The following is a 115,343-nucleotide window of genomic DNA, read 5'->3' as shown; positions in this document are numbered from 1 at the left end:
TGCTGGCCCATCCAGGCGTAGGCCAGGCAGCCGTCCTGCTGCGCGAAACCGTTGCCGGGCCGCAACTGATCGGTTACTACACCGCCGAAGCGGGGCAGAACGTCGAGGCCGAGCGGATCAAGTCGGCACTGGCCCTGGAACTGCCGGATTACATGGTCCCGGCGCAGCTGGTGCGCCTCGACAGCATGCCCCTGAGCCCGAGCGGCAAGCTGGATCGTCGCGCCTTGCCCGAGCCGCAATGGCAGACCCGCGAGCACGTCGAGCCGCAGACGGATCTGCAAAAACAGATCGCCGCTGTCTGGCGACAGGTGCTGGGCGTGCCGCGTGTCGGCCTGCGCGATGATTTCTTCGAACTGGGCGGGCATTCGTTGCTGGCCACGCAAATCATTTCCCGCGTGCGTCAGGCGTGCGACATCGACCTGCCGTTACGGACGCTGTTCGAAGCCAGCGAACTGGGCGCGTTTGCCGAACAGGTTGAGGCCATTCAGCAGTCCGGCGCACGCAGCAGCCTGCAACCGATTGCCCGTGTCGACCGCAGCCAGCCGGTACCGTTGTCCTACTCCCAGCAGCGCATGTGGTTCCTCTGGCAGATGGAACCGGACAGCCCGGCCTACAACGTCGGCGGCATGGCGCGCCTGAAAGGCGTGCTGAACATCGAGTGTTTCGAGGCAGCGCTGCAAGCTTTGATCCTGCGCCACGAAACCCTGCGCACCACGTTCCCGAGCGTCAACGGCGTAGCGTGCCAGCAGGTCAGCGAGCAGTCCGGCCTGCGCGTGCAGTGGCAGGATTATTCTGCGTTGCCCGCCGAGGCTCGTCAGCAAAGCATTCAGGCACTGGCCGACAGCGAGGCGCACCAGCCCTTCGATCTGGAAACCGGACCGTTGCTGCGCGCGTGTCTGGTCAGGTCAAGCGACCTTGAGCATTACTTTGTCCTGACCCTGCACCACATCGTCACCGAAGGCTGGGCGATGGACATTTTCGCCCGCGAACTGGGGCAGCTTTACGAAGCCTTCCTCGAAGGACGACCATCGCCGCTGGAACCGCTGGCGGTGCACTATCTGGATTACAGCGTCTGGCAGCGGCAGTGGATGGAAGCCGGCGAACGCCAGCGCCAGCTCGATTACTGGACCGCGCAATTGGGCAGCGAGCATCCATTGCTGGAGCTGCCTGCGGACCGGCCGCGGCCGCCGGTGCAAAGCCATCAGGGCGAACTGTATCGCTTTGACCTGAACGCCGACCTGGCCGTGAAAGTTCGTGCATTCAATGCGCGCAACGGCCTGACCCTGTTCATGACCATGACCGCCACCCTGGCGGTATTGCTCTACCGCTACAGCGGCCAGAACGACTTGCGCATCGGCGCGCCGGTGGCCAACCGCATTCGTCCGGAAAGCGAAGGGCTGATCGGCGCGTTCCTCAATACCCAGGTGTTGCGCGTGCAGCTTGACGGGCAGATGAGCGTCGCCCAGCTGTTCGAACAGGTTCGCCACACGGTGATCGAAGGCCAGTCGCATCAGGACCTGCCGTTCGATCATCTGGTCGAAGCCCTGCAACCGCCACGCAGCGCAGCCTACAACCCGCTGTTTCAGGTGATGTGCAACGTGCAGCGCTGGGAATTCCAGCAAAGTCGCGAGCTGGCGGGCATGACCGTCGAGTACCTGGTCAACGATGCGCGAGCCACCAAGTTCGACCTCAATCTGGAAGTCACCGAACTGGACCACCGTCTAGGTTGCTGCCTGACCTACAGCACCGATCTGTTCGACGAACCGCGCATCGCGCAGATGGCCGAACACTGGCTGAACCTGTTGCAGGCGCTGCTCGCTGATCCACAACAGCGTTTGAGTGAATTGCCGCTGCTGCAGGACACAGAGCGTCAGCAACTGCTCGACAGCCTCGGTGTCGAAGCGGGTGAACAACGGCTCGACCAATGCATTCACAGCCTGTTTGCCGAACAGGCACAACGGCGTGCAGACGCGCCGGCGCTGACGTTCGCCGGGCAAACCCTCTGCTACGCCGAGCTCGACGCCAAGGCCAACCAACTGGCCTGGATGCTTCGCGAACGCGGCGTCGGCCCGCAGGTTCGCGTTGGTCTGGCGCTGCCGCGTTCGCTGGACATGGTCGTCGGCCTGCTGGCGATCCTCAAGGCCGGTGGTGCCTACGTGCCGCTTGACCCGGAATACCCGCTGGAACGCCTGCACTACATGATCGAAGACAGCGGCGTCGGGCTGCTGCTGAGCGATCGTGCCCTGTTTACCGCGTTGGGCGAGTTGCCTGCCGGTGTTGCCCGCTGGTGCCTGGAAGACGATCAGCCGCTGCTGGAGTCTTTTTCGTCCGATGAACTGCCGTTTATCAGCCTGCCGCAGCATCAGGCGTACCTGATTTACACCTCCGGTTCGACCGGTAAACCCAAGGGCGTGGTGGTGTCCCATGGTGAAATTGCCATGCATTGCCAGGCAGTAATCCGACGCTTCGACATGCGCCCTGACGACTGTGAGCTGCATTTCTACTCGATCAATTTCGATGCCGCTACCGAGCGTCTGCTGGTGCCCTTGCTCAGCGGTGCGCGTGTGGTGCTGCGTGCTCAGGGGCAGTGGGACGCCGAAGAAATCTGCACGCTGATTCGTCAGCAGCAGGTCAATATTCTCGGCTTCACGCCCAGTTACGGCAGCCAGTTGGCGCAGTGGCTGGCGACCCAGGGCCAGACCCTGCCGGTGCGCATGTGCATCACCGGCGGCGAAGCGCTGACCGGCGAACACCTGCAACGCATCCGTGCGGTGTTCCAGCCCGAGCTGTTATTCAATGCCTACGGCCCGACCGAAACCGTGGTCATGCCGCTGGCCAGCCTGGCCCCGCAGCAACTGGAGGACGGTGAAGCCAGCGTGCCGATCGGGCGCGTGGTCGGTGCACGGGTGGCGTACATTCTCGACTCCGATCTGGCCCTGGTGCCCCAAGGCGCGAGCGGCGAGCTGTACATCGGCGGAGCGGGCCTGGCGCAGGGCTATCACCAGCGCCCCGGCATGACTGCCGAACGCTTCGTGGCCGATCCATTCGCCAGCAACGGCGGGCGTCTGTACCGTACCGGCGATCTGGTGCGCCAGCGCGCCGACGGTTTGGTGGAATACCTGGGGCGTATCGACCATCAGGTGAAGATTCGCGGCTTCCGCATCGAACTGGGGGAGATCGAGACCCGTCTGCTGGAGCACGCAGCAATCCGCGAAGCCATCGTGCTGGCGCTGGACACGCCGTCAGGCAAGCAACTGGCAGGCTATCTGGTCAGCGATGTGGCCGGGGAGGGCGACGAGCAGCAGGCGCAATTGCGTGAATCGCTCAAGTCGCACCTCAAGACGCAACTGCCGGACTACATGGTGCCGACCCACCTGATTCTGCTCGACAGCATGCCACTGACCGCCAACGGCAAACTCGACCGCCGTGCCTTGCCTGCACCAGACCCGGAGCTCAATCGTCAACACTACGTAGCGCCCGCCAGTGAGCTGGAGCAACAGTTGGCGGCAATCTGGTGTGCGGTGCTGAACGTGGAAAAAGTCGGCCTCAACGATAACTTCTTCGAGCTGGGCGGCGACTCGATCCTGTCGATTCAGGTGGTCAGCCGGGCGCGTCAACTGGGTATTCATTTCAGCCCGCGTGATTTGTTCCAGCACCAGACCGTGCAGACCCTGGCCGCCGTGGCGACCACTCGCGAGCTGATTCAGGCCGAGCAGGGCCAGCTTGACGGTGCTTGCGGCCTGACGCCGATTCAACACTGGTTCTTCGACACGCCGATCCCCGAGCGTCAGCACTGGAATCAGTCGGTGCTGCTGGAGCCGCTCAGCGCGCTGGACCCGAACGTCCTTGAGCAGTCGTTGCGTGCGCTACTCGAACAACACGATGCCCTGCGCCTGAGTTTCACCGAGCATGAGGGCACGTGGCAGGCAGAACACCGCGCAGTGTCCGCCGACACCACCCTGTTGATTCAGGCGCAGGTCAGCGACATGGCCGAATGCGCAGCCTTGTACGCTGACACCCAGCGCAGTCTCGACCTGCAAGACGGTCCGCTGCTGCGCGCCTTGCTGGTCGACGGTCCGCAGGGCCAGCAACGGTTGCTGATGGTCATTCATCACCTGGTGGTCGATGGCGTGTCATGGCGCGTGCTGCTCGACGATCTGCAAAACGCCTATCGTCAACTGCGCGACGCGGCGCCGGTGCGCTTTGCGGCGAAGACCAGCGCCTTCCGCGACTGGGCCGCACGCTTGCAGGCTTATGCGGGCAACGAGTCGTTACGTGAAGAACTGCACCTGTGGCAGCGCCAGCTGGGCGGTCCTGCGACGAGTCTGCCGTGCCATAACCCGCAGGGCGGTCGGCAGAATCGTCATGCGCAGACGGTCAGCGTGCGCCTGGATGCCGAACGTACCCGGCAACTGCTGCAACAGGCGCCGAGTGCCTACCGAACCCAGGTCAACGACCTGCTGCTGACCGCGCTGGCACAGGTGGTCTGCCGCTGGAGCGGGCAGCCGTCGACCCTGATCCAGCTTGAAGGTCACGGCCGTGAAAACCTGTTCGATGACATCGACCTGACCCGAACGGTGGGCTGGTTCACCAGCGCCTATCCGCTGCGCCTGACGCCCGCGCCGGCTGTCGACGCGGCACCGGGCGATTCGATCAAGGCGGTCAAGGAGCAACTGCGCCAGGTGCCGCACAAGGGGCTGGGCTATGGCGTGCTGCGCTACCTGGCCGACAGTGCCAGCAAGGCTGCCATGCAGGCATTGCCGGTGGCGCCGATCACCTTCAACTACCTCGGCCAGTTCGATCAGAGCTTCGCTGACGACGCGCTGTTCCGTCCGCTGCAAGAGTCGCCAGGCGCGGCCCACGATCCACAGGCGCCGCTGCCCAACGAACTGAGCATCGACAGTCAGGTGTACGGGGGTGAACTGCTGCTGCGCTGGACCTTCAGCGCCGAGCGCTATGAACCCGCTGCCATCGAAGCGCTGGCGCAAGATTACCTCAAGCAGTTGCAGGCGCTGATCGCCCATTGCCTGGCCGATGGCAGCGGCGGCCTGACGCCGTCGGACTTCCCGCTGGCTGCTCTGGATCAGGCGCAACTGGACGCGCTGCCGGTTCCGCCAAGCCACATCGAAGACGTCTACCCACTGACCCCGATGCAAGAGGGCATGCTGCTGCACACTTTGCTGGAGCCGGGAACCGGACTGTATTACATGCAGGACCGCTACCGCATCGACAGCGCCCTGGACCCGCAGCGTTTCGCCCAGGCCTGGCAAGCGGTCATCGCCCGTCACGAAGCGTTGCGTGCCTCGTTCTGCTGGAACATCGGCGAAACCATGCTGCAGGTCATTCACAAGCCGGGCAGCACGCCAATTGATTACCTGGACTGGCGTGAGGTGCCGGCGGAGCAGCAGGAGCCGCGCTTGCAGGTTCTGCTCAAGTCCGAGCGCGAGGCCGGTTTCGAACTGCTCGATCAACCGCCGTTCCACCTGCGTCTGATCCGCGTCGACGAGGCGCGCTACTGGTTCATGATGAGCAACCACCACATCCTGATCGATGCCTGGTGCCGCTCGCTGCTGATGAACGACTTCTTCGACATCTACACCGCGCTGGGCGAAGGCTGCGATGCGCAACTGGCCCCCGCACCGCGCTATCGCGACTACATCGGCTGGCTGCAACGCCGAGGCCTGACGCAGGCGCGTGACTGGTGGCGAGACAACCTGCGCGGCTTCGAGCGGCCCACGTCGATCCCCAGCGACCGGCCGTTCCTGCGTGAACATGCCGGCGACAGCGGTGGCATGGTGGTGGGCGACTGCTACACCCGTCTCGATGAACGCGACGGTGCGCAACTGCGCGAACTGGCGCAGCAGCATCAACTGACCGTCAATACCTTCGCCCAGGCGGCCTGGGCGCTGACCCTGCGGCGCATGAGCGGTGATCGCGACGTGGTGTTCGGCGTGACTGTGGCCGGGCGGCCGGTGGAACTGCCGCAGATGCAGCGCACGGTCGGGCTGTTCATCAACACCATCGCCTTGCGTGTCGGCATGCCGGCTGACGATCAACGTTGCAGCGTTCGCCAGTGGCTCAGCCAGTTGCTGGACAGCAACATGCAACTGCGCGAGTACGAGTACTTGCCGCTGGTGACCATTCAGGAAAACAGCGAGCTGCCCAAGGGCCAGCCGCTGTTCGACAGCCTGTTCGTGTTCGAGAACGCGCCGGTCGAGGTCTCGGTGCTGGACCGTGCGCAAAGCCTGAATGCCACCTCGGATTCCGGTCGCACCCATACCAACTACCCGCTGACCGCAGTCTGCTATCCGGGCGATGACCTGGGCCTGCACCTGTCCTACGACCAGCGCTATTTCGACGAATCCACCGTGCAGAGCATGCTCAGTGAGTTCAAGCGCCTGCTGCTGGCGCTGGTCGAAGGCTTTCATGGCGACATGGCCGAATTGGCGCTGGTCAGTGAGCAGGAGCGCGCTTTCCTGATCGACGGCTGCAATCAGAGCGACCATGCTTACCCGCTGGATAAAAGCTATGTCGAACTGTTCGAAGCGCAGGTCGCGGCGCATCCGGAGCGCATTGCGGTCAGTTGCCTGGAACGCCAGCTCAGCTATGCCGCGCTGAATATCGCCAGCAACCGTCTGGGCCATGCCTTGATCGGGGCCGGTGTCGGTTTCGATCAGCCGGTTGCCGTGCTCGCCGAGCGTGGCCTTGAACTGCTGGGCATGATCATCGGTAGCTTCAAGGCCGGTGCCGGTTACCTGCCGCTGGACCCGACGCTGCCGAACGCCCGGCTGAGCGGCATCATCGACCAGAGCGCCACGCCGCTGCTGGTGTGCAGTGCTGAGTGCCTGGAACAGGGCAGGGCGTTACTTGATGCGCTGCCTGAGTCGAGCCGACCGCAGTTGCGGGTCTGGGAAAACGTGCAGCAGAGCGATTCCGCGCAGCACAACCCTGGTCGCTACAGCGCGCCGGACAACCTCGCTTATGTGATCTTCACCTCAGGCTCCACCGGGCTGCCAAAGGGTGTGATGGTCGAGCAGCGCGGCATGCTCAATAACCAGTTGAGCAAGGTGCCTTACCTGAGCCTGAGCGACCGCGATGTGATCGCCCAGACCGCCTCGCAGAGTTTCGACATTTCGGTCTGGCAGTTCCTCGCCGCGCCGCTGTTTGGCGCTCGGGTGGACATCGTGCCGAACGACATCGCCCGCGACCCGCAGGCCCTTTTGGCGCATGTTCAGGCGCAGCGCATCAGCGTGCTGGAAAGCGTGCCGTCGCTGATCACCGGCCTGCTCGCCGAACCGCAGGCAGCGCTCGACAGCCTGCGCTGGATGCTGCCGACCGGTGAAGCCATGCCGCCGGAACTGGCCAGCCAGTGGCTGCAACGTTACCCGCAGATCGGCCTGGTGAATGCCTATGGTCCGGCCGAGTGTTCCGACGATGTGGCGTTCTTCCGGGTCGATGTGCAGTCCACTCGCAGCGCTTATCTGCCGATCGGTTCGCCGACCGACAACAATCGTCTGTACCTGCTCGACGATGCGCTGGACCTCGTGCCGCTGGGTGCCGTCGGTGAGCTGTGCGTAGCCGGGGCCGGTGTCGGTCGCGGCTATGTCGCTGATCCGCTGCGCACCGTGCCGGTGTTCGTGCCGCATCCGTTCGGTGCGCCGGGCGAACGTCTGTACCGCACCGGTGACCTGGCGCGGCGGCGCAAGGACGGCGTGCTGGAGTACGTCGGTCGGGTCGATCATCAGGTGAAGATTCGTGGCTATCGCATCGAGCTGGGTGAAATCGAAACCCGTCTGCTGGAGCATCCGGCCATCCGTGAGTCAGTGGTGCTGGACGTCGACGGCCCATTGGGCAAGGTGCTGGCGGCCTATCTGGTGCCGCGTTCCGCGACGCAGGATCACGAGGCTCTGCGTGACGAGGTGAAAAGCCACCTCAAGTCCGGCCTGCCGGACTACATGGTGCCGACGCATCTGGTGTTGCTGGAGGCCATGCCGCTGACCCCGAACGGCAAGCTGGACCGCAAGGCCCTGCCGGCGCCCGACGTCAGCCTGGCGCAGCAGGACTATCTGGCGCCACAGACCGAAATGGAGCAGCAGCTGGCGACGATCTGGGCCGATGTGCTCAAGGTCGAGCGCGTGGGCATTACCGACAACTTCTTCGAGCTGGGCGGGCACTCGCTGCTCGCGACCCAGGTGGTGACCCGTGCGCAGAAGCGCTTGCAGCGTAACGTGCCGTTGCGGGCAATGTTCGAGTTCAACACCGTTCAGGCGTTGGCGCAGCACCTGGAAAGCCTTGGCGGAGCACAGGTCGACGAGCAGAAATTCGACCGTCTGGCGGACTTGATGGCGGAACTGGAAGGGCTCTGATCAGCCTCTCGTCGGGGCGCCGGGGCTGCGGATAAAAAACTCGTTGGCAGGTGTAAATCCGCAGCCCGCTGGCGCGTTTTCAAAGCAACGAACACATACCTGAAGCGGCATGCGCCAACGCCCATGCTTCAGGTCATTCAAGCAGCGTATTGAGGGTTGCACAGATGTCAGTCGCTACCAGGTTTATCGATGATCAGCCGACTCAGGTTGCCCCGGCTGCGGCTGAGACGCTCTACCAGTTCGACGAATCGCCACTGCTGGCCCGACAGAGTCGCCAGGAGTCCAATGCTCGCAGCTACCCGCGGCGCATACCGCTGGCGCTCAAACGCGCCAAGGGTATTCACATCGAGGACGTCGAAGGGCGACGCTTCATCGATTGCCTGGCAGGCGCGGGCACCCTGGCGCTCGGGCATAACCATCCAGTGATTATCGAAGCGATCCAGCAGGTGATCGCCGACGAGTTGCCGCTGCACACCCTGGACCTCACCACGCCGGTCAAAGATCAGTTCGTTCAGGACCTGTTCGGCCTGCTGCCCCCAGCGCTGGCCGATGACGCGAAGATTCAGTTCTGCGGCCCGACCGGGACCGATGCGGTGGAAGCCGCGTTGAAGCTGGTGCGTACCGCTACCGGACGCAGCACGGTGTTGTCATTTCAGGGCGGTTATCACGGTATGAGCCAGGGCGCATTGAGCCTGATGGGCAGCCTGGGGCCTAAAAAGCCGCTGGGTGCGCTGCTCGGCACAGGCGTGCAGTTTCTGCCTTACCCCTACGATTACCGCTGCCCGTTCGGGCTTGGCGGCGAACCGGGCGTGCGCGCCAACCTGCACTATCTGGAAAACCTGCTCAACGATCCGGAAGCCGGCGTGCAATTGCCCGCAGCGGTCATCCTTGAAGTGGTGCAGGGCGAGGGCGGAGTCATCCCTGCTGATCTGGACTGGCTGCGCGGCGTGCGAAGCATCACCGAAAAGGCCGGCGTGGCGCTGATCGTCGATGAAATCCAGAGCGGTTTCGCCCGCACCGGCAAAATGTTTGCCTTCGAGCACGCCGGGATCATCCCGGACGTGGTGGTCATGTCCAAAGCCATCGGCGGCAGTCTGCCACTGGCGGTGGTGGTCTATCGTTCATGGCTGGATACCTGGCTGCCAGGCGCTCACGCCGGGACTTTTCGCGGCAATCAGATGGCCATGGCTACCGGTTCTGCCGTCATGCGCTATCTTCAGGAGCACTCCATTTGCGAACATGCGATAGCCATGGGTGCGCGTCTGTCCGGGCATCTGCGTGCCTTGCAGCGTGACTTCCCGCAACTGGGCGATATTCGCGGGCGCGGCCTGATGCTCGGTGTCGAGCTGGTCGACCCATCCGGTGCGCGTGATGCACAGGGTCATCCGCCGCTATTTGCGCGTCTGGCCCCACTGATCCAGCGTGAATGCCTCAAGCGCGGGCTGATTCTGGAACTGGGCGGTCGACATGCCAGCGTGGTACGTTTTCTGCCACCGCTGATCATCACCGCCGAGCAGATCGACGAAGTGGCAGAGATCTTCGGCCGTGCGCTGAACGCCGCTGTCGCCCAGGTTTAATTTTTCGACGTAGTGATACGTTCAATCCCTATAGCTGCCATGAATTGGCACGGCAGCCCTGAACACACATGGAGAGCAGCAATGACTTCAGTATTCGATCGGGAAGACATCGTCTTTCAAGTTGTAGTCAACCACGAAGAACAGTATTCCATCTGGCCCGACTACAAGGCGATCCCCAACGGCTGGCGCACCGTGGGCAAAAGCGGCTTCAAGAAAGAATGCCTGGCCTACATCGAAGAAGTCTGGACCGACATGCGCCCCCTGAGCCTGCGCCAGAAAATGGAAGCGCAGACGGTCTGATTGACGGTCTGGACGGATACTTCGATTATCGTGCGACGCAGAGCGTCGAGACCTGCATTCCCACGCTGGAGCGTGCGGAACGATAATCTCAACTATCGTGCTGAAGCTCTGCGTCGGTCTGCGCGGACAACTCATTATCGTGCGACGCTCCGCGTCGTCATGCCGTTCTGGACGCTCCGCGTCCTCTTGCGACGCAGAGCGTCGTGAACTGCATTCCCACGCTGGAGCGTGCGGAACGATAGTCTCAACTCCGTGCTGAAGCACTGCGTCGGTCTGCGCGGACAACTCATTATCGTGCGACGCTCTGCGTCGCATGCCTTTCCGGACGCTCCGCGTCCTCTTGCGACGCAGAGCGTCGAGAACTGCATTCCCACGCTGGAGCGTGCGGAACGATAATCTCAACTATCGTGCTGAAGCACTGCGTCGGTCTGCGCGGACAACTCATTATCGTGCGACGCAGAGCGTCGAGACCTGCATTCCCACGCTGGAGCGTGCCGAACGATAGTCTCAACTCCGTGCTGAAGCTCTGCGTCGGTCTGCGCGGACAACTCATTATCGTGCGACGCTCCGCGTCGCATGCCTTTCCGGACGCTCCGCGTCCTCTCTACGACGTAAAGCGTCGCGACCTGCATTCCCACGCTGGAGCGTGCCGAACGATAATCTCACTCCTTACCAGCCAGCACCCCGATAATCCCCTGAATATCCCCCTGCAATTCCGCCAGCGGGTCAGCGCCATCGATCCCCAGCACTAATAGCTTGCTGCCGGCTGCCTCGATGGCCACCTTGACCGGCTCGGGCGGCTGACGATGATCAAGCACCAGCGCCACATCGTTGTCTTTCAGTGTTGCGCTCAATTTGCTCAAGGCTTCCGGCGTCCATTGCTCGTCCGTCAGTGCCTGAGTGTCGATCAGCTCCAGATTCAGCCCGCTGATCAAATAGCTGAAGCGATCCGACAGGCTCACCACACTCAAATTATCGGCACCGGCCAGCGCTGCCTCGCTGCTGGCGCTGAGCTTGAGTAGCTGCTGCTTGAACGCCGCCAGGTTGGCCTCGATTTGCGGTTTGGCGGCCGGAGCCAGACGCACCAGATCCGCTGCCAGCACATCGGCCATACGCCCCATGTTATTGCTCGCCAGCCACGGCTGACTGTTCAATCCGTCAGTGCCCTGACCCGGCTGTACGGCGATGCCCGGCAAACTGCCGTCCACCGGCCGTGCAGCGTCGATCTCGACGATACGAATATTGCTGCGCCGTGCATTGGGGTAAAGCGGGTCATCGGCCCAGATCGAGCGCAAGCCGATCACCGCGTCGGCGTTGTTCGCCAGCCCGCGCAAGGCATCGGCACCACGCCCGGTGAAATACGCCGTCTGACGCGAGCCCGGCAGGTTGGCCGCGGCAGCCCGCTCCAGCACCACACCGCTGTCCTTGAGCAGTATCTCGCCCAGGCCATAGGTAATCGGCAGGCTGGCCAGCACCCTCACCGGTTGCGAACTGTCGGTTTTGCTGTCAGCCGCCTGCAGGCTGTTGCTGAACAGGCCGCTCATGATCAGCGCGAGGGTCAAGGTACGTAACGTAGGCATTTATCCAATATTCCCTTTCAGGCTCGGCAGCGTGCCGCGAGCGATGGCGGCGAGCGCAAAAGCCATGCCCGCCACCAGAATGATTGCCGCGCCGGACGGCACAGGCAGGTCGAAGACGATGGGCAGCAGGATGCCGCACAGGGTGCTGAGCGTCGCAATGGCCACTGAAATCCAGAAAAAGCCCTTGAGCGACTGGCTCAACAGGCGTGCGGCCGCCGCCGGAATCACCAGCAGCGCACCGACCAGGATTGCGCCGATGACTTTCACCGCCGCGACCGTGATCAGCGTCACCAGAATCACGAACAGGTAATCCAGCGTCTTCACCGCCACGCCGCGCACCGCAGCCAGTTGCGGGTTGAAGCTGGCCAGCATGATGCGGTTGTACAGCGGCAGGCTCAGGCCCATGACCAGCGAACCGACGATCAGCAGCACCAGCAGGTCGTTGCCGTTGACGGTCAGCACCGAGCCGAACAGCACATTTTCCAGAATGTGCACGTTGATCTTGCCGGCCAGCACGAGCAACAGGCTAGCGCCCAGTGCCAGGGAGACCGACAGGAACACGCCGATCAACGTGTCCGGCGCCAGCCCGGTGCGGTTGCGCAGGTAATTGAGGACGATGCCGAACAGCAGGCAATAGCCGAACAGCGCGCCATAGGGGCCGGTGTAGGGTTCGCCGAGCAGAATGCCGATCGCCACCCCGGTCAGTGCCGCATGGCCCACGGCTTCGGAGAAAAACGCGAAGCGCTTGACCACCACCAGTGTTCCCAGCCCGCCCAGCACCGGGCCGATCAACAGCCCGGCGAGCAGGGCGTTGACCACGAAACCGTAGGCCAGCGCCTCGGGCAAGTAACCGGAAGAGGCGAGGCCCTGAATGAACAGGCGAAAGGTTTCGTAATCCATTACGCGATCCTCCCGGCGCTGCTATCCGTCGTGCGCGGGTGCGCGGAAAACAGGGTCAGCAGCCGCTCCGGGGTCAGCGCAGTGGCGGCCGGTTCATCGAACAGGATGCGTCGGTTGAGCCCTGTTACCTGATCGGCCAGACGCCTGACGGCATCCAGGTCATGCTCGATCCACAGGACCGTGACCCCGCTTCGGCGCCAGTCGCCCAACAACCGCTCGAACACCTGAATACCCGCTTCATCCAGCGCCGACATCGGCTCATCCAGCACCAGCAATTGCGGCGCAGGAATCAGCCCCTGCGCCAGCAGCACGCGCTGCCGCTCGCCACCGGACAGCGCGCCCATGCGCCGTTTGCGCTTGTCCTGCATCCCGACCCGTTCCAGCGCCTCGCCAATCGCTGCCGCGTAGTGCTTCGACAAGCCCAAAAACGCCGGGCGTCGCTGACACATCGCAGCCATGAAATCGTCGACGGTCATCGGCAGGCCACGGTCGAACTCCAGCGCCTGCGGTACATAGCCGATAAGTCCTGGAGCTGCAGGCCACAGCAGGCTCAATTGGCCCTGATGCGGTGTCTGCCCGAGCAGGGTCTTGATCAGCGAGCTTTTGCCACCGCCGTTCGGGCCGACCAGTGCGTGTACGCTGCCGGCGCGCACATTGAAGTGAACCTGATCGAGAATCGTGGTGCGCCCGAGGGTCAGGCTGACCTGATTGAATTCGATGCCCGGCCCCTGGCTGACGATATCGAGTTGCTGTGCAGCCGTCATGCGCCCGACTCCTGAATGGCGCGTACCACCGTATCCAGGTTGCCGGCCATCTCCTTTTCGTATTTGTCAGCGGTGTATTCGCCATAGGAGATATGCGACAGAGGGTACAGTTTGACCCCGGATTCACGCTGAATGGTCTCGACGTAGGTGGACGGGAAATCCATCTCCGAGAAGATCACCTTCACGTCCAGCTCACGCAGTTGGTCGATGGTTTTTTTCAACTGGCTCGGGCTCGGCTCGATGCCATGCGCCGGTTCAACCACGGCGGTGACTTCCAGGCCGAATTCGCGCAGCAGGTAGTCGTAGGCGGCATGCACCGTGGCCACGCGCAGGTCGGCATTGGGTGCCTTGGTCAGTTTGGCGAGCGCGTCGGCGCGCATCTGGCGCAGGCGCTTGCCGTAGGCGCGGGCGTTGGCGGTGTAGGTTTTGGCATTGTCCGGGTCCAGCTTGCCCAGCTCGCGGGCGATATTGTTGACCTGCGCAATGGACGCACTGATCGACAGGAATGTGTGCGGGTTGACCACTTTGCCAGCACCTCGCGCCGCCACCCCGGTGGCCGCCAGCAACGGCACATCGGCATTGGCCTCGATGGTCTTGATGTTCGGCGTTTCACTGGCGGCGATCATGCGGTCGGCAAAGTCGTCGTGACCGACACCGTTGAGCACGATCACGTCCAGCGAACCGATGCGCTTGATGTCCTCGGCGCGCGGCTCATAGGCATGCGGGTTGAAGCCCGCCGGGATCAGCGGCACGACGTCGGCCTTGTCGCCGACAATATTGCTCACGTAGCTGTAGTAAGGGTGCAGGGTAATGCCGATACGCAGGCGTTTGGCCGGTTCGGCGGCGAAGCTGGACGGCGCCAGCAGGGCGACCATCAGCCCCGTCAGCAGGCCGCGCAGCAAGGGACGGCGTTTGAATGAAATAGGCATGGGCAAGCGGTCTTCTTTCAAAGGAATGCGGAGTTTCAGTGCGGGTGCTGACGGGTCACGCCAGCATCGAATTGCGCGACGACCTGTTTCCAGCCTGAATCGATCAAGGCCTGGTCACTGAGGTCGCTGACCGTCGCCAGCGAGGCGTTGCGGTTGATCCAGATGTCTGGCTGCTCGCCGGAATCGACACGCATCAGAAACGAACCGGCCACGCTCGGAGTCCGGCTCAGTCCCAGGTAGGACTGCTCGATCATCTGCCAGGCATGGTCGCCACGGCTCACCGAACTGGCATCCCTGGCGAACGGCGCAAAGCCTTCATCGCCCAGTTGCTCTGGGGTGATCGGTGTCTGCTGCTCGCTGGCCAGCAGGCGGATTTCGTCGAGGGTCACGCGCAGGTCGGCGTAAATGCCTTGTTCCGCAGCGCTCAAATCGCGTCGTGCGTCCAGTTGGTGGTTGGCGATGCTGTGCGTTTCCTGAGTATCACGGTGCAGGCTGATCACGCCGGCAGCGCTGCCGAGGATCAGCAGGCACAGCAGCAGGACGTACAGGGTTTCATGCCCGGCGCCTGCCGGACGGACGATGTGTCGGGTTGGTGTGCTCATGGCGCCTGGATGTCCGCCTGATCGATTTCCACCACATGACCGGGACCTGCGTCGAACAGCACGTAGAACTCGGAGGCGGGGCGTTTGAAGGTTACCGTCGAGTCTTCGCCGAGCTTGCCTGGCACCAGGATGGTTTCGTCGTAGCCGATCACGTCCAGGGTCACACCCGGCGCACCACTGCCGTCGGAAAAACCGCCGGTGCAGCGGATCTGCTCGGTGTCGATCTGTTTGCATTCGCACATCGGGTTATGCGCCAGGGCGTTGCCGCTCAGGCCAAGCAGGCACAGGGCACTGGCCGTCAGCCAGCGCACGGAAGGGCGGGCACTCATGGTTGGGCTCCTTGTTTTTTAAGCCACGCCACGGTGCTGGGCGAAGCCTGTTGCAGGGGGATGGAAGTCTGATGCACGGCGCCGTCCCAGCCTTCCATGGTGATCCACAGCTCGGCGTCGGGATCGGTGTTTTGCGCGATCTGCATGAAGGCGCTCATGCGGTAGCCGCCACCGAAGAAAATCACCCCGGCGGTGCGCAGGCTGCGTGGTTTGCCGATGCGCAGATAAGTGGCCTTGACCCGGTCGATGCAGGCGTTGCACAGCGCCGCGTTGAAACTTTTCATGTAGCCCGATGGACCGGAAAGGCGCGGCGCTTCGTTGCGGTCCTCTGCCAGACGCAGGCTCCACGGGCCGACCTGAATCTCGCCGACCTCGCGCTGGCCAAGGCCCTGATCGCCACGATCCAGTGAAACATCGGAGAAGTACTTGGGCATGAAACCGAGCGGTATCAGCACCAGCAGCACGTTGATGTGGAAACGCCATTTGTGCCAGAAACGACTCATTGACGATGCAGGTTGTGCGACAGCGGCGGCCTTGCTCACAGGCTGTTCTCCGGGGTGCGGGCCGTCAGCGGCGAGGTGTTTATCTCCGGGGTGTATGCGGCAGGCTTGGCTCTGGCTTCACGCTTGAGGGCATTGATCGTTGCTATCGCGGTGCGCTTGCTCCAGATCAACAGGCCGCTGAGCACCATCATGCTCAGCAGCAGACCGAAAAACGCCCAGATCAGCTTGATCCAGATGCCGCCGAAATCGCCGGTGTGCAGGGGGCGCATGGACTCGGTGACGAACTCCAGCTTGTTGCGGTCCGACAGCAGGTGCGAGGCGGCAATCTCGCCGCTGTACGGGTTGATTTCGGCGGTCTGGAACATCAATGGATACCAGCTGCGTCCACCCACCTGCATGTTGCTGTAGGCATTGAACGGCGGTGTGATGAAGCTGGCTTCCAGGCCCGGAATCCGCTCCCTGGCGATTTCCACGGCGCGCTCCAGGCTGATGGTCGGCGCAGGACTACCATCGGCAGTCAGTGGCACGGCGCTGTGCGGGATGATCGACGCGACCTGGGATTTGCTGGAAATACTGATCTGGTTGTCGCCCAGAATCGCCTGGATCAGAAACCACGTGCCGGTAATGGAAATTACCGCAATGAACCAGATCGACCAGACGCCGCTGAGGCGATGCAGGTCGCCCCAGAAAATCCGCGGGCCCTGGCTGAAACGCACGGGCTTGAAAAAGCCGCGCCAGAATTTCTTGTAGACCACCAGCCCGGTCACCAGTGACGCCAGCAACGGCAGGCCGAGAATCGACACCAGGTACCAGCCCCACGAATAACCGTTTGTAAACGGCACCAGCCACCAGCCGTGCAGCGCGCGGGTGAAGCGGCGGAAGTCGAACGATGGGGTAATACCCTGAATCACTCCGGTGTAAGGGTTGACGTAAGCCGGCACCGAACGCCCGTCGGGGTAGGTGATGAACACGCTCAAGGCGAAGTACTCGCCGTCCGGCTGCATGATGGTGCCGACGATCAGGTCCGGCTCGTTGCGTTCGATGGTTGCGCGAATCTGTTCGAAGTTCAGGCGCTGGGCGTCGTCGGAAGGGCGGTTGTCACGCATCTCCGGGTTGGCCAGCCACATGATTTCCTTGCTGACCACGGCCAGCGTGCCGGTCACACAAACGATCAGCACGAAGAACCAGATCGGCAGGGCCAGCCAGCTGTGGACGAGAAACCAGATTTTTGAACGGGACTTCTTCGACATGGATAAACAATCTCGATTCACGATGTGGAGCGGCCGCAGGGCGGTGCCCTCTGTCTGTACGCGCGGGCGTAAAAAGCCTCGCATTAAGTTAAAGACGAATGAGAACTGAATTCCTATAGGAAATTTTTGCGTTTAAATGCAAAAAATTGTTTCAGCGCCGCGGTACACCTCCGCATGCCGCATGCCGCATGAATAGGGCGGTACGGCTAATTTTTCAGCAGCGCAGTACGTTCAATCTGGACATTGGTGTTGCGCCAGGCCGCAGGGGCTCGGGCGCTTTTGCCATCAAGGGAGAGACATCATGAGTCATGCGTTGAGTTTGGATATCCGGCCGTTGCTGGCAGGGGCGGGCATCTTGCCGATGCTGGTGCAGGCACCCGAGCCCGGTCTGGACTTGATGGAAGCGCTGGGCGAACTCAAGCCGTTGGTCGCCGAACATCTGTACAGCGCCGGCGGGATTCTGTTTCGCGGCTTCGAGGTGGGCGGTGCGGAAGCGTTTCGCGAGTTCGCCGCCGGTTTCGGCGATCCGCTGCTCAACTACGAGTTCGGCTCTACGCCGCGCAGCAATGTCACCAAAGGCGTGTACACCTCAACCGAGTACCCGGCGCACCAGAGCATCCCTCTGCACAACGAGCAGGCCTACACGCTGGAATGGCCGATGAAGATCTGGTTCTACAGCATGATTGCGGCGCAGACAGGGGGTGAAACACCGATCGCCGACAGCCGCGAAATCTACCGACGCATTCCGGCGCGCATTCGCGAGCGCTTTGTCGAAAAGAAACTGATGTACGTGCGTAACTACGGCAACGGGCTCGATGTGGAATGGAGTCAGGTGTTCAATACCGACGATGAGTCCGTGGTCGAAGCTTACTGCCGGGCGCACAACATCGAGTGCGAATGGAAAGACGACGGCGAACTGCGCACCCGGCAGATTTGTCAGGCGGTATCACGCCACCCGGTGACCCACGACACCGTGTGGTTCAACCAGGCGCACCTGTTCCACATCTCCAACCTGCAACCGGAAGTGCGCGAAACCCTGCTCGACGTGGTGGACGAAGAAGACCTGCCGCGCAACGTCTACTACGGCGACGGCTCGCCCCTCGAAGAAACCCTGCTGGACGAAATCCGCGACGTACTCGACGAATGCACCGTCAGCTTCCCATGGCTGGAAAACGACGTCCTGATGCTCGACAACATGCTCACCGCCCACTCCCGCGCACCCTTCACCGGCAAACGCAAAGTGGTGGTCGCCATGGCGCAGGGGCATTCGGATAAGTAAACGCCGTCAGATCATCGTGCTGACGGAGCGTAGGCACGATAGTTACGTTTGAGCGAGTGGAACGATAAGTGTCCAGCTATTGATTATCGTGCCTGCGCTCCGCGTAGGCATGCAGTTCTGGACGCTCTGCGTCCTCTCTTGAGTGCGCGGTGCAATGCAGAGCCTCACCCCCGAGAAACCTTTCTAAATATTTCCTCGCCAATTCGTTCTTGTTGATACGACCCCGCCCGACGGTCAGCCCCACTCAGCAAGGATCGACCCATGAACCCCGAACACGCCCAGAAACTCGCTCGCCGTTTTGTCGAGTTACCCCTTGAAAAACGCCGCCTGTTCCTCGACGGCATGCGCAAGGAGGACATGGATTTCTCGCTGTTCCCGATCCCTTCCTGTGCCGGGCTGGCCGAGCGTGAGGGTCTGTCCTATGCCCAGCAACGCATGTGGTTTCTCTGGCAACTGGACCCGCACAGCGCGGCCTACAACCTGCCGATGTCGGTGTGCCTGAACGGTCCGCTGGAGCTGCCTTTGCTGGAGCGGGCCTTCAGTGCGCTGGTCGAACGACATGAAAGCCTGCGCACCACCTTCGGCCAGGAGGGCGACCGGGCGTTTCAGCGTGTCGCGCCGCCAGCGCCAGTGAGCATCCGCCTGACCGACCTGAGCGCCTTGCCGTCCGAACAGCGCTGGGCCAGTGCGCGTCAGGCCATGGCCGAACAGGCTGCGCAAACCTTCGATCTGCAGCGCGGGCCGCTGTTCACCGTGCAGGTGCTGCGTCTTGCCGAACAGGAGCACCTGCTGCTGCTCAACCTGCACCACATGATCACCGATGGCTGGTCGATGAACGTGCTGATCGACGAATGGCTGCGCGGCTACGACGCGCTGCTGGCCGGTAAACCGCTGCCTTTTCAACCGCTGCTTGTGCAGTACCGCGATTACGCGGTCTGGCAACGCAGCTGGCTGGAAGCCGGTGAGCAGGCGCGTCAGCTGGACTACTGGCGCAGCCACCTGGGCGAAGAGCATCCGCTGCTGGAGCTGCCCACCGACCGTCCGTATCCGGCCTTGCCCAGTCACGACGGCGCTCGCCTGGAGCAGGCACTGGAGCCCGAGCTGCTGCGCCACCTGAAAAGCCTCGCGCAACGCCAGGGCGTCACCCTGTTCGTGGTGCTGCTGGCGACCTTCAAAAGCCTGCTGCATCGCTACAGCGGGCAGACCGACATTCGTGTTGGCGGCCTGATTGCCAACCGCACCCGTAGCGAAACCGAAGGGCTGATCGGCTGCTTCATCAATACTCAAGTATTGCGCAGTGAAGTGACGGCGCAGACCCGCTTCGTCGATCTGTTGAATATCGTCCGCGACGCCTCGACCGGTGCCCAGGCGCATCAGGAGTTGCCATTCGACGCCATCATCGACGCCCTGCAGCCGGAGCGCAGTCAGAGCCATAACCCTTTATTTCAGGTGATGTTCAATCACCAGCCGGTGGTTGCCGACCTGCTCGACAAACAGTTGAGCGGCGGCCTGCGCGTGGCCAATCTGCCCGCCGAACAACAGGCACTGGCGCAGCGCTCGCACGCTGCCGCCAGCGACCTGATGCTGGCCACCAGCGGTGAAGGCGAACAACTGCATGCCGCCTTCACCTACGCGACCGACATTTTTGACGAGTCGACCATCGCTCGCCTGGCCGGGCACTGGCGCAACCTGTTGGCCTCTGTCTGTGCCGACCCGCTGCAGACCATCGCCGAGCTGTCGATGCTCTCGGCCGACGAGCGCACGCAACTGCTGGATGTCGACAGCGCCACCAAAGCTGACACCACAACCCCCGCGCATCGCCAGTTCGAAGCACAAGTGCAGCGCACGCCGCAGGCCCCGGCGTTGATCCTTGCCAGCGAAGGTCAGTCTCCAGGCCTGAGCTACACCGAACTGAACCAGCGCAGTAACCGTCTGGCCTGGCAGCTGCGCGAGCTGGGTGTCGGCGCGGACGTGCTGGTCGGCGTGGCGCTGGGTCGTTCGCTGGACATGCCCGTGGCGCTGCTCGCCGTGCTCAAGGCTGGCGGTGCCTATGTGCCGCTGGACCTGAACGCGCCGCGCGAACGCTTGCGTCATGTGTTGGAGGACAGTGGCGTGAAACTGCTGCTGACCCATAGCGATCAACTGACCGGGCTGCCCGAACTGGCTGACATTCAATGCCTGTGCATCGATCGGATGAACAGCGAAACCGCCAGCGTGCACAACCTCGACGGCCCGATCGATCCGGCAAGTCTGGCCTACGTGATTTACACCTCAGGGTCGACCGGGCAGCCCAAAGGCGTGGCGATCAGTCATGCGGCGCTGGCCGAGTTCGTCGCCCTGGGGGCGAACTACAGTGACCTGCGCGAAGGCGACCGGGTCCTGCAGTTCGCCACCCACAGCTTCGATGGCTTCGTCGAGCAGTTCTACCCACCGTTGTGTCGCGGCGCGGCCGTCGTGCTGCGTGACGAGCGCCTGTGGGACAGCGCCACCTTCCATCAGGCCATCGTCGAGCACGGCGTGACCCTCGCCGACTTGCCCGCGGCCTATTGGCTGACGCTGGTTCAGGACTTCGCCGCCAGCCCGCCCGCGCATTACGGCGCGCTACGGCAGGTGCATGTCGGCGGCGAAGCCATGGCCGTCGAGGGGCTGCGCCTGTGGCACAAGTCCGGGCTGGGGCATGTACGCCTGCTCAATACCTATGGCCCGACCGAAGCCACCGTGGTGTCGAGCATCCATGATTGCAGCACGCTGACCCCGCAGCAGGTGTCCTGGCGCGGCGTGCCGATTGGCCAGGCGCTGGCAGGACGACGCCTGTACGTTCTCGACGATCAAATGAACCTGCTGCCGCAAGGTGCGGTGGGCGAGCTGTACATCGGCGGTCCTGGTCTGGCGCGGGGTTATCACGCCCAGCCCGGCCTGAGCGCCGAACGTTTTGTCACCGATCCGTTTGTCAGTGGTGAGCGCCTGTACCGTACCGGCGACCGCGCCCGACTGCGTGCCGATGGCGCTGTCGAGTACATCGGCCGGGTCGATCATCAAGTGAAGATTCGCGGTTTCCGTATCGAGCTGGGTGAGGTCGAATCGCGCCTGCAGCAATGCACGGGCGTGCGCGAGGCCGTGGTGCTGGCCGTCGAACTGGCGGGCAGCACGCAGTTGGTCGCCTACGCGGTGCCGGACGTTGCCGCGTCTACAGAGGCCGAACAGTTGGCCCTGCGCCAAAGCATCCGCAGCCAGTTGCAAGCCTTCCTGCCGGATTACATGGTGCCGGCGCACATGCTGTTGTTGCCCGAGCTGCCCCTGACGCCCAGCGGCAAGCTGGACCGCAAGGCATTGCCTGCCCCCGACGCAAGCCAGTTGCAGGCGCGTTATCGGGCGCCGCACAGCGAGGTGGAAATCTGCTTGGCGGCCATCTGGGCGGACGTTCTGCATGCGCCCCAGGTGGGCCTCGACGATCACTTTTTCGAACTGGGCGGGCATTCGCTGCTCGCCGCGCAAGTCATCGCCCGGATCAAGACGCAACTGGGCATCAGCCTGCCGCTGCGCACTCTGTTTGAAAAACCGCTGCTCAGTGAGCTCGCCGTCGAAGTGGCAGCGCTGACCGACAACAGCACGGACAACGACTGGAGCGACATGGACCAGTTCATGGATTCACTGGAGGAATTCGGCGCATGACCGGGACCACTGCTGCACGCATCGCGAAACGTTTTGTCGGCCTGTCGCTGGAGCAACGCCAACAGTTCCTCGCCCGGTTGCGCCAGGAAGGCAAGGATTTCAGCCTGTTGCCGGTGCCGGTCAGTCGGCATGATGTCAGCGCTATTCCGCTGTCCTTCGCTCAGCAGCGCCTGCTGTTCCTCTGGCAGCTCGATCCGTCGAGCGACGCGTACAAGATGACCACCGGCCTGCGTCTGCGCGGCACGTTGAACGAGTCGGCGTTGCGCCGCGCGTTCGATCATCTGATCGAACGCCACGAGGTGCTGCGCACGGTATTTCACACTGATGGCGATCAGGCACAGCAACTGCTGCTGCACGACCAGACAGTCGCATTGGAAAGCATTGATTTGGCCGGTCTGGCCGATGTCGAACTGCGCGATGCCGAGCTGGCGCTGCAAGTGGCCACAGTCACGGGCCAAGCGTTTGATCTGCGCACGGGGCCGCTGCTGCGCGCGCACCTGTTTCGCCTCGCGGACGACGAGCATGTGCTGATCGTCAGCATGCACCACATCGTCTCCGACGGCTGGTCGATGGATGTGATGATTCAGGAGTTCGTGCACTGCTATCAGGCGTACTGCGAGGGCCGCGAACCCGCGCTGCCGGAACTACCGCTGCAATACGCCGACTATGCGATCTGGCAGCGCAGCTGGCTGGAGGCGGGCGAGGGCGCACGCCAGTTGGACTACTGGCGTCACCAGTTGGGTGACGAGCAACCGTTGCTGGACGCCGCACCGGATTTCCCGCGTCCGGCCACGCAGAGCTATCAGGGCGAGCACCTGCGTTTCGATTTCGGTGTAGACCTGTCGCGGCGGCTCAACGCCTTTGCGCGCACGCAGGGCATGACCCTGTTCATGCTGGTGCTGGCCGGCTTTTCGCTGTTTCTGTCGCGCAAGGCCGGGCAGCGTGATATCCGCATCGGCGTGCCGAATGCCAACCGCGGTCGCGCTGAAACCGAAGGCTTGATCGGTTTCTTCATTAATACTCAGGTTTTGCGCTGCCAGGTGGATGAGCGCCTGAGCTACCTTGACCTGCTGGCGCAGATTCGCGACACCTCGTTCGGTGCGCAGGCGCATCAGGACGTGCCCTTCGAGCAACTGGTCGATCAACTGGCACCCGAGCGCAGCCTGGGCCACAACCCGCTCTTCCAAGCCAAGTTCAACCAGAACGTGGTCCTCAAGCAGAAAACCGCGCTCAGGCTGGCCGGGCTGGAGGTCAGCGAATATGCCTTCGACAAACAGGGCGCGCATTTCGACCTGGCGCTGGACATCACGGATGATGGCACACTGATCCACGGCGACATGGCCTACGCCAGCGACCTGTATCGACGCTCGACCGTTGAAGGCTTCATTCCTGAACTGCTCACGCTGTTCGAAACCCTGCTCGACACGCCGCAGGCACCGCTGTTCAGCCTGGGGGCACTCGCAGTCGAGCCGAGGCGCGACGCTCGCGAACCCGCGCCGCACATGCTGCAATTGTGGGACCAGCAGGTCGAACGGCGACCTAATGCCCAGGCAGCCCGCTGCCTGGAGCGTACGTTGACCACGCTGCAACTGGAGCAGGCCGCCAATCAGTTGGCCCATCACCTGATCCGCATGGGCATCAGCGAGGGCCAGCCGGTCGCAGTATTGATGGAGCGTTCGCTGGACTGGCTGACCGCCGTGCTGGCAATTTTCAAGGCCGGCGGCGTGTACATGCCGCTGGACGTCAAAGCCCCCGATGCGCGACTGCAACAGATGCTGGTCAATGCGCAGGCCAGGGTGTTGCTGTGTGCCGAGGGTGATGTGCGGCACACGTCGCTGGGTGTTGCCGGTTGTCAGGGCCTGACCTGGACGCCTTCGCTGTGGCAGGACCTGCCTGTCAGCCGCCCTGACACCCGGCCTTCAGCCGATTCGGCGGCCTACGTGATTCATACCTCCGGCTCGACCGGCCAGGCAAAAGGTGTGCTGGTCAGCCAGAGCGCGCTGGCCAGTTACCTGCGTGGCCTGCTGGAACAGCTGCAACTGGCACCCGAGGCGAGCATGGCGCTGGTCTCGACCATCGCCGCCGACCTCGGCCATAGCGTGCTGTTCGGCGCGCTGTGTTCGGGACGCACGCTGCACGTGCTGACCGAGGCGCTGGGTTTCGACCCGGATGCCTTTGCGGCCTACGTGGCCGAGCATCAGGTGGGCGTGCTGAAAATCGTCCCCGGTCATCTGGCCGCGCTGTTGCAGGCCGGTCAGCCAGCCGATGTACTGCCGCAGCATGCACTGATTGTCGGCGGCGAAGCCTGCTCGCCAGCGCTGATCGAGCAGGTGCGTCAGCTCAAGCCGGGTTGCCGGGTGATCAACCACTACGGGCCGAGCGAAACCACTGTTGGTGTGCTGACTTATGAGGTGCTGATGTCGCCCTGTGGGAGCGAAGCGTCGCCCGGCTCGCTCCCAAAGGATGTGTATCTCCTACAGGATGTATGTGTATCCACTGGGGTGAACTCTGGCGACCCTCTGCGCAGCGTGCCAGTCGGCACATCGTTGCCGGGGGCCAGCGCCTACGTGCTGGACGACGTGCTGAACCCTGTGGGTACTCAGGTCGCCGGTGAGCTGTACATCGGCGGCGACAGCGTGGCGCTGGGCTATATCGGCCAGCCTGCGCTGACCGCCGAGCGCTTCGTGCCGGACCCGTTCGCGCAGGACGGCACGCGCGTCTACCGCAGCGGCGACCGCATGCGCCGCAATCATCAGGGCCTGCTGGAATTCATCGGCCGGGCCGACGATCAGGTCAAAGTGCGCGGCTATCGTGTCGAGCCGGCAGAGGTCGCGCGGGTGTTGCTGGGCCTGGCTTCGGTGGCGCAGGTCAGCGTACTGGCGTTGCCCGTCGATGACGATCAGACCCGCCTGCAACTGGTGGCCTATTGCGTGGCGGCAGGCGGGGCGAATCTGAATGTCGACAGCCTGCGCGAGCAACTGGCTGCGCGCTTGCCGGACTACATGGTGCCCACGCAGATCATGCTGCTGGACAGTCTGCCGCTGACCGCCAACGGCAAGCTCGACAAGCGCGCCTTGCCCAGACCCGGCGTGGTCAAACAGCGTTACACCGCGCCGGTCGGCGAGATCGAGGAAAAGCTCGCTGCCGTGTGGGCGGATGTCCTCAAGCTGGAGCAAGTGGGCAGCACTGACAACTTCTTCGAACTGGGCGGCGATTCGATTCTCAGCCTGCAGATCATCGCCCGCGCCAAGCGCCAGGGCATCAAGCTCAGCCCCAAGCAATTGTTCGAAAAACAGACCATCGGCCAACTGGCCTCAGTGGCGAAACTGATTCAAAAAAAGCCCGCCGCCGTGGCAGAGCAGATCAGCGGTTCGCTGCCGTTGCTGCCGATCCAGGCGCGATTTTTCGAACTGGACATCCCCGAGCGTCAGCACTGGAATCAGGCGTTGATACTCAAGCCGTTGCAAACGCTGGAGGCTGCTCATCTTCAGTCTGCATTGACTGCGCTGATCGAGCAGCACGACGCACTGCGTCTGGGTTTCACCCAGCAGGACGGCCAATGGCAGGCCACCTTCGGCGCGCCGAATACTCGCGAGCTGCTCTGGACCCATGAGCTGGACAGCATCGAGCGCTTGCCTGAGCTGGCCGATGAGGCGCAACGCAGCCTGGACCTGAAAAACGGACCGCTATTGCGTGCCGTGCTGATCCACCTGCCGCAAGGCGAACAGCGCCTGCTGCTGGTGATTCATCATCTGCTGGTGGACGGCGTGTCATGGCGGGTGTTGCTGGAAGACCTGCAACAGGCGTATCTCGCCCTGGCGCAAGGCCAGCCAGTATTACTCGCGGCAAAAACCACGTCGCTTCAGCGCTGGGCCGAGCAATTGCAACAGTATGCGGCCGGCCAGAAGCTGAAGGCCGAGCGTGATTACTGGCTGCAGGCCTTGCAGGGCGAAGACCAGCCGCTGCCTCGCGACAAGCCCGAAGGCACGATGCGCAATCGCGATGCGGCCCATGCATCTTCCTGGCTGAGCAGGGACCTGACCCACAAGCTGCTGAAAGTCGCGCCCGCCGCGTACCGCACGCAAGTCAACGACCTGCTGCTGACGGCGCTGGCTCAGGTCCTTTGCGAATGGAGCCAGCAGCCCTCGGTGCTGATCCAGCTGGAAGGGCATGGCCGCGAAGACCTGTTCGACGACACTGATCTGAGCCGCACCGTCGGCTGGTTCAGCAGCCTGTTTCCGGTGCGCCTCACGCCGCAGATCGCGCCGGGGGCAAGCCTGTGTGGCATCAAGGAGCAATTGCGTGCGGTGCCGGACAAGGGCATTGGTTACGGTGTGTTGCGCTATATGGGCGAGGGGCCTTTCGCGCAGCAATTGGCTGCCTTGCCGCAGGCGCGGGTCACGTTCAATTACCTGGGCCAGTTCGACGGCAGCTTCAACGAACACCAAGGCGCGCTGTTTGTACCGAGTGCCGACAGTTCAGGTACTGCGCTGTGCGAGGACGGGCCGCTGGGCAACTGGCTGAGCCTCAACGGCCAGGTGTTCGACGGCCAGTTGCAACTGGACTGGAGCTTCAGCCGCGAGGTGTATCACGCCTCGACCATCGACACCCTGGCGCGTCGCTACGAGCAGGCGCTGACCACCCTGATCGAACATTGCACGGCGGGGCATCAAGGCGTTACGCCGTCGGACTTCCCGCTGGCGCGCCTCACCCAGGCGCAGCTTGACGGTCTGCCGATTGCGGCGGGCCAGATCGAGGATATCTATCCGCTGTCACCGATGCAGCAGGGCATGCTGTTTCACTCGTTATTCGATGAACGCGCGGGCAACTACATCAACCAGTTGCGGGTGAACATTCGCGGTCTGGATTTGCCGCGTTTCCGCAACGCCTGGCAGGCCGCGGTGGACCATCACGACGTGCTGCGCAGCTGTTTTGTCAGTCAGCGCGAGCAGTCGCTGCAAGTGGTGCAGCGTCAGGTCGAGGTGCCCTTTGTCGAGCTGGATGCGCGTGGTCAGCCAGAAAACTGGCTCGACGACTGGGCGCAGGCCGACCGTCAGCAAGGCTTCGATCTGGCGCAAGGGCCATTGTTGCGCCTGGCCGTGTTGCGTATCGCCGACGACGCGTGGCATTTGGTTTACACCAGCCACCACATCCTTATGGATGGCTGGAGCAGCTCGCGCCTGCTCGGTGAAGTGCTGCAACGCTACAGCGGGCAGATGCCAGCGAAACAGGCAGGCCGCTATCGTGATTACATTCAGTGGCTGCAACATCAGGATGCCGCGCTCAGCGAGCGTTTCTGGACTGCGGAGCTGGCGGAACTGGACGAGCCGACCCGTTTGCTGCAAGCGTTCAAGTCTTCGGCCGAGGGGCAGGGCTACGGCGACTACATCCAGCTGATCGACAGCGACGGCACCCGACGTTTGAGCGAGTTTGCCCGCGAGCAGCGCGTCACCCTCAATACGCTGCTGCAATCGGCCTGGCTGTTGCTGCTGCAACGCTATACCGGCCAGTCCAGCGTGACCTTTGGCGCGACCGTGGCCGGGCGTCCGGCCGAGTTGCCGGGTGTCGAAGAACAGCTGGGGCTGTTCATCAATACCCTGCCGGTCATCGCCAGCCCGCGTGCCGAGCAGACGGTGGCTGACTGGGTGCAGCAGGTGCAGGCGAAAAACCTTGCTCTGCGCGAGCATGAGCACACGCCGCTGTATGACATCCAGCGCTGGGCGCGCAACAGTGGCGAGGCGTTGTTTGACACCATTCTGGTGTTCGAAAACTACCCGGTGTCCGAAGCCCTGCAGCGCGCGCCGGACGGTCTGGTCTTCAGCGACCTGCGCAATCAGGAGCAGGCGCATTACCCGCTGACCCTGGTGGTCGAGGCCAATGAGGTGCTGTCGGTACGTTTCAGTTACGACCGCCAGCACTTCAGCGCCGAAGGCATTCTGCAACTGGCGGCACATTTCGATCATCTGCTGCAGAGCCTCTGCGCATCGGCAACCACGCCACTCGGCGAACTGGCATTGCCGACGGCCTGGACACAAAGCGTGCAGCGCTACCCGAGCGAGCACTGCGCGCATCAACGCATCGAGGCCCAGGCCGAGCGTAACCCGCAGGCTATCGCTCTGAGCTTTGGTGCCGAGCAACTGAGCTATCAACAGCTCAACCGCCGCGCCAACCAGCTCGCCCATAAACTGCGCGAACAGGGCGTTGGCCCGGACATGCGCGTCGGGCTGGCCGCCGAGCGCGGTCTGGAGATGATTGTCGGCCTGCTGGCCATCCTCAAGGCCGGTGGCGCTTACGTGCCGCTCGACCCGGATTATCCGCAGGATCGCCTGAGCTTTCTGATGCACGACAGTGGTATCGAACTGTTGCTGACCCAAGCGCCGCTGCTTGGCAAACTGCCGATCCCCGAACAGGTGCAGACGCTCGATCTGGCTGACGAACTGGACGGTTACAGCACCGAAAACCCGCTCAATCAGACCGCGCCGGCCAACCTGGCCTACGTGATCTACACCTCGGGTTCGACCGGTAAACCGAAAGGCACCTTGCTCGCCCATCACAACCTGATGCGCCTGTTCGCCGCGACGGATGACTGGTTCACATTCAGCGAAAAGGATGTGTGGACGCTGTTCCATTCCTTCGCCTTCGACTTTTCGGTGTGGGAGATTTTTGGCGCGCTGCTGCATGGCGGCCGACTGGTGATCGTGCCCCGCGAAGTGACCCGCTCGCCGGAAGAATTCCATGCGCTGCTGATCGAACAACAGGTCACGGTGCTCAACCAGACGCCGTCGGCGTTCAAGCAACTGATGCGCGTGGCCTGTGATTCATCGCTACCGCTGTCGTTGCAGAAAATCATCTTCGGCGGCGAGGCGCTGGACGTCGCCAGCCTGAAGCCGTGGTTCGAGCGCTTTGGCGATCAGACGCCGCAACTGATCAATATGTACGGCATCACCGAAACCACGGTGCACGTGAGCTATCGACCGATCACGCTGGCCGACACGCAGAACCCTATCAGCCCGATTGGCGAGGCGATTCCGGACCTGTCTTGGTACGTGCTGGATGCTGATTTCAATCCGGTCGCCCAGGGCTGCAGCGGCGAGTTGCACATCGGCCATGCCGGTCTGGCGCGGGGCTATCACAATCGTGCGGCGCTGACCGCCGAACGCTTCGTGCCGGACCCGTTCTCCAACGACGGTGGCCGCCTTTATCGCACCGGCGACCTGGCGCGTTATCGGGCTGGTGGGATGATCGACTACGCCGGGCGCATCGACCATCAAGTGAAAATTCGCGGCTTCCGCATCGAACTGGGGGAAATCGAAGCGCGGCTGCAAGCGCACCCGGCGGTGCGCGAAGTGAGCGTGCTGGCGCTGGACGGGCAGTTGGCGGCGTACTTGGTGCCCTCTGAGCCTGATCAGGATCAGCAGAGCCTTCGTGAAACGCTGAAAAGCGAACTTAAGGCACACTTGCCGGACTACATGGTGCCCACCCATTTCATCGTCCTCGACAACATGCCGCTGACTGCCAACGGCAAGCTGGATCGCAAGGCGCTGCCTGCGCCGGATTCCAGTCAGTTGCAGGCCACCTACAGCGCTCCGCAAGGCGAGCTGGAGCAGCAACTGGCGGCGATCTGGGCCGATGTGTTGAAGGTCGAGCGGGTCGGGCGCAGCGACAACTTTTTCGAGCTCGGCGGCCATTCGCTGCTGGCGGTGCAGATGCTCGTGCGGGTGCGCGAACAGTTGCAGCACGAGGTCAGCCTCAAGGATGTCTTCGAGCAACCGCTGCTGGCGGACTTCTGCGCCACGCTGCAGGAAAAAAATGGCGAAAGTGACCACGCGCAGGACGAATTGACTAAATCACTGGAGGCACTCAAACGTTTATCAGCGGAGGAAATTGATAATTTGATTGCTTAGCAGGAGAGACCCCAGTGCAACAGTTGCTTGACTCCGTTAAATCGCTGTCCGCCCGTGAACGCAAGGCGCTGGCGGTGCTGCTCAAGCGTCAAGGGGTGAATCTCTACGGGGTCACGCCGATTGCCGTGAGGGAGACGCAGGCACCGTCCGCGCTCTCCTACGCGCAGCAGCGGCAATGGATCATCTGGCAACTGGAGCCGCACAGCGCGGCCTACAACATTCCGCTGGCGCTGCGCCTGCACGGTGCGCTGAATGTCGAGGCATTGCGACGCAGCGTGGAGCAACTGATCGAACGCCACGAAACCCTGCGCACGACCTTCGAACAGCAGGGCGATGAAGCGCTGCAGGTGGTGCATCCGGCGTCGCCGTTTGCGCTCGGTGTCGAGCAACTGGCGGCTGGCGAGTCTGTTGAAACCTGGGTGGATCGGCACGTGCAGCAGCCTTTCGATCTGCAGCAAGGACCACTGCTGCGGGTCAACGTGCTCAAGCTGAGCGGGCAGGAGCATGTACTGGTGTTGACCCAGCACCACATCGTCTCCGATGGCTGGTCGATGCCGATCATGGTCGAGGAGTTGATGCAGTTCTATCAGGCCGCCAGCCTCGGTCGCGAGATCACACTGGCGCCGCTGCCGATCCAGTACGCCGACTACGCCCTCTGGCAGCGCAACTGGCTGGAGATGGGTGAACAGGAACGCCAACTGGCGTACTGGAAGCAGCAACTGGGCGAGCAACAGCCGATTCTGGAATTGCCCACTGATCGGCCGCGTCCTGCGCTGCGCAGTTACGAAGGTGCGCGGCTTAACGTCGAGCTGGACGCCGCACTGCTCGACGGCCTCAAGGTGCTGGCGCGTCAACAGGGCATCACGCTGTTCATGCTGTTGCTGGCCTCGTTGCAGACCCTGCTGCATCGCTACAGCGGTCAGGCCGATGTGCGCGTCGGCGTGCCGGTCGCCAACCGTACCCGCAGCGAAACCCAGGGGCTGATCGGCTTCTTCGTCAACACCCAGGTGCTCAAGGCCGGGTTCACCACGCAGACCACCGTGGCCGAGCTGTTGCAGCAGGTCAAACACACCGCCGTGCAGGCGCAGGCCCATCAGGACCTGCCGTTCGAACAACTGGTCGAAGCCTTGCAGCCGCAGCGCGACCTGAGCCGCAGCCCGCTGTTTCAGGTGGCCTACAACCACCAGAGCGAAGGCCACAACCAGAGCCGTGAGCTGGCAGGGCTGCGTCTGGAATATCAGGTGTCCGACAAGCACACCGCGCAGTTCGACTTGACCCTCGACACCTGCGAACGCCCGGACGGCCTGACAGCCGCACTGACCTACGCCACCGACCTGTTCGACACATCGACCATCGAGCGCATGGCCGGGCACTGGAGCAACCTGCTCAACGGCATGTGCCGCGACGTCAACCAACGCATTGCCGACCTGCCACTGTTGAGCGTCGATGAGCGGCAAGACACCCTGCGCGACTGGAACCGCGATCTTGCGGTTTACCCCAGCGCTTATTGTGCCCATCAACGTATCGAAACCCAGACCGAGCGCACGCCGCTGGCCATCGCTCTGAGCTTTGGTGTCGAGCAACTGAGCTATCAACAGCTCAACCGCCGCGCCAATCAGCTTGCCCATAAACTGCGCGAACAGGGGATTGGCCCGGATGTGCGCGTCGGGCTGGCTGCCGAGCGCGGTCTGGAGATGATTGTCGGCCTGCTGGCCATCCTCAAGGCCGGTGGTGCTTACATGCCGCTGGACCCGGATTACCCGCAGGATCGCCTGAGCTTTCTGATGCACGACAGCGGTATCCAGCTGTTGTTGACTCAGGCGCATTTGCTGGGTCAGTTGCCGATTCCTGCACACGTTCAAACTCTGGATCTGGCTGATGCGCTGAACGACTACAGCACCGATAACCCGATCAACCAGACCGCGCCGGACAACCTGGCCTACGTGATCTACACCTCGGGCTCGACCGGTAAGCCAAAAGGCACCTTACTCGCCCATCACAACCTGATGCGCCTGTTTGCCGCGACGGATGACTGGTTCCATTTCAACGAGCAAGACGTGTGGACGCTGTTCCATTCCTTCGCGTTCGACTTCTCGGTGTGGGAAATTTTCGGCGCGCTGCTGCATGGTGGCCGACTGGTGATCGTGCCCCGCGAAGTGACCCGTTCGCCGGAAGATTTCCATGCGCTGCTGATCGAACAACAGGTCACCGTGCTCAACCAGACGCCGTCGGCGTTCAAGCAACTGATGCGCGTGGCCTGTGATTCATCGTTACCGCTATCGCTGCAGACAGTCATCTTCGGCGGCGAAGCACTGGACGTCGCCAGCCTGAAGCCCTGGTTCGAGCGCTTTGGCGATCAGACGCCGCAACTGATCAACATGTACGGCATCACTGAAACCACCGTGCACGTGAGCTATCGACCGATCACGCTGGCCGACACGCAGAACCCGGCCAGCCCGATTGGCGAGGCGATTCCGGACCTGTCGTGGTACGTGCTGGACGCCGATTTCAACCCGGTTGCCCAGGGTTGCAGCGGCGAGCTGCACATCGGCCATGCCGGTCTGGCGCGGGGTTATCACAACCGTGCGGCGCTGACTGCCGAACGCTTCGTGCCGGACCCGTTTTCCAGCGAGGGTGGCCGCCTGTACCGCACCGGCGACCTGGCGCGTTATCGCGCTGCCGGAATCATCGAATACGTCGGGCGTATCGACCACCAAGTGAAAATTCGCGGCTTCCGTATTGAACTGGGGGAAATCGAAGCGCGTCTGCAAGCGCACCCGGCCGTACGCGAAGTGAGCGTGCTGGCGCTGGACGGGCAATTGGCGGCGTATCTGGTGCCGACTCAGTCCGATCAGGACCAGCCAACCCTGCGTGAAATGCTTAAAAACGAACTCAGGGCGCACCTGCCGGATTACATGGTGCCCACCCATTTCATCGTCCTCGACAGCATGCCGCTGACTGCCAACGGCAAGCTGGACCGCAAGGCGCTGCCTGCGCCGGACGCCAGTCAGTTACAGGCCACCTACAGCGCCCCGCAAGGCGAGCTGGAGCAGCAACTGGCCGCGATCTGGGCCGATGTGTTGAAACTCGAGCGGGTCGGGCGCAGCGACAACTTTTTCGAGCAGGGCGGGCATTCGCTGCTGGCCACTCAGGTGATTTCGCGCATTCGTCAGCAGCTGGATGTCGAGCTGTCGTTACGCGACCTGTTCGAAGCGCGTGATCTGGCGGCCTTCGCGCTGGCAGCGGGCGCAGGGCAGGGCAACGGTGCGCCGCGCTTCATCAAGGCCGACCGCACGCAGCCGCTGGGGCTTTCCTATGCGCAACAGCGGCAGTGGTTCCTCTGGCAGCTTGACCCGGAGAACACGGCGTACGTTATTCCCGCAGCCCTGCACCTGCGCGGTTCGCTGGACATCGCGGCACTGGAGCACAGTTTCAGCGCGCTGATCGCACGTCATGAAACCCTGCGCACGACCTTCCGCCAGCAGGGCGAGCATGCCGTACAGGTCATTCATGCGCCACGCGCCTTGACCCTGTCGGTCGAGTCGCTGCCCAGCGGCCAGAGCCTTGAAGCTTGCGTGCAGCAGGAAATGCAGCGCCCGTTCGATCTGGAGCAGGGGCCGCTGTTGCGGGTCCGTTTGCTGAACCTGAACACCGACGAGCATGTGCTGATTCTGACCCAGCATCACATCGTCTCCGATGGCTGGTCGATGCCGATCATGGTCGATGAACTGGTGCGCCTTTACGAGGGCTACAGTCAGGGCCGTGAGGTGAGCTTGACCGCGCTGGACCTGCAATACGCCGACTACGCACTGTGGCAGCGGACCTGGATGGAGGCTGGCGAACAGGCCCGGCAGCTGGATTACTGGAAGCAGCAATTGGGCGATCAACAGCCGACTCTGGAGCTGCCCGCCGATTACCCGCGGCCCGTGGTGCAAAGCCATGCCGGTGCGCGGCTGGCAGTCGAGCTTGAGCCTGCGCTGATTGATGGCTTGAAGCAGGTCGCGCGGCAACAGGGCGTGACCCTGTTCATGCTGTTGCTGGCGTCATTCCAGAGCCTGCTGCACCGTCACAGCGGTCAGTCGGACATTCGTGTCGGCGTGCCGATTGCCAACCGCAACCGCGCTGAAACCGAAGGCCTGATCGGCTTCTTCGTCAACACGCAGGTACTGCGCGCCGAGTTTGACGTGCACACGACGTTCAACGAGTTGCTGCAGCAGGTCAAACACACCGCCCTGCAAGCTCAGGCGCATCAGGAGCTGCCCTTCGAGCAACTGGTCGAAGCCCTGCAGCCCCAACGCAGCCTCAGCCACAGCCCGCTGTTTCAGGTGATGTTCAATCACCAGAGCCAGGCCAGCGCCGACGTCCGCGCGTTGCCCGGTCTGCAGGTCGAAGCGTTACTGCCGGACAGTTACCCGGCGCAGTTCGACCTGACCCTGAACACTGCTGAACATGACGGTGGCCTGAGCGCTGGCCTGACCTACGCGACCGCGTTGTTTGACCCGCGCACTATCGAGCGCATGGCCGGGCACTGGCTGGCCTTGTTGCAGGCCATCTGCGCCAATGCCGCGCAGCGGATCGCCGAAGTGCCGATGCTCGACAGGGCTGAACGGCAGCAGATTCTCCACGGCTGGAACACCACAGCCGCAGACTTCCCCAGCGAGGACTGCCTGCACAGCCTGATCGAAGCTCAGGTGCGCGCCACGCCGGAGGCTCCGGCACTGATCTTCGCGGCCGAGCAGATGAGCTACGCGCAACTCAACGCCCGCGCCAATCAGCTTGCGCATCGCCTACGTGAGTCGGGCGTCGGCCCGGACGTGCTGGTGGGGATCTGCGTCGAGCGCAGCCTGCAACTGGTGATCGGCCTGCTGGCGATCATCAAGGCCGGTGGCGCATACGTGCCGCTGGACCCGGATTACCCCGAGGACCGTCTGGCCTACATGATGCAGGACAGCGGGATTGGCTTGCTGTTGACCCAGGCTTCGTTGCAGGAACGCCTACCAGTTCCTGCGCAGGTACACAGTCTGTGTCTGGATCAGGACGGCGACTGGCTGGAGGGTTACAGCACCGCCAACCCGGTCAACCTCAGCCATCCATTGAATCTGGCTTACGTGATTTACACCTCGGGTTCGACCGGCAAACCCAAGGGCGCGGGCAATAGCCATCGTGCGCTGGTCAACCGTCTGCACTGGATGCAGAAGGCTTACGCGCTGGATGGCAGCGACACGGTTCTGCAGAAGACGCCGTTCAGTTTCGATGTGTCGGTCTGGGAATTCTTCTGGCCGCTGATGACCGGCGCACGCCTGGCCATGGCGCTGCCGGGCGATCACCGCGACCCCGAGCGGCTGGTGCAGACCATCCGCGAGCATCAGATAACGACGCTGCACTTCGTGCCGTCGATGCTGCAGGCGTTCCTGACCCATCCTCAGGTGGAAAGCTGCAACACGCTGCGCCGAGTGGTGTGCAGCGGCGAAGCACTGCCTGCCGAGCTGGCCGCTCAGGTGCTCAAGCGGCTGCCGCAGGCCGGTTTGTACAACCTGTACGGGCCGACCGAAGCGGCCATCGACGTGACCCATTGGACGTGCACCACCGACGACGTGCTCAGCGTGCCGATCGGCCGGCCGATCGATAACCTGAAAACCCACATTCTCGACGACGGCCTGCTGCCTGCCGCACAGGGCGTGGCGGCGGAGTTGTACCTGGGTGGCGTCGGTCTGGCACGCGGTTATCACAACCGTGCCGCACTGACGGCTGAGCGCTTCGTGCCGGATCCGTTCGACGAGCAGGGCGGCGGCAGGCTGTACCGCACCGGCGATCTGGCGCGTTATCGCGACGTGGGCGTTATCGACTACGCCGGGCGTATCGACCATCAAGTGAAGATTCGCGGCTTGCGCATCGAACTGGGCGAAATCGAAGCCTGCCTGCTGGAGCACGACAGTGTTCATGAGGCGGTGGTGATCGACGTTGACGGCCCGTCCGGCAAACAGCTGGCGGCGTATCTGGTGGTCGAGCACCACGACGATCAGTTGCGTGATGCGCTCAAGGCCTTCCTCAAGGAGTCGCTGCCGGATTACATGGTGCCCACGCACTTCATCATCGTCGACAGGATGCCGCTGAGCGCCAACGGCAAGCTCGATCGCAAGGCCCTGCCGAAACCGGACGCCAGCCAGTTGCAGCGCCAGTACGTCGCTCCGTGTTCCGAGCAGGAACAGCAGATGGCGGCGATCTGGGCCGATGTGCTGAAGGTCGAGCGTGTCGGCCTGAGCGACGATTTCTTCGAGCTCGGTGGCCACTCGCTGCTGGCGACGCAACTGATTTCCAGAATTCACAGCGGCCTGGGAATCGACATTCCGCTGCGCCTGATCTTCGAGAAACCGCAATTGAACGAATTTATTCAGGCCTTCGCTGGCAGTGGCCTGTCGCTGACCGAGGACGGCTTGTCCGATATTGAAAAAATGATGAATGAAATGGCGGGTATCTGACATGGACAAGTCTGCAGCAGAGCGTATCGCCCAGCGTTTCGTCGGCTTGCCCGTCGAACAGCGCCGGCAGATCCTCGCCAAGATGCACGAGACCGGGCAGAGCTTCAAACTGCTGCCCATCGCCGTGACCCGACACGCCGCAGCGCGTATTCCGCTGTCCTACGCGCAGCAGCGCATGCTGTTCCTCTGGCAGATGGAGCCGGGCAACGCGGCCTACAACGTGCCCATGGCGGTGCGTCTGAATGGCGCACTGGACCGGCAGGCGCTGAGCGCGGCGCTGGACCTGCTGGTGCAGCGTCATGAAACCCTGCGTACCCGCTTCGTTTCAGAGGACGGCGCGTTCTCTCAGGAGATTCTCGATCAGGCCACGGTCGCCCTTGAGTTCGCGTCGGTGGCGCCCGCAGACATCGAGCAGCAGGTGCGCGCCGAGTTGCAAAAGCCTTTCGATCTGTTGAGCGGTACGCTGCTGCGGGTCAAGCTGTTCCAGCTGAGTGAAAGCGAACACGTACTGACCGTGTGCATGCATCACGTGGTGTCCGATGGTTGGTCCAGCGAAGTGCTGATTCGCGAGTTCGTGCAGTTGTATCAGGCGCAGGTATCGGGGCAGCCAGTGCCGTTGCCTGCGCTGGCGATTCAGTACGCCGACTACGCGATCTGGCAACGCGCCTGGCTGGAGGCCGGGGAGGGCGAGCGGCAGCTGCACTACTGGAAACAGCAACTGGGCAGCGAACATCCGTTGCTGAGCCTGCCACTGGATCATCCGCGTCCGCTGCAACCCAGCCATCGCGGTGCGAGTGTGCGCGTCGACCTGCCGCAGCAACTCTCCGCGCAACTGAAAGGCCTGGCGCGCAACAACGGCCAGACCCTGTTCATGGTGACACTGGCGGCGCTGTCGGTAGTGCTGTCGCGCTTCAGCGGACAGTCCGACCTCCGCATCGGCGCACCCAATGCTGGGCGCACACGCAGCGAGCTGGAAGGGCTGATCGGCTTTTTCATCAACACTCAGGTGCTGCGTGTGCAGGTGGACGAGCGGCAGAGCTTTGCCGAGCTGCTGGATCAGGTCAAGCAGGTGGTCACGGGCGCGCAGTCGCATCAGGAACTGCCGTTCGAGCATCTGGTGGATGCCTTGGCGCCGGAGCGCAATCCGGGTCACAACCCGCTGTTCCAGTTCAAGATCAATCAGCACGTGCTGGCGGCCGATGGCAACGGGCAGCGCGTGTCGGGCCTGACGGTCGATGAGTTCCCGATGGGCAGTAGCGATGCGCGTTTCGACCTGGCCTTCGACTTCACCGACACGCCCGACGGGATACGCGGTTATTTCACCTACGCCACCGACCTGTTCGAAGCGCAGACCATCGAGCGTATCGCCGACGCGTTGCGTAGCGTGCTGCACGCACTGGTTTCGGACACCGACCGGCGTCTGGCCGATCTTCCACACGCGGTATCCTCGCTGGTCGCCGAGCAAACCCAGGACTTTGCCTGCACCGATTTTCTCAGCCTCTGGCAACAGGGCCTGCGTGCCGGGCGTGGCAAGACTGCGTTGCGTGTGGGCCAGCAGGTGTTGAGCTTTGACGAACTTGAGACACGCAGTAACCAATTCGCCCGCTACCTGCACGCCCAGGACATCAAGCCGGGCATGACCGTCGCGCTGTGCCTGGACCGCTCCGTGGAATGGGTGGTCAGCCTGCTGGCGCTGCTGAAGCTGGGCGCGGTGTACCTGCCGCTGGACAGCGCGCAACCGGACGAGCGCCTGCAGCAACTGGTCCGTGACAGCGGCGCGGTGCTGCTGGTGCATGCGCCCGATGACGACAAGGCCGCGCGGTTGGGCGTGTGCCCGGTGCTGGCGTTCGACGCTGCACTGTGGGCCGCCGTCGACAGCCAGGCGCTGGACGTTCGGGTGCTGCCCGGGCAAGCGGCGTACATCATCTACACCTCCGGCTCCACCGGGCAGCCCAAGGGCGTGGTGATCAGCCACGGCGCGCTGGCCAACTATGTGCAGGGCGTGCTTGAGCGCCTGGCATTGAACGACGGGGCGAGCATGGCGATGGTGTCGACGGTCGCTGCCGACCTGGGGCACACGCTGTTGTTCGGTGCGCTGGCGTCCGGCCGGACGCTGCACCTGCTGTCTCACGAACAGGCGTTCGACCCTGACGGTTTTGCGCGTTACATGGCCGAGCATCAGGTTGACGTGCTGAAAATCGTGCCCAGCCATTTGCAGGGCCTGCTGCAGGCCGCCAACCCGGCGGACGTGCTGCCTGGGCAGGTGCTGATTCTGGGTGGAGAGGCCAGCGCCTGGGCGTTGATCGAGCAGGTGCGTGCGCTCAAACCGGGCTGCCGGATCATCAACCACTACGGCCCGACCGAAACCACGGTCGGCATCCTGACCCACGAAGTGGTGGGGCCTATAGACGCCTGCCGCAGTGTGCCGGTCGGTCAGCCGCTGACCAACGGCAAGGCGCGGGTGCTGGATGCCTACCTCAACCCGGTGGCCGAACGGGTGGCCGGTGAACTGTATCTGGGCGGGCGCGGGCTGGCGCAGGGTTATCTGGGCCGTGCGGCAATGACCGCCGAACGCTTTGTCCCGGACCCGGACGCCAACGGTCAGCGCCTGTACCGAGCAGGCGACCGTGCGCGATGGGTGGATGGCGTGCTGGAATACCTGGGCCGTGCTGACGATCAGGTGAAAATCCGCGGTTACCGGGTCGAGCCGGGCGAGGTCGGCCAGCTTCTGCAAACCCTGGAAAACGTCGCCGAAGCCGTGGTGCTGGCGCAGCCGCTGGAAAGCGATGAGACACGCCTGCAACTGGTGGCCTATTGCGTCGCGGTAGCCGGCACGAGCCTCAACGTCGACAAACTGCGCGAGCAATTGGCGGCTCGCCTTCCGGAGTATCTGGTGCCCGCGCAGATCATGCTCCTGGAGCGTCTGCCGGTGACCGCCAATGGCAAGCTCGACAAGCGCGCCTTGCCAAGGCCTGGCGTGGTCAAACAGCGTTACACCGCACCGGTCGGTGAGATCGAGGAAAAGCTCGCCGCCGTGTGGGCGGATGTGTTGAAACTGGAGCAGGTCGGCAGCACCGACAACTTCTTCGAACTGGGCGGCGATTCGATTCTCAGCCTGCAGATCATCGCCCGCGCCAAGCGCCAGGGCATCAAGCTCAGCCCCAAGCAGCTGTTCGAAAAGCAGACCATCGGCCAACTGGCTTCGGTGGCGAAATTGATTCAGAAAAAGCCCGCAGCCGTGGCAGAGCAGATCAGCGGTTCGTTACCGTTGCTGCCGATTCAGGCGCGTTTCTTCGAGCTGGACATCCCCGAGCGTCAGCACTGGAATCAGGCGCTGATGCTCAAGCCGTTGCAAACGCTGGAGGCTGCTCATCTTCAGTCAGCATTGACTGCGTTGGTCGAACAGCACGACGCACTGCGTCTGGGTTTCTCCCAACAGGATGGCCAATGGCTGGCCACCTTTGGCGCGCCGAATACTCGCGAGCTGCTCTGGACCCATGAGCTGGACAGCATCGAGCGCTTGCCTGAGCTGGCCGATGAGGCGCAACGCAGCCTGGACCTGAAAAACGGACCGCTATTGCGTGCCGTGCTGATTAACCTGCCACAGGGCGAACAGCGCCTGCTGCTGGTGATTCATCATCTGCTGGTGGACGGCGTGTCCTGGCGGGTGTTGCTGGAAGACCTGCAGCAGGCGTACGTAGCTCTGGCATCAGGCCAGCCAGCGCTGTTGCCGGCGAAAACCAGCTCGCTGAAAAGCTGGGCTGAGCACTTGCAGGCCTACGCGCAAAGCCCGGCGCTGGAGCAGGAGTTGGGCTACTGGCAGGCGCAATTGCAGGACGTCAGCGATGCCTTGCCGTGTGATCATCCGCATGGCGGCCAGCAACAGAAGCACGCGCTGTCGGTGGTCACGCAACTCAATGGCGAGCTGACCCGACAACTGCTGCAGGACGCCCCGGCGGCGTACCGCACGCAGATCAATGACCTGCTGCTGACCGCGCTGGCGCGGGTGGTCAGCCGCTGGACCGCGCAGCCCCATGCACTGATTCGTCTCGAAGGCCACGGCCGCGAAGACCTGTTCGACGCACTGGACCTGAGCCGCACGGTGGGTTGGTTCAGCAATGTGTACCCGGTCAGGCTCACCCCGCAGGCCTCGCTGGCCGATTCGATCATGACCATCAAGGAGCAACTGCGCGCAGTGCCCGACAAGGGCATCGGTTACGGCGCGTTGCGCTACCTGGGCCGCGAATCGGCGCGGCAGACCCTGCAAGCCCTGCCGCTGGGCAGCATCGTGTTCAATTACCTGGGGCAGTTCGACGGCAGCTTCGACGCACCAGAGGCACTGTTCACGCCCTCGGCCGACAGCAGCGGTGCCTCACAGAGTGCCGCTGCGCCGCTGGCTGCGCCGATCAGCATCAACGGTCAGGTCTATGTCGGTGAGCTGCGCCTGAGCTGGACCTTCAGTGGCGCGGTGTTCGAGCGCGAGACCGTGCAGCGCCTGGCCGATGAGTACGCCGCCGAATTGCAACAATTGATTGCCCATTGCACCACCGAAGGCGTGGCTGGGGCGACTCCGTCGGACTTTCCGCTGGCGCGCCTGAGCCAGTCGCAGTTGAGCCGTTTGCCGATATCTGCCGGGCAGATCGAAGACCTCTACCCGCTGGCACCGATGCAGCAGGGCATGCTGTTCCACACCTTGTTCGAGCAGGAGGCGGGCAATTACATCAACCAGATGCGCATCGAGGTCAGCGGCCTGGACGTGCCGCGTTTCCGCGCCGCCTGGCAGGCCACGCTGGATGCCCATGAGGTGCTGCGCAGTGCTTTCATCAGCCATCTGCAGCCAGCGCTGCAAGTGGTCTTGCGTGATGTGCGCATGCCTTTTGTCGAGCTGGATGCCCGGGGGCAGTCGTCCGGCTGGATCGACCAATGGGCCGATGCCGACCGCCAGCAAGGTTTCGATCTGGCCCAGGGGCCTTTGCTGCGCCTGGCCGTATTGCGCACCGGCGAGCAGAGCCATCAACTGATCTACACCAGCCATCACATCCTCATGGATGGCTGGAGCAGCTCACGTCTGCTGGGTGAAGTGCTGCAGCGTTATAGCGGCCAGACACTGCCGAGGCAGGTCAGCCGCTATCGCGACTACATCGAATGGTTGCAGCGCCAGGATGCTGGTCTCAGCGAGCGTTTCTGGACCGATCAGCTGGCCAGACTCGATGAGCCCACGCGGCTGGTGCAGGCCTTCAAGACGCCTGAGAATGGGCAGGGGCACGGTGATTACCTGCACTCGATCGACGCCGAGAACACCCTTCAACTGAGCGAGTTTGCCCGCGAGCAGCGCGTGACCCTCAACACGCTGGTGCAATCGGCCTGGCTGCTGGTACTGCAACGCTACACGGGGCAGTCCAGCGTCACCTTCGGCGCAACCGTGGCCGGGCGTCCGGCGGATCTGCCGGGTGTCGAGGAGCAACTCGGGCTGTTCATCAATACCCTGCCGGTGATCGCCAGCCCGCGTGCCGAGCAGCGCGTGGCGGATTGGGTGCAACAGGTGCAGGCGCAGAACATCGCCTTGCGAGAGCACGAACACACACCGCTGTACGAGATTCAGCGTTGGGCACGCAGCGCTGGCGAGGCGCTGTTCGACACCATTCTGGTGTTCGAAAACTACCCGGTGTCCAAAGCCCTGCAACAAGCTGCGCCGCCGGGGCTGGTGTTCGGTGGTCTGTACACGCAGGAGCAGACGCATTATCCACTAACGCTGGTGGTCAATCTCGGTGAAACCCTGTCGTTGCGCTTCAGTTACGCCCGTCAGGCGTTCAGCGAGCAACACATGGCGCAGTTGTCTGCGCATTTTCAGCAGGTCCTGCAGGCGCTGGCGCATGATGCGCACGCGGCGCTTGGCGAACTGGCGCTGTTGAACGACAACGAGCAGCAGCATGTTCTGCGCGAGTGGAACGCCACAGCTGCAGACTTCCCCAGCGAGGACTGCCTGCACAGCCTGATCGAAGCCCAGGTGCGTGCCACGCCGGACGCTTCGGCGCTGATTTTCGCCGCCGAGCAACTGAGCTACGCACACCTCAACGCCCGCGCCAATCAGCTTGCGCATCGTCTGCGTGAGTCGGGCGTCGGCCCGGACGTGCTGGTGGGGATTTGCGTCGAGCGCAGTCTGCAACTGGTCATCGGTCTGCTGGCGATCATTAAAGCGGGCGGCGCTTATGTACCGCTGGACCCGGATTATCCCGAGGATCGTCTGGCCTACATGATGCAGGACAGCGGTATCGGTCTGCTGCTGACTCAGACGGCGCTATTGGAACGTTTGCCGGTTCCGCATCAGGTGCAGAGCCTGTGTCTGGATCAGGACGGCGACTGGCTGGAGGATTACAGCACCGCCAACCCGGTCAACCTGAGCCATCCATTGAATCTGGCTTATGTGATTTACACCTCGGGTTCGACCGGTAAACCCAAGGGCGCGGGCAACAGCCATCGTGCGCTGGTCAACCGTCTGCACTGGATGCAGAAAGCTTACAAAATTGATGGCAGCGACACGGTTCTGCAGAAGACTCCGTTCAGTTTCGACGTGTCGGTCTGGGAATTCTTCTGGCCGCTGATGACCGGTGCACGTCTGGCCATGGCGCTGCCGGGCGATCACCGCGACCCCGAGCGGCTGGTGCAGACCATCCGTGAGCATCAGGTCACGACGCTGCACTTCGTGCCGTCGATGCTGCAGGCGTTCATGGCTCATCCTCAGGTGGAAAGCTGCAACACGCTGCGCCGAGTGGTATGCAGCGGCGAAGCACTGCCTGCCGAGCTTGCCGCTCAGGTGCTCAAGCGTTTGCCGCAGGCCGGTTTGTACAACCTGTATGGCCCGACCGAAGCGGCCATCGACGTGACCCATTGGACGTGCACCACCGACGACGTGCTCAGCGTGCCGATCGGCCGGCCGATCGATAACCTGAAAACCCACATCCTCGACGACGGCCTGCTGCCTGCTGCACAGGGCGTGGCGGCGGAGTTGTACCTGGGCGGCGTCGGTCTGGCGCGGGGTTATCACAACCGAGCAGCACTGACGGCTGAGCGCTTCGTGCCGGATCCGTTCGACGAGCACGGCGGCGGCAGGCTGTACCGTACCGGCGATCTGGCGCGCTACCGCGACGCGGGCGTTATTGACTACGCCGGGCGTATCGACCATCAGGTGAAGATTCGCGGCTTGCGCATCGAGCTAGGCGAAATCGAAGCGCGTCTGCATGAGCATGCCGCTGTGCGCGAAGCCACGGTGATCGACATCGACGGGCCGTCCGGCAAGCAACTGGTGGCTTATCTGGTGCCGACCGATGCCGCTCAGGCGCCGGACGTTCTGCGCGAGCATCTGCAGACCCACCTCAAGGCTCAGGTGCCGGATTACATGGTGCCAGGCTACTTCGTATTTATCGATTCGATGCCGCTGACCGCCAATGGCAAGCTGGATCGCAGGGCTCTGCCGAAACCGGACGTGGCCCGCTCACAGCGGGGTTACGTGGCGCCGCGCAGCGCATTCGAGCAACGCCTTGCTGCGTTGTGGGAGCAGGTGTTGCACGTCGAACGGGTCGGGCTCAACGATAACTTTTTTGCCCTGGGCGGGCACTCGCTGCTGGCGGTTTCACTGGCGGGCAGGATTCGCGAGACGTTCGATATCTCCATCAAGCTGCATGACTTGCTGTTGCTGCAGACCCTGGGCGAACTGGCCGATTTCATGCGCGCCGATGAAGCCAGGGTCAAATCGGCGGTCATCGCCATGAACGCCAATGGCTCGGCGCATGCGCCACTGTTCTGCCTGCCTCCGGGCGGTGGTGGCACCTATTCGTATTACCCGCTGGCGGGCAGGTTGAGCGACAGCCGAAGGGTTTACGGGTTGGTCAACAAGGCCTACGTGGTGCCGGGCTGGTTCGATACGTCGTGGCAGGACATGGTCGATTACTATGTCGAGCAGATCCGCATGACCCAGCCGCACGGGCCGTACAACCTGCTGGGCTGGTCGATGGGCGGCGCGCTGGCCGTCGAGGTCGCGCATGTGCTGGAGCGTGCTGGCGAGGTGGTGAGCTTTCTCGGGCTGGTCGACACCCAGCTACCGGCATCGGTCGGCATGCAATGGGTCGAAGAGGACCCGCACGTCACCACGCAGCAGCAGGGCGAAAACTACTACCGCAGCCTGATCAAGAGCCTGCAGGCCTTTGTGCCGGGCTTGCAGGAGCAAACCATTGTCGACCTGATCGAAACGGCCCGGCAGTCGGTGACCGGGGAGAGTGAGGTGATTGATCGAGTGATTGAGCAGATCGCGCTGCAACACGCAATGAACGTCGACAACCTGCGCAGCATGTTCCAGGACATCGCGGTGCAGGACGAAATCGAAACCGGTTACACATTGCTGGAAGCCAACGCAAAACTCAGCCAGGCGTTTACCTTGAAGACCCTCAATGTACAGGTCGATTGCTGGTGGGCAGGGCAAAGCCGCAAACCGGGACAGATTGCCAAGGCTGAAGCGGTGCTGCTGGAACAGTGCTCGGTCAACGGACTGCGCAGCTCGACGACGATCGATCAACGACACGACAACCTGGTGATCGCGGAAGCGTTTCTGCAGGGGCTTGCCGAGCGCTTGGTGTGACGCAGAGCGGCACGAACTGCATTCCCACGCGGAGCGTGAGGAACGATGGTCGTCTGGGCCGGAGTGTGAGGGATGATACGCGTCCTGAAGAACACCATCGTGCCCATGCTCCAGCGTGGGCATGCCTTTCTGGACGCTCTGCGTCCTCTCTTGAGTGCGCGGAGGGGCATCGATTGTGACGCAGAGCGTCACGAACGGCATTCCCACGCAGAGCGTGAGGAACGATGGGTATCTGGGTTGGCGCGTGCCTCTCTGGGCGCTCTTGGGTACGAAGCGCTTAAAAATCACCGCGCAGGGTCAGGACGTAGTTGCGCGGGTCGCCGTAATAGTTACCGCGGTCGATGTCGCCGGTGGCCTTGTAGTATTTGCGATCCAGCAGGTTGTTGCCGTTGAGGGCCACCGACCAGTGTTCGTCGATTTTCCACGCGATCCGGGCATCCCAGATGGCCCGGCCAGCGTTATCGATGGGTTGGGTCGACTCGTGTTCCGAGTAGCCGCTCTGCGCCGAAACCCCGCCGCCGACCGTCAACCGACGCCAGGCGCCGGGCAGGGTGTAGCGGCTGGTCAGGCGCAGCATATGCCGGGGTGTTTCTGCTGAAATCGATTGCCCGTCGCTGCCGCGGGTGATGTTGAACGTGTAGCCGGCCAGGGTCTGCAATCCCGGTAAAGGCTCGCCGCTGATTTCCATGTCGACGCCCTTGCTGCGCCGGATATCACCGTTCAGGTAGCAGGTCCCATAGGCATCATTGCTCAGGCACTGACCCGCATTGGCATCATCCTCGACGGCCACGTCCTTCTGCTTCACATAGAACAGCGCCAGTGACACGTTCAGGCGTTTGTCGAACAGCTCGCCCTTGATTCCGGTTTCATGGCTGGCGCCGATGGCCGGATCAAGCAGCGTACCTGAGGCGGTTCGATAGGCGCTTTGCGGCAGAAAAATATCCGTGTAACTGGCGTACCACGACCAGTCCCGGCTGAGGTCGTAGATAACCCCCGCAAACGGCGTGACCTGGTTGTCCTCATGCGCGCGACGGTTTACGCCTGCGGACGTGGTCTGATAGTCATAGCTGCTGACCCGGCCACCCATCACCAGGCTCAAGGATTCTGTCAGGCTCAGGCGCAGGTTGCTGTAGACGCCATAGCGCTTGTCGCTGTAGTACGTGCTACTCCAGGCCGGGCGCGCAGGTTCGGCAATCGCGTCGTGGTCGGGGTTGAAGATAGCCAGCGGCTGATTGGCGTTGACCGTGGCATAGCGCGACTCGCGTTTCTGCACGGACCCGTTGCCGCCGACGGTCAACTGGTGAGTCAGGCCAAAGGCGTCGAACCGGCCGTCCAGGTGCGCGTCGATGCCATTGCTATGGATATCGTCCGAGCGGAACAGGGTTCGGACCAGTCGGGAACCGCTCTGCGTCGCTGGATCAATAGCGCCCTGTGCGTAGGCCACCTTCTGATCGAAAGCGCCATCGGAGTGGGTTGCCGACAGTGTGCCGCTCCAGCTCTCGTCAAAGCGGGTTTCCAGCTCGCTGAACACTTCGTCGGTGCGGGTCTGGTGGCGGTTCCAGTCCTGGGCCAGCGACGTGGAGCGCGGCAGGTCGATGGCCTTGCCGTTGCTGTAGCGAGGTAGACCGAAGATCGAAAAGCCTTGGGTGTCCGCGTTCTGATGGCGCACGCCCAGGGTCAGGGTGGTGTCTTTGCTCAGGTCGGTTTCCAGGATGCCGTAGAGCAACGGCGCGGTTTTCTGCAGACCATCGGTGAAATAGCCGCGGTCTTCATAGGACGTTACAAAACGCCCGCGGATGCTGCCGGAGTCGTTGAGTTTGCTGCTGCCATCCAGGTCGACCCGGTAGTTGTCCCAACTGCCTGCGCGGGTGGTGATCGACAGCTGCGGCAGGGCGGTCGGGCGCTTGCGCACCAGATTGACCGCGCCACCGGGGTTGCCTGCGCCGATCAGCAAGCCGGCCGCGCCGCGCAGCACTTCAACGCGGTCGTAGATTTCCATGTCCGGGGTCATCCAGCCGGTCACGCTGTAACCCTGACCGGCCACGCCATCGATGATGTAGCTCTCGTCCTCCAGCGCGAAGCCCCGCGAACTGAAGACATGAGAGCCGAAGTTACGTTGGGAAAAGGTGATGCCGGGCGTTTGGGCCATCACTTCATCAAGGCCGGTGAGGTTTTTGTCGTCCATCACCTGGCGGGTCATGACGGTGATCGACTGCGGCGTTTCGCGCAGCGACTGAGCGGTCTTGTTGATGCTCACGCCAGTGGCCGCATACGAGCCGCTACCCTCGGAGGTGATGCCGAACGAGTCGCCCTTGATCGCCACCGGCCCGAGATTCATGGTTTGTGCGGAGGCAGCAGCGCCAAGGGTCAGGGTGTTGTCTTCAAGACTGTGCGCTACGTTGGCTTTTTTCAGCAGATCGGCAACTGCCTGTTCGGGCGTCAGCCTGCCATGCACCGGGCTGCTGAGCTTGCCGTTCAGGTCGTCGGGGTTATAGAGGATTTGCAGATCGCACTGGCGGCCCAATTCCTTTAGCGCACTGCTCAGGGTCTGGGCCGGGATATCGAACTCGAATTCCTCTGCCAGTGCCTGTCCCTGAACACTCAACACCAGCAACAACCCCACACCGCCCAGACGCAGGCCGAGCGTTTTCACGCGGCCTGTGCGCAGACGGCTGGAGGATGTTTGCATGGGAGGGATGGCTCGTTGAGATCAATGGCGAAGGATAATGCATTTGCGGTGGAGTTGGTGGTATGCAGATGTTTGCTGAGTGTCCCGGCCCCCAGCGTTCCGCTCGCTCAAACGCTCATGGGCCAGTATGTTGTCCAAAAATGCATCGTCTGAACTACAGTCTTCGCGAACAAGTTCGCTCCCACGGCCTTCGGCCAGAATCAAAAGCGGGCTTGTGTATAACGCTGAATGCAGAGCGTAGGCGCTAGAATCACGCCTATCGTTTACTTATTTCAGAAATCCCCCCGCAAGGTCAGGACGTAGCTGCGCGGTTCGCCGTAGACGTTGGAGCGGTCGGTGGCGATCGAGGTGGTGTAGTACTTGCGGTCGAACAGGTTTTCGGCGTTGAGTGACACCTTCCAGTTTTCGTCCAGCTTCCATGACGCCCTGGCATCCCAGATGGCCCGACCGGCCACGCCCAGTTCTTTGTTGGACGGCACTTCGTAACCCGAATCCGCCGACACTCCAGCGCCCAGGGTCAGGCGGTTCCAGGCACCCGGCAGGTTGTAGCTGGTGTTGAGGCGCAGCATGTGTTTCGGCGTTTCGTAAGCCACATCCGAATCACCGTTGTTGCGCAGCATGTTGTAGGTGTAACCGCCGAACACTTGCAGCCCCGGTAGCACTTCACCGCTGGCCTCGACGTCGACGCCCTTGCTACGGCTGATGCCGTCCTGCAGGTAGCAGGAACCGTCGGAACTGGTAGGGCACAGTTCAGTGGTGTTCACATCAACGGCAGCCACATCTTTCTGTTTGATATAGAACAGCGCCATCGACAGGTTCATGCGCTTGTCGAACAGCTCGCCCTTGAAGCCGGTTTCGTAGTTGGAGCCGATGGCCGGGTCCAGTGGCGAGCCGCCAGCGGTGACGTAGTTGGCCTGTGGCGTGAAGATGTCGGCATAGCTGGCGTACCACGACCAGCTGTCGTTGATGTCATAGATCAGGCCGGCGAACGGGGTGAATTCCTGAGTCTGCTTGGATTCGTAACTGTTTGCCGCACCGGTTTTGACGTCGTACTTGTAGTCGTACCAGCTGAGGCGCGTGCCCAGCACCACGCTCAACGGTTCGCTCAGGTGAATACGCGTGTTGGCGTACAGACCCGCGCGTTCTTCGGTGGTGTCGATGTCATTTTGCCAAGCGGGACGGGCCGGTTTGGCAAACGCATTCTCGTTGACGTCGAAAACGTTGACTGCGGTGCGTCTGGTCACGGTCGCCTGATGTGTGTTGGCGTCCTGCTTCGACCAATCGGCCCCCAAGGTCACTTGATGTTCAAGGCCGAACGCGTTGAAGTTGCCTTCCAGCTGGCTGTTCAGACCGACGCTGTCGACCTCGTCCTTGCGAAACAGCGTGCCCTGAAAGTTGGAGCCCGCCAGCGTCACGGGATTCACTGCGCCCCTTGCGTAGGCAATGTTCTGATCGAAGCCACCCTGGGAATAGGTCAGCGACGTCCGGCTGGTCCAGTCTTCATTGAAGCGATGCGCGACTTCGGTGAACACCTCGGTCATGTCGCTTTCATGGCGGTTCCACTTCTGCGCCAGGTTGGTCGAGCGCGACAGGCCCAGCGACTGGCCGTTGCTGTAGCGCGGCAGGCCATAGATCGAGTAGCCGTTGATGACCTGTTCCTGACGACGCAGGCTCATGGTCAGGGTGGTGTCATCGCTCAGGTCGGCTTCGACGATGCCGTACAGCAGCGGCGTGCGGCTGTCGCGACCGTCCAGGTAGGAACCGCTGTCATCGTAGGCCGCGACCATGCGCCCGCGCAGGGTGCCTGAATCGTTGAGCTTGCCGCTACCATCCAGGTCGACCCGGTACTGGTCCCATGAGCCGGCGCGGGTGGTGATCGAGAATTTGTTCTCGGCGGTCGGGCGTTTGCGCACCAGATTGACCGCGCCGCCGGGCTGACCGGCACCGACCAGCAGCCCTGACGCGCCGCGCAGCACTTCCACACGGTCGTAGATCGCCATGTCGGGCTGCATCCAGCCGGTGATCTGATAGCCCTGACCGCCAATGCCGTCGACCAGGAAGCTCTCCGCCAGCAGCGAAAAGCCGCGCGAGGTGTACACGTGACCGCCGAAGTTGCGGTACTGGAAGGTGATACCCGGAGTGTCTTCCAGCACGTCGCTGAGGCTGGTGAGGTTGTTGTCATCCATGACTTGCCGAGTCACCACGCTCACCGATTGCGGTGTTTCGCGCAGCGATTGCGGTGCGCCCTTGCCGATACTCACTGCGCCGGTGGTGTAGGAACCGGTGCCGTCGGTGCTGGTGCCCAGGTAATGCGAGTCGATTGCGGTCGGGGCCAGATTGAGCGTGCCCGTCGTGTTCGAATCGTCTGCGACAGTTTCCTGCGCCTGGCCGGCCACCGGCATGCACAGCGCAAGACCCATGGCCGCCATGGATGGCCGGGAGCGGAACATCTGACTGAGCATCAACGCTTTGCTGAGCGGGGTGAGTCGTGATGGGTTGTGCATGAATTGGCTCTTTCCAGTGAGTATCGGCAAGGAGATCGGGAGCGTCGTTCAGGTCTGCGCAGTCGGGTCCAGCCGTCGACCGGGCAGGCGTGAGCTACTTTTTTATGGGGCGTTGCGCGAGAGATGGCTGGGCGCGCAATTCGCTGTTAATGAGAACGAAAGCGAATAACGTTTATTTAATGTTTTTTTCACAATTCACGAAGAAAGATGGCGCTTGGCTAGTAATTGAGCTTAGCGCGGAGTGCACAGGCAAAAAAAAGCCCCGCTCGCGGACGGGCCGGGCGGGGCGTTCAAGGCGTGGGTGAATCACACTGGAATGGTTTTATCGCGGGTTTTGCTGTGAACCTGTTCGACCTGAATCTGCCCGGCCTGCATCCGCACCAGCTGGTCGGCGACGTAGAAATAGCGGTCGTCATGGGAGATCACGATGATGGTCTTGCCCTGTTGCTTCAATTCTGGCAACAGCTCGGTGTAGAACACGCGACGGAACGCCGGGTCTTGATCGGCGGCCCACTCGTCGAACACCAGCACCTGCCGCTCGTCCAGCCACGCATTGATCAGCGCCAGACGCTTGCGCTGACCGGTCGACAGATCGGTGGTGGTGAAGGCCCCGTTCTCGATCCTGACCTTGTGCGCGATGTCCAGGCGCTCCAGGTATTTGCCCGCGTCTTGCGGCAGCGCGGCCTGGCCCTGCAACGGCTCGTCGAACAGGTAGTAGTCGGCGAAAATCGTGGTGAACAGCTGGCGGTAGTCATCCAGCTTTTCCGCAGTGACGGCCTGGCCATTGAGGCGGATCTCGCCCTGTTGCGGCGTGTATAAGCCCAGCAGCAGCTTGATCAGTGTGGTCTTGCCACAGCCGTTCTCGCCGACGATGAACACGATGTCGCCCTGTTTGATGCTCAAGTCGACCGGGCCAAGGTGAAAGGCGTCGCTGCCCTCGACCGGCGGGTAGTCATAGCGCAGGTTGTGCAGCTCCAGCGTGTGCATGCTGGCCAGCGAAGTCGGGCGGTCACTTACCAACAGGTGCGGTTCGGGGCTGGAGAATTTCCATGACAGCTCGGCAATGCGGCGCATGGCGACCTGCGCACGGCTGATGCCGGGCAGGGCAGTAATCAGGCGTTCCAGCGGGCCTTTCATGTACAGCATCACCAGCACGAAGCCGCCCAGTACGGTCTTTTCGGTCGTCGGCCAGAGCGCCTGAAAGGCAATGGCCATGCCGATCACCGCAAAGAACAGCATCGAGCCGAAGGTTTCCGCGCTGACGAAGATGTTGGCAGCGCGAATGTTCGAGCGGCAGATGTGTTCAGTGGCACCGTGAATCTTTTCGTCGAGCATGTGCTGACGACGTTTGCGCTGAATGCGCAGCTCCTTGGCGCCTGCGGACAGCGCCTGATAGTGTTTCTGCAATTCGTCTTCGCTGTTGCGCGCGGCCAGAATGCTGCGCATGCCGAACGCATGCGCCAGGTATTGCGCGCCGGTGCCGAGCACCACGGTGAGCACCGTCAGCGCCAGAATCTGCCAGGACAGCACGGCCAGATAGGCCAGGCAGCCTAGGGTGACGGTAAACGAAATCACCATCGGCGCGACCGACAGGGCAAAGGTGCTGATGGTGTTAACGTCATTGAGCAGCACCGGGATCAGGCGGTGCGCGCGATAGCGTTCAAGCTGCTCGATGGGCGCGACCAGCACCTTGGCCGCCAGCTCGCGGCGCAGGTTGGCGACGACTCGCTGGCCGACGTAATTGGTCGACAGGTTGGACAGGGTCGAACACGCCAGGGTCAGCACACACAGGCCGGCAAACAGCAGCGCGGTCTGCGTGTCCGGCCCGCCGGGCATGTTCATCGCGTTGTTGATGGTGGCCAGCAGGCCGGTCACGCTCAGGCCGCTGACAATCCCCAGCAAGGTCGACAGCGCCACCAGCCACCAGAACGGCTTGAGGATTCTCAGGGTTTCCTGGGCGAGGCTTTCAGTTGTGCGGGTCATGGTGTGTCTCGTCAGTGTCCGTGAGTGCGGCGTGGGCTTGTTCAGGCCGGGGGCGCATGAAGTCCGTCAGAGGTCGCGGGCGACCCGGAAACCCAGCCAGTCGCCCCGTACATCCGGCTGGCGGCTGTTGCGGTTGCCGGAGCGCGAGAAAATCGGCGCTTCGGTCCAGTCATTGCCGCGAATCATCTTCCAGGTGCAATCACCGGCCAGCCATGCGCTGCCATCGGTGGGCGCGCCGTTGTAGTTGCTGGTCTCGCAATCGGCAGTCCATTCGTAGACGTTGCCGTGGGCGTCGTAGATGCCGAAATCGTTGGGGCTGTAGCTGCCAGCGGGCGCTGTGTAGCTGAAACCGTCTTCCGGGCCGTAGGTGTTGGCGTGTTTGGCGATGCTGTAGGGCTTGCCTTCGTCCATCGGAAACGGGAAAGAGCCCTTGCTGCCGCCGCGTGCCGCGTATTCACGCTGGGCTTCGCTGACCATGTGGTAGGACTTGCCGGTCTTTTTCGACAGCCATTCGACATACGCCTTGGCTTCGTTCCAGTCCATGCACACCGCAGGCTGACGCGGGCTCAGCGGGTAGCGCGGCGTGCCGGCCTTGCACTCGCGGCCTGGCCGGGTATCGCCGTCCGGCATTTTGTAGCCGGAGCTCTTGATATAGGCATTCCACTCGCCGCTCAGCACCTGAAAACGGCTGATGGCGAAGGGTTTGGCGAAGGTCACGTCGTGCAGCGGGCCTTCGTCCGGCTGACGACCCAGTTCCTCTTCGGGCGCACCCATGGTGAAGGTGCCCGCAGGCAGCACGACCATTTCCGGGCAGTCCTTGCAGTCTTTGAACACTTTTCCGGGCGCGGGCACCGCTGCGGGCGTGGCGGCGAGGGTGGTGCCGCATAGCAATAGGCCGAGCAGGGCGGACAGGGGCAGCAGTGTTTTTTTCATGACGGGTCTCGATGGAAAACGGAAAACAGGTGATCAGTGCATTTGTGTCAGGCGCGCCGGGCGAGCAGCGTCATGAAACGATCGATTTCGGCTTCGCTGTTCAGCAGCCCCGGCGCGGTGCGCACCACCGGGCCGACGTCGCGACTCACCGCGTCAACGACCATGCGCTGCTTCATCAGCCAGGCCGCCACGTCGTCGCATGACTGGCCCTTGAGCCGGAAGAAGCTGAAGCCCGCCGACAGCGCAGGGTCCATGGGCGTCACCAGCTCGACATTGGGCTGGGCCTTGAGGCGCTGCTTGAGGTAACTGTTGAGCTGGTGAATGCGTGCCTGAACATCGGCCTTGCCCAGTTGCAGGTGCAGTTTGAAGGCTTCGTTCAACGCCCAGCGGTGTTCGAACGAGTGGTAGCCGCCGGGCGTCATGATCGTGCTGAAACCGCTGGCTTCCGAGAACGTCGGGATCAGCGGCGTGAGGTCCTTGACCTGTTCCGAGCGGGCGCAGACGATGCCGGTGCCGCGTGGACCGAACAGCCACTTGTGGGTGCCGACGACATAGAAGTCGCACTTCATCTCCGGGAAATCGAGGTTCTCGACGCCAAAGCCATGCACGCCGTCGACCACGTAGAGGATGCGGTCCTGGTCGTCACGGTTGCGGTTGTGTTCCTCGACCAGATCGCCGATGGCCCCGATGGGCAGTTTCACGCCGCTGCCGGACTGCACCCAGGTCATGCCCAGCACCCGCGTCTTCGGCTGGATGCTGCGCGCGATGGAGCCGATGATTTCATCGACCGAGACGGTAGTCGGGTCCTTGAACAGGCGAATCTTGCGAACCTGCGTGCCGTCGCGCTGCTGGCGGAATTTCAGGATGTCGCGGACGCAGGAATGCTCGTGTTCGGTGGTCAGAATCTCCTGATCCGGGCGCACATGAATACCGCCGTAGATGATCGCCAGGCCTTCAGTGGTGCTGCCGGTCAGGGCGATCTGGCCGGGTTGGGCGTTCAGGTACTTGCCCGCCCAGACGCGAACCTCGTGTTCGCGGCGCTCGGTCTCTCCCAGGTCCCAGTCCATGGCCAGACCGGGATTGCGGTCGATATGCGCGCGATGCTGTTCGATGGCCTGGCGAACCGGTGCAGGGTGCGAGGTGACCAGAAAATTGGAGAGGTGAACGTAGTCCGGGTCCTGATTGAACAATTGTTTCAGGCGCGTCCATTTATCGGTGGAGGCCGGTTGAGTGGCTGGCGTCATGGCCGCCGTTGCCAGGCTGGAGCCCAGTGGCAGGGCTGCGGCCAGCACTCCGGCATGTTTGAGAAAGGTTCTGCGATCAGTCATGAGCGTCTGCGCCTGAGGGTAGGGTAGCGGCGTTTGAGAGATTCATGTGCTTCACATCCGGGCGAGCGGCAGCCTGAACCTGCTCCCAGACACGCAGGAAATTGCCGCCCCACAGCTTGGTGATATCCGCCTCGGCGTAGCCGCGCTCGATCAGTTCGGCCGTCACGTTGCGGATCTCGCTGACATCGTTGAAGCCTTTCACGCCGCCGCCATCGTTGAAGTCGGAGCTGATGCCGACGTGGTCGATGCCGATTTTGCGGACGGTGTAATCGATGGCGTCGACGAAGTCCTTGACCGTGGCTTTGGGCTCCTCCTCGATAATCGCGTACAGCTTGCTGGCATAGGCGCCGAAGCGTTGTTCCGGCCAGACGGTGATGATCGGGTCGCCGGGCATCAGCGCCATGGCCAGGTTCGGCAGCGGTGGCAGGTCGAAGTCCTTGCGCAGCGCGTTGAGCTTGTCCTGGGTTTTCTGGCTCAGCGGCTTCAAATAGGCCGGGAACGCTACGATCTGCACCACGCCGCCGCTGCGCTTGATGAGCTGCAGTTCCTCGTCGCTGAGGTTGCGCGGGATGTCCACCAGCGCACGCGGCGCCGAGTGCGAGGCGACCATGGGCGTACGGCTCAGCTCGCTGACCTGTTGCAGCGCCTTGCTCGACATCTGCGACACGTCGATGATCACACCCAGGTCGTTGAGGCGGCGCACGGCCTGCCTGCCGATCTCCGACAGGCCGCCCAGTGCGTCGGGCGTGTCATTGAGAAAGGGCAGGGGGCGTGAAGAATCGGCCCAGCTGTTGTTGCCAACGTAACTGAAACCGAACATGCGCATGCCGCGTGCGGTCCAGTGGTCCAGCAGGCTCAGGTCACTGCCCAGCGGGTAGGCGTTGAGCATGCTGATGAAGATCGCAAACTTGCCTTCGCCGTGCAGGCGGCGCATGTCGTCCGGGGTGTAGGCGATGCCGACCTGATTGGGGAAATTTCGAACCATGCCGGTGATGATCTTGTAGCGCACTTCCTGCTGATGGCGTGCTTCGTCGACGAAACCGGGTGTCGGACGATGCGGGGCGTTGTCGCCGTTCCAGATTTCCGGCCAGCCGAATACCGTCAGTGCAGCCCCGGACAGGCGTCCGCGCGCGGCTTTCACCAGGTCGAACTGCCCCGAGCCGTCCTTGTCGGCTTCGTTGCCCTCGCTGCCGAATTTCATCGGCACGGTGATGTGGCTGTCGAAGGAAATGATCCGCTCCTGCAGGTCGTCGGCCTGTTGCATGACCTTGACCGGGTAGCCTGCTGGCGACCAGTAATTCCAGGCCAGAAAGCCCGTACCTGCACTGATTGCCAGGGCCAGCGGCAGGCCGATGAAGAGAGCTTTTTTCCAACTCGGTCTTGTCATTTCCGTCTCGTGTGATTAACCGTTGCGCAGCCTGCGACGGCTGTTGCTATCTGGTGGAGAACGAGCGGATCGCCGATAAATTTAGCGCGGGGTAATGGATGTAGGTGCAGCGCTAAATTTGTCTGCCGGGTTTACGTTCTAGCTTGGATAACGGCTGTCTCGGGGCTGGAACAGGTAGGGTAATGACGATTTCTCGACGAGGGTTCATAGCGGGGCTGGCGCTGACCGGTGCGGCAGTTCCGGCAGCGTATTACGCGCATCGGGAACTCACCCGGGTCGACCTGCCGGAAACGCCGGGCGAAGCGACGGCTGGGCCTGCCGATACCGCCACCCAGCGCCTGGCCGACAAGTTGCGCGGTGTGTGGACTCTGCGCTTTGAGGGGCGCGATGCCGGGCTGAGCGGTGCGCCGCTCGAAGGCCTGGAAATGTTTCTCGATATTGCCCCGCGCGGTCGCGGTCTGCGCGGCTATATCGACACGGCCGGGCAATTGCGCGGCGATGTGCTGCCGCGTTTTCGGGTGATTGGCGATCTGCAACCGGCCAACGCCGCAAGACTCTATCTGCGGGTCATGGACGGGCATGCCGGCAATGATCCGCACAGCGACAGCCCGGATTACGAATTCAGCCTGACCCTCGATGAAGTCTGGGGCGCGTTCGGTAACGCAGGCAGCGGCACCTTGAGCGGGCGTATTGAGCGTCTGGACCGACCGCTGGCTCTGCCGGAACTGGACAACCGTCTGATCGCGATCAAACAGGTGTTTCCAGAGGCGCGGGAAAGGGTTGGTCTGAGTCCGCCGTTTCTGGCCTGGCTGGTTTCCAGGGAGCATCGTCTGTTCCATCAGCTCTGGCATGCCTCGCGAGACAAATGGCACAAGTTGCCGGAAGGCAAGCGTGACGCATTGCGCGGCATCGGCTGGCAGCCGGGGCCGCGTGATCATGAGCGCGATGCGCGTGGCCCGCACAAGGACCGCAACGGCTCGGGTGAAGACTTCTTTTATATGCACCGGCACATGCTGATCCAGGCGCGCAGGATTCAAGACTTGCCGTCCTGGCCGCGTTTTCCGCTGCCGCAGCCTGAGCTGGAACGCGACCGCCTGGGCTTTGCCCGCTATTTCGACAATCACGACGGTTGTTCGCTGCCGCCCAACTGGCTGGCGCATGGTGACGAGGAATACACACAGCTGGTCAGCGATATCAAAAGCCACGAGACGTTTCATACGCATTTTCAGGTCTGGGAATCGCAGTATCGCGATCCGCGCTTTTTGTCGAAGCTGACCCTGGGCCAGTTTGGTTCGCAGGTCGAACTGGAACTGCACGACTGGCTGCACATGCGCTGGGCCTCGGTGGCCCGAGATCCGGCCAACGGCCAGCCGGTGCCGATGGCACGTCGTTCGGATGATTTTGCCGAGCGCTGGTTCGAGCCGGAAAACGACTTTCTCGCCGACCCGTTTTCATCGCACGTGAACCCGGTGTTCTGGATGTTCCATGGCTGGATCGACGACCGCATCGAGGACTGGTTCCGCGCCCATGAGCGCTTTCATCCGGGCGAGGTGACGCGCCTGGAGGTCAACGGCGTGCCGTGGTTTGCGCCAGGCCGCTGGGTGAATGTCAGCGATCCCTGGCTGGGGCCGGACACCCACGGTTGCAGCACAGTGCCCGGCCAGGCTGCAGGCACGACCATGGAAATGGACCCGGAAGTCATGAAGCTGGCGCTGCGGATTACTTTTGCTGCGGATGACAGGTTGAGCAACCTGCTGCGCCGTGTGCCGCGCCGGCCGTGGTATGCCCGGAATCTGTTGCCGGACAGGTGGTTTTGACGAACGACGGTTGAGATTGTCGTTCCGTACGCTCCAGCGTGGGAGTGCAGTTCTCGACGCTCTGCGTCGCAAGAGGACGCAGAGCGTCCGGAACGGCATGACGACGCGGAGCGTCGCACGATAATTGAGTTATCCGCGCGGAGCGTCGCACGATAGTGGTGGGATTATCGTTCCTTGCGTGACGCTCAGCGCACCTGCCAGCCCCCACCCAGTGCCTTGTACAGCACGATGCTCGCCTGCAGGCGCGCCAGCCGCAGTTGCACACTGACATCCTGCGCCAGGTACAGCGTGCGCTGGGTTTCCAGTACGGTGAGCAGGTCCTCGGCGCCTTCCTGGTAGCGGCTCTGGGCGATGCGGAAGGCGGTCTGCGCTTGCTTGAGCTCTTCTTCGTGCCAGTAGCGCTGCTGATCCAGGCCACGAATGCTGTTCAAGGCTTTTTCCACGTCGGCGAAGCTGTTGATGATTGCGCCGCGATAGGTTTCCAGCAGCTCTTCCTGACGCGCTGTGGCCTTGTCGCGCTCTGCAGCCAGGCGGCCATTGTTGAAGATCGGTCCGACCAGCCCGGCAGCGAGGCTGCTGAACGGTGCGCGCAGCCAGTCTTCGGCGCGGGTGTTTTCGGTGCCGAGCCTGGCGCTCAGGGTCAGTTTCGGCAGCATGGCGGCGCGGGCGATGGTGACATTGGCCTGTGCCGCCGCCAGTTCGGCTTCGGCCTTGGCCAGATCAGGGCGGCGGGTCAGTAGTTCGCTGGGCAGGCCGGGGCCGATGTCCGGCCAGTTCAGGGTGTCGAAGGGCTGATCCGCGAGATGCAGATTCTGCACCGGCTGACCGAGCAAGGCCGCCAGGGTGATCAACTGCTCGTTGGTCAGTTGCTGAACACGGGGCAGTTCACGCTGCTGGGTCGCAACCAGATTCTTCTGCTGCGCCAGCTCCAGAGCGGTAGCTGAACCCGATTCATAGCGCGTCTGCACCAGACGCAGCACGTCTTGTGCGTTGGTCAGGTTCAGTTCGGCAATTCGCCCTTGCTCGCGCGCCGCCAGGGTTTGCGCATAGCGATCGGCGACGTTGGCCAGCAGGGTCAGCTCCACGGTCGCCTGATCGAACTGGCTGGCGCGCAGGCCCTGTAGTGCGCTGTCGCGTCCCGCTGCGATGCCGCCCCAGAAATCCACTTCATAGCTGGCGGTCAGGTCGCTGGTGAAGTTGTTGGTGTTGTTGTCATCTGAAGGGTTGGCCTTGCGGTCGCTGTTGCGCACGAATTTGTTGCGTTCACCGCGCACGTCAAACGCCAGCTCCGGCAGTAACGGCGCGCCGCCGATGATAGCGCTGGCCTGCGCCTGACGAACCCGCGCCATCGCCGCAGCGACTTCGTGGCTGTCGCGGCTGGCCTGTTCGATCAGGCGATTCAGCTGCGGACTGCCGAACTGCCGCCACCAACGCACATCGCTGCGCTGTGCGGCGGCGTTTTCGGCAAACGCCCAGCTTGCTGGTGGCTGGATGCCGCTGTCCAGCGGCGGAGCAGGCGTCTGGCAAGCGCTCAGCAACAGGCAGGCAGTCAAAACGGAGAGACTGGTCTTCATTGATCGATCATTCACTGGTGAGGGCCGCGACCGGGTCGAGGCGAGCAGCTTTGCGGGCCGGCATGAAGCCGAAGATCACGCCGGTGATCAGGGCGCAGGCAAACGCCCCGGCCACAGCCGGCAGGGTGAACGCCACCGCCACCTTACTGAGCAGCAGCGCTGCGCCCATGCCCAGCGCCAGCACGATACCGGCCAGCCCGCCGACCACGGAAAGCATCACTGCCTCGGTGAGGAACTGCCGCAAGATGTCGCTCTGCCGCGCGCCGGTGGCCATGCGGATGCCGATTTCACGGGTGCGTTCGCGCACCGTCATCAGCATGATGTTCATCACGCCGATACCGCCGACCAGCAAAGAAATGGCGGCAATCGAGCCGAGCATCAGCGACAGGGTATTCTGGGTGCGTGCTTCGGCCTGGATCATCGCGGCGTTGTTGGTCAGCTCGTAATCCTGTTTGCCGTGATGCAGTTGTTGCAGCAGGTTGCGTATTGATTGTTCGGCCTGTTTGACGTTGTTGGCGTCGCGGGTGGCGATGGTGATGTACTCGGGGTCCTGCGTGCCGAACAGGCGGATGCTGGCCGACGAGTAGGGGATGGCGATGCGATTGTCGCTGTCCAGATCGCCCGACGTGGCGCCTTTTTCCTGCAGCACGCCGACCACCTGAAAAGGCACGTTTTCGATCAGGATGTACTGGCCGACAGGGTCGGTCTGCTCGTCGAACAGTTTCTGGCGAACCTTGTGGCCAATCACAGCCACTGCCGCTGCGTTCTGCTCATCCGCCTCGCTGAAATAACTGCCTTCCACCACCGGCCAGTTGAAGATCGCCGGAAAGTGCGTGTCATTACCGCCGACGTAACTGGAGTGATCGACGTTGCCGTAGCGCACCCCGGCCTGGCCGCCGTTGACCGGCATGATCATTTTTACCTCGGGCAACTCGCCCAGCGCGGCGACTTCCTCCAGGGTGATGACGCCCTTGGGCGCACGCGGATTGGGCGCCTTGCCGTTGAGGTAAATGATGTTGGAGCCGAACGACGACATCTGTGCCATGACCTGACGCTTGCTGCCCTCGCCGACGGCCAGCATCACCACCACCGACGCCACGCCGATGACGATGCCCAGCAGCGTCAGCGCAGTTCGGAAGCGGTTGATCCACATGACGCGCCACGCCGCCTGAACCGCATCGAGCAGTTCGCCTTGCCAGGCGCTGTGACTGCCGCTGCCCTCGCTCAGGCGCTTGCGCAGGTCGACCGCTTGCAGCGCGGCTGGATTGTCTACAGGCGGCGTGGACCGGTCATTGGCGGTATCGCTGATCACCAGGCCATCACTGATCTCGATGACCCGTTTGGCGCGCGCCGCCACTTCCCGGTCATGGGTGATGAGGATCACCACATGGCCCTGGCTGGCCAGTTCGTCGAGCAGGGTCATCACCTCCGCGCCACTGTGGCTGTCCAGCGCACCGGTGGGCTCGTCGGCGAGGATGATGTGCCCGCCATTCATCAAGGCGCGGGCGATGGAAACCCGTTGCTGCTGGCCGCCGGACAACTGATGCGGTCGATTGCCGGTGCGCGACGCCAGGCCCAGCCGGTCGAGCAGGGCGGCGGCCCGCGCGTGACGCTCTGCGGCGGGCGTCCCGGCATAGATCGCCGGCATCTCGACGTTTTCCTGCGCCGAGCCGGACGGAATCAGGTGATAGCCCTGAAACACGAACCCGAACGCTTCGCGGCGCAGCCAGGCGAGTTCGTCGCTGCCCAGCGCGGCGACGTTTTCTCCGGCGAACAGGTATTCGCCCGAGGTCGGACGGTCCAGACAACCGAGGATGTTCATCAGTGTCGACTTGCCGGACCCGGAAGCGCCGACAATCGCCACGAACTCACCGGCATGAATCGACAGATCGATGCCGCGCAGCACGTTGACCAGCGGGCTGTCGCCTCCGCCGTAGGATTTGCGGATGCCTCGCAGGTCGATCAGCGGCGTGCGCATTCAGCCCCCGCTGCCGACGGAGGCGGGCACCAGCAGGCGTTCACCTTCATTCAGGCCGTCGAGTACCTGCACGCGCAGACGGTCGCTGATGCCGGTGCGCACCTGACGGTTCTGCACCTCGCCATTGGCAGATAGCACCTGGGCGGTCTGCCTATCAGTCTGCGCCCCGTTTCGCAACGCCGCGAGTGGTGCGGTGAGGGTGTTCTCGGCTTTTTCGGCGACGAAGAATATCTGTGCGGTCATTTCTGCCATCAGCGCCTGATCGCTGTTATCCACGTCCAGCAGCACGGTGTACAGCACCACACGGCCACCGCCGTTCTTGCGCGAACTGCTTGGGCTGCCACCGCCCTGATTGGCTTGATCCAGCGGCCTGGGCGGTACTGGCAGGATCTGCCGCACGGTGCTGCTCCAGCGCCGGTTGCCGCCGCTCAGGGTGGTGAAATAGGCAGTCATGCCGGGTTTGACATGGCCGATATCGGCCTCCGAGACCTCGGCCCAGACCGTCATCGGCGACAAGCGGGCGATGCGCAGAATCAGCGGTGTCTGTTGTTGCGCGTTCAATGTCTGGCCTTCGCGTGCGTCGAGTGCCACCACTGTGCCGCTCATGGGCGCGAAAATACGGGTGTAGCCCAGCGCCGCTTCGTCGCTGCGCAGGGCGGCCTGGGCTTCGAGAATCTGCGCCTTGAACATATCGACCCGTGCCTGGGTGGCGCGAAATTCCGATTCTGCAGCCTGCACGTCCTCGGCCCGTGTGGCACCGCCTGCGGCGAGGCGCTTCTGGCGCTGCTGCTTCTGTTCGGCCAGTTCGTGCAGCGCACGCTGTTCCTGCAATTGCGCCTTGAGGTTATCGATGGCGTAGCGTGCGGCGTCGAGCTTGGCTTTTTGCGTCGAAGGGTCGATCTCGACCAACAGGTCGCCTTCCTTGACCTGGTCGCCGACCTGAGCGTGGATTTTCATGATCTGCCCACTGGCCTGCGAACCCACGTCCACGTAGCTGCGCGGCTGCAGGGTGCCGAGCGCCGTGACGCTGTTTTCGATCGTGCCGCGGGTCACCGTCACAGTCGCGGCGCTGCCTTTGCTGTCGGGCAGGATCTGCCAGGCGCATACGGCAATGACCGGGAACAGGCACAGCGCCACCAGGAGGGCGCGTCGAGGATGTCGAGAGCGTTTCATGCAGATTCCTGCGCTGGGAGATCAGTCGGTCGGTGAACGACGGCCACGAGAGCTGCCCTTTAAACGAGGCATGCCGGCAGGAATTTAGCGTCGAACACGGGTTATCCGCTTCGGCTAAACATCAGCGTCCGTGCTTCGTTTAACGGGAGCGGCTAATTCGGGTCGTCTTGTCGAGTTGGAGTCAGCGTGAATATGTCCAGACCCCTGTGCGGTTTTCTGTTTGCAGGTCTTTCATTGGCTGTGATTTTGCCCGCGCAGGCCTTGGTTGAGCCTGGAAATCAGGCGGCCAGGGCCGAGATCCGGCGGACCGGTTTTGGCGTGCCGCATATCGTTGCCGCCAATGAGCGCGGTCTGGGCTACGGCATCGGTTATGCCTACGCGCAGGACAACCTGTGCCTGCTGGCCAATGAGGTCGTTACCGTAAACGGCCAGCGCTCGCGCTATTTCGGCCCGGACAAGGCGACCCTTGAGCAGCGCAACAACATGGCCAGTGACCTGCTGTTCCAGTGGCTCAATACGCCGCAGGCACTGGCGGATTTCTGGAAGGCGCAGCCGCTGGAGATTCGCCAGTTGATGCAGGGCTATGTCGCCGGTTACAACCGTTCGCTGGCCGAGCAGACCACCCAAGGCCTGCCGCAACCCTGTGCGGCCGAGTGGGTCCGGCCGATCAGCACTGATGACCTGGTGCGTTTGACCCGTCGCCTGCTGGTCGAGGGGGGCGTGGGGCAGTTCGCCGAAGCGCTGGCCGGTGCCACGCCGCCTGCGCTGCAGAAGCCACTGCAGGTAAATACTCAGCAGGTTCAGGCGCTGCAACTGGCCGCAGCGCGTAATCAGCGTTTTGCCCTGGAGCGCGGCAGCAATGCAGTGGCAATAGGGCGCGAGCTGTCCGCCAACGGGCGTGGCATGCTGCTGGCCAATCCGCATTTTCCATGGGCTGGCGGCATGCGTTTCTATCAAATGCACCTGACCATTCCCGGCAAACTCGACGTGATGGGCGCAGCGCTGCCGGGCCTGCCGCTGATCAATATCGGCTTCAATCAGCATCTGGCCTGGAGCCATACCGTCGACACGTCGAAACACTTCACGCTGCATCGCCTGCAGCTCGACCCGAAGGATTCCACCCGTTACCTGCTGGATGGCCAATCGGTTGCCATGGGCAAGCAGCAGGTGAGTGTCGAGGTGAAGCAAGCGGATGGCAGCCTGAAGTCGGTGCCACGCATCGTCTATTCGTCCATATTCGGTCCGGTGGTGCAATGGCCGGGCAAGCTGGACTGGGATAGTAAGTTTGCCTTCAGTCTGCGTGATGCCAACCTGCAAAATGATCGGGTGTTGCAGCAGTGGTATGCAATGGACAAGGCCGACAGCCTCAAGGCGTTTGAGGATTCGGTGCACAAGATCCAGGGCATTCCGTGGGTCAACACCCTGGCAGTCGATGCCAAGGGGCAGGCGCTGTACATGAACCTCTCGGTGGTGCCGAACGTTGACGCCGCCAGGCTTGCCCGATGCAGTGATCCGCGCATCGGCACGGAACTGATCGTGCTCGACGGCTCGCGCAGTGAATGCAACTGGAAGGTCTCCGCAGAGGCGGCACAAGCCGGTATCTATCCGTCCTCGCGCCAGCCGCAACTGCTGCGGACCGACTTAGTGCAGCACTCCAACGATTCGGCGTGGATGGTCAATCCCGCAGCGCCGTTGAAGGACTTTTCGCCGCTGATCAGCCAGGACGGCCAGCCGCTGGGACAGCGAGCGCGTTTTGCGCTGGATCGGCTGGAGAGCCTGAAGAAGGCGGGCAAGATCAGCGTCGAGAACCTGCAAGCGATGGTCATGGACAACGAGGTCTATCAGGCCGGGCAAGTGCTGCCGGATCTGCTCAGTTTCTGTGCTTCGGAGCTGGGTGATGATGCGGCGCGTCTGACGCCGCTGTGTACCGCGCTGGAAGCCTGGGATGGACGCGCTGACCTGAACAGTGGCATCGGCTTCGTGTACTTCCAGAGAATCGTGACGTCCATGCAGGCTGTTGCCTCGCGCTGGCGCGTGGAGTTCGACCCGCGGGACCCGGTTCACACGCCGAGCGGGCTGGCGATTGAGAACCCTCAGGTCGCCACTGCATTGCGCGCTGCCATGTTGGCCGCAGTGGATGAAGTGACCAAGGCAGGCAGTAAATGGGGCGACATTCAGGTCTCCAGCATCAGCGGCAAGCAGATCCCTATTCATGGCGGGCCGGCCGGGCTGGGCGTCTACAACGCCATGCAGACAATCGCTGGCAAGGACGGCAAGCGTGAGGTGGTCAGTGGCACCAGCTACCTGCAGGTGGTGTCGTTCGACGAGCAGGGCCCCAGGGCGCAGGGTCTACTGGCGTTCTCGGAGTCGAGCAATCCACAGTCAGCCCATTCAAGCGACCAGACTGAGGCGTTTTCAAAAAAGCAGTGGCAAGCATTGCCGTTCACTGATCAGCAGATCAAGGCTGATCCTGCGTATGAGGTGCAGGTGATAAGCGAGGGGGCCAATCGCTGAAAGAGGCAAGAAAAGCGTTTGGGCCATGCGGCCCAAATGCGTTGCCGGGAATCAGCCGCCGGGTGTATCAATGTCAGCGTCAACGCCAGTGGTGGGCTGATGATTGCGTAAATCCTCGGTTTTTTCTTCCGGCTCATGGTCAGGCACATAGGCGCTGTCGCTGGTTGACTGGCTCTGCGACTGAGTCTGTGGCTGGCTTGGGGAAGGCGTCTGGCCCTGGCTCTGGCCATTGCCCTTTTCAGTCTCGGGTTTTACGTCCCCGACCTGCGGCTCGATTGCCGGATCGTTGCGGTCCGGGCCCGGGCTGGCAGGTGCGTCCTGATTTGGCGTCGGTTCTTTCTGACGTTGCGGTTCGATAGACATGAGTACCTCGATATCTGGTTCAGAAAATGTGCTGACAGAGTTTCGAGGCAGGTTTTTTCAGATCGTTCGATGGAAAGTGCCCAGCGGAGCAGGGAGCTGGGAGCTACAAGCCGCAAGCTACAAGCAAGAGCGGTTCTGCTTTTGCTTGCAGCTTACGGCTTGCAGCTTACGGCTTGCAGCTTAAAGCTTAAAGCTTAAAGAACCTGCTTGATCGCGTCACACACTACGTCGATGTTCTTCTGATTCAGCGCGGCCACGCAGATACGCCCGGTGTCCAGCGCGTAGATGCCGAACTCGCTGCGCAGGCGCTGGGCCTGTTCGGCGGTCAGACCGGAGTAGGAGAACATGCCGCACTGACGCGCGACGAAGCTGAAGTCCTGACCGGCCGGGTTATCAGCCAGACGCTCGACCATCGCCTTGCGCATGCCCTGGATGCGCAGACGCATTTCGCCCAGTTCCTCTTCCCACATTGCACGCAATGTCGGGTCGTTAAGCACCGCTGCGGAGATGATCGCACCGTGGGTCGGCGGGTTGGAGTAGTTAGTGCGGATCACGCGTTTGACCTGGGACAGGACGCGAGTGGTTTCTTCCTTCGATTCGGTAATGATCGACAGCGCGCCGACGCGTTCGCCATACAGCGACAGCGATTTGGAGAACGAGCTCGAGGCGAAGAAGGTCAGGCCCGACTCGGCGAACAGGCGCACTGCCAGCGCATCTTCCTGAATGCCCTGACCGAAGCCTTGGTAGGCCATGTCCAGAAACGGTACGTGGCCCTTGGACTTGACCACTTCCAGCACTTTTTTCCAGTCATCCAGGCTCAGGTCGACCCCGGTCGGGTTGTGGCAGCAGGCGTGCAGCACGACTACCGAGTTGTTCGGCAGGTTGTGCAGGTCTTCGAGCATGCCGGCACGGTTCACGTCGTGACTGGCAGCGTCGTAGTAGCGATAGTTCTGCACCGCAAAGCCCGCGGTTTCGAACAGCGCGCGATGGTTTTCCCAGCTCGGGTCGCTGATGGCGACGACGGCATCGGGCAGCAACTGCTTGAGGAAGTCGGCACCGATCTTCAGTGCGCCGGTGCCGCCGACCGATTGGGTGGTCAGCACACGGCCCGAGGCGATCAGCGGCGAATCGGCGCCCAGCAACAGTTTTTGCACGGCCTGGTCATAGGCGGCAATACCGTCGATCGGCAGGTAGCCACGCGGCGCATGCTGGGCGACGCGGACCTTCTCGGCTTCGGCCACGGCGCGCAGCAGGGGAATGCGCCCGTCTTCATCACAGTAGACGCCTACGCCAAGGTTGACCTTGGTGCTGCGGGTGTCGGCGTTGAAGGCTTCGTTGATACCCAGGATCGGATCACGGGGTGCCATTTCGACAGCGGAAAACAGGCTCATTGTGCGGCGGCTCTTGGTGAAGAGTGGGAGGGGACACGCTGAGGCTCGATGCGCCAAAGCGGTGCGCAAACAGAGCGTAGTATAGAGAGCATCCCCTCGGTGATCGACAGTGCAGGGCGGGTTTTTTACAGGTTTTTGCGCATATTTGTAGAACGTTCGTTCAGTTAAAACCTCAATGCTTTAAGTGGGTGGCTTGAAAGGCTGATATATGACTCCATCTATTAGCCATCACTTCAAAACATCGCACGCCTGCTTCCCGGTGGGAATGGCCGTTTGCGATGGATTCGTCGTTGCGCGCCGTCATGCGCCGACGAATATTTCCAGTTGTGCCGTCGAGGCGGTCAGGTCGCGGAAAGATTCACGCGAACCCGTCACGCGCACCATTCAAGAGGTCAGTTATGTCCGAGTTCCAGCTCGTTACCCGCTTTGAGCCAGCCGGCGATCAGCCCGAGGCCATTCGCCAACTGGTCGAAGGGATCGACGCCGGGCTCGCGCACCAGACCTTGCTCGGGGTGACCGGCTCGGGCAAGACGTTCAGCATCGCCAACGTGATTTCGCAGATCAAGCGCCCGACGCTGGTGCTGGCGCCGAACAAGACCCTGGCCGCGCAGTTGTATGGCGAATTCAAGGCGTTTTTCCCGAACAACGCCGTGGAATACTTCGTTTCCTACTACGACTACTACCAGCCCGAAGCCTATGTGCCGTCGTCCGACACCTTCATCGAGAAGGATGCGTCGATCAACGACCACATCGAGCAGATGCGTTTGTCGGCGACCAAGGCGCTGCTGGAGCGCAAGGATGCGATCATCGTCACCACGGTGTCGTGCATCTACGGTCTGGGCAGTCCGGAAACCTACCTGCGCATGGTCATGCACATCGACCGCGGCGACAAACTCGATCAGCGTGCCTTGCTGCGCCGCCTGGCCGACCTGCAATACACCCGTAACGACATGGACTTTGCCCGTGCGACATTCCGGGTGCGCGGTGATGTGATCGACATCTACCCGGCCGAATCCGATCTGGAAGCGATTCGTATCGAGCTGTTCGATGACGAGGTCGAGAGCCTGTCGGCGTTCGATCCGCTGACCGGCGAGGTGATCCGCAAGCTGCCGCGCTTCACCTTCTACCCGAAAAGCCACTACGTCACCCCGCGCGAAACGCTGATCGAAGCGATGGAAAACATCAAGGTCGAGCTGCAGGAGCGTCTCGAATACCTGCGCAGCCAGAACAAACTGGTGGAAGCCCAGCGTCTTGAGCAGCGCACCCGTTTCGACCTGGAAATGATGCTGGAGCTGGGCTACTGCAACGGTATCGAAAACTACTCGCGCTACCTGTCGGGCCGTCCGTCCGGTGCGCCGCCGCCGACCCTGTTCGACTACCTGCCCCCGGATGCCTTGCTGGTGATCGACGAATCCCACGTCAGCGTGCCGCAGGTCGGCGCGATGTACAAAGGTGACCGTTCGCGCAAGGAAACCCTGGTCGAGTACGGCTTCCGCCTGCCATCGGCACTGGATAACCGGCCGATGCGCTTCGACGAGTGGGAGGCGATCAGCCCGCAGACTATTTTTGTCTCGGCGACCCCGGGTAACTACGAGGCTGAGCACGCCGGGCGTATCGTCGAGCAGGTGGTGCGTCCGACCGGCCTGGTGGACCCGCAGATCGAGATTCGTCCGGCGCTGACCCAAGTCGACGATCTGCTGTCGGAAATTCACAAGCGTGCTGCCCTCGAAGAGCGGGTGCTGGTGACCACGCTGACCAAGCGCATGTCCGAGGATTTGACCGACTACCTGAGCGACCACGGGGTGCGCGTGCGTTACCTGCACTCGGACATCGATACGGTGGAACGCGTCGAAATCATCCGCGACCTGCGCTTGGGGACGTTCGATGTGCTGGTGGGCATCAACCTGCTGCGTGAAGGTCTGGACATGCCGGAAGTGTCACTGGTGGCGATTCTCGATGCCGACAAGGAAGGCTTCCTGCGCTCCGACCGTTCGCTGATCCAGACCATTGGCCGGGCGGCACGGAACCTCAATGGCCGGGCGATTCTGTATGCCGACCGGATTACCGGGTCGATGGAGCGTGCCATCGGCGAGACCGAGCGACGTCGCGAGAAACAGATCGCCTTCAACCTGGAACATGGCATTACGCCCAAAGGCGTATTCAAGGACGTCGCCGACATCATGGAAGGCGCCACCGTGCCCGGCTCGCGCAGCAAGAAGCGCAAAGGCATGGCCAAAGCCGCCGAAGAAAACGCCCGCTACGAGAACGAACTGCGCTCGCCGAGCGAGATCAACAAACGCATTCGCCAACTGGAAGAAAAAATGTACCAACTGGCCCGCGACCTGGAATTCGAGGCCGCCGCACAAATGCGCGACGAAATCGGCAAACTGCGCGAGCGGTTGCTGGCGGTTTGATGGGCTAGCCGACGCTTGCGTCAATCCGCGCTGACCTGCATGCCAATGCTCCGTGTTGGCAGGCAGGTCGTTACGCTCTGTGTCAAAAGTCTTCAGTGCCGCACAACGTCATGCCGCGCCTCTATGAGGCCGCCATACGCGCTTTTCGATCACGATGGCACAGACGACGCAGAGTGCGACGTAAGTGCCAGGGCGAAGGAACCCGACGAAGTCGGGCCGGAAACCGGAGCGAGGGGGTTTGCCTACTTTGGCCCCATCAAAGTAGGTCGCCGAGGGGCGAAAAGGTGACCTGAGCCGAACCCCAATCCACCTGAAAAAGAAAAACCGCCGTGTGACGCAGAGCGTCACGAACTGCATGCCAACGCGGAGCATTGGCACGATAATCAGCTGAATTTGTTTACAGCTCCGGGCGCGGAGCATGTGGAACGAGAGACGTCCGGGCAATTGCCTTTCTTGCTGGAGCCCCATGCCCCCGGCCTGTTAACATTCCGCGCTTGATCGACCTAATTCGGGATTTTCCATGACCACCGTTCGTACCCGCATCGCGCCATCGCCCACAGGCGACCCCCACGTCGGCACGGCCTACATCGCGCTGTTCAACTACTGCTTTGCCAAACAGCATGGCGGCGAGTTCATCCTGCGCATTGAAGACACCGATCAACTGCGCTCTACCCGCGAGTCCGAACAGCAGATCTTCGACGCACTGCGCTGGCTGGGCATCGACTGGAGCGAAGGCCCCGACGTCGGTGGTCCTCACGGCCCCTACCGCCAAAGCGAGCGCGGCGACATCTACAAGAAATACGCGCAGCAACTGGTCGACATGGGTCATGCCTTCCCGTGCTTCTGCACCGCCGAAGAGCTGGACCAGATGCGCGCCGAACAGCAGGCCAAGGGCGAAACCCCGCGCTATGACGGTCGTGCCTTGCTGCTCACCAAGGAAGAAGTCCAGCGCCGCCTGGATGCCGGCGAGCCACACGTGATCCGCATGAAAGTGCCGACCGAAGGCGTCTGCGTGGTACCCGACATGCTGCGTGGCGAAGTCGAAATCCCGTGGGACCGCATGGACATGCAGGTCCTGATGAAGACCGACGGCCTGCCGACCTACTTCCTCGCCAACGTCGTCGATGACCACCTGATGGGCATCACCCACGTATTGCGCGGCGAAGAATGGCTGCCATCGGCACCCAAACTGATCCTGCTGTACGAATACTTCGGCTGGGACAAGCCGCAACTGTGCTACATGCCGCTGCTGCGTAACCCCGACAAGAGCAAGCTGTCCAAGCGCAAGAACCCCACCTCGGTGACTTTCTACGAGCGCATGGGCTTCATGCCCGAGGCGATGCTCAACTACCTGGGGCGCATGGGCTGGTCGATGCCTGACGAGCGCGAGAAGTTCTCCTTGCAGGAGATGGTCGACAACTTCGACCTGTCGCGTGTTTCGCTGGGCGGGCCGATCTTCGATATCGAGAAGCTTTCCTGGCTCAACGGCCAATGGCTGCGTGATCTGCCGGTCGAGGAGTTTGCCTCTCGTCTGAAGACCTGGGCGCTGAATCCTGACTACATGATGAAGATCGCACCGCATGTGCAGGGCAGGGTAGAGACCTTCAGTCAGGTCGCACCGCTGGCCGGCTTCTTCTTCGCAGGTGGTGTCACGCCTGATGTGAAGCTGTTCGAACACAAGAAGCTGTCCCCGGAGCAGGTTCGTCAGGTGATACAGTTGATCCTTTGGAAGCTGGAATCGCTGCGTCAGTGGGAGAAGGACCGCATCATGGGTTGTATCCAGGCGGTGGTTGAACATCTCGAACTCAAGCTGCGTGATGCCATGCCACTGATGTTCGCTGCGATCACCGGTCAGGCCAACTCTGTCTCGGTGACCGATGCGATGGAAATTCTCGGTCCGGACCTGACCCGCTTCCGGCTGCGTCAGGCCCTCGATTTGCTGGGCGGTGTTTCCAAGAAAGAAAACAAGGAATGGGAAAAGCTTCTGGGCTCTATCGCTTGAGGCGTTACCTGTTCCTGTGAATCGCCCCCGGTTTTCCGGGGGTTGAATGGTAAGTGGTTGTATTACCGACAAAAAAGTTTGCAGATTGTAGAAAATAAATTTGACAGCCCTGTCGCTCACGCTTAATATGCGCCCCGTCCACTGATGTGGGGCTTTAGCTCAGCTGGGAGAGCGCCTGCATGGCATGCAGGAGGTCAGCGGTTCGATCCCGCTAAGCTCCACCAAATTTAGCGTTGCAGAGTGCTGCTACACTGCTCTGGAATGATGTGAAACAAGCGGATCCAGCGACCGTTTGCTTTGCGAGAAGGTTTTGTCCCCTTCGTCTAGTGGCCTAGGACACCGCCCTTTCACGGCGGTAACAGGGGTTCGAGTCCCCTAGGGGACGCCAGTTTCACCGAGTGATGCCGGAAGGTTGATCTCCGCCGAGAGGCGTAAATCCGGGGCTTTAGCTCAGCTGGGAGAGCGCCTGCATGGCATGCAGGAGGTCAGCGGTTCGATCCCGCTAAGCTCCACCAATTTTGCCAGGGTTCATCGTTCGATGAACCTGACTGAAGGTTTTGCGTCCCCTTCGTCTAGTGGCCTAGGACACCGCCCTTTCACGGCGGTAACAGGGGTTCGAGTCCCCTAGGGGACGCCACGATTTCCCGCTCTGCGGGACCAAGGGTCATTCGATTATTGAATGGCCCTTTTGTTTTTTCGGGGTTTGAAAACCCCTCCTTTCTGTTTTTATCTATTGCCACACTCAACTGTAACCGACTCTCTTGCCGATACTGCGTTGGCATGCCGTTCGGGACACTCCGCGTCCTCTATGCGTTCGCAACGCAGTGCGCCGCGAACTGCATCCTCGCGCTACAGCCCTCATGGTTATACATAAGTCTTGTGGGAGCGAGCTTGCTCGCGAAGAGGCCGGTATAGCTCCCAGGAAATAGGGGTTGGATGCATCGTCTTCGTGAGCAAGCTCACTCCCACAGGTCTGTGTCCAGTCTGCACGTACGGTTTCAGGCCTTTTATCCGGGCTTATCCAGACTTGTGTGTGACTCTGAGCGCTGTAGCGTGAAGAGCAAAAGGCGTTCCGAGGGGCGCTTTTCATGCCAGCGCGTGTGAACGCGCGCCATGACCCGCTACACTCCCGCCAATCACATCTACTCAAGCAGGAGCACGCATGGTCTGGGACCGGGCAACGCCGTTTGTCATCGATCTGAATGTCGCCGCCGAAGACATCGACGGGCTGGGGCACGCCAATAACGCCGTCTATGTGTCCTGGCTGGAACGCTGTGCCTGGCGTCATTCGCAGTTCCTCGGGCTGGACCTCACCGAATACCGACGCCTCGACCGTGCGATGGCGGTGGTCAGGCATGAGATCGACTACCTCGCCAGCGCCTACGAGAACGACGAGCTGCAACTGGCGACCTGGATCGTCGACTGGGACCGCCGACTGAAAATGACCCGCTGCTTTCAGCTCAAGCGTCCTGCCGACAACCTGACCTTGTTGCGCGCGCAAACCACCTTTGTCTGCATCGAACTGTCCACTGGTAAGCCCAAGCGTATGCCTGCCGAGTTCATTGAGGGCTATGGCGCAGCCATCGCTGACAGCGCCGTTCCCAATCCGCACGTCGGGCAGTAAACTGCCGGACTTTTTTTCGAGTGTGACCCATGCAAATTGCTCTGGCGCCCATGGAGGGGTTGGTCGACGACATCCTGCGTAATGTGCTGACGAAAGTCGGCGGCATCGACTGGTGCGTGACCGAATTCATCCGGGTGTCCGAGCGTTTGATGCCTGCGCATTACTTCTATAAATACGCATCGGAATTTCACCAAGGCGCGAAAACTGACGCAGGCACGCCGTTACGCCTTCAATTGCTGGGCTCTGACCCCGTGTGCCTGGCCGAGAACGCCGCGTTCGCCTGCGAATTGGGTGCGCCCGTACTGGACCTCAACTTCGGCTGCCCGGCCAAGACCGTCAATCGCTCGCGTGGCGGCGCAATCCTGCTCAAGGAGCCGGAATTGCTGCACTCGATCGTCAGCCAGGTACGCCGTGCCGTGCCCAAACATATTCCTGTCACAGCCAAGATGCGTCTGGGTTACGAAAATACCGATGGCGCGCTGGATTGCGCACGGGCATTGGCTGACGGCGGGGCAGAGCAAATCGTCGTTCACGCCCGCACCAAGGTTGACGGCTACAAGCCTCCGGCGCACTGGGAGTGGATTGCGCGCATTCAGGAAGTGGTCAAGGTTCCGGTGGTCGCCAACGGGGAAATCTGGACTGTTGACGACTGGCGCCGTTGCCGCGAAATCTGTGGCGCGCGGGACATCATGATCGGTCGCGGGCTGGTGGCGCGTCCTGATCTGGCCCGGCAGATCGCTGCAGCGCAAAAGGGCGAAGAGGTCGTGCCAATGACTTGGGACGAGCTGCAGCCGATGCTGCGGGTCTTCTGGCAGGACTGCCTGGCGAAGATGACGCTGATTCAGGCACCGGGTCGGCTCAAGCAGTGGCTGGTGCTGCTGACCAAAAGCTACCCCGAGGCGACCCTGATGTTCAATACGTTGCGCCGCGAGACCGACTGCGACCGCATCAGCGTATTGCTGGGCTGCGCGCCCGGTTGCTTACCCAGAAGCTGATCCCGACGAACGGTCAAAAAAATCCTGAAAAAAGTCTCTTGAAAAGCGAAGGGCTGTCCCTATTTTGGTGATCAAGCGATGCCGAAAACGGGTCGCGTAAACCACTCGCTGATAAACAGGAGAATTGTTATGGCTACTGCATTTTCTCTGGCTCCACTGTTTCGCAACTCAGTGGGATTCGACCGCTTCAACGACCTCTTCGAGTCGGCGGCACGAAATGAGACAACCAGCGGTTATCCGCCCTACAACGTCGAGCGGCACACCGATGACCATTATCGAATCGTGATCGCTGCAGCAGGTATGCAAGAGCAGGATCTCGAGTTGCAGGTCGAAAAAGGTGTGCTGACCGTAGTTGGCAACAAGCGCGAGCAAGAAGCCGAAAACGTGACGTATCTGCATCAGGGTATTGCCCGGCGTGAATTCAAGCTGTCGTTCAGGCTGGCGGACAATATCGAAGTCAAAGGGGCCGATCTGTCTCACGGCCTGCTGAATATTGACTTGGTGCGCAACGTGCCGGAAGAAGCGAAACCAAAGCGTATTCCGCTCAATAGCCAGAAAGCGCTGGAAAACTGATCCGTCAGGTGATGTTGAGTCAGCGGCACGTAACAAAGAAGGCGCCTGCGGGGCGCCTTCTCTTTTTTCAGTCCTGCTGTGCGGTTTGCTGCGCAGGCCGCTTGAGCTGCAGCAAGGACTCGAACTGCGGGCCTGGCAGCGGTTCGCTGAACAGATAGCCTTGATAGGTGTAGCAGCCGACTTTTTCCAGAAATGCCAACTGCTCTGAGGTTTCCACGCCTTCCGCGATCACGTTCAGGTTGAGGCTCTGCGCCATGGCGACGATGGCACGGATGATTTCCGCGTCGTTGGGGTCGTTGGTGGCGTCCTGGACGAAAGACTGGTCTATCTTCAGCGTATCCACCGGCAAGCGCTTGAGGTAGGTCAGTGACGAATAGCCAGTGCCGAAATCATCCATCGCAAAGCTGACGCCCAGCGCCTTTAAGCTGAGCATCTTGAGGATGGTGTCGTCCAGATTCTGAATGACGATACCCTCGGTGATTTCCAGCTTGAGCATGGACGCAGGCAACTGATGCAGGGTCAGGCTGCGTTCCACGCGCTCGATGAAATCGTGCTGGAGAAACTGTCGCGGGCTGATATTGACGCCCATCAGGAATCTGTTTTCCGGGATCAGCCCCTGTCTTAACAGCAGGCCACCGGTTTTGCAGGCCTCGTTCAGAATATGGCTGCCGACCTCCAGAATCATCCCGCTTTCTTCAAGTATCTGCACGAACTGATCGGGTGCCAGCAAGCCGTATTCGGGGTGTTGCCAACGCAGCAGGGCCTCGGCCCCGGTGATGTATTCGTTGCGACAGTCGACCTGGGCCTGGAAGTGCAGGTGAAATTCGTTGCGGGTGAGGGCCAGGCGCAAGTCATTTTCCAGGCGCAGACGCTGGCTGACGGCCTGTTGCATCGATACATGGAAAAACTGCGAAGCGTTGCGCCCGCCATCCTTGGCCCGATACAGGGCAATATCGGCGCGCTTGAGCAGATCGGCCGGGGTCAGCCCATCATCCGGAATCAGCACCACGCCGATGCTCGGTGTGACCTGCAGGCGATGGCCGTCGAGAAACATCGGTTCGGCCAGCAGGTTGCGCAGGTTGTCCGCCAGCTCCCGCACTTGCTGGGTGACCTCGTCCTGTGAGCCTTCCAGGCCGCAGATCAACACCACGAATTCGTCGCCGCCCAAGCGGGCCACGGTGTCTTCCTGGCGCACGCTGGCTTCCAGGCGCGCGGCGATGATGCTCAGGACGCTGTCGCCTACCGGATGGCCGAGCGAGTCGTTGATGTGCTTGAAATGGTCCAGATCGAGAAACAGCAGGGCACCGCGCAGGTTCTGGTGCTGAAGCAGCGACACTTGCTGGCTCAGGCGGTCGAGCAGCAGTGCGCGATTGGGCAGCCCGGTCAGCGGGTCGTGATAAGCCAGGTGCTGAATCTGCGCCTGGGCATTTTTAAGCGCGCCGATGTCGCGGGCATTCATCAACAGGCAGGCGGTGTTGTTCAGGGTGATGAATTCGACCGATATATCCAGTACCAGGGGCGCGCCGTGCTTGTCTCGACCGTCCATTTCCCGATGATGCACGCGGCCTTTCTGGCGCAATTCTTCAAGCATGTGTTCGCGCTGCAAGGTGTCGGTCCAGATACCGACCTCGTGCGCTGTACGGCCGAGCACTTCCTGCGCGCTGAAACCGGTCAGGCGAGTAAAACCATCGTTGACCTCGACATAGCGGCCCGAGTCGATTTCAGTGATGGTGATCGAGTCGGGGCTTGAATGAAACGCCTTGGCAAATTTTTCCTCGCTGGCCTCCAGGGCGATCTGCGCGCACTGTTGGGTAATGTCCATGAGGGTGCCGGACAGCCTGACGGGCTGGCCCTGTTCATCCCGGTAAATCCGCGCGCGGCCTTCAAGCAGGCGTGACGCTCCGTTTTTCAACTTGAACCGGTAGGTGACTTGCAGGCAGTCCTGCCCGGTTTCGAGTGCCACGGCATAGATCGCGCGCATTCGGCGGCGCTCTTCGCCGGGCAGGCTGCCAAAGAACTGCCCGCCAGACTCATCGAAGGGCAGCGCCGGCATGCCGTGCAGCAGCGCCGCGCGTGCCGAGGCTTGCAGTCGGTTGCGGATGATATCCAGATCCCAGGTGCCCATTTGCGCCAGGTCCAGCGCCAGCTCCAGGCGATCACGGGTTTCCTGCAGGGCCCGCTCTGCGTCCGTCAGCGGCAGCCTGGCGGAGGCCGACTGTGCGGTAGCTTTCGGCACGGCGTAATCCGGTAGGTTGGGCATGTTATCCGAGCCTTTAATCGATAGAACCGCCAGAGCGATCTGCCTGCGGCCTGCAGCAGCATCTACTCACTGTGTCTGCGCATCGAGCAATTTCATGAATGCCCGTGCCGCATTCGACAGCGTGCGTTCGGTGTGCAGGATGTAGCCTAGCTGGCGATTGAGCTGTACGCCCGGCAGCGGTATGCGCGCGACCTGCTCGTCGAGCATGGTGCGTGGCAGAACACTCCAGGCCAGGCCGATGGAAACCATCATCTTGATGGTCTCCATATAGTTGGTGCTCATGGCGATGTTGGGCTTGAGGCCCTGGGCCTCGCACAATCCGCTGACAATGTGATGGGTAAACGTGTTACCGCCGGGAAATACCGCCGGATAGCGCACAATATCCTCCAGCTTCATCGGGCCGCTGTTGGCCAGCGCGTGCTCGGGTGCCGCGACGAAATCCAGCGGATCGTCCCAGACGGGCACGGCGCGGATCAGTGCATGCGGCTCGGGCGCCAGTGTAATGACTGCCAACTCGGCGCGCCCGTGAAGAATTTCTTCATAAGCGATTTCCGAATCCAGGAACTGAATGTCCAGTGCAACCTTCGGGTAAGTACGGGTAAAGGCCCGCAATATCGGCGGCAAACGGTGCAGGCCTATGTGATGGCTGGTCGCCAGAGTCAACCGCCCGGTGACTTCCCCGGTCAGGTTGGTCAAAGCACGGCGGGTGTCATCCAGCACGTTGAGAATCTGGTAGGCGCGCGGCAGCAGGGCGCGTCCGGCCTCGGTCAGACTGACTTCGCGGCCCAGGCGGTCGAACAGACGCACGTTGAGTTGCTGCTCCAGACCGGCAATCCGCTTGCTGATGGCCGGTTGGGTCAGGTAAAGGCGTTCGCCTGCCCCGGAGAAGCTGCCGGTCTCGGCGATGGCGATAAAGGCATTGAGGTTGGCCAGGTCCATGGTTAGATTCCAGTTGGTTATCCAAAGTATGAAAATTATGAATTTGAGTTATTTAAGCATATTCCATAGGATGACCGCACAAGCCAAAGGGTCATCGCCACGATTGCCCAAGGCATAGAAAGAAGCTGATGAGGAAGTACGTCCGATGGCCGGGAAAACGCTCTACGACAAGCTCTGGGATTCGCATTTGGTCAAACAGCGCGACGATGGTTCGGCGCTGATCTACATTGATCGTCATATCATCCACGAAGTGACCTCGCCGCAGGCGTTCGAAGGTCTGCGGCTGGCGAAGCGCAAGCCTTGGCGGATCGACTCGATCATCGCCACGCCTGACCATAACGTGCCGACCACCGCGGAACGCAAGGGTGGCATCGGTGCCATCGAGGATCAGGTGTCGCGCTTGCAGGTGCAGACCCTCGACGACAACTGCGACGAGTACGGCATCACCGAATTCAAGATGAATGACCCGCGCCAGGGCATCGTCCACGTGATCGGCCCGGAGCAGGGCGCAACCCTGCCAGGCATGAGCGTGGTCTGCGGCGACTCGCACACCTCGACCCACGGCGCATTCGGTGCGCTGGCCCACGGCATCGGCACTTCCGAGGTCGAGCACGTGCTCGCTACCCAGTGCCTGGTTGCCAAGAAAATGAAGAACATGCTGGTGTCGGTCGAAGGGCAATTGCCGTTTGGCGTGACAGCCAAGGACATCGTACTGGCAGTGATCGGCAAGATCGGCACTGCCGGCGGTAACGGTTACGCCATCGAGTTCGCCGGCAGCGCGATCCGCGACCTGTCGATCGAAGGGCGCATGACCATCTGCAACATGTCCATCGAAGCGGGCGCGCGGGTGGGCATGGTGGCCACTGACGAGAAGACCGTCGAGTACGTCAAAGGCCGTCCGTTCGCGCCCAAGGGCGCGGAGTGGGACCTCGCTGTCGAAGCCTGGAAGGACCTGGTGTCCGACCCGGACGCTGTGTTCGATACCGTGGTCAAGCTGGACGCCGCACAGATCAAGCCGCAGGTCAGCTGGGGTACTTCGCCGGAAATGGTCCTGGCGGTCGATCAGAACGTGCCGGACCCTGCGCAAGAGCCGGATCTGGTCAAGCGTGGGTCCATCGAGCGTGCGCTCAAGTACATGGGCCTGAAAGCCAATCAGCCGATTACCGATATCCAGCTGGACCGGGTATTCATCGGTTCCTGCACCAACTCGCGCATCGAAGACTTGCGCGCCGCTGCGGACGTTGCCAAAGGTCGCAAGGTGGCTTCAACCATCAAGCAGGCCATCGTGGTGCCGGGCTCGGGGCTGATCAAGGCGCAGGCCGAGAAGGAGGGGCTGGACAAGGTGTTCATCGAAGCCGGCTTTGAATGGCGTGAACCGGGCTGCTCCATGTGCCTGGCGATGAACCCGGACCGCCTGGGTTCCGGCGAGCACTGCGCGTCGACCTCCAACCGTAACTTCGAAGGTCGTCAGGGGGCCGGTGGCCGCACGCATCTGGTGAGCCCGGCGATGGCCGCTGCCGCTGCGGTGAATGGCCGTTTCATCGATGTTCGCGACCTGATCCAGCACTGAGGAGTCCCGTATGAAAGCCTTTACCCAGCACCGTGGCCTGGTCGCTCCTCTGGATCGTGCCAACGTCGACACTGACCAGATCATTCCCAAGCAGTTTCTCAAGTCGATCAAGCGCACCGGTTTCGGTCCGAACCTGTTCGATGAATGGCGTTATCTGGACGTGGGGCAGCCTTACCAGGACAACTCCAAGCGCCCATTGAACACTGACTTCGTCCTCAACCACGAGCGGTATCAGGGTGCCAGTGTTCTGTTGGCCCGGGAAAACTTCGGCTGCGGCTCGAGCCGCGAACACGCGCCGTGGGCACTGGAAGAGTACGGTTTCTGCGCAATCATTGCGCCGAGCTACGCGGACATCTTCTTCAACAACAGCTTCAAGAACGGCTTGTTGCCGATCATCCTGTCCGAGGAAGACGTCGATCAACTGTTCAAGCAGGTGGAAGCCGTGCCCGGTTATCAGTTGAGTATCGATCTGCAGGCGCAGACCGTGACCCGCCCGGATGGCAAGGTCCTGAGCTTTGAAATCGATGCGTTCCGCAAGCATTGCCTGCTCAACGGTCTGGACGATATCGGCCTGACGCTGATGGACGCCGAGGCCATCGCCGGTTTCGAGAGCAAGCATCGCGCCAGCCAGCCGTGGCTGTTTCGCGACTGATTGATTGCCAGCGGATGCATGTTTGCCAGTAAGGTGCAATTGCCCCTTGCTGGCAAAAGTGTTTTCGCGGCACGCTAAATTTTCTGTGGTATCGAGCGTTTCAAGCAGGCGTTGTCAAAGACGCCGATGCACAAAATCGAGGATGTTATGAGCAAGCAGATTCTGATTCTCCCTGGTGATGGTATTGGTCCGGAAATCATGACCGAAGCGGTCAAGGTGCTGGAGCTGGCCAATGAAAAGTATCAGCTGGGGTTTGAGTTGACCCACGACGTGATCGGCGGCGCGGCCATCGACAAGCACGGCGTGCCGCTGGCCGATGAAACCCTGGAGCGTGCCCGTGCGGCCGATGCCGTGCTGCTGGGTGCAGTCGGCGGCCCGAAATGGGACACCATCGAGCGCGACATCCGTCCTGAGCGCGGTCTGCTGAAAATACGCTCGCAACTGGGCCTGTTCGGCAACCTGCGTCCGGCGATCCTTTATCCGCAACTGGCCGACGCGTCGAGCCTGAAACCGGAAATTGTCGCCGGCCTGGATATCCTGATCGTTCGCGAGTTGACCGGTGGCATCTATTTCGGCGCGCCACGCGGCACGCGGGTGCTGGATAATGGCGAGCGTCAGGCTTATGACACGCTGCCGTACAGCGAAAGCGAGATCCGCCGCATTGCCAAAGTCGGTTTCGACATGGCCATGGTGCGTAGCAAGAAGCTCTGCTCGGTGGACAAGGCCAACGTACTGGCGTCCAGCCAGCTGTGGCGCGAAATCGTCGAGCAGGTTGCCAAGGATTACCCTGAAGTCGAACTGAGCCACATGTACGTCGACAACGCTGCCATGCAACTGGTGCGTGCACCCAAGCAGTTCGATGTGATCGTGACCGACAACTTGTTCGGCGACATTCTCTCCGATCAGGCGTCGATGCTCACCGGCTCCATCGGCATGCTGCCGTCGGCCTCGCTGGACACGGCCAACAAGGGCATGTACGAGCCATGTCACGGTTCTGCGCCGGACATCGCCGGCAAAGGCATTGCCAACCCGTTGGCGACTATTCTGTCGGTGTCGATGATGCTGCGTTACAGCTTCAATCTGACCGATGCGGCCGACGCCATCGAAAAGGCCGTCAGCCTGGTTCTGGATCAGGGTATCCGCACCGGCGACATCTGGTCGGAAGGCAAAGTCAAAGTCGGTACGCAGGAAATGGGCGATGCTGTAGTCGCCGCGCTGCGGAATCTGTAATCTCTCTGGCCCGCCGCCTGCTGTGTACGCGTAGAGCGGCGGTCCCACTTTTATTCAAGGTGTAGTTGCGATGAAACGTGTAGGTCTGATCGGTTGGCGTGGCATGGTCGGTTCCGTGCTCATGCAGCGGATGCGGGAAGAGCAGGACTTCGATCTCATTGAGCCGGTGTTCTTCACTACTTCCAATGTCGGTGGCCAGGCGCCTTCGGTGGGCAAGGATGTTGCGCCCCTGAAAGATGCCTACAGCATCGACGAGCTGAAAACCCTGGACGTGGTGCTGACCTGCCAGGGTGGCGACTACACCAATGAGGTGTTCCCCAAGCTGCGCGAAGCGGGCTGGCAGGGTTACTGGATCGATGCGGCGTCGAGCCTGCGCATGCAGGATGACGCGGTCATCGTGCTTGACCCGGTGAACCGCAAGGTCATCGACCAGCAACTGGATGCGGGTACCAAGAACTATATCGGTGGCAACTGCACCGTCAGCCTGATGCTGATGGGCCTGGGCGGCCTGTTCGATGCCGGTCTGGTCGAGTGGATGAACGTCATGACCTATCAGGCGGCCTCCGGCGCCGGCGCGCAGAACATGCGTGAGCTGATCCGGCAAATGGGCGCGGTGCATGCCTCGGTGGCCGATGATCTGGCCAACCCGGCCAGCGCCATTCTGGACATCGACCGCAAGGTGGCTGAAGCCATGCGCAACGAGTCGTTCCCCACCGAGAACTTCGGCGTGCCGCTGGCGGGCAGCCTGATCCCGTGGATCGACAAGGCCCTGCCAAACGGCCAGAGCCGCGAAGAGTGGAAAGGCCAGGCCGAGACCAACAAGATCCTCGGTCGCTTCAAGAGCCCGATCCCGGTGGACGGCATCTGCGTGCGCATCGGCGCCATGCGCTGCCACAGCCAGGCGCTGACCATCAAGCTGAACAAGGATGTGCCGATTGCGGACATCGAAGGCTTGATCAGCCAGCACAACCCGTGGGTCAAGCTGGTGCCGAACAACCGCGAAGCCAGCATGCACGAGCTGAGCCCGACGGCGGTGACCGGCACCATGAGCATTCCGGTGGGGCGTCTGCGCAAACTGAACATGGGTTCGCAATACCTGGGCGCTTTCACCGTGGGTGACCAGCTGTTGTGGGGCGCTGCGGAGCCGCTGCGTCGCATGCTGAGAATCCTGCTGGAGCGTTGAGGCTTCGGTTTCACAGCAAACCCGCTTTCCGAAAGGGAGGCGGGTTTTTTAATGGCTGATACTTTTGATTGATCGCCCTTTGTCCCTATATATGGGGTTGAAATTTACATATTGAGATAAGTGTAACAACGGGTTTATAGTCGTCCTGCACTCACTTTCAAAAAAACAACAGGTGACGCAATGCAGGCGCAATTGATCGCGCTCGATTGGGGGACAACCTCACTTCGTGCTTATCGACTTGGCGAAAATGGCCAGGTACTGGAACAGCGCGCATTGAGCGCGGGCATCATGCAGTTGCCAACCACGCCGCGGCTGATCGCGGGGCAGTTCTGCAGTGACGGTTTCGAACTGGCCTTTGACCAGGCGTGCGGCGACTGGCTCGATGCCCAGCCAGACCTGCAGGTGATTGCCTGCGGCATGGTCGGCAGCGCGCAGGGCTGGCGCGAGGCGGCTTACCGGGAAACGCCGGCCAGCGTCAACGAACTGAGCGCAGCGTTGCAGACCGTGCGCAGCGTGCGCGGTGTAACCGTGCACATCATCCCCGGTGTCCTGCAGCGCTCGACCCTGCCTAACGTCATGCGTGGCGAAGAAACCCAGGTGCTGGGTGTGCTGGCGGGGCTCGAAGACGGGCAGGGCAGCCAGCCTCTGCTGATCGGTCTGCCTGGCAGTCACTCCAAATGGGTGCAGGTAGAGCGCGGGCGCATCGTTCACTTCGACACCTTCATGACCGGCGAGGTCTACGCCGCATTCTGCGCACATACCATTCTCGGACGCACCATGCAGCCTTCGCAGGCGTTCGACGAGCAGGCGTTTGACCGCGGCCTGTCGATTGCTCTGTCCGACGCAGGCTCCGCGGGGCCACTGTCGACGATTTTCAGCACGCGAACGCTCGGCCTGACCGGGCAATTGGCTGCCAGTGCGCAACCTGACTATCTTTCCGGCCTGTTGATTGGCCATGAACTGGGGGCCATCGCCAGGCTGCACCTGCACAACCACGAACAATTGCCTGCGGTGATCCTCATCGGCAGCGATTCGCTGTGCACGCGCTATGCACGCGGGCTGGCCGTTTGTGGCTTTCCCGGGGTGACATTGGCCGAGCAGGCGACCGAGCGTGGCCTGTGGCAGGTCGCCGTTCAGGCCGGTCTGATCGCGCGCCGCTCGTCCCAACACATTCGAGAGGTTTGACATGCTCAAGCAAGCATTGAAAGAAAATGGCCTGGTCGCGATTCTGCGCGGCCTGCGTCCCGAAGACGCGCCTGCCGTGGGCGATGCGCTGTACGAGGCGGGGTTTCGGGTCATCGAAGTGCCGCTCAACTCCCCGCAACCGTTCGACAGCATCCGCTTGTTGCGTCAGCAATTGCCTGCCGATTGCCTGATCGGTGCTGGCACCGTGCTCACCGCTGAGCAGGTGACTCAGGTCAAGGATGCCGGCGGGCAAGTGATCGTTATGCCGCACAGTGACGCCAAGGTGCTGCGTGCGGCCAAGGCGGCCGGGCTGTTCCTGTCGCCAGGGGTCGCGACGCCGACCGAAGCCTTTGCGGCACTGGCCGAAGGTGCCGATGTGCTCAAGCTGTTTCCTGCCGAGCAAATGTCGCCTGCGGTGGTCAAGGCGTGGCTGGCGGTCTTGCCCAAGGGCACGATTCTGCTGCCGGTCGGGGGGATTTCGCCGGACAACATGAAGGTATTTCTCGATGCGGGCGTGAAGGGGTTTGGCCTGGGCTCCGGGCTGTTCAAACCCGGCATGAGCGTCGCAGACGTCACCGAGCGTGCCCAGGCCTATGTGGCGGCCTGGAAGCTGCACAGCGCAGCGCCTGCAGACTGACCGGCGCAGACGCCGTCGTGCAGTAGCCGCTATCCAACAAGAGAATCAACAAGAGAAACCGCAATCATGAAAATCACCAAACTCACCACGTTCATCGTTCCGCCGCGCTGGTGCTTCCTCAAGGTCGAGACCGACGAGGGCGTTGTCGGCTGGGGCGAGCCAGTGGTCGAAGGCCGCGCGCACACGGTCGCTGCCGCTGTGGAAGAGCTTTCCGATTACCTGATCGGCAAGGATCCGCGCAACATTGAAGACATCTGGACCGTGCTGTACCGCGGCGGCTTCTATCGCGGCGGCGCGATTCACATGAGTGCGCTGGCCGGCATCGATCAGGCGTTGTGGGACATCAAGGGCAAAGCGCTGGGGGTGTCGGTCAGTGATCTGCTCGGCGGTCAGGTGCGTGACAAGATTCGCGTCTATTCGTGGATTGGCGGTGATCGGCCCGCCGATACGGCGCGCGCCGCCAAGGAAGCGGTCGAGCGCGGTTTTACGGCGGTGAAGATGAATGGCACCGAAGAGCTGCAGTTTCTCGACACCTTCGACAAGGTCGACCTGGCACTGGCCAACGTGGCCGCCGTGCGTGATGCAGTGGGGCCGAATGTCGGCATTGGTGTGGACTTCCACGGCCGGGTTCACAAGCCGATGGCCAAGGTGCTGATGAAGGAGCTGGACCCGTACAAGCTGATGTTCATCGAAGAGCCGGTGCTCAGCGAGAACTATGAAGCACTGAAGGAACTGGCGCCGCTGACCAGTACGCCGATTGCGCTGGGCGAGCGGCTGTTCTCGCGCTGGGACTTCAAGCGCGTATTGAGCGAAGGCTACGTCGACATCATCCAGCCGGATGCCTCGCACGCCGGTGGCATTACCGAAACCCGCAAGATCGCCAACATGGCTGAAGCCTACGACGTCGCACTGGCGCTGCATTGCCCGCTGGGGCCTATCGCGCTGGCGGCCTGCCTGCAACTGGACGCGGTTTGCTACAACGCCTTCATCCAGGAGCAGAGCCTGGGTATTCACTACAACGAAAGCAACGACCTGCTCGATTACGTCAAGCACCCGGAAGTCTTCGACTACGACAAAGGCATGGTCAAGATCCCCAACGGCCCCGGCCTGGGCATCGAAATCAACGAAGAATACGTCATTGAACGCGCCGCCATCGGCCACCGCTGGCGCAACCCGATCTGGCGTCATGCGGATGGCAGTTTTGCCGAGTGGTAGAAAAGCAAATCCGCTAGCCATCGTTTCGGCGCTCTGCGCTCATCGCCATACATAAGTCCTGAAGAGCCTGGAAAATGGGCGTTCAGGCTTCTGCCCGCAGGGCGTAGGAGCGAACGTGTTCGCGAACAGGCTTACCTGTTCTCTGAAAATGTTTCGTTTGAACAATTGTCTTCGCGAACACGTTCGCTCCTAAGGCCTTCGGCCAGAATCAAAAGCGCACTTGCGTATAACGATGAGCGCTCTGCGCGGGAACGAGAATCGGCGTGCCTTCAGCTCGGTTATATCGAAACACAGACCTCAATAAATCCAACAAGAGGCTACATTCCATGCGCACTCGAACTCTGGAGGGTGCGGCATCCCTGGTGACGCCGTCCCGCAAGCGTTTCTTTATCATGGTGCTGCTGTTCATCACCGTAGTGATCAACTACCTGGACCGCAGCAACCTGTCGATTGCCGCACCAGCGCTGACCTCCGAGCTGGGCCTCGACCCGGTGCACGTCGGGCTGATCTTTTCCGCGTTCGGCTGGACCTACGCCGCCATGCAGCTGCCCGGGGGCTGGCTGGTGGACCGCGTACCGCCGCGCATTCTCTATACCGCAGCCCTGCTGCTGTGGTCCATCGCGACCATCATGCTCGGCTTCGCCGCCAGCTTCATCGCCCTGTTCGTACTGCGCATGGCGGTCGGTGCGCTGGAAGCACCTGCTTATCCGATCAACAGCCGCGTGGTCACCACCTGGTTTCCCGAGCGCGAGCGGGCTACCGCTATCGGCGTCTACACCTCCGGACAGTTCGTCGGTCTGGCGTTTTTGACCCCGGTACTGGCCTGGTTGCAGGCGCATTACGGCTGGCACATGGTGTTTGTCGCCACCGGTGGAGTCGGCGTGTTGTGGGCGTTGATCTGGTACACGGTGTATCGCGAGCCACGTGATTTCAAAGGCGTCAATCAGCAGGAAATCGAGCTGATTCAGGAGGGCGGCGGGCTGGTGGACATCCAGAAGGATGTCGAAAAACAGAAGCAGGCGTTCAGCTGGCTGGACCTGGGTATTGTGTTGAGCAGGCGCAAGCTGTGGGGCATCTACCTGGGGCAGTTCTGCCTGAACTCGACGCTGTGGTTTTTCCTGACCTGGTTCCCGACCTACCTGGTGAAATACCGGGGTATGGACTTCATCAAGTCTGGCCTGCTGGCGTCGTTGCCGTTCCTCGCCGCATTCGTCGGTGTGCTGTGCTCGGGCTTCTTTTCCGACTGGCTGATCCGTCGCGGGCATAGCGTAGGCTTTGCACGCAAGTTGCCGATCATTGCCGGACTGCTGATCTCGACCTCGATCATCGGTGCCAACTTCGTCGACTCCACGCCGCTGGTGATCACCTTTCTGGCGCTGGCGTTCTTCGGCAACGGTCTGGCGTCGATCACCTGGTCGCTGGTCTCGACCCTGGCACCGGCGCGCCTGCTGGGCCTGACCGGTGGCACGTTCAACTTCATCGGCAACCTTTCTGCCATCGCCACCCCGATCGTGATTGGCTTTCTGGCGTCGGGAGACTCGTTCGCGCCTGCCATCACCTACATTTCGGTCCTGGCACTGCTGGGCGCGCTGTCGTACATCCTGCTGGTAGGGAAAGTGGAGCGTATCGAGCTCTGATGTCGACGCATCCGGACGCAGGCGGTGATAATGCCGCCGGTTTTCGATCTGAACCCTTTTGATCCGAGCAAGGCCTCTCATGCACAACGATTCGATCACCCCTGAAAAGATTACCGGCAAGGACTCCGTACCCACCGGGACTCAGACCTTGCTGCGCGGGCTGGGGGTGGTGCAGGCGGTTGCCGGTGGCGCACGGGACCTCAAGGAGATCGCCCGGCTGATCGGCACCACGCGCAGCACCACGCACCGTCTGGCCAGTTGTCTGGTAGAGGAACGTTACCTGCGCATCGTTCCTCAGGTGGGCTACCTGCTTGGGCCGAAATTGATCGAGCTGGGGTTTCAGGCGCGTGAAGAGGTGCCCCTGGCGATGCTGGCCCGGCCGTATCTGGATCGCTTGTCCGAGCTGACCGGCGATACCGTGCATCTGGCAGTACGGGAAGGGGACGACGTGCTCTATCTGCACAAGAATCCCGGTCGCAATGGTCCGGAAATGCGTTCGCGGGTCGGGCATCGGATGCCGATGGTGCGCACCGGTATCGGCAAGGCGCTGCTGCTGGACAGTGCTCAGTCCGAGTGGCAGCGGCTGTATGAAATCAGCATGCCGAGCACAGGCAGAAATCCGCTATGGCCTGCTCATGAGCAGCAAACCTGGGAACAGTTGAAGGCACGGCGGGAGGAGTACGTAAAAGGAGGGTATGCATTCGATCTGGAGGACAACGAGCCGTCGATCCGTTGTGTCGCAGCGCCGGTACGTGATGCCAGCAAACAGATCGTTGCCGGCATCAGTGTCGCCAGTACCGTGCCCTACATGCCGTTGGAGAAGATGGCCGAGCTGGTTCCGCTGATCAAAACCATCGCAGCGGAACTCTCGGCCGATCTCGGCGGCTGATCGGCAGTCGATCAGGCCTTCAGCGTGGCCATGTCGATCACGAAGCGGTACTTCACGTCACCGGCCAGCATGCGCTCGTAGGCTTCGTTGATGTTGCGGATATCGAGCATTTCGATGTCGCAGGTGATGTCGTTCTCGGCACAGAAATCCAGTACTTCCTGAGTTTCCGCGATACCGCCAATCAACGAACCGGCCAGCACGCGACGGCTCATTACCAGGTTGGCGGCGTGTACTGGCGGCTCGATCGGCTCGATCAGGCCGACCAGAATGTGGGCGCCGTCGAAACGCAGTGTTTCCAGGTAGGGGTTCAGGTCGTGCTGCACCGGAATGGTGTCGAGCAGGAAGTCGAAGTGCCCGGCAGCAGCCTTCATCTGTTCAGCGTCGGTGGATACGATCACATGATCGGCGCCTTGACGATGTGCTTCCTGAGCCTTGGCGGCGGAGCGGGTGAACAGGGTCACTTCAGCGCCCATGGCCTTGGCGAACTTGATGCCCATGTGGCCCAGACCGCCCATGCCCAGAATGCCGACCTTGTCGCCAGCCTTGACGCCGTAGTGCTTGAGCGGCGAATAGGTGGTGATACCTGCGCAGAGAATCGGCGCAGCAGCGGCCGGATCGAGTTTTTCCGGGACGCGCACGACAAAGTGCTCGGCGACCACGATGCTGTTCGAGTAACCGCCCATGGTGTTGCTGCCGTCCACGCGGTCCGGCGTTGCGTAAGTCATGGTCGGGCCTTCCAGGCAGTACTGCTCGAGGTCCGACTTGCAGGCCGAGCATTCGCGGCACGAATCGACCATGCAGCCTACGCCGACCATGTCACCGACTTTGTATTTAGTGGCATTGGCGCCAGTGGCAGTGACGCGGCCAACGATTTCGTGGCCTGGCATCAGTGGGTAAACAGCAATACCCCACTCGTTGCGCGCCTGGTGAATGTCGGAGTGGCAGACGCCGCAATAAAGGATTTCGATGGCAACGTCGTCGGCACGCAGAGCGCGACGTTCGAAGGTCATCGGGGCGAGGGGAGCGGTAGCTGACTGTGCGGCGTAACCGATAGCTGTGTACATGTTTGACCTCGCAAGATGTAACGGAAGAGAGGCGAACCATTGTCCTGATACAGGCCCTTCGCGGCTATGGTTAATCCTCCGTGTTTCATGCCTATTCCTCCGGCCTGAAATTTCAGGGTCGGCGCTGAGGCGCAAATCTGCGATGATACGGCTGTCTGTTTCTCTGTCAGGCTGTGCCCATGACCTTACCTGTTGTGCCAGATGGCAATGCAACCCTCGTTTCCCTGATCCAGCCGCTGGCAGTGCGCCCGGGGTTTGTCGCTACGCCGTTGCCGGAGGTCCGCGTGCTTTCGGCGTTTGGTTATGTCGCCAGCAGCCCGCAGATCTACGAGCCGAGCCTGATGATCGTGGTGCAGGGCAGCAAGGTCGCGTGCCTGGGGCCGCGCACGTTCGAATACGGCACCGGGCATTACCTGATTCAGGCGCTCTCTGTGCCGTTCAAGTGCGAAACCTTCGCCACTCCGGAAAAGCCGCTTTACGGCGTTTCAGTGGCCATTGACCGCGTGTTGCTCGGTGAACTGGTGCAGGCGATGGGCCCGGTCACCGGGCACGAGAGTCAGGTGCAGACGCCGGAGTCCATGACCTCGGTGCGCATCGACAACACCATGCGCGACAGTGTCGAGCGTTTGCTGCGTTGTCTGCATGATCCGCTGGAGTGTCAGGCCATGGGCCAGGCACGGATTCGCGAGGTGCTGTATACCGCGCTGCGCGGACCGCAGTCGGGGGTGCTACGTGCGCTGGTCGAACAGCAGGGGCAGTTCGCACGAATTGCCTCGGCCGTGACCTACCTGCATGAGCATTATGACCACGCGTTGAACGTCGACACGCTGGCCAGTTGCGCGAACATGAGCACGTCGACCTTTCATGAGCATTTCAAGCGCAGCACTCTGTTGTCGCCGGTGCAGTACCTCAAGCGCCTGCGCCTGCTCAAGGCTCAGCAATTGCTGGTGGCCGAGGGCCTGGGTGTGGCGCAGGTCGCGTTGAAGGTCGGCTATCAAAGCGCGTCGCAGTTCAGTCGTGAATACAAACGTTACTTTGAGCGCAGACCGGGCGAAGAGGGATGTAGGGGTTAGCTGCAAGCTTCAAGCCGCAAGCTTCAAGATCAAAGCTTGTAGCTTGTAGCTTGTAGCTTGTAGCTTGTAGCTTGTAGCTTGTAGCTTGTAGCTTGTAGCTTGTAGCTTGTAGCTTGTAGCTTGTAGCTTGTAGCTTGTAGCTTGTAGCTTGTAGCTTGTAGCTGCTTCACCTCACATATTCGGGTAGGTCGGGCCGCCAGCGCCTTCCGGTGCCACCCAGGTGATGTTCTGCGACGGGTCCTTGATGTCGCAGGTCTTGCAGTGCACGCAGTTCTGCGCGTTGATCTGGAAGCGTTTCTCGCCGTCTTCCTTGGTGATGACTTCATACACGCCAGCCGGGCAATAACGCTGAGCCGGCTCGTCATACAGCGGCAGGTTTTTGCTGATCGGGATGCTCGGATCGGTCAGCTTCAGGTGGCAGGGTTGTTCCTCTTCATGGTTGGTGCTGGAGAGGAATACCGAACTGAGCTTGTCGAAGCTAAGCTTGCCGTCGGGTTTCGGGTAGTCGATCTTCTTCGAGTCGGCTGCGAGCTTCAGGCAGGCGTAGTCCGGCTTGGTGTCGTGCAGCGTGAACGGCAGCTTGCCACCGAAAATGTTCTGATCGATGAAGTTGAATGCGCCGCCCTTGATCGCGCCGTATTTGTGGATCGCCACGCCAAAGTTACGGCTGGCGAACAGTTCTTCATGCAGCCAGCTGGCCTTGAAGGCGTCCACGTAGGCGTTCAGCACGTCGCCGCCTTCCTTGCCGGCGAGCAGCGCGTCGGCTACCGAATCGGCAGCCAGCATGCCGGACTTCATCGCTGTATGGCTGCCCTTGATCTTGGCGAAATTCAGCGTGCCCAGATCGCAGCCGATCAGCGCGCCGCCGGGGAAGACCATCTTCGGCAGGGAGTTCAAGCCGCCCTTGGCAATCGCGCGGGCACCGTAGCTGATGCGCTTGCCGCCTTCCAGGTACTGCTTGACCACCGGGTGATGCTTGTAGCGCTGGAATTCGTCGAACGGCGAGAGGTACGGGTTGCTGTAGGACAGGTCGATGATCAGGCCGACCACCACCTGATTGTTTTCCAGGTGGTAGAGGAACGAACCGCCTGGATTGTCATCGTTCAACGGCCAGCCTGCGGTGTGTACCACCAGACCCTGTTCATGTTTTGCCGGATCGACTTCCCAGATTTCCTTGAGGCCGATAGCGTAATGCTGCACGTCGGCTTCGTCGTCGAGCTTGAAGCGCTTGAGCAGCTGCTTGCCGATGTGACCACGGCAGCCTTCGGCGAACAGCGTGTACTTGGCGCGCAGTTCCATGCCGGGGGTGTACAGGCCTTCCTTCGGATTGCCTTCGCGGTCGACACCCAGGTCGCCGGTGACGATGCCGCGTACCACTCCGTTTTCGTCGAACAGCGCTTCCTGGGCGGCAAAGCCCGGATAGATTTCGACACCGAGGTTTTCAGCCTGCTGCGCCAGCCAGCGGCACAGGTTGCCCAGCGAGATGATGTAGTTGCCATGGTTGTGCATGGTCTTGGGGACGAAAAAGTCCGGTATTTTCTGGGCTTTTTCGGCGTCGCGCAGCACATAGATGTCGTCGCGCTTGACCGGCGTGTTGAGCGGAGCGCCAAGTTCCTGCCAGTTCGGGAACAGTTCGTTCAGTGCGCGGGGCTCGAATACGGCACCGGAGAGGATGTGCGCACCGACTTCGGAGCCTTTTTCCACCACGCAGACGCTGATTTCCTGGCCAGCTTCAGCGGCCTTCTGTTTAAGGCGGCAAGCGGCAGAAAGCCCGGACGGGCCGGCTCCGACGATAACGACGTCGAATTCCATGTATTCGCGTTCCACAGGCTATCTCCTACTCTCAAGGCTCACGGTGTTTTTATGGGCACTGCTTTTTTGGTTGCTGCAGGCCGACGCATGGAGGTATTGAACCGCCCCGTCTTTTAATGGTTCGCATTATATCTACACCACTGCGCGGGTCCAATACAAACGTTTGTTTGAATCGGCCGCAGGCCAGATAAATCAAAGACACCAGACTCGGAACTGGCCGATTTGGCGTATTGACCGGAAAAGGCGTTGCGGTCAATATACGGGCGGTTTTGCGTTTGCCGTAGGCTGAAACGAGGTTCCCGGATTGCGGGCAATCTCTCAAAAGGCATCAGGCAGACGCGCTGCAGGCAACAGGTCAACGTCGCACGGCGCATTTTACACACCCAGCCGCTGCTTGACGGGTGACTCCCGGCTTTTATATGGCTTTTTAAAGCCGTCCGAATGGCCTGCACGCATAGCGATTGCTTGTTGAGGACACATATCGATCGCCTGGTGCCGCCGGGCGACTTCTTTTCACCGGAGAGTGAGGAATCCATGAAGGTTCTTGTAGCTGTCAAACGAGTGGTCGACTACAACGTCAAGGTTCGCGTCAAGGCGGACAACTCCGGCGTCGATCTCGCCAATGTCAAAATGTCCATGAACCCGTTCTGCGAAATCGCCGTTGAAGAGGCGGTTCGCCTTAAAGAGAAGGGTGTAGCCACCGAAATCGTCGTCGTCACCATCGGCCCGACCACCGCTCAGGAACAACTGCGTACCGCCCTGGCTCTGGGTGCCGACCGTGCCGTGCTGGTCGAGTCCGCCGAGGAACTGACTTCTCTGGCCGTGGCCAAGCTGCTCAAGGCCGTGGTCGACAAGGAGCAGCCACAACTGGTGATCCTTGGCAAACAGGCCATCGACAGTGATAACAATCAGACCGGCCAGATGCTGGCTGCATTGAGCGGCTACCCGCAGGGTACGTTCGCATCCAAGGTTGAAGTGACTGGCGACAAGGTTGCCGTGACCCGTGAAATCGACGGCGGCCTGCAGACTGTTTCCCTGAGCCTGCCAGCCATCGTGACCACGGACCTGCGTCTGAACGAGCCACGCTACGCTTCGCTGCCCAACATCATGAAGGCCAAGAAGAAGCCGCTCGAAGTGCTGACCCCGGATGCACTGGGCGTTTCCACGGCCTCGACCAACAAGACCCTCAAGGTCGAAGCGCCGGCTGCACGCAGCGCCGGCATCAAGGTCAAGTCGGTGGCTGAACTGGTCGAGAAACTGAAAAACGAAGCGAAGGTAATCTAAATGACGATCCTGGTTATCGCTGAACACGACAATGCGACCGTAGCCCCGGCTACGCTCAACACCCTTGCTGCTGCCCAGAAGATCGGCGGTGACATTCATTTGCTGGTGGCCGGTTCCGGCGTGAGCGCCGTTGCCGACGCAGCCGCCAAAATTGCCGGTGTGACCAAGGTCCTGGTGGCCGATCACGAAGCCTACGCGCACCAACTGCCTGAAAACATCGCACCGCTGGTCGTGGAACTGGCTGCGGGCCATAGCCATGTTCTGGCTGCGGCAACGTCCAATGGCAAGAACATCCTGCCGCGTGTGGCTGCGCAGCTGGATGTTGACCAGATCTCCGAGATCGTATCGGTGGTTTCCGCCGACACCTTCACTCGTCCGATCTATGCCGGTAATGCCATCGCCACCGTTCAGTCGACGGCTGCGGTCAAGGTCATCACCGTACGCGCCACCGGCTTCGACCCGGTGGCTGCAGAGGGTGGCTCGGCCGCTGTTGAAGCGGTATCGGCTGCTCACGATGCCGGCAAGTCCAGTTTCGTTGGTGAAGAACTGGCCAAATCTGATCGTCCGGAGCTGACAGCAGCGAAGATCGTCGTTTCCGGTGGTCGCGGCATGCAGAACGGCGACAACTTCAGGCACCTGTACACGCTGGCCGACAAGCTCGGTGCGGCAGTGGGCGCTTCCCGTGCTGCGGTCGATGCCGGTTTCGTACCCAACGACATGCAGGTCGGTCAGACTGGCAAGATCGTTGCTCCTCAGCTATACATCGCGGTCGGTATTTCCGGTGCCATTCAGCATCTGGCCGGTATGAAGGATTCCAAGGTGATCGTTGCGATCAACAAGGATGAAGAGGCGCCGATCTTCCAGGTCGCCGATTACGGTCTGGTGGCTGACTTGTTCGAAGCCATCCCCGAGCTGGAGAAGCTGGTTTAAGCCACGCGCTTCCACTATAAAGAGAACCCGTTCCATTCGGGGTTCGCACACCAGCGGTTTATGGTGCGCCTGCCCGGGTCGAACGGGTTTTTTATTGGGTATCGAAAGGACTTCTCATGGTGCATTCCCGGCTGCTGTCTTCGCTTCTTTTCGGGCTGATCGCGCTGCCGTCGCTGGCCTTCGCCGCAGGCAAGTGCGAGCGTCTGATCGTGACTGGCAGCCCGGACGCGCCGCCTTATCTATGGCGTGATCCCCAGGACCCGCGTCACCTGATGGGCGCCAATGCCGATCTGCTGACTCAGGCAGCAGGCGAACTGGGTATCAAGGTTGAGTTTCTGTATGGCGGCAAGCGCAGTCAGGCACTCGAAGAGGTGCGCACCGGACGCATGGACCTGCTGGCCGACGCGCCGTTGAATGCTGCACAACTCGAAGCGCTGGATTACATTTATCCGCCGATTGTGCAGAACGAGATCATGGTCTGGACGCGTCACGATCACAATGTGCCGTTCAATGCCGTCAGCGAGCTGCAGGGTCATCCCGGCGCCATGTCGGAAAAGACCCGCCTGACGCCTTCCTTTGATGCGCTGGCCAGAGAAAATCTGACCCTTGAGCGCCTGCCTGCACTCACGCCCGCGTTTCAGAAGCTGGCCCTGGGTGAGGTGGATTACGTGCTTGCCGGGCGTTATGCCGGTCTGGTCATGGTGAAGACGCTGGGTCTGTCCAAAGACCTTACAGCGCAGCCTCTACCGGTCGATATGCCGGGGTTTTATCTGGCCTTGTCGTTCAACTCGGCCTGCAATGAACCATGGTTGCGCGGACAGCTGGCGAAAAAGATGACAGAATCGGCCGCCTCTGGCCTTGCGGGGGATGTCATCAGGCACAACCTGGAGTTGTGGAAAGCCCAACTGCTGCAACCTGCCAGCGCCAGCGCACCCAACAAGTAGGGATGTTTTTGTGAGTATTCGTTTTTCAATTGCCGTCATGGCAATCGCCACGCTGGCCGGTTGCGCCAGTGATCCGGTACCAACCGAGCAGTTCAAACTGACCGAGCAGGCGCTGGAGCAGGCCAAGGCAGTCGGCGCCAGTGACGATCAGCCCGAGATGGAAGTCGCCCAGGCCGGATTTGCCGAAGCCCGAGCCTCCATGGCAAGCCACGCCTACAAGGACGCGCGCATGAAAGCCGAGCAGGCCGAGCTTGATGCGCGCCTGGCCGAAGCGCGAGTGCTGACCCTCAAGAGCCAGGAGCAGGTCAATCAGTTGAATACCCGCCTCAATCGCTTGCGCAAGCAGCTGGGGGAGGCGCAATGAACCGTATCCCTCGTGTTCTGAGTGTGTGTCTGTTGCTAGGGTCGGCTGGCCTTTACGGTTGTGCCGGTCACAAGGACAGCGGCCAGGCGTTGCAGCAGGCCAGTGCTGACTTTCAGAAGGTCAAGGAAGATACCGATGTGCTGCGCAGTGCGCCCAAAGATGTCATCCGCGCGGGTGAGTCGCTGGCCCGCGCCGAGCGTCTGTCCAGTTACCTGGGGAGCGGCGCCGATGTTGCTCACTACGCCTACCTCAGCAGCCGTTATAGCGAAATCGCGCGTGAGCACAGCAACCTGATGCTGAGTCAGGAGCGTCTGGCGAAAATGGACATGGAGCGTCAGCGTATGCAGCTGGCACTGCGTGAAGCCAAGCTGGCCAGCGCCCAGCAGCAGGGCCGTTGGCTGGAGGATCAGATCCTCAGCCTGGCTACCACCGAAACCGACCGCGGCCTGGTCATGACCCTGGGTGATGTGCTGTTCGACGCCGGACATGCCGAGCTGAAAAACTCCGCAAGCCGTACCATCCTCAAAGTTGTGCAGTTTCTGCAGATCAACCCGCGCCGAGTGGTCCGGATCGAAGGTTATACCGACAGTACGGGCGATCGTCAGGACAACCTGAAGCTCTCGAAAGACCGGGCACAGGCCGTCGCTGACGTGCTGATGGACCTGGGTGTCGATGAAAAACGTATCCACGTCGAAGGCTATGGCCAGGAGTTTCCTGTGAATGCCAATACCTCCGAGCGGGGCCGTGCGCAAAACAGGCGTGTCGAGATCGTTTTCTCGGACGAGAAAGGTCAGTTGGGCGCAGCTCGCTGATAAAAAGCCGATAAAAAGCCCGGCGCCGGAAACGGCCTCGGGCTTTTTTGTCTTTAATCACATTGATTATGGCGTTTCTGCCCGCGTTTATTTTCACTCAGCAATCATCAATGCTGGCCTGATTTCAAACTGTTCCCGTACACTTCCGATCTGTGCCGGTTATTACGCATCTGTATTTTCAAAAATAATAAATCACCGGTCTTTTTGAGGCTGTGTCATGACCAATCTCTTGCTCTACCAGCGTATCGCTCAGCAGTTGGCCGAAGACATCCGTCGAGGTGTCTATCAGCCCGGCGAGCGGGTGCCGTCCGTCCGCAAAATGAGTTCGCAGCTCAACGTCAGCCATGCCACTGTATTGCAGGCTTACGCGAATCTTGAAGATCAGGGGCTCATCCGCGCGCGTCCTCAGTCCGGCTACTACGTCCATCAAACCCCCGCGCTGACAGCTTCGACCCCGGATATCGCGCGGGTCGAGCGGCCCGGCCTGGTCACACGCAGCAGCATTATCCAGCAGGTACTCGAAGAGTCCCGCCGCGAAGGTGTGTTCGCCCTTGGAGCTGCCGTGCCTCATGTGGATTACCTGCCGGTGCGCGCGTTGCATCAGCAGTTGGCCAAGGTCACGCGCTTTCACAGCCCGCGGGCCTTCAGTTACATGTTCAGCCCCGGCTTCGAACCCTTGCGCAGGCAGGTCGCCATCCGCATGCGCGACGCCGGCGTGGTGGTCGACCCGTCAGAGGTGGTGATCACTCACGGCTGCGTGGATGCGCTGCAGATGGCCCTGCGGGTGTTGACGCGGCCCGGCGATCTGATTGCCGCCGAATCGCCAGCCTATTACGGGTTGCTGCAACTTGCCGACCTGCTGGGTTTGAAAGTCATCGAAATCCCCAGTGATCCGGCCACCGGCATCAGCCTTGAAGCCTTGCAGCTGGCGGCCAATCAATGGTCCATCAAGGCACTGGTACTGACCTCGCGGCTGAGCAATCCACTGGGCGGCACCATGCCTGAGGAGCGGCAGAAAAACCTGCTGCGTCTGACCTCGGATTTCGATATCCAGGTGGTTGAAGACGACGTCTACGGCGAGTTGATGTTCGAAGTAGGGCGGACCAAGGCGCTCAAGGCGTTCGACCGGCTGGGGAGGGTGATTTACTGCTCAAGCTTCTCCAAGACCTTGTCACCGGGTGTGCGCATCGGCTGGATGATAGCCGGCAAGTACCAGGCGGAAATTCAGCGTCTGCAAACCTTCAGTACTCACTCGGCGTGCAGTGTCACGCAAATGGCCGTCGCGGCTTACCTCGAAAACGGTGGCTACGATCGGCACCTGCGCTTCATTCGTCTCGAATACCGCAAGAACCTCAGTGCGTATCAGCTGGCGGTGCAGCAGTTCTTTCCCGAAGGTACGCAGATGAGTCGTCCCGCAGGGGGCTTTATCCTCTGGGTCAGTCTGCCGGGCAGGGTCAATACCCAGGAATTGCACGTGCGTGCGCTCGAGCAGGGCATCAGTATTGCACCCGGGCTGATTTTCAGTAATACCGAGCAGTTCAACCACTGTATTCGTTTGAATTGCGGCATGAAATGGAACAAGGAAGCCGAGCGGGCATTGATGACACTGGGGATTCTGTCCAAGCAGTTGTGTCAGGAGGCTGTTCAGGCTTATTGATTGGCAAAGATATTTGTCAATTCTTCGGAACTCTTGTCTTGTCAGGTTGGCCTCAAAAGGACAGCATGTGTTTCTTTCCGGCTTTTTGCCACTGTCTTGCCTGACTTTTTGCCTATGAATGTTTTTCGCTGTCTCGGATTGCTTGTCGTCGTACTTCTGAGTGGTTGTGACGCTCCGGATACTTCTGTGCCCAAACCCAAGACCGAGGCGGTCATCACCGCGCCGGTATCGCCCGAGGTGCATCTGAAGACTGAGGCACCTGCGCAGGCAGCCGCCACCGATGCTAAGCAAATCAAGGCGCCGGACACCATGCATCAGCTGATGCCGGGCGTGCCAGTCGTGCCTGTGGTGGTCGGAAAGGAAAAATCAGAACCTGCAGCACCCCAGAGCGTCAAATCGGCGACTTCCGAAAAATCCTCTTCCAGGGTTGCGGCAGCCAAGGCACCTGCGAGCAAGCGCAAGAACGCCAAGGATGCCAAGACCGCCAGCGTCAAGGATGTGCGAATCAAAGCACCCAAGCTGGACCTGAGCCTGCCTCCCGAGCTGGTCAAGGAGCTCGACCCGCCTGCCAAGGTGATTACCAACAAGCGCAAGCCGATATTGCCGCAGATGTTCAGCGACAAGGGCGATTCTGCGAACCCTGGCCCGTTCGAGCTCGAGGGGCGATTGCTGACCAACGAAATGCAATTGCAGATGCGCAATGACAACCGTCGCGATGTAGAGGGCGCCGCGCTGGACTTCAAATTCAAGCAGTAAGTCCTGCCTGTCGTCCGATACGGCGTTTTCAAACAGACGTTTTGACGGTTAATATCCTTCCTCTTTTTTAATTTTCACAAAAGGGTGTCTGGTCATGGACTGCCGTTCCGGTTGTGGCGCGTGCTGCATAGCGCCTTCCATCACGTCTCCCATACCCGGTATGCCTGACGGAAAGCCTGCTGGCGAGCGCTGTCTGCATCTGTCGGTCGAGTTTTTGTGCGCCTTGTTCGGCAGGGCTGAGCGGCCGGGGGTGTGCAGTCAGTTCAAGGCGGCAGAGGATGTCTGCGGTGCCGACCAGGCGGATGCCGTTCGCTTGATCGGTTGGTGGGAAAAAGCCACTGCGGTGGCCTGAAAAAGTGTTTTCGAGCACAAATGCTTCTTCGGAACTTCAAAACAAGGAATAGAACAATGGGTCCGCTGTATCGCATGGCTGTTGTTTGTGGCTTTACTGTAATGCTTGCCGGAACGGCGCAAGCTGAAGAGTGGAAAGAGGTCAAGAATCAGGATGGCATCAAGGTCTCGTTGAGCGACGTGCCTGGTTCCGATTACAAGGCGTATCAAGGTATTGCGCTGATCAATGCCAGCGTAAGCAAGTTGCGTGCGCTCCAGGAGGATGTCACGGGGGCCTGCGCCTGGATTCATGAGTGCAAGTTGCAGAAAGTGCTCAAGCACGAAGGCAACAAGACCTGGACCTACAGCCAGTTCAATACGCCCTGGCCGGTGACGCCTCGCGATTCGGTGCTGTTGATCACCACTCAGGAAGGCCCTGACGGGAGTGTTACCCGTAACCTGGAAGAGCAGCCCTCGTATATCCCCGAGGAGAAGGGCTATGTGCGGGTGACCGAGGTCAAAGGCTTCTGGAAAATGGTGCCGAAAGGGCCGAACCAGACTGAAGTGACCTATCAGGTTCACACCGAGCCGGGTGGCAGTGTGCCGTCGATGCTGGCCAACAAGTTCGTTGTGGATGCGCCGTTCAATACCCTGAAGGCCCTCAGGGAGCGTGCCGCGCAAACCAAATGATCCGCACCGGATAGCGCGCACAAAAAAGGGCTGCCAATGGCAGCCCTTTTTTTGCGCGTTGCGCTTACTTGCGGTCTTGCAGGGCGACGATGTCGCGTTGCACGTTGCCGGTGTACAGCTGACGGGGGCGACCGATCTTGTAAGGGCTGGAGAGCATTTCCTTCCAGTGCGAGATCCAGCCGACAGTCCGCGCCAGGGCGAAGATCACGGTGAACATGCTGGTCGGAATGCCGATGGCCTTGAGGATGATGCCCGAATAGAAGTCGACGTTCGGGTACAGCGAACGCTCGATGAAGTACGGGTCGGTCAGGGCGATCTCTTCGAGGCGCATGGCCAGTTCGAGTTGAGGATCGTTGGTGATGCCCAGCTCTTTCAGTACTTCGTCGCAGGTCTGCTTCATTACGGTCGCGCGCGGGTCACGGTTCTTGTACACGCGGTGGCCGAAGCCCATGAGCTTGAACGGATCGTTCTTGTCCTTGGCCTTGGCAATGAACTTGTCGATGTTCGACACATCGCCGATTTCATCGAGCATGGTCAGTACCGCTTCGTTGGCGCCGCCGTGGGCAGGGCCCCAGAGCGCTGCGATACCGGCTGCGATACAGGCGAACGGGTTGGCGCCCGAAGAGCCTGCCATGCGCACGGTGGAGGTCGAAGCGTTCTGCTCGTGATCGGCGTGGAGGATGAAGATCTTGTCCATCGCCTTGGCCAGCACCGGGCTGATCGGTTTGATCTCGCACGGGGTGTTGAACATCATGTGCAGAAAGTTTTCCGCGTAGCTTAAGTCGTTGCGCGGGTACATCATGGGCTGACCCATGGAGTACTTGTAGACCATCGCTGCCAGGGTCGGCATTTTGGCGACCAGGCGGACCGCAGAAATCTCGCGGTGCTGCGGGTTATTGATGTCCAGTGAGTCGTGGTAGAACGCTGACAGGGCGCCGACTACGCCACACATGACGGCCATCGGGTGGGCGTCGCGGCGGAAACCGTTGAAAAAGGTCTTGAGCTGTTCGTGAACCATCGTGTGGTTCTTGACCACGGCCACGAACTGGGCTTTCTGCTCGGCGGTGGGCAGTTCACCGTTGAGCAGCAGGTAGCAGGTTTCGAGATAGTCGGACTGCTCGGCCAGTTGTTCGATCGGGTAGCCGCGGTGTAGCAGAATGCCATTATCACCATCGATGTAGGTGATCTTCGAATCGCAAGAGGCCGTGGACATGAAACCAGGGTCAAATGTGAAGCGGCCGGTGGCGGTCAGGCCGCGTACGTCGATCACGTCCGGACCCACTGTACCGGTCAGAATTGGCAGCTCGACGGGGGCAGCGCCCTCGATGATCAACTGCGCTTTTTTGTCAGCCATGTGGCCTCCTATTTATGCTTCAAATCATCAGACAGGCCCCCCACGCAGGGCCCGCATCACTATAGTGAGATAAATTCTAAAGTCAATTTGCCTAAAGTCGTGTTCCGCAAGGGCTCGGCCGTGGATTTTGCAGACGGTTTACTGCCGTTTACGCCTTTTGTCGCGGCAACGCAATCCGCTATTGGCGGTAAGTCTGCGCGTTGTCATTAGTAACCTAACTGTCTATACTCGGCGTCCGACCGCCAGAGGCTTTTGGCCTGTTTCAAGGGGGTCGTCACTTCCTGGGTGGTGGGTACCTGACCAGTGCACTTCCCAACAACTTGCCCTGATTGTTAGGGGCTCTTCAGTGTGAAAAAAAGCCGTGAATAGCCAACGACCTGTAAATCTAGACCTAAGGACCATCAAGCTCCCAGTCACCGCTTACACGTCCATCCTTCACCGCATCTCCGGTGTCATCCTCTTTGTCGGTATTGCAATCATGCTGTATGCAATGGACAAGTCGCTGGCCTCCGAAGAGGGATTTGGTGAAGTCAAGGCGTATATGACCAGTCCGCTGGCCAAGCTGATCATCTGGGGACTTCTGTCTGCCCTGCTGTACCACCTGGTGGCCGGTATTCGTCACCTCATCATGGACTCGGGGGTAGGCGAGACGCTTGAAGGCGGCAAGCTGGGCTCCAAAATCGTTATCGCGGTCTCCGTGATTCTGATTCTTCTGGCGGGAGTATGGATATGGTAACCAACGTCACCAACCTGTCGCGTTCGGGCCTCTATGACTGGATGGCTCAGCGTGTTTCCGCAGTCGTGCTCGCGGCTTATTTCATTTTCCTGATCGGTTACATGGTCTTTCACCCGGGTCTGAGCTACGCCCAATGGCATGGTCTGTTCGCTCACAACGGAATGCGTATCTTCAGTCTTCTGGCTCTCGTTGCCCTTGGCGCTCACGCCTGGGTCGGCATGTGGACCATCGCGACCGACTACCTGACGCCGATGGCGCTGGGCAAGTCCGCAACTGCAGTACGTTTCCTGTTCCAGGCGGTATGTGGCGTTCTGATGTTCGCCTACTTCGTCTGGGGCGTGCAGATTCTTTGGGGTATCTGATCCATGGCTAACATTAATGCGCTTTCTTTCGACGCCATCATCATTGGTGGTGGCGGTGCCGGCATGCGCGCTGCGCTGCAGCTCGCCCAGGGCGGTCACAAGACTGCCGTGGTCACCAAGGTCTTCCCGACCCGCTCGCACACCGTATCCGCCCAGGGTGGCATCACCTGTGCAATCGCTTCCGCCGATCCAAACGATGACTGGCGCTGGCACATGTACGATACCGTCAAGGGCTCCGACTACATCGGTGACCAGGACGCTATCGAATACATGTGTTCCGTAGGTCCGGAAGCGGTCTTCGAGCTCGAGCACATGGGCCTGCCGTTCTCCCGTACCGAGCAGGGCCGTATCTACCAGCGTCCGTTCGGTGGCCAGTCCAAGGACTTCGGCAAGGGCGGGCAGGCTGCCCGTACCTGCGCTGCCGCCGACCGTACCGGCCACGCGCTGCTGCACACCCTGTATCAGGCCAACCTGAAGGCCGGCACTGTATTCCTCAATGAATACTATGCAGTGGATCTGGTGAAGAACAACGATGGCGCCTTTGTCGGCATCATCGCGATCTGCATCGAGACGGGCGAAACCTCGTACATCCGCGCCAATGCAACCGTGCTGGCGACTGGCGGTGCAGGCCGTATCTACTCGTCGACCACCAACGCCCTGATCAATACCGGTGACGGTATCGGCATGGCGCTGCGTGCCGGTGTTCCGGTTCAGGACATCGAAATGTGGCAGTTCCACCCGACCGGTATTGCCGGCGCAGGTGTACTGGTCACCGAAGGTTGCCGCGGTGAAGGCGGTTACCTGATCAACAAGCACGGCGAGCGTTTCATGGAGCGTTATGCTCCTAACGCCAAGGACCTTGCCGGTCGTGACGTTGTGGCACGTTCCATGGTCAAGGAAATCATTGCCGGTAACGGCTGTGGTCCCGATGGCGATCACGTGATGCTCAAGCTCGATCACCTTGGTGAAGAAGTGCTGCACAGCCGTCTGCCAGGCATCATGGAGCTGTCCAAGACCTTCGCTCACGTCGATCCTGCAACCGCGCCGATTCCTGTCGTACCGACCTGCCACTACATGATGGGCGGCGTTGCCACCAACATTCATGGTCAGGCGATCACTCAGGATGCGGCGGGCGTCGATCAGATCATTCCAGGTCTGTTCGCGGTAGGTGAAGTGGCTTGCGTATCGGTTCACGGCGCCAACCGTCTGGGCGGCAACTCGCTGCTCGATCTGGTGGTGTTCGGCCGCGCTGCGGGTATCCACCTCGAGCAAGCTCTGCGTGAAGGCGTCGATTATGCGCGCGCTTCCGAGTCCGACATCGATGCTGCCCTTGCACGCCTTGCCGGCCTGAACGAGCGCACCACCGGTGAAGACGTTGCAACCCTGCGTAAAGAACTGCAGAGCTGCATGCAGAACTACTTCGGTGTATTCCGTACTGGCGAATACATGCAGAAGGGTATTGCCCAGCTGGCTGATCTGCGCGTACGTATCGCCAACGTCAAGATCAACGACAAGAGCCAGGCGTTCAACACCGCCCGTATCGAAGCGCTGGAACTGCAAAACCTGCTGGAAGTTGCCGAAGCTACGGCGATTGCCGCAGAGCATCGTAAAGAGTCCCGCGGCGCTCACGCTCGTGAAGACTTTGAAGATCGCGATGACGAGAACTGGTTGTGCCACACCCTGTATTTCCCGGGTGACAAGAGTGTGACCAAGCGTGCCGTGAACTTCTCGCCGAAGACTGTCCCGACTTTTGAACCGAAGATTCGGACTTATTAAGGGGTGACCGATATGTTGCAAGTCAGTGTTTATCGTTACAACCCTGATCAGGACGCTGCACCATTCATGCAGGAGTTTCAGGTCGATACCGGTGGCAAGGACCTGATGGTGCTGGACGTGCTCGCCCTGGTCAAAGAGCAGGATGAAGGCTTTTCGTACCGTCGCTCGTGCCGTGAAGGCGTGTGCGGTTCCGACGGCATGAACATCAACGGCAAGAACGGCCTGGCCTGCATCACGCCGTTGTCGGCTGTCGTTGCCAAGAACAAGCTGATCGTACGTCCGCTGCCTGGTTTGCCGGTTATCCGTGACCTGGTCGTCGATATGAGCATCTTCTACAAGCAATACGAGAAGGTGAAGCCGTTCCTGCAGAACGATACGCCGGCTCCGGCTATCGAACGTCTGCAAACGCCGGAAGAGCGCGAAAAGCTCGATGGTCTGTACGAGTGCATCCTGTGCGCTTGCTGCTCGACTTCCTGCCCGTCCTTCTGGTGGAACCCCGACAAGTTCCTGGGTCCTGCTGCACTGCTGCAAGCCTACCGTTTCCTGGCTGACAGCCGTGATACTCGCACCAGTGAGCGTCTGGCTTCGCTTGATGATCCGTTCAGCGTATTCCGCTGCCGCGGCATCATGAACTGCGTCAACGTCTGTCCGAAGGGCCTTAACCCAACCAAGGCTATCGGTCACGTACGCAACATGTTGTTGCAGAACGGCGTCTGATTCATCGCTTTATCTGTTACACCGTTACACTGAAGTGGCTACGGCGCAGGCTTCAACCGGCGCCGTAGTTTTAACCTGAGCAGCAGCTCGCAAAGCTGCGGCTCTTATTTTGAAGAAATGAGACCAGCAGGGGCATCCGGGCTGGTACCCGGACTATCTGCGTGATCCCTGGTGACTTGATACAGTCGCTGCACACGACTATTTCAGGATTGCTCTGGTGTCTTCGCCGGTGGTGTCCCCTTACCGAGGGTGACCAAGCATGCAAGAAAGCGTGATGCAGCGCATGTGGAACAGTGCCCACCTATCCGGTGGTAACGCTGCCTATGTGGAAGAGCTCTATGAGCTTTACCTGCACGACCCTAACGCTGTGCCAGAAGAATGGCGCACCTACTTTCAGAAGTTGCCAGCAGACGGCAGCTCTGCCACTGATGTATCGCACTCGACCATTCGCGATCATTTCGTGTTGCTGGCCAAAAACCAGCGCCGCGCTCAACCGGTGTCCGCCGGCAGTGTGAGCAGCGAACACGAGAAGAAGCAGGTTGAAGTGCTGCGACTGATCCAGGCATATCGGATGCGTGGCCACCAGGCTGCCCAACTCGATCCGCTGGGCCTGTGGCAGCGCCCTGCGCCTGCGGATCTGTCGATCAATCATTACGGCTTGACCAATGCCGATCTCGATACGACCTTCCGTGCCGGCGACCTGTTCATCGGCAAAGAGGAAGCGAGCCTACGCGAAATTCATGAAGCGTTGCAGCAGACATATTGTCGCACCATCGGCTCCGAGTTCACTCACATCGTGGATTCCGAGCAGCGCAACTGGTTCATGCAGCGTCTCGAGAGTGTCCGTGGCCGTCCGGTGTTCTCGGCTGACATTCAGAGCCATCTGCTCGAGCGTGTTACCGCGGCTGAAGGCCTCGAAAAATACCTGGGCACCAAATACCCGGGCACCAAGCGTTTCGGTCTGGAAGGCGGCGAAAGCCTGATTCCGATGCTCGACGAGCTGATTCAGCGTTCCGGGTCCTATGGCACCAAGGAAGTTGTGATCGGCATGGCCCACCGTGGCCGCCTCAACGTACTGGTGAACACCTTCGGCAAGAATCCTCGCGACCTGTTCGACGAGTTCGAAGGCAAGAAGAAAGTGGAGCTGGGTTCCGGTGACGTCAAATACCACCAGGGCTTCTCTTCCAACGTGATGACCGCAGGCGGTGAGGTCCACCTCGCCATGGCCTTCAACCCGTCTCACCTGGAGATCGTGTCTCCAGTGGTCGAGGGTTCTGTGCGTGCGCGTCAAGATCGTCGCAACGATCCGAACGGCGACAAGGTTCTGCCGATTTCCCTCCACGGCGACGCGGCCTTTGCCGGCCAGGGCGTGGTCATGGAAACCTTCCAGATGTCGCAGACTCGCGGCTTCAAGACGGGCGGCACGATCCACATCGTCATCAACAACCAGGTGGGCTTCACCATCAGCAACCCGCTGGACTCGCGTTCTACCGAGTACGCCACCGACGTTGCCAAGATGATTCAGGCACCGATCCTCCATGTGAATGGGGATGATCCGGAAGCCGTGATGTTCGTGACCCAGCTGGCCATCGATTACCGCATGCAGTTCAAGCGTGACATCGTGATCGACCTGGTTTGCTACCGTCGCCGTGGTCACAACGAAGCTGACGAGCCTAGCGGCACCCAGCCTTTGATGTACCAGCAGATCACCAAGCAGCGCACCACCCGCGAGCTGTATGCCGAGCATCTGATCAAGATCGGCGTTCTCGACGATGCCCGCGTTCAGGCCAAGGTCGACGACTACCGCAGCGCGCTGGACAATGGTCTGCACGTAGTGAAAAGCCTGGTCAAGGAGCCGAACAAGGAATTGTTCGTCGACTGGCGTCCATATCTGGGTCATGCCTGGACTGCGCGTCACGATACAAGCTTCGATCTCAAGACCCTGCAGGAACTGTCCGCCAAGCTCATGGAGCTGCCGGAAGGTTTCGTCGTGCAGCGTCAGGTTCAGAAAATCTACGAAGACCGCCAGAAGATGCAGGCCGGTGGCTTGCCGATCAACTGGGGTTACGCCGAAACCATGGCGTACGCCACACTGGCCTTCGAAGGTCACCCGATCCGCATGACGGGGCAGGACATCGGTCGCGGTACGTTCTCGCACCGTCACGCCGTGCTGCACAACCAGAAAGACGCCGGGACCTATATCCCGTTGCAGAATCTGTACTCCGGTCAGCCACGTTTCGACCTGTACGACTCGTTCCTTTCGGAAGAGGCTGTACTGGCATTCGAATACGGCTATTCGACCACCCAGCCTGATGCGCTGGTTATCTGGGAAGCCCAGTTCGGCGACTTCGCCAACGGTGCCCAGGTGGTTGTCGACCAGTTCATCACCAGCGGCGAGCACAAGTGGGGCCGTCTGTGCGGTCTGACCATGCTGTTGCCTCATGGCTACGAAGGGCAGGGGCCAGAGCACTCGTCGGCACGTCTGGAGCGTTACCTGCAATTGTGCGCCGAGCACAACATTCAGGTGTGCGTACCGACGACTCCGGCGCAGATCTATCACTTGTTGCGTCGTCAGGTCATCCGTCCGCTGCGCAAGCCGCTGATCGTGCTGACACCGAAGTCGCTGCTGCGTCACAAGCTGGCTGTTTCGACCCTGGAAGATCTGGCCGAAGGCTCGTTCCAGACCGTCATTCCGGAAATCGATACCCTCGATCCGGCCAAGGTCACGCGTCTGGTGCTGTGCAGCGGCAAGGTTTACTACGACCTGCTGGAAAAACGCCGTGCCGAAGGGCGTGAAGACATCGCCATCGTTCGCCTCGAGCAGCTGTATCCGTTCCCTGAAGATGATTTGATGGAAACCATCGCGCCTTACACCAACCTGCAGCATGTGGTCTGGTGTCAGGAAGAACCGATGAACCAGGGTGCCTGGTACAGCAGTCAACACCACCTGCGTCGCAGCATGGGCAACCACAAACGTGAACTCGTTCTCGAGTACGCCGGTCGTGATGCTTCTGCCGCTCCGGCTTGTGGTTACGCGTCGATGCACGCCGAGCAGCAGGAAAAACTGCTGCAAGATGCCTTCACTGTTTAACGCCTTCGAGCATTAGAAACCGAATTAAGGAATTACAGATAATGGCTATCGAGATTAAAGCCCCCTCTTTCCCGGAATCCGTTGCCGACGGCACCATTTCCAAGTGGTACAAAAAAGAGGGCGATGCGGTAAAGCGTGACGAGATGCTGGTCGATATCGAGACTGACAAGGTTGTCCTCGAAGTGCTGGCCGAAGCTGACGGCGTGATGGGCGCGATCACCAAGGAAGAGGGTGCCATCGTACTGTCCAACGAAGTGCTTGGGACATTGAATGACGGTGCTACAGCATCTGCCGCTCCGGCACCGGCTGCTGCGCCTGCCTCGGCGCCTGCTTCGGCACCCGCCGCTGCGCCGGCTGCATCTGCTGGCGAAGAAGACCCGATTGCTGCGCCTGCTGCGCGTCAACTGGCTGAAGAAAACGGCATCAACCTGGCCAGCCTCAAGGGCACCGGTAAAGACGGCCGTATCACCAAGGAAGACGTGGTTGCTGCAGTTGAAGCGAAGAAATCCGCTCCGGCCGCTGCGCCTGCTGCCAAGCCTGCCGCCGCCGCTGCTCCTGTCGTCGCCGCTGGCGATCGCACCGAGAAGCGTGTACCGATGACCCGCGTGCGTGCAACCGTTGCCAAGCGTCTGGTCGAAGCTCAGTCGAACATGGCGATGCTGACCACGTTCAACGAAGTCGACATGACCGAAGTCATGGCGCTGCGTTCGAAGTACAAAGACCTGTTCGAGAAGTCGCACAACGGCGTACGTCTGGGCTTCATGTCGTTCTTCGTCAAAGCAGCCACCGAGGCGCTGAAACGCTTCCCGGCCGTCAACGCGTCGATCGATGGTTCCGATATCGTTTACCACGGCTATGCCGACGTCGGTGTCGCGGTTTCCAGCGATCGCGGTCTGGTCGTACCGGTTCTGCGTAACGCAGAGCACATGAGCCTGGCTGAAATCGAAGGCGGCATCGCCACCTTCGGCAAGAAAGCCCGCGACGGTAAGCTGTCCATCGACGAGATGACCGGCGGTACGTTCACCATCACCAATGGTGGTACTTTCGGTTCGATGATGTCGACGCCGATCGTCAACCCGCCACAGGCTGCAATTCTGGGTATGCACAACATTCTGCAGCGTCCGATGGCGGTCAATGGTCAGGTTGTGATTCGCCCGATGATGTATCTGGCGTTGTCGTACGATCACCGTTTGATCGACGGCAAGGAAGCGGTAACCTTCCTCGTGACCATCAAGAACCTGCTGGAAGATCCGGCTCGTCTGCTGCTGGATATCTGATGGAGTAGCCTCGAACTGCAAGCCTCAAGCTTCAAGTCAGAAGCGAAAGACGAGCAGTCGGGGCTGATGTGTTTCACCTAATTCAATAGGTCGCAAGTCGGCCTCGCGATGAAACGCGGACTGACTTGCAGCTTGCAGCTAAAAGCTCGCAGCTATAGAGGAATTCTTTTTTATGTCCCAGAAATTCGACGTGGTAGTGATTGGCGCAGGCCCTGGCGGTTATGTTGCCGCCATCAAGGCTGCGCAACTTGGTCTCAAGACTGCCTGCATCGAGAAGTATCAGGACAAGGAGGGCAAACTGGCCCTCGGCGGTACCTGCCTGAACGTAGGTTGCATTCCTTCCAAGGCGCTGCTCGACAGCTCCTGGAAATTCTATGAAGCCAAGAACGGCTTCAGCGTACATGGCATCTCGACGTCTGAACTGAACATCGATATCCCAGCGATGATTGGCCGCAAGTCGACCATCGTCAAAGGCCTGACCGGCGGCGTCGCCAGCCTGTTCAAAGCCAACGGCGTGACCACGTTGCAGGGTCACGGCAAACTGCTGGCCGGCAAAAAGGTTGAGCTGACTGCAGCCGACGGCACTGTCGAAATCATCGAAGCGGACCATGTGATCCTGGCATCGGGCTCGCGTCCTATCGACATTCCGCCTGCTCCGGTTGACCAGAAAGTCATCGTCGATTCGACCGGTGCTCTTGAATTCCAGCAGGTTCCACAACGTCTGGGCGTCATCGGCGCTGGCGTGATCGGTCTGGAACTGGGTTCCGTGTGGGCTCGCCTGGGTGCTCAGGTCACCGTTCTGGAAGCGCTGGAGAAGTTCATCCCTGCAGCCGACGAAGCGGTCTCCAAGGAAGCGCTGAAAACCTTCAACAAGCAAGGTCTGGACATCAAACTGGGCGCTCGCGTGACCGGTTCCAAGGTCGAAGGCGAACAGGTTGTGGTCAGCTACACCGACGCTGCCGGCGAACAGTCGATCACATTCGATCGTCTGATCGTTGCCGTGGGCCGTCGCCCTGTGACCACTGACCTGCTGGCTTCGGACAGCGGTGTGGATCTGGATGAGCGCGGTTTCATCTACGTTGATGACTACTGCACCACCAGCGTACCGGGCGTATACGCCATCGGTGACGTGGTTCGCGGTCTGATGCTGGCGCACAAGGCCTCGGAAGAGGGCATCATGGTTGTCGAGCGCATCAAGGGCCACAAGGCCCAGATGAACTACAACCTGATCCCGTCGGTTATCTACACCCACCCGGAAATCGCCTGGGTCGGCAAGACCGAGCAGACGCTCAAGGCCGAAGGCGTTGAAGTCAATGTCGGTACGTTCCCGTTCGCAGCCAGTGGCCGTGCCATGGCAGCCAACGACACCGGCGGTTTCGTCAAGATCATTGCCGACGCCAAGACCGATCGCGTACTGGGTGTTCACGTTATCGGCCCGAGCGCCGCAGAACTGGTACAGCAGGGCGCAATCGCGATGGAATTCGGCAGTAGCGCAGAGGACATCGGCATGATGGTCTTCTCGCACCCGACCCTGTCCGAAGCGCTGCATGAAGCTGCACTGGCTGTGAATGGCGGCGCCATCCATATCCAGAATCGCAAAAAACGCTAAGACAACAAGAGAAACCACGGCGCAGTGCCCGTCGTTGGCCTTGCAAGCAGGGCTTACCGCGGAATCTGCGCCGGACTCGACCTCTCAGGCGGCTTCATGAGTGTCCCACGGCACTTGCGGAGTCCACCCGGAGTAGCGGTCACAGGTGGTGCGGCACGCTGACGTGCAGCACCGAATGCGCAGTACCTAAACGAAGACGGTAATAAGCATGAATCTTCACGAGTATCAGGGTAAGCAGCTGTTCGCTGAGTACGGCCTGCCAGTATCCAAGGGTTACGCGGTAGACACCCCGGAAGCAGCAGCAGAAGCCTGCGACAAGATCGGCGGGACCGAGTGGGTCGTCAAAGCCCAGGTTCACGCAGGTGGTCGCGGTAAAGCGGGCGGCGTAAAGCTGGTTCGCAGCAAGGAAGACGCTGCAGCGTTCGCTCAACAGTGGTTGGGCAAGCGTCTGGTGACTTACCAGACTGACGCCAACGGTCAGCCAGTGACCAAGATCCTGGTCGAGTCCTGCACCGACATCGCCAAAGAGCTGTATCTGGGCGCTGTGGTCGATCGTTCCAGCCGTCGTATCGTGTTCATGGCTTCCACCGAAGGTGGCGTGGACATCGAGAAGATCGCTCACGACACTCCTGAAAAGATTCTCAAGGCCACCATCGATCCACTGGTCGGCGCTCAGCCGTTCCAGGGTCGCGATCTGGCCTTCCAGCTGGGTCTGGAAGGCAAGCAGGTCACTCAGTTCGCCAAGATCTTCACCGGTCTGGCCAAGCTGTTCCAGGACCATGACCTGGCACTGCTGGAAGTGAACCCGCTGGTGATCAAGGCTGACGGCGATCTGCACTGCCTGGACGCCAAGATCAACATCGACGCCAACGCCATGTACCGTCAGCCAAAGCTGAAGGGCTTCCACGATCCTTCGCAGGACGATCCTCGCGAAGCTCACGCCGCCAAGTTCGAACTGAACTACGTTGCGCTGGAAGGCAACATCGGCTGCATGGTCAACGGTGCCGGTCTGGCCATGGGTACCATGGACATCGTCAACCTGCATGGCGGCAAGCCTGCAAACTTCCTTGACGTTGGCGGCGGTGCCACCAAGGAACGCGTTACCGAAGCGTTCAAGATCATCCTGTCCGACGCCAACGTCGCTGCAGTACTGGTCAACATCTTCGGCGGCATCGTTCGTTGCGACATGATTGCCGAAGGCATCATCGGTGCAGTGAAAGAAGTCGGCGTTAAAATCCCGGTTGTTGTTCGCCTTGAAGGCAACAACGCTGAGCTGGGCGCTAAAGTACTGGCAGAAAGCGGTTTGAACATCATCGCTGCTACCAGCCTGACCGACGCTGCTCAACAAGTTGTCAAAGCCGCGGAGGGCAAGTAATGAGCGTCCTGATCAATAAAGACACCAAGGTTATCTGCCAGGGTTTCACTGGTTCGCAAGGTACCTTCCACTCCGAGCAAGCCATTGCCTACGGCACCAAGATGGTTGGCGGCGTGACACCAGGCAAGGGTGGCACCACGCACCTGAACCTGCCCGTGTTCAACACTGTGAAAGAAGCGGTAGACACCACTGGCGCAACCGCCAGCGTCATCTACGTTCCGGCTCCTTTCTGCAAGGATTCCATCCTTGAAGCAGCGTTCGGCGGCATCAAGCTGATCGTGTGCATCACCGAAGGCATCCCGACCATCGACATGCTGGAAGCTAAGGTCAAGTGCGACGAGCTGGGTGTGGTCCTGATCGGTCCTAACTGCCCAGGCGTCATCACTCCGGGCGAGTGCAAGATCGGCATCATGCCAGGTCACATTCACTTGCCAGGCAAGGTAGGCATCGTGTCGCGTTCCGGCACCCTGACTTACGAAGCTGTGAAGCAGACCACTGACGCCGGTTTCGGTCAGTCCACCTGTGTTGGTATCGGCGGTGACCCGATCCCGGGCTCGAACTTCATCGACATCCTGAAGCTGTTCCAGGAAGACCCGAAGACCGAAGCGATCGTCATGATCGGTGAGATCGGCGGTTCGGCTGAAGAAGAAGCGGCTGCCTACATCAAGGCACACGTAACCAAGCCGGTTGTTTCCTACATCGCTGGTGTGACTGCTCCTCCGGGCAAGCGCATGGGCCATGCCGGTGCAATCATCTCGGGTGGTAAAGGTACTGCAGACGAGAAATTCGCTGCACTGCAGGACGCTGGCGTGAAAACCGTGCGCTCCCTGGCAGATATCGGCAAGGCCCTGGCCGAGCTGACCGGTTGGCCGACCAAGTAAGTCCCGCTTGCTTTTCGGGTAATCGACAAAAGCCACCTTCGGGTGGCTTTTGTTTGGGCGTCTGAAAAAGGCCACGGGGCGTCCTGGTCCTGTTTTCGTCTATCGATGGTTATTCATCTGCCATTCCTGGCGGGTCAATTCCCATATTTGCTCCTGGGTGGTCCCGCAAACAAACTGCGCTTCCTGCACAGTCACAAGACGCATACCTTCACGCCGCGACAGGCGGCACGACGCTTCATTCAAGGCCGATTTGGCTACACGCAAAACAGGACGTTTCAAGGTTTCAAACCAGAAACGGTCGATGGCCACGCAGACCTCCGACATCAGGCCCAGCCCTTGATAGGGTGGGGAGAGCCAGAATCCGCGATTGTTGTCTGGCTCATCCATCATGCACGCGGCCCCGATCAGATGATCCTGTTCGCCGCAAAGACGAATCGACCAGTGCCACTCTTCACCGTCCTGCATGGCTGGCAGGGCGTCCTCGCGAAGATAACGCAGCGCTTCTCCGTCAGGGTAGGGCCAGGGCACATGGTGGGTCAGATAACGCACCACTTCCCACTGGTTGAACAGGTGTTGCATCGCTGCGGCGTCTGCAAGCTGCAAGGGCCGCAGGACCAGGCGTGGCGTATACAGGGTCGGCGTGAGTATCGCGCTCAGATGGGTGATGTCAGGCATGGAAATAAGCTGCCGGGTATAGAGAGGAGGGCCAATCTATCCGCTAGGAAACGCCTGGTCTGTCAGGCATTTCTGGTTTTACAGCGGCTTTTGCAACTGCCAGTTCAGGGTGCGTCGTCGGGTGGCTCGCCCTGAGACAGTGCATTTTCGAGCGAAGTTGGCTACCCTGTCCGCCGTTTTTGCGTTGCCCTCACGAGGGGCGTTTCGCAAGGTACTGCCACGTCTTACGCCGACGGGCTGCGTCTGCCCCATTCATGGGTGACGTCCCATCCCTTATTTCGATTCCGTGTGGTCCCTCGTAATGAAAGTGTTGAAAGGCCAGGACATCCTGGCACTCGGTTTTATGACATTTGCCCTGTTCGTCGGGGCTGGCAATATCATCTTCCCCCCTATAGTGGGTCTGCAGGCCGGGCCGCATGTCTGGATGGCGGCGCTGGGCTTTCTGGTCACCGCAGTTGGCTTGCCGGTCATTACCGTGATTGCTCTGGCCAGGGTCGGGGGCGCGATGGATGCCCTGAGCAGTCCGATTGGCAAAATCGCCGGCGGGGCGCTCGCTGCCGTCTGCTATCTGGCGGTCGGTCCATTGTTCGCCACGCCACGTACCGCCACGGTCTCGTTCGAAGTCGGACTGGCGCCTCTGACCGGCGACACGCCGATGGCGTTGTTCCTCTACAGCCTGGTGTACTTTCTGGTGGTGTTCTGGGTGTCGCTGTACCCGGGGCGCCTGCTCGATACAGTGGGACGCTTTCTGGCACCGCTGAAGATCATCGCGCTGGCGGTACTGGGCATCGCGGCATTCGCCTTGCCGGCAGGCGGAATAGGGGAGGCAGAGCCGGCGTACGCCGTAGCGCCGTTTTCCCAGGGCTTCATCAATGGTTACCTGACCATGGACACACTGGGGGCGCTGGTCTTCGGTATCGTCATCGTCAACGCGATCCGCTCTCGCGGTGTCGAATCGCCCAGTCTGATCACGCGCTACGCGATCATTGCCGGGCTGATCGCCGGGGTCGGGTTGGCGCTGGTGTATGTCAGTCTGTTTCGCCTAGGTTCCGGCAGCCACGCCGTGGCCGCAGGTGCCAGCAATGGCGCAGCGGTTTTGCATGCGTATGTGCAGCACACCTTCGGTTCGCTGGGCAGCGGTTTTCTTGCCGTGCTGATTTCCCTGGCGTGCCTGGTGACTGCAGTAGGCCTGACCTGTGCCTGCGCCGAATACTTTGCCAAGGTGCTGCCGCTGTCCTACAGAACGCTAGTGATAATCCTCGCCGTGTTCTCGTTGCTGGTGTCCAATCTCGGGTTGACCAAACTGATCCAGTTTTCGATTCCGGTGCTCACGGCGATTTATCCGCCGTGCATCGTTCTGGTCGCGCTGAGCTTCTGCAAGGGGCTCTGGCAGAGCCAGGGACGTGTGGTGGCACCTGTGATGCTGGTTTCGCTGGTGTTTGGCCTGATCGATGCGCTGAAGGGCGCCGGTTTCGGCGACACGTTGCCCGCTGTTCTGAGCCACCTGCCGCTGGGTGATCAGGGGCTTGCGTGGCTGGTGCCTGCTGTTGTCACGCTGGCAGTTGCAGTGGTGGTCGACAGGGTCATGGGCAAGCGCAGCGAAGCACTGGCTTGAAGGCCGTGCTTTAGACGATTGCGCAGGAAAAAACGTGTTGCATGAAAAGGCCCGCTATAAGCGGGCCTTTTTAGTTCTGCGAGCGTGTCAGCCTTATTTGGTGGCTGGTGCTGCTTCTGGCGCCTTGTTGGCGTTTTCATTGGTGCGCTGCTGAGCGGCTTCAGCGTTCTTCTGAGCGGCTTCCTGGCTTTCCTTGGCCGCGTCATTCACTTTTTCCTGAGCCTTTTCCATCGACTCCTGGGACTGCTGAGCTGCCTTGTTGGCATCTTGCTGAGTGTTTTCGGACTTTTTGTCACAGGCGGCAAGGCCCAGGGTGGCAGAAAGCATCAAGGCATAGGCTAAAGATTTACGCATGGGGTGTTTCTCCTTATTAAGTATTCACGAGCCTAAGAGCCTGCCCCCGAGGGTTAAGTTCCACCTGTGACGACAATAATGGAGGGGGCCGTTTCACGGT

General features: G+C 61.2%; 70 protein-coding genes and 4 tRNA genes (1 of these 74 running past the window's edge). 48 read left to right on the top strand and 26 right to left on the bottom strand.

The features are described from left to right. The 3 genes from JOE29_RS14980 to JOE29_RS14970 form a co-directional block, all read left to right on the top strand. Positions 1–8,366, top strand: the 3' portion of a protein-coding gene (locus tag JOE29_RS14980) for a non-ribosomal peptide synthetase (RefSeq protein WP_245226705.1). It extends 4,648 nt beyond the left edge of the window; 8,366 of the gene's 13,014 nt are visible here — the last part of the coding sequence; the start codon falls outside the window, past its left edge; its stop codon occupies positions 8,364–8,366. Positions 8,367–8,530: 164 nt separating this feature from the next. After that, entirely contained in the window at positions 8,531–9,943 is a 1,413-nt protein-coding gene (locus JOE29_RS14975) for an aspartate aminotransferase family protein (protein ID WP_074996974.1), read from the top strand. Between the two features lie 81 nt (positions 9,944–10,024). Next, a complete protein-coding gene (locus tag JOE29_RS14970) occupies positions 10,025–10,243 on the top strand; it encodes an MbtH family protein (RefSeq protein ID WP_210079662.1) in 219 nt (72 codons plus the stop codon). A gap of 662 nt (positions 10,244–10,905) precedes the next feature. On the opposite strand, the gene JOE29_RS14965 is transcribed toward JOE29_RS14970, so the two are convergent. Genes JOE29_RS14965 through JOE29_RS14930 form a run of 8 tightly spaced genes read right to left on the bottom strand, consistent with a single transcriptional unit; the run spans position 10,906 to position 17,100 of the window. Continuing rightward, positions 10,906–11,823, bottom strand: coding sequence for a zinc ABC transporter substrate-binding protein (locus JOE29_RS14965; protein ID WP_074953185.1), 918 nt, complete (start codon positions 11,821–11,823; stop codon positions 10,906–10,908). Next, positions 11,824–12,723, bottom strand: a complete 900-nt coding sequence (locus JOE29_RS14960) for a metal ABC transporter permease (protein WP_004418348.1) — start codon at positions 12,721–12,723, stop codon at positions 11,824–11,826. Then, complete coding sequence (locus tag JOE29_RS14955; protein ID WP_024683414.1) at positions 12,723–13,487, bottom strand: metal ABC transporter ATP-binding protein; 765 nt, start codon at positions 13,485–13,487, stop codon at positions 12,723–12,725. The genes JOE29_RS14960 and JOE29_RS14955 overlap by 1 nt, the downstream gene beginning before the upstream one ends. After that, positions 13,484–14,416 carry a metal ABC transporter substrate-binding protein gene (locus JOE29_RS14950; protein WP_003423544.1) on the bottom strand — a complete coding sequence of 311 codons (933 nt, stop codon included), beginning with the start codon at positions 14,414–14,416 and terminating at the stop codon, positions 13,484–13,486. The genes JOE29_RS14955 and JOE29_RS14950 overlap by 4 nt, the downstream gene beginning before the upstream one ends. Positions 14,417–14,451: 35 nt before the next feature. After that, a complete protein-coding gene (locus JOE29_RS14945) occupies positions 14,452–15,018 on the bottom strand; it encodes a DUF6162 family protein (protein WP_004404943.1) in 567 nt (188 codons plus the stop codon). Next, positions 15,015–15,347, bottom strand: coding sequence for a hypothetical protein (locus tag JOE29_RS14940; protein WP_003348824.1), 333 nt, complete (start codon positions 15,345–15,347; stop codon positions 15,015–15,017). The genes JOE29_RS14945 and JOE29_RS14940 overlap by 4 nt, the downstream gene beginning before the upstream one ends. Then, positions 15,344–15,889 (bottom strand): hypothetical protein, encoded by a 546-nt coding sequence (locus JOE29_RS14935; protein ID WP_044311621.1) that lies wholly within the window; start codon positions 15,887–15,889, stop codon positions 15,344–15,346. Before JOE29_RS14935 ends, JOE29_RS14940 begins: the two co-directional genes overlap by 4 nt. Then, positions 15,886–17,100 carry a PepSY domain-containing protein gene (locus JOE29_RS14930; RefSeq protein WP_058446859.1) on the bottom strand — a complete coding sequence of 405 codons (1,215 nt, stop codon included), beginning with the start codon at positions 17,098–17,100 and terminating at the stop codon, positions 15,886–15,888. Before JOE29_RS14930 ends, JOE29_RS14935 begins: the two co-directional genes overlap by 4 nt. A gap of 301 nt (positions 17,101–17,401) precedes the next feature. On the opposite strand from JOE29_RS14930, the gene JOE29_RS14925 reads away from it, so the two are divergent. The 5 genes from JOE29_RS14925 to JOE29_RS14905 all read left to right on the top strand — a co-directional run bounded on the left by JOE29_RS14925 (position 17,402) and on the right by JOE29_RS14905 (position 45,066). Beyond that, positions 17,402–18,379, top strand: coding sequence for a TauD/TfdA family dioxygenase (locus JOE29_RS14925; RefSeq protein ID WP_074953190.1), 978 nt, complete (start codon positions 17,402–17,404; stop codon positions 18,377–18,379). Positions 18,380–18,640: 261 nt separating this feature from the next. Beyond that, positions 18,641–22,051, top strand: coding sequence for a non-ribosomal peptide synthetase (locus tag JOE29_RS14920; protein ID WP_210079661.1), 3,411 nt, complete (start codon positions 18,641–18,643; stop codon positions 22,049–22,051). Continuing rightward, positions 22,048–29,955 (top strand): non-ribosomal peptide synthetase, encoded by a 7,908-nt coding sequence (locus JOE29_RS14915; protein ID WP_210079660.1) that lies wholly within the window; start codon positions 22,048–22,050, stop codon positions 29,953–29,955. The genes JOE29_RS14920 and JOE29_RS14915 overlap by 4 nt, the downstream gene beginning before the upstream one ends. A 14-nt stretch (positions 29,956–29,969) precedes the next feature. After that, positions 29,970–36,434 (top strand): non-ribosomal peptide synthetase, encoded by a 6,465-nt coding sequence (locus tag JOE29_RS14910; RefSeq protein ID WP_210079659.1) that lies wholly within the window; start codon positions 29,970–29,972, stop codon positions 36,432–36,434. 1 nt (position 36,435) lies between these two features. Continuing rightward, positions 36,436–45,066: a non-ribosomal peptide synthetase gene (locus tag JOE29_RS14905; protein ID WP_210079658.1), complete on the top strand. Its 8,631-nt coding sequence runs from the start codon at positions 36,436–36,438 to the stop codon at positions 45,064–45,066. Between the two features lie 277 nt (positions 45,067–45,343). On the opposite strand, the gene JOE29_RS14900 is transcribed toward JOE29_RS14905, so the two are convergent. From JOE29_RS14900 to pvdM, 6 genes are all read right to left on the bottom strand, one after another. Further along, complete coding sequence (locus JOE29_RS14900; RefSeq protein WP_210079657.1) at positions 45,344–47,755, bottom strand: TonB-dependent siderophore receptor; 2,412 nt, start codon at positions 47,753–47,755, stop codon at positions 45,344–45,346. Between the two features lie 272 nt (positions 47,756–48,027). Next, positions 48,028–50,259: a TonB-dependent siderophore receptor gene (locus JOE29_RS14895; RefSeq protein WP_024684592.1), complete on the bottom strand. Its 2,232-nt coding sequence runs from the start codon at positions 50,257–50,259 to the stop codon at positions 48,028–48,030. A 306-nt stretch (positions 50,260–50,565) separates the two neighbouring features. Then, positions 50,566–52,242, bottom strand: coding sequence for a cyclic peptide export ABC transporter (locus JOE29_RS14890; RefSeq protein WP_210079656.1), 1,677 nt, complete (start codon positions 52,240–52,242; stop codon positions 50,566–50,568). Positions 52,243–52,308: 66 nt separating this feature from the next. After that, positions 52,309–53,175 carry a formylglycine-generating enzyme family protein gene (locus tag JOE29_RS14885; RefSeq protein WP_024661643.1) on the bottom strand — a complete coding sequence of 289 codons (867 nt, stop codon included), beginning with the start codon at positions 53,173–53,175 and terminating at the stop codon, positions 52,309–52,311. Between the two features lie 47 nt (positions 53,176–53,222). Further along, positions 53,223–54,503, bottom strand: coding sequence for an aminotransferase class V-fold PLP-dependent enzyme (locus JOE29_RS14880; protein WP_210079655.1), 1,281 nt, complete (start codon positions 54,501–54,503; stop codon positions 53,223–53,225). Beyond that, positions 54,496–55,890 (bottom strand): pyoverdine-tailoring dipeptidase-like protein PvdM, encoded by a 1,395-nt coding sequence (gene pvdM / locus JOE29_RS14875; RefSeq protein ID WP_210079654.1) that lies wholly within the window; start codon positions 55,888–55,890, stop codon positions 54,496–54,498. The genes JOE29_RS14880 and pvdM overlap by 8 nt, the downstream gene beginning before the upstream one ends. 182 nt (positions 55,891–56,072) lie before the next feature. On the opposite strand from pvdM, the gene JOE29_RS14870 reads away from it, so the two are divergent. Continuing rightward, positions 56,073–57,707, top strand: coding sequence for a PvdJ/PvdD/PvdP-like protein (locus JOE29_RS14870; protein ID WP_210079653.1), 1,635 nt, complete (start codon positions 56,073–56,075; stop codon positions 57,705–57,707). 185 nt (positions 57,708–57,892) lie between these two features. Here JOE29_RS14870 and JOE29_RS14865 read toward each other — a convergent pair whose 3' ends face one another. The 3 genes from JOE29_RS14865 to JOE29_RS14855 are packed head-to-tail and all read right to left on the bottom strand — an operon-like array spanning position 57,893 to position 62,432. Beyond that, complete coding sequence (locus JOE29_RS14865; RefSeq protein ID WP_210079652.1) at positions 57,893–59,281, bottom strand: efflux transporter outer membrane subunit; 1,389 nt, start codon at positions 59,279–59,281, stop codon at positions 57,893–57,895. 7 nt (positions 59,282–59,288) lie between these two features. Then, positions 59,289–61,259: a MacB family efflux pump subunit gene (locus JOE29_RS14860; RefSeq protein WP_058446428.1), complete on the bottom strand. Its 1,971-nt coding sequence runs from the start codon at positions 61,257–61,259 to the stop codon at positions 59,289–59,291. Continuing rightward, positions 61,260–62,432, bottom strand: a complete 1,173-nt coding sequence (locus JOE29_RS14855; RefSeq protein WP_032660570.1) for an efflux RND transporter periplasmic adaptor subunit — start codon at positions 62,430–62,432, stop codon at positions 61,260–61,262. Between the two features lie 192 nt (positions 62,433–62,624). Here JOE29_RS14855 and JOE29_RS14850 point away from each other — a divergent pair, with 192 nt between their 5' ends. Continuing rightward, complete coding sequence (locus JOE29_RS14850) at positions 62,625–64,946, top strand: acylase (protein WP_210079651.1); 2,322 nt, start codon at positions 62,625–62,627, stop codon at positions 64,944–64,946. Between the two features lie 51 nt (positions 64,947–64,997). On the opposite strand, the gene JOE29_RS14845 is transcribed toward JOE29_RS14850, so the two are convergent. Together JOE29_RS14845 and JOE29_RS14840 are read right to left on the bottom strand one after the other, a co-directional pair. Next, on the bottom strand, positions 64,998–65,309 hold the full coding sequence (locus tag JOE29_RS14845; protein WP_058446432.1) for a hypothetical protein: 312 nt from the start codon (positions 65,307–65,309) through the stop codon (positions 64,998–65,000). Between the two features lie 194 nt (positions 65,310–65,503). Next, on the bottom strand, positions 65,504–66,700 hold the full coding sequence (locus JOE29_RS14840) for an amino acid aminotransferase (protein ID WP_096114104.1): 1,197 nt from the start codon (positions 66,698–66,700) through the stop codon (positions 65,504–65,506). Between the two features lie 398 nt (positions 66,701–67,098). Here JOE29_RS14840 and uvrB point away from each other — a divergent pair, with 398 nt between their 5' ends. The 9 genes from uvrB to JOE29_RS14795 all read left to right on the top strand — a co-directional run bounded on the left by uvrB (position 67,099) and on the right by JOE29_RS14795 (position 74,308). Then, the gene (gene uvrB / locus JOE29_RS14835; protein WP_024649959.1) at positions 67,099–69,114 is read left to right on the top strand and encodes an excinuclease ABC subunit UvrB; all 2,016 of its coding nucleotides are present in this window, start codon (positions 67,099–67,101) and stop codon (positions 69,112–69,114) included. A 520-nt stretch (positions 69,115–69,634) separates the two neighbouring features. Then, the gene (gene gltX, locus JOE29_RS14830; RefSeq protein WP_074907936.1) at positions 69,635–71,116 is read left to right on the top strand and encodes a glutamate--tRNA ligase; all 1,482 of its coding nucleotides are present in this window, start codon (positions 69,635–69,637) and stop codon (positions 71,114–71,116) included. 148 nt (positions 71,117–71,264) lie between these two features. Then, positions 71,265–71,340 (top strand) — tRNA-Ala (locus tag JOE29_RS14825). Positions 71,341–71,428: 88 nt separating this feature from the next. Next, a tRNA-Glu gene (locus tag JOE29_RS14820) sits at positions 71,429–71,504 on the top strand. Positions 71,505–71,555: 51 nt separating this feature from the next. Next, positions 71,556–71,631, top strand: a tRNA-Ala gene (locus JOE29_RS14815). Positions 71,632–71,677: 46 nt separating this feature from the next. After that, positions 71,678–71,753: transfer RNA gene (locus JOE29_RS14810), tRNA-Glu, on the top strand. A 525-nt stretch (positions 71,754–72,278) separates the two neighbouring features. Next, a complete protein-coding gene (locus tag JOE29_RS14805) occupies positions 72,279–72,740 on the top strand; it encodes a thioesterase family protein (protein ID WP_032660578.1) in 462 nt (153 codons plus the stop codon). Between the two features lie 29 nt (positions 72,741–72,769). Further along, a complete protein-coding gene (locus JOE29_RS14800; RefSeq protein WP_198713138.1) occupies positions 72,770–73,735 on the top strand; it encodes a tRNA-dihydrouridine synthase family protein in 966 nt (321 codons plus the stop codon). Between the two features lie 129 nt (positions 73,736–73,864). Then, on the top strand, positions 73,865–74,308 hold the full coding sequence (locus JOE29_RS14795) for an Hsp20 family protein (RefSeq protein ID WP_003345647.1): 444 nt from the start codon (positions 73,865–73,867) through the stop codon (positions 74,306–74,308). A gap of 67 nt (positions 74,309–74,375) precedes the next feature. On the opposite strand, the gene JOE29_RS14790 is transcribed toward JOE29_RS14795, so the two are convergent. Further along, positions 74,376–76,568, bottom strand: coding sequence for a GGDEF domain-containing phosphodiesterase (locus JOE29_RS14790; protein ID WP_210079650.1), 2,193 nt, complete (start codon positions 76,566–76,568; stop codon positions 74,376–74,378). A gap of 66 nt (positions 76,569–76,634) precedes the next feature. Beyond that, positions 76,635–77,507, bottom strand: a complete 873-nt coding sequence (locus JOE29_RS14785) for a LysR family transcriptional regulator (protein ID WP_003316523.1) — start codon at positions 77,505–77,507, stop codon at positions 76,635–76,637. A 145-nt stretch (positions 77,508–77,652) separates the two neighbouring features. On the opposite strand from JOE29_RS14785, the gene leuC reads away from it, so the two are divergent. The 9 genes from leuC (at position 77,653) to JOE29_RS14740 (ending at position 87,705) form a co-directional block, all read left to right on the top strand. Further along, on the top strand, positions 77,653–79,077 hold the full coding sequence (leuC, locus tag JOE29_RS14780; RefSeq protein WP_003316525.1) for a 3-isopropylmalate dehydratase large subunit: 1,425 nt from the start codon (positions 77,653–77,655) through the stop codon (positions 79,075–79,077). A 10-nt stretch (positions 79,078–79,087) separates the two neighbouring features. Further along, a complete protein-coding gene (gene leuD / locus JOE29_RS14775) occupies positions 79,088–79,729 on the top strand; it encodes a 3-isopropylmalate dehydratase small subunit (protein ID WP_210079649.1) in 642 nt (213 codons plus the stop codon). Between the two features lie 147 nt (positions 79,730–79,876). Then, positions 79,877–80,959, top strand: a complete 1,083-nt coding sequence (gene leuB / locus JOE29_RS14770; protein ID WP_004418320.1) for a 3-isopropylmalate dehydrogenase — start codon at positions 79,877–79,879, stop codon at positions 80,957–80,959. Between the two features lie 70 nt (positions 80,960–81,029). Beyond that, positions 81,030–82,142 (top strand): aspartate-semialdehyde dehydrogenase, encoded by a 1,113-nt coding sequence (gene asd, locus JOE29_RS14765; protein ID WP_103364551.1) that lies wholly within the window; start codon positions 81,030–81,032, stop codon positions 82,140–82,142. 180 nt (positions 82,143–82,322) lie between these two features. Next, entirely contained in the window at positions 82,323–83,327 is a 1,005-nt protein-coding gene (locus JOE29_RS14760) for a 2-dehydro-3-deoxygalactonokinase (RefSeq protein WP_210079648.1), read from the top strand. Position 83,328: 1 nt separating this feature from the next. Continuing rightward, positions 83,329–83,964: a 2-dehydro-3-deoxy-6-phosphogalactonate aldolase gene (locus JOE29_RS14755; RefSeq protein WP_210079647.1), complete on the top strand. Its 636-nt coding sequence runs from the start codon at positions 83,329–83,331 to the stop codon at positions 83,962–83,964. Positions 83,965–84,030: 66 nt separating this feature from the next. Continuing rightward, complete coding sequence (gene dgoD / locus JOE29_RS14750) at positions 84,031–85,179, top strand: galactonate dehydratase (RefSeq protein WP_003394509.1); 1,149 nt, start codon at positions 84,031–84,033, stop codon at positions 85,177–85,179. A gap of 326 nt (positions 85,180–85,505) precedes the next feature. Further along, positions 85,506–86,816: an MFS transporter gene (locus tag JOE29_RS14745; protein WP_003316531.1), complete on the top strand. Its 1,311-nt coding sequence runs from the start codon at positions 85,506–85,508 to the stop codon at positions 86,814–86,816. 79 nt (positions 86,817–86,895) lie between these two features. Then, complete coding sequence (locus tag JOE29_RS14740) at positions 86,896–87,705, top strand: IclR family transcriptional regulator (RefSeq protein WP_103693671.1); 810 nt, start codon at positions 86,896–86,898, stop codon at positions 87,703–87,705. Positions 87,706–87,716: 11 nt separating this feature from the next. Here JOE29_RS14740 and JOE29_RS14735 read toward each other — a convergent pair whose 3' ends face one another. Further along, complete coding sequence (locus JOE29_RS14735; RefSeq protein WP_003394533.1) at positions 87,717–88,769, bottom strand: NAD(P)-dependent alcohol dehydrogenase; 1,053 nt, start codon at positions 88,767–88,769, stop codon at positions 87,717–87,719. Between the two features lie 179 nt (positions 88,770–88,948). Here JOE29_RS14735 and JOE29_RS14730 point away from each other — a divergent pair, with 179 nt between their 5' ends. Beyond that, entirely contained in the window at positions 88,949–89,842 is an 894-nt protein-coding gene (locus JOE29_RS14730; protein WP_046719667.1) for an AraC family transcriptional regulator, read from the top strand. Between the two features lie 171 nt (positions 89,843–90,013). Here the strand turns inward: JOE29_RS14730 and JOE29_RS14725 are convergent, their stop codons facing one another. Next, on the bottom strand, positions 90,014–91,669 hold the full coding sequence (locus JOE29_RS14725) for an electron transfer flavoprotein-ubiquinone oxidoreductase (protein ID WP_003345630.1): 1,656 nt from the start codon (positions 91,667–91,669) through the stop codon (positions 90,014–90,016). A gap of 519 nt (positions 91,670–92,188) precedes the next feature. Here JOE29_RS14725 and JOE29_RS14720 point away from each other — a divergent pair. From JOE29_RS14720 to JOE29_RS14680, 9 genes are all read left to right on the top strand, one after another. Next, on the top strand, positions 92,189–92,938 hold the full coding sequence (locus JOE29_RS14720; protein WP_003394537.1) for an electron transfer flavoprotein subunit beta/FixA family protein: 750 nt from the start codon (positions 92,189–92,191) through the stop codon (positions 92,936–92,938). Next, the gene (locus JOE29_RS14715; RefSeq protein WP_003366683.1) at positions 92,939–93,868 is read left to right on the top strand and encodes an FAD-binding protein; all 930 of its coding nucleotides are present in this window, start codon (positions 92,939–92,941) and stop codon (positions 93,866–93,868) included. A 116-nt stretch (positions 93,869–93,984) separates the two neighbouring features. Continuing rightward, positions 93,985–94,812, top strand: coding sequence for a transporter substrate-binding domain-containing protein (locus JOE29_RS14710; protein WP_210079646.1), 828 nt, complete (start codon positions 93,985–93,987; stop codon positions 94,810–94,812). A gap of 10 nt (positions 94,813–94,822) precedes the next feature. Continuing rightward, entirely contained in the window at positions 94,823–95,176 is a 354-nt protein-coding gene (locus tag JOE29_RS14705) for a DUF4398 domain-containing protein (protein WP_003345625.1), read from the top strand. Then, positions 95,173–95,988 carry an OmpA family protein gene (locus tag JOE29_RS14700; RefSeq protein ID WP_003394544.1) on the top strand — a complete coding sequence of 272 codons (816 nt, stop codon included), beginning with the start codon at positions 95,173–95,175 and terminating at the stop codon, positions 95,986–95,988. Before JOE29_RS14705 ends, JOE29_RS14700 begins: the two co-directional genes overlap by 4 nt. 217 nt (positions 95,989–96,205) lie before the next feature. Continuing rightward, the gene (locus tag JOE29_RS14695) at positions 96,206–97,645 is read left to right on the top strand and encodes a PLP-dependent aminotransferase family protein (protein WP_003423583.1); all 1,440 of its coding nucleotides are present in this window, start codon (positions 96,206–96,208) and stop codon (positions 97,643–97,645) included. A 114-nt stretch (positions 97,646–97,759) separates the two neighbouring features. Beyond that, positions 97,760–98,401 carry a translation initiation factor 2 gene (locus JOE29_RS14690; RefSeq protein ID WP_232915478.1) on the top strand — a complete coding sequence of 214 codons (642 nt, stop codon included), beginning with the start codon at positions 97,760–97,762 and terminating at the stop codon, positions 98,399–98,401. Between the two features lie 94 nt (positions 98,402–98,495). After that, positions 98,496–98,753 carry a YkgJ family cysteine cluster protein gene (locus JOE29_RS14685; protein ID WP_210079645.1) on the top strand — a complete coding sequence of 86 codons (258 nt, stop codon included), beginning with the start codon at positions 98,496–98,498 and terminating at the stop codon, positions 98,751–98,753. A gap of 56 nt (positions 98,754–98,809) precedes the next feature. Continuing rightward, positions 98,810–99,421: an START domain-containing protein gene (locus JOE29_RS14680; RefSeq protein WP_057406790.1), complete on the top strand. Its 612-nt coding sequence runs from the start codon at positions 98,810–98,812 to the stop codon at positions 99,419–99,421. Between the two features lie 64 nt (positions 99,422–99,485). On the opposite strand, the gene gltA is transcribed toward JOE29_RS14680, so the two are convergent. Continuing rightward, positions 99,486–100,775: a citrate synthase gene (gene gltA / locus JOE29_RS14675; protein ID WP_002552974.1), complete on the bottom strand. Its 1,290-nt coding sequence runs from the start codon at positions 100,773–100,775 to the stop codon at positions 99,486–99,488. Positions 100,776–101,136: 361 nt separating this feature from the next. Between gltA and sdhC the strand changes: the two genes are divergently transcribed. The 9 genes from sdhC to sucD all read left to right on the top strand — a co-directional run bounded on the left by sdhC (position 101,137) and on the right by sucD (position 112,599). Further along, positions 101,137–101,511 carry a succinate dehydrogenase, cytochrome b556 subunit gene (gene sdhC, locus JOE29_RS14670; RefSeq protein ID WP_003423585.1) on the top strand — a complete coding sequence of 125 codons (375 nt, stop codon included), beginning with the start codon at positions 101,137–101,139 and terminating at the stop codon, positions 101,509–101,511. Continuing rightward, on the top strand, positions 101,505–101,873 hold the full coding sequence (gene sdhD, locus JOE29_RS14665; RefSeq protein ID WP_003316551.1) for a succinate dehydrogenase, hydrophobic membrane anchor protein: 369 nt from the start codon (positions 101,505–101,507) through the stop codon (positions 101,871–101,873). Before sdhC ends, sdhD begins: the two co-directional genes overlap by 7 nt. A gap of 3 nt (positions 101,874–101,876) precedes the next feature. Next, entirely contained in the window at positions 101,877–103,649 is a 1,773-nt protein-coding gene (gene sdhA / locus JOE29_RS14660) for a succinate dehydrogenase flavoprotein subunit (protein ID WP_003394562.1), read from the top strand. Positions 103,650–103,661: 12 nt separating this feature from the next. Then, positions 103,662–104,366: a succinate dehydrogenase iron-sulfur subunit gene (locus JOE29_RS14655; RefSeq protein ID WP_003316554.1), complete on the top strand. Its 705-nt coding sequence runs from the start codon at positions 103,662–103,664 to the stop codon at positions 104,364–104,366. A gap of 259 nt (positions 104,367–104,625) precedes the next feature. Beyond that, on the top strand, positions 104,626–107,457 hold the full coding sequence (locus tag JOE29_RS14650; protein ID WP_210079644.1) for a 2-oxoglutarate dehydrogenase E1 component: 2,832 nt from the start codon (positions 104,626–104,628) through the stop codon (positions 107,455–107,457). Between the two features lie 41 nt (positions 107,458–107,498). Next, positions 107,499–108,734, top strand: a complete 1,236-nt coding sequence (odhB, locus tag JOE29_RS14645; protein WP_003409845.1) for a 2-oxoglutarate dehydrogenase complex dihydrolipoyllysine-residue succinyltransferase — start codon at positions 107,499–107,501, stop codon at positions 108,732–108,734. A gap of 172 nt (positions 108,735–108,906) precedes the next feature. After that, positions 108,907–110,343, top strand: coding sequence for a dihydrolipoyl dehydrogenase (gene lpdA / locus JOE29_RS14640; RefSeq protein ID WP_003394569.1), 1,437 nt, complete (start codon positions 108,907–108,909; stop codon positions 110,341–110,343). 208 nt (positions 110,344–110,551) lie between these two features. Continuing rightward, positions 110,552–111,718 (top strand): ADP-forming succinate--CoA ligase subunit beta, encoded by a 1,167-nt coding sequence (sucC, locus tag JOE29_RS14635; protein ID WP_003316561.1) that lies wholly within the window; start codon positions 110,552–110,554, stop codon positions 111,716–111,718. Next, a complete protein-coding gene (gene sucD, locus JOE29_RS14630) occupies positions 111,718–112,599 on the top strand; it encodes a succinate--CoA ligase subunit alpha (protein ID WP_003316562.1) in 882 nt (293 codons plus the stop codon). The genes sucC and sucD overlap by 1 nt, the downstream gene beginning before the upstream one ends. A gap of 99 nt (positions 112,600–112,698) precedes the next feature. Here the strand turns inward: sucD and JOE29_RS14625 are convergent, their stop codons facing one another. Beyond that, positions 112,699–113,274 carry a GNAT family N-acetyltransferase gene (locus tag JOE29_RS14625; RefSeq protein WP_044311595.1) on the bottom strand — a complete coding sequence of 192 codons (576 nt, stop codon included), beginning with the start codon at positions 113,272–113,274 and terminating at the stop codon, positions 112,699–112,701. Between the two features lie 301 nt (positions 113,275–113,575). On the opposite strand from JOE29_RS14625, the gene brnQ reads away from it, so the two are divergent. Continuing rightward, entirely contained in the window at positions 113,576–114,889 is a 1,314-nt protein-coding gene (gene brnQ / locus JOE29_RS14620; protein ID WP_210079643.1) for a branched-chain amino acid transport system II carrier protein, read from the top strand. 93 nt (positions 114,890–114,982) lie between these two features. On the opposite strand, the gene JOE29_RS14615 is transcribed toward brnQ, so the two are convergent. Then, complete coding sequence (locus JOE29_RS14615) at positions 114,983–115,243, bottom strand: lipoprotein (protein WP_002552985.1); 261 nt, start codon at positions 115,241–115,243, stop codon at positions 114,983–114,985. Between the last annotated feature and the right edge of the window lie 100 nt (positions 115,244–115,343).

The sequence above is a fragment of the Pseudomonas sp. PvP009 genome (genome assembly GCF_017832995.1).
Lineage (GTDB): Bacteria > Pseudomonadota > Gammaproteobacteria > Pseudomonadales > Pseudomonadaceae > Aquipseudomonas > Aquipseudomonas syringae.
This window is presented reverse-complemented; position numbering and strand designations above follow the sequence as displayed.

Coding starts and splice junctions, on each gene's coding strand:
- JOE29_RS14720 (WP_003394537.1), top strand. CDS start 92,189: ATGAAGGTTCTTGTAGCTGTCAAACGAGTGGTCGACTACAACGTCAAG.
- pvdM (WP_210079654.1), bottom strand. CDS start 55,890: ATGACAAGACCGAGTTGGAAAAAAGCTCTCTTCATCGGCCTGCCGCTG.
- sucC (WP_003316561.1), top strand. CDS start 110,552: ATGAATCTTCACGAGTATCAGGGTAAGCAGCTGTTCGCTGAGTACGGC.
- JOE29_RS14715 (WP_003366683.1), top strand. CDS start 92,939: ATGACGATCCTGGTTATCGCTGAACACGACAATGCGACCGTAGCCCCG.
- leuB (WP_004418320.1), top strand. CDS start 79,877: ATGAGCAAGCAGATTCTGATTCTCCCTGGTGATGGTATTGGTCCGGAA.
- JOE29_RS14685 (WP_210079645.1), top strand. CDS start 98,496: ATGGACTGCCGTTCCGGTTGTGGCGCGTGCTGCATAGCGCCTTCCATC.
- gltA (WP_002552974.1), bottom strand. CDS start 100,775: ATGGCTGACAAAAAAGCGCAGTTGATCATCGAGGGCGCTGCCCCCGTC.
- JOE29_RS14920 (WP_210079661.1), top strand. CDS start 18,641: ATGAACCCCGAACACGCCCAGAAACTCGCTCGCCGTTTTGTCGAGTTA.
- JOE29_RS14615 (WP_002552985.1), bottom strand. CDS start 115,243: ATGCGTAAATCTTTAGCCTATGCCTTGATGCTTTCTGCCACCCTGGGC.
- JOE29_RS14975 (WP_074996974.1), top strand. CDS start 8,531: ATGTCAGTCGCTACCAGGTTTATCGATGATCAGCCGACTCAGGTTGCC.
- JOE29_RS14895 (WP_024684592.1), bottom strand. CDS start 50,259: ATGCACAACCCATCACGACTCACCCCGCTCAGCAAAGCGTTGATGCTC.
- odhB (WP_003409845.1), top strand. CDS start 107,499: ATGGCTATCGAGATTAAAGCCCCCTCTTTCCCGGAATCCGTTGCCGAC.
- JOE29_RS14735 (WP_003394533.1), bottom strand. CDS start 88,769: ATGTACACAGCTATCGGTTACGCCGCACAGTCAGCTACCGCTCCCCTC.
- JOE29_RS14745 (WP_003316531.1), top strand. CDS start 85,506: ATGCGCACTCGAACTCTGGAGGGTGCGGCATCCCTGGTGACGCCGTCC.
- JOE29_RS14795 (WP_003345647.1), top strand. CDS start 73,865: ATGGCTACTGCATTTTCTCTGGCTCCACTGTTTCGCAACTCAGTGGGA.
- dgoD (WP_003394509.1), top strand. CDS start 84,031: ATGAAAATCACCAAACTCACCACGTTCATCGTTCCGCCGCGCTGGTGC.
- JOE29_RS14940 (WP_003348824.1), bottom strand. CDS start 15,347: ATGAGTGCCCGCCCTTCCGTGCGCTGGCTGACGGCCAGTGCCCTGTGC.
- JOE29_RS14915 (WP_210079660.1), top strand. CDS start 22,048: ATGACCGGGACCACTGCTGCACGCATCGCGAAACGTTTTGTCGGCCTG.
- JOE29_RS14760 (WP_210079648.1), top strand. CDS start 82,323: ATGCAGGCGCAATTGATCGCGCTCGATTGGGGGACAACCTCACTTCGT.
- JOE29_RS14965 (WP_074953185.1), bottom strand. CDS start 11,823: ATGCCTACGTTACGTACCTTGACCCTCGCGCTGATCATGAGCGGCCTG.
- JOE29_RS14800 (WP_198713138.1), top strand. CDS start 72,770: ATGCAAATTGCTCTGGCGCCCATGGAGGGGTTGGTCGACGACATCCTG.
- JOE29_RS14855 (WP_032660570.1), bottom strand. CDS start 62,432: ATGAAACGCTCTCGACATCCTCGACGCGCCCTCCTGGTGGCGCTGTGC.
- JOE29_RS14850 (WP_210079651.1), top strand. CDS start 62,625: ATGTCCAGACCCCTGTGCGGTTTTCTGTTTGCAGGTCTTTCATTGGCT.
- JOE29_RS14885 (WP_024661643.1), bottom strand. CDS start 53,175: ATGAAAAAAACACTGCTGCCCCTGTCCGCCCTGCTCGGCCTATTGCTA.
- JOE29_RS14650 (WP_210079644.1), top strand. CDS start 104,626: ATGCAAGAAAGCGTGATGCAGCGCATGTGGAACAGTGCCCACCTATCC.
- JOE29_RS14690 (WP_232915478.1), top strand. CDS start 97,760: ATGAATGTTTTTCGCTGTCTCGGATTGCTTGTCGTCGTACTTCTGAGT.
- lpdA (WP_003394569.1), top strand. CDS start 108,907: ATGTCCCAGAAATTCGACGTGGTAGTGATTGGCGCAGGCCCTGGCGGT.
- sdhD (WP_003316551.1), top strand. CDS start 101,505: ATGGTAACCAACGTCACCAACCTGTCGCGTTCGGGCCTCTATGACTGG.
- gltX (WP_074907936.1), top strand. CDS start 69,635: ATGACCACCGTTCGTACCCGCATCGCGCCATCGCCCACAGGCGACCCC.
- JOE29_RS14625 (WP_044311595.1), bottom strand. CDS start 113,274: ATGCCTGACATCACCCATCTGAGCGCGATACTCACGCCGACCCTGTAT.
- JOE29_RS14730 (WP_046719667.1), top strand. CDS start 88,949: ATGACCTTACCTGTTGTGCCAGATGGCAATGCAACCCTCGTTTCCCTG.
- JOE29_RS14860 (WP_058446428.1), bottom strand. CDS start 61,259: ATGCGCACGCCGCTGATCGACCTGCGAGGCATCCGCAAATCCTACGGC.
- JOE29_RS14880 (WP_210079655.1), bottom strand. CDS start 54,503: ATGACTGATCGCAGAACCTTTCTCAAACATGCCGGAGTGCTGGCCGCA.
- JOE29_RS14655 (WP_003316554.1), top strand. CDS start 103,662: ATGTTGCAAGTCAGTGTTTATCGTTACAACCCTGATCAGGACGCTGCA.
- JOE29_RS14865 (WP_210079652.1), bottom strand. CDS start 59,281: ATGAAGACCAGTCTCTCCGTTTTGACTGCCTGCCTGTTGCTGAGCGCT.
- JOE29_RS14890 (WP_210079656.1), bottom strand. CDS start 52,242: ATGACCCGCACAACTGAAAGCCTCGCCCAGGAAACCCTGAGAATCCTC.
- JOE29_RS14680 (WP_057406790.1), top strand. CDS start 98,810: ATGGGTCCGCTGTATCGCATGGCTGTTGTTTGTGGCTTTACTGTAATG.
- asd (WP_103364551.1), top strand. CDS start 81,030: ATGAAACGTGTAGGTCTGATCGGTTGGCGTGGCATGGTCGGTTCCGTG.
- JOE29_RS14955 (WP_024683414.1), bottom strand. CDS start 13,487: ATGACGGCTGCACAGCAACTCGATATCGTCAGCCAGGGGCCGGGCATC.
- JOE29_RS14845 (WP_058446432.1), bottom strand. CDS start 65,309: ATGTCTATCGAACCGCAACGTCAGAAAGAACCGACGCCAAATCAGGAC.
- JOE29_RS14970 (WP_210079662.1), top strand. CDS start 10,025: ATGACTTCAGTATTCGATCGGGAAGACATCGTCTTTCAAGTTGTAGTC.
- JOE29_RS14925 (WP_074953190.1), top strand. CDS start 17,402: ATGAGTCATGCGTTGAGTTTGGATATCCGGCCGTTGCTGGCAGGGGCG.
- JOE29_RS14870 (WP_210079653.1), top strand. CDS start 56,073: ATGACGATTTCTCGACGAGGGTTCATAGCGGGGCTGGCGCTGACCGGT.
- JOE29_RS14840 (WP_096114104.1), bottom strand. CDS start 66,700: ATGAGCCTGTTTTCCGCTGTCGAAATGGCACCCCGTGATCCGATCCTG.
- JOE29_RS14740 (WP_103693671.1), top strand. CDS start 86,896: ATGCACAACGATTCGATCACCCCTGAAAAGATTACCGGCAAGGACTCC.
- JOE29_RS14900 (WP_210079657.1), bottom strand. CDS start 47,755: ATGCAAACATCCTCCAGCCGTCTGCGCACAGGCCGCGTGAAAACGCTC.
- JOE29_RS14785 (WP_003316523.1), bottom strand. CDS start 77,507: ATGGACCTGGCCAACCTCAATGCCTTTATCGCCATCGCCGAGACCGGC.
- leuC (WP_003316525.1), top strand. CDS start 77,653: ATGGCCGGGAAAACGCTCTACGACAAGCTCTGGGATTCGCATTTGGTC.
- JOE29_RS14905 (WP_210079658.1), top strand. CDS start 36,436: ATGGACAAGTCTGCAGCAGAGCGTATCGCCCAGCGTTTCGTCGGCTTG.
- JOE29_RS14695 (WP_003423583.1), top strand. CDS start 96,206: ATGACCAATCTCTTGCTCTACCAGCGTATCGCTCAGCAGTTGGCCGAA.
- sucD (WP_003316562.1), top strand. CDS start 111,718: ATGAGCGTCCTGATCAATAAAGACACCAAGGTTATCTGCCAGGGTTTC.
- brnQ (WP_210079643.1), top strand. CDS start 113,576: ATGAAAGTGTTGAAAGGCCAGGACATCCTGGCACTCGGTTTTATGACA.
- JOE29_RS14945 (WP_004404943.1), bottom strand. CDS start 15,018: ATGAGCACACCAACCCGACACATCGTCCGTCCGGCAGGCGCCGGGCAT.
- JOE29_RS14790 (WP_210079650.1), bottom strand. CDS start 76,568: ATGCCCAACCTACCGGATTACGCCGTGCCGAAAGCTACCGCACAGTCG.
- JOE29_RS14805 (WP_032660578.1), top strand. CDS start 72,279: ATGGTCTGGGACCGGGCAACGCCGTTTGTCATCGATCTGAATGTCGCC.
- JOE29_RS14950 (WP_003423544.1), bottom strand. CDS start 14,416: ATGCCTATTTCATTCAAACGCCGTCCCTTGCTGCGCGGCCTGCTGACG.
- uvrB (WP_024649959.1), top strand. CDS start 67,099: ATGTCCGAGTTCCAGCTCGTTACCCGCTTTGAGCCAGCCGGCGATCAG.
- sdhA (WP_003394562.1), top strand. CDS start 101,877: ATGGCTAACATTAATGCGCTTTCTTTCGACGCCATCATCATTGGTGGT.
- JOE29_RS14700 (WP_003394544.1), top strand. CDS start 95,173: ATGAACCGTATCCCTCGTGTTCTGAGTGTGTGTCTGTTGCTAGGGTCG.
- JOE29_RS14710 (WP_210079646.1), top strand. CDS start 93,985: ATGGTGCATTCCCGGCTGCTGTCTTCGCTTCTTTTCGGGCTGATCGCG.
- JOE29_RS14960 (WP_004418348.1), bottom strand. CDS start 12,723: ATGGATTACGAAACCTTTCGCCTGTTCATTCAGGGCCTCGCCTCTTCC.
- JOE29_RS14930 (WP_058446859.1), bottom strand. CDS start 17,100: ATGTCGAAGAAGTCCCGTTCAAAAATCTGGTTTCTCGTCCACAGCTGG.
- JOE29_RS14755 (WP_210079647.1), top strand. CDS start 83,329: ATGCTCAAGCAAGCATTGAAAGAAAATGGCCTGGTCGCGATTCTGCGC.
- leuD (WP_210079649.1), top strand. CDS start 79,088: ATGAAAGCCTTTACCCAGCACCGTGGCCTGGTCGCTCCTCTGGATCGT.